The organism is Limnohabitans sp. TEGF004 (assembly GCF_027924965.1).
Lineage (GTDB): Bacteria > Pseudomonadota > Gammaproteobacteria > Burkholderiales > Burkholderiaceae_C > Limnohabitans.
In genome coordinates this window covers 2,426,176-2,538,315 of sequence record NZ_AP027056.1, presented here as the reverse complement: position 1 = coordinate 2,538,315, position 112,140 = coordinate 2,426,176, and the positions used below count along the sequence as shown (strand labels likewise).

Genomic DNA, 112,140 nt, shown 5'->3' with positions numbered 1-112,140 from the left:
TCGAAGGCAAAGGCGTGGTCACGCAAGACGCAGCCGGTTTGGCACAAAAAGGTGGTGCGACGTGGAGCCATGTTCTGATCGCCAATCATCCAGACGACATTCGCACCACGCGTGTGGGTCTTGCAGCGGCAGACCTCATCATTGGTTGTGATCCCATCGTGGTGGCGGGCAAAGAAACCTTGCAACGCATGCGCGCCGGTCGCACGCATGTGGCGCTCAACGCACACAGCGCACCTACCGCAGCCTTTGTGCGCAACGCCAACTGGGAAAACCCAGGCGAAGCGTGTGTGGCTGAAATCGTGCATGCCGTGGGCGTTGACGGTGTGAGTGCTTTTGATGCTGACCGTGTGGCCACGCAAGTGTTGGGTGACAGCATTTTTGTGAACCCCATGGTCTTGGGCTTTGCTTGGCAAAAGGGTTGGGTGCCCTTGGGGTTGGAGGCCTTGATGCGTGCGATGGAACTCAACGACATGGCGGTGGCGCAAAACAAAGCCGCGTTTGAATGGGGCCGTCACTGCGCCGTGCATTGGGCTGAGGTGCAAGCCTTACTGGCGCCTGCGCAGGTGGTGCATTTCCACAAGTCTGAGGGGGTGGATGCGCTCATCGCCAAGCGCGTGGCTTTTCTCACCAGCTATCAAAGCGCGTCGTATGCCAACCGCTATCGCGCTGTGGTGGAGCGTGTGCGCACGGCAGAAGCGGTGTTGCATAAAACCACGCTGACTGAAGCCGTGGCGCGTAACCTGTTCAAACTCATGGCCTACAAAGACGAGTACGAAGTGGCGCGCTTGCACACCGACACAGCCTTCTTGCAAAAGATCAAAGGCATGTTTGAGGGGGACTACACACTCAACTACCACTTGGCCCCGCCGCTGATTGCTAAGACCAATGCCAAAGGCGAGTTGCAAAAGCAAAAGTTTGGGCCGCTCATGCTCACGGGTTTCAAGGTGCTCAAGCATTTCAAGTGGCTCAGAGGCACGGCGTTGGATGTGTTTGGGTACACCGAAGAGCGTCGCATCGAGCGCGCCTTGATCGCTCAATACCAAAGCAGCGTTGACACCATGCTGGGGCAGCTCAACGCCGGCAACCACGCCTTGGCGGTGGAGATGGCGCGAATACCTGAACAAATCAAAGGCTTTGGCCACGTCAAAGCGCGCCACTTGGCGGCGGCGCGTCAAAAGTGGGATGGCTTGAAAGCGCAGTGGTCCGCCCTGAACTGAGGCACTGAGCCAGCCGCATACAATCCGCGTTTGGTCTGCTGGGGCGTTTTGCACCCTGGCAGCAGTCCCTCAATTTGGAGTTTGACCGTGTTGATTTCTTCTGCTTTCGCCCAAACCGCACCTGCCGCTGCTGCAGGTGGTGACCTCATGACTTCTTTGCAAGGCATGTTGCCTTTGGTGTTGATGTTTGTGGTCTTGTATTTCGTGATGATTCGTCCACAGATGAAGCGTCAAAAAGAGCACAAAGCCATGATCGAAGCCATCGCCAAAGGCGACGAAATCGCCACAGCTGGCGGCTTGCTCGGCAAGGTGACCAAGTTGGCGGATGCCACCGTGACGATCGAAATCGCTGCTGGCGTGGAAGTGCAGTTGCAACGCCAAGCCGTGGTGCAAGTGCTGCCTAAAGGTTCACTGTAATTCGTATCCACCACTAAGACGACGAAGCGATCATGAACCGTTACCCCCTTTGGAAGTACGCGATCATCGTGATCGCTTTGGTTGTCGGCAGCCTCTACACGCTGCCTAACTTTTTTGGCGAAGCGCCTGCGGTGCAGGTGTCTGCCGCTAAGTCGTCCGTTAAAGTTGACCTCACTGTGCAAGAGCGCGTACAAGCGGCCTTGGCCGCTGCCAGTCTCGCGCCCGATGTGGTGACCTTGGACAACGGCTCGCTCAAAGTGCGCTTTGACAGCACTGACAAACAACTCAAAGCCAAGGACGCAATACAGCAAGCCTTGGTGCCTGATGCGAACGATGCGTCGTATGTCGTGGCGCTCAATTTGTTGGCCCGCTCACCCGCGTGGCTGACCTCGCTCAATGCGGCCCCCATGTATTTGGGTTTGGACTTGCGCGGTGGTGTGCACTTCATGTTGCAAGTGGACATGCCTTCAGCGCTCACCAAGAAAGCAGAGTCTTTGGCAGGTGACATCCGCACCGGCCTTCGCGAAAAGAACGTGCGCCACAGCGGCATCAGTCGTAACGACCAAACCATCGAGATTCGTTTTCGCGACATGGCCACGTTGGAAGCTGCGCAACGCGTGATTCAAGACCAGTTCCTGGATTTGCAAACCACCAGCGCCCCTGATGGTGCGGACTTCAAGCTCACTGCGGTGATCAACCCTGTGGCAGCCAAGCGCGTGCAAGAGCAAGCCATCAAGCAAAACATCACCACCTTGCACAACCGTATCAACGAGTTGGGCGTGGCCGAGCCTGTGATTCAACAGCAAGGCACAGACCGCATAGTGGTGCAACTGCCAGGCGTGCAAGACACCGCCAAAGCCAAAGACATTTTGGGCCGTACTGCCACGCTGGAAATCCGCATGGTGGACGACAGCGCCGAAGCCCGCAGTGCAGAGTTTGGCAACGGCCCCGTGCCGTTTGGCACCGAGCGCTTCATGGACCGCAACGGCCAAGCGGTGATCGTGAAAAAGCAAGTCATCTTGACCGGTGAAAACCTCACCGATGCCCAACCCGGCTTTGACACACAAAACCAAGAAGCCGCCGTGCACTTGACGCTCGACGCCAAAGGTGCACGCATCTTCAAAGATGTGACGCGTGAGAGCGTGGGCAAACGCATGGCCATTCTGCTGTTTGAAAAAGGCAAGGGCGAAGTCGTGACCGCGCCTGTGATCCGTAGCGAAATCGGCGGGGGTCGCGTGCAAATTTCTGGCCGCATGAGCACCGTGGAAGCCAACGACACTGCCTTGTTGCTGCGCGCTGGTTCGCTCGCTGCGCCCATGGAAATCATTGAAGAACGCACCATTGGGCCAAGCCTCGGTGCTGAAAACATTGCCAAAGGTTTTGACTCCGTCACCTGGGGCTTTGTCGCTGTGACCGCCTTCATGTGTATTTATTACATGTTGTTTGGCGTGTTCTCCAGCATCGCCTTGGCCGTGAACTTGTTGCTCTTGGTGGCGGTGCTCTCTATGTTGCAAGCCACGCTCACGCTGCCTGGCATGGCTGCGATGGCCTTGGTCTTGGGCATGGCGATTGACGCCAACGTGCTGATCAATGAGCGTGTGCGCGAAGAGCTGCGCAATGGTGCATCCGCACAGTCGGCCATCCACGCCGGCTACGACCGCGCATGGGCCACCATCCTCGACTCCAACGTCACCACCCTGATTGCTGGCTTGGCCTTGTTGGCCTTTGGCTCTGGCCCTGTGCGCGGCTTTGCCGTGGTGCATTGCTTGGGCATTTTGACCAGCATGTTCTCTGCGGTGTTCTTCTCGCGTGGCTTGGTCAACGTTTGGTATGGCCGCCAAAAGAAATTGCAAAGCGTGTCTATTGGCACTGTTTGGCGCGCTTAAAAGGAAGTCATCATGGAATTTTTTAAGATTAAAAAAGACATCCCGTTCATGAAACACGCGGTGGCGTTCAACGCCATCTCGTTCATCACGTTTGTGGCGGCGGTGTTCTTCTTGTTCAGCCGTGGTTTGCACCTGTCGGTCGAGTTCACGGGCGGCACGCTGATGGAAGTTAGCTACAGCCAGCCCGCTGACCTCAATGCCGTGCGCGACCAAATCGCCAAGCTCGGTTTCTCAGATGTGCAAGTGCAAAACTTTGGCACGGCGCGTGATGTGATGATTCGCATGCCTGCCGTCAAAGGCCAAAGCTCTGCGCAGCAAAGCGAACAAGTGCTGACCGCACTTAAAACCACCGACGCCAATGTGCAGCTGCGTCGCACCGAGTTTGTCGGCCCCCAGGTGGGAGACGAGCTGGCGGTCGACGGCCTCAAGGCCTTGGCCTTTGTGGTGGTGGGCATCATGATTTATTTGGCCATGCGCTTCGAGTGGAAGTTTGCCGTGGCCGCAATCATTGCGAACTTGCATGACGTGGTCATCATCTTGGGCTTTTTCGCGTTCTTCCAATGGGAGTTTTCGTTGCCCGTCTTGGCTGCCGTGTTGGCAGTGTTGGGCTACTCTGTGAACGAATCCGTTGTGATCTTTGACCGTATCCGAGAAAACTTCCGCCGCTATCGCAAGATGGACACGGTCGAGATCATCGACAACGCCATCACCTCCACCATCAGCCGAACCATCATCACCCACGGTTGTACGCAGCTCATGGTGTTGTCCATGTTGTTGTTCGGTGGTGCAACCCTGCATTACTTTGCGCTGGCGCTCACCATCGGCATTTTGTTTGGCATTTACTCCTCCGTGTTTGTGGCGGCAGCCATCGCCATGTGGTTGGGCATTCGCCGTGAAGACCTGATCAAACACACGGCCAAAGTGGCGGGCGATTCTGATGATGAGAATTCTGGCGCTGTGGTTTAAAACCACTTGCCGTCAATGGAAAAGCCGGTTTGCGAACCGGCTTTTTTGTGCCCGCTTGGCTGAGTGGTCAGACCACTCTTTGTCTTGCAGGTGACTTGAAAAAGGGTTTACCCCTTTGCGACGACCACTGCCGATGCTTAGCATCCGCGTCCTAGACACACGGACTTCCATCGAAGGCATCAGGTTTGACACGCAACGACTTCATCCTAGAAACCAAGCAACTCACACGCGAATTCAAAGGCTTCATCGCTGTGGATGGCGTGAATTTGCAAATCAAACGTGGCTCGATTCACGCTCTGATTGGCCCTAACGGTGCGGGTAAAACCACCGTCTTCAATTTGCTCACCAAGTTTTTACCGGTGAGCTCTGGTCAGATCATTTACAACGGTCAAGACATCACGGCCCTCAAAGCCGCTGAAGTGGCGCGCATGGGCATGGTGCGTTCGTTTCAAATTTCCGCTGTGTTTCCACACCTGAGTGTTTTAGAAAACGTGCGCATTGGTTTGCAACGCAAACTCGGCACGAGCTTTCATTTTTGGAAACCTGAGTCCAGCCTCAACACCTTGAATGAGCAAGCCATGCACTTGCTAGAGCAGGTGGATTTGGCCAGCTTTGCGCAAACCGAAACGGTGCAACTGCCCTATGGCCGTAAACGGGCCCTTGAAATTGCCACCACCTTGGCGCTCGACCCTGAGCTGATGTTGTTGGACGAACCCACTCAAGGCATGGGCCACGAAGACGTGAGCCGTGTGGTGGATTTGATTCGCAAGGTGTCTGCCAACCGCACGGTGCTGATGGTGGAACACAACATGAACGTGATTGCTGACTTGTCAGACACCATCACGGTGTTGGCACGCGGCTCTGTGTTGGCTGAAGGCCCTTACGCCCAAGTGTCCAAAGACCCGCGCGTGCTTGAAGCCTATGTGGGCACCGCCGAGGAGGCCGCATGAGCAAGCCCCTATTGAAAGTCGCTGGCCTTGATTCTTGGTATGGCGAATCTCACATCTTGCATGGTGTGAATTTTGAAATTCATGAAGGCGAATTGGTCACTTTGCTAGGCCGTAACGGTGCAGGCCGTTCGACCACGATCAAATCGATTTTGGGTTTGACCGGTCGACGCACGGGTTCCGTACAAATTGACGGTGTGGAAACCATTGGCATGCAGACCAACCAAATTGCTCGCTTGGGTTTGGGGTATTGCCCAGAAGAGCGCGGCATTTTTTCCAGCCTGAGCTGCGAAGAAAATCTGATGTTGCCGCCCAAGATTGGGCCGGGCGGCATGTCGGTGGAAGAAATTTACGAGATGTTTCCCAACCTCAAAGAGCGTCGAAATAGCCAAGGCACGCGCTTGTCAGGTGGTGAGCAACAGATGCTGGCCATGGCGCGCATCCTGCGTTCAGGCGCACGTATTTTGTTGCTCGACGAAATCACCGAAGGTCTGGCGCCTGTGATTGTGCAAACACTGGGCCGCGTGATTCGCCAACTCAAGGCCAAGGGGCTGACCATCATCTTGGTCGAACAAAACTTCCGATTTGCTGCACCTTTGGCAGATCGGCACTACGTGATGGAGCATGGCCAGATCGTGGCCACAGTCCACAAAGATGAGCTCGATAACAAAGCGCAAATGCTGAACGAGTATCTGGGCGTCTAAGCCCTTTTTCAACAGGAGCAAACTATGAAGCGAATTTTCGTGACCTCGGCCATCGCTGCCGCAACTGCTGTCTTTTTGGCAGGCGTATCCACCAGCGCTTTGGCGCAGGGAAAACTGTCTGGCGACAGCGTGAAGATTGGCGTGTTGACCGACATGTCGGGCGTGTACGCCGACTACGGCGGCCCCGGTGCTGTGGCCGCCGCCAAGATGGCGGTGCAAGACTTCGGCGGCAAGATGTTTGGCAAGCCCATCGAAGTGGTGAATGCCGACCACCAAAACAAACCCGACATTGCCAAGAACGTCACCCAACAATGGTTTGACCGCGATGGCGTGGACATGACAGTAGAGAACTTGAACTCCGCTGTGGCGCTGACCGTGCAAGCCCTGGGCAAAGAGAAAAACAAAATCACCATCGTCACTGGCGCGGCCACTGCACGTATGACCAACGAAGACTGCGCACCAGGCACGGGCGTGCATTACTTGATGGACACCATTGCGTTGAGCAATGTGGTGGGCAAAGCGATTGTGAAAGACGGCGGCGACAGCTGGTTCTTCTTGACGGCTGACTACGCCTTCGGTCACTCGCTCGAAAAAGACACGGGCGATGTGGTGAAGGCCGCAGGCGGCACGGTGAAGGGCGCTGTGCGTCACCCACTGTCTACAGGCGACTTCTCTTCCTTCTTGTTGCAAGCCCAAAGCTCAGGTGCCAAAGTGGTGGGCTTGGCCAACGCCGGTGGCGACACGGTCAACAGCATCAAAGCTGCGGCTGAATTTGGTTTGACCAAGAAACAAAACTTGGCGGCTTTGTTGATGTTGATCACGGATGTGCACGCCATCGGCTTGAATACCGCACAAGGCTTGTATTTGACCGAAGGTTGGTACTGGGACTTGAACCCCGAGACACGTGCTTGGACGCAAAAGTACGAAGCTGTGATGAAGAAAAAGCCCAACTCTAACCATGCGTCTGTCTATTCATCGACCATGCATTACTTGAAGGCTGTGCAAGCAGCTGGCACCGACGACACCGCTGCCGTGATGAAGAAGATGCAAGAGACGCCTATCAATGACATGTTTGCCAAGAACGGCAAGTTGCGTCCTGATGGCCGCATGGTGCACGACATGTATTTGTTCCAAGTGAAGAAGCCTTCTGAATCAAAAGGCGCATGGGACTACTACAACCTCAAAGGCACCATCAAGGGTGAAGATGCATTCCAGCCATTGGCCCAAAGCCGCTGCCCTGCATTTGTGAAGAAGTAATGTGTTGACACGACGGGCCGCATGATGCGGTCCGTTTCATTGAATCGGATGTATGACTGAAATTTTTGGCGTGCCCATACAAGCGTTGATGGGGCAACTCATGCTTGGCTTGGTGAATGGCTCTTTCTATGCCATCTTGTCGTTGGGGTTGGCCGTGATTTTCGGCATGCTCAACATCGTCAACTTTGCGCATGGTGCGCTTTACATGGCGGGCGCTTTCTTTGCGTGGATGCTGCTCAACTATGCGGGCATCAATTACTGGATGGCCTTGGTCATTGCGCCTATCGGTGTGGCACTGATTGGCGTGGTGATTGAAAAAACCATGCTGCGTTGGCTGCATCAGCTCGACCATTTGTATGGCTTGCTGTTGACCTTTGGTTTGGCGCTCATTTTGGAAGGTATCTTCCGCGAGTTTTATGGCTCATCAGGCTTGCCTTATGAGTTGCCAGATGTCTTCCGCGGCGTGTTTGATTTGGGTTTCATGATGTTGCCCAAGTACCGCGTGTGGGTGATTGTGGTGTCCATCGTTGTGTGTTTTGCGACTTGGTACGTGATTGAAAAAACCAAGCTCGGTGCTTACCTGCGTGCGGGCACAGAAAACCCCAATATGGTCAAAGCCTTTGGCATCAACGTGCCCCTGATGGTCACCTTGACCTATGCCTTTGGTGTGGGCTTGGCTGGTTTGGCAGGTGTGATGGCCGCACCGATTTACCAAGTGAGCCCGTTGATGGGTTCCAACATCATCATCGTGGTGTTTGCCGTGGTGGTGATTGGCGGCATGGGTTCTATCTTGGGCGCCATCGTCACCGGCTTGGGGCTGGGCCTGGTTGAAGGCCTGACCAAAGTGTTTTTTGCAGAAGCGTCGACGACTGTGGTGTTTGTCATCATGGCGATTGTGTTGTTGATCCGACCAGCAGGTTTGTTCGGGCGGGAGAAATGATGAGCAAACGTTTGATTTACGGCGGCCTGCTGTTGGCCCTTTTGGTCGCGCCGTTTGTGGGCTACCCCATGTTCTTGATGAAGGTGCTGTGCTTTGCTTTGTTTGCGAGCGCCTTTAACTTGTTGATTGGTTTCACGGGTTTGCTGTCGTTTGGTCACGCCATGTTTTTTGGTTTTGCGGCCTATGTATCGGGCCATGCCGCCAAAGTGTGGGGCATGACGCCTGAGCTCGCCGTGTTGGCCGGTACCTTGAGTGCAGCATGCATTGGTTTGTTCACAGGTTGGTTGGCCGTGCGTCGACAAGGTATTTACTTTGCGATGGTGACCTTGGCATTGGCGCAAATGATTTACTTCTTGTGCGTTCAGTCGCCGTTCACGTATGCAGAAGACGGCATTCAAAGCATTCCACGCGGCAAGTTGTTTGGTGTGTTTGATTTGAGCAGCGACACCAGCATGTACTACGTGGTGCTGGCCATTTTTGTGGCGGCCTTTGCGTTGATCTATCGCGTGGTGCATTCGCCCTTTGGGCAAGTGTTGAAGTCAGTGCGCGAGAACGAGCCACGTGCTTTGTCTTTGGGCTACAACGTGGACCACTACAAGTTGGTGGCGTTTGTGTTGTCTGCGGGTTTGGCTGGTTTGGCGGGCGCCACCAAAGCCATTGCATTTGGCTTGGCCACGTTGACCGATGTGGGCTGGCAAATGTCGGGCGAAGTGGTGTTGATGACATTGCTGGGCGGCATGGGCACCATGATTGGGCCATCTGTGGGCGCGGCCATCATCATCACGATGGAAAATTATTTGGCCAGCCTCGGCTCGTGGGTCACCATCATCATGGGTTGCACCTTTGTCACCTGTGTGTTGGTGTTCCGTCGCGGCATCGTGGGTGAGATTGAGCACCGCTTTGGCGGCAAGAAGAGCTAAGTAGCCTAGATACGGATCAGTGTGCGACGCGATCTGCGTCGTCGCACAATTCATCGAGCACCAGCGCATCGGGCTCTAGGCCGATGCTCCAGTACACCATCAACACAATGATTTTGAGGTCATCCAAATGGATGGGGTTGCCAGGAATGGCCATCGCGCGGTCCAGAACGATTTCGCGCATGTGGGGCGACAACACATCGGCAGATTCAAGGAAGTTGATGAAGCCCAAGCACGCCGCACCTAAGTGATCTTGCTCTGCGACAGAGTACACGCGCATGCTGTGGGCAGATTCGGTATGGTGCTCGCGTTCGGCTTGGCTGATGTCGATCAGCTCGGTTTTGTGCGACGCCAAGTTCAGCTCGTCGAGCCACGACAAAGCTTGTTGGATGTCTTCTACGTTAAAACCCACGGCGTTGAGTTTGCGGCCGAGCTGCTCTAGCTCGGGACACGCATCGCCTCGCCAATAGTTTTCATAGACGAATACAAGCACTTCAAACATGAAACCAATATACCTGTTTTTTGTTTCTGTCTTGCCCACAAACATCTGTGTTCACCCTGATCAGGTCATGGCCAAGCGTTGAAACAAGCCACCAGGCAATTTGCCTATCGCACCGTCTAACTCTAGCGTGAGCAATTGCGCCTGCAGCGTGGCGGTGTCTTGCCCACTGCGCGCTTGCAAGGCGTCCAAGCTCACGGGTCCATAGCCCATGTGAGTGAGCAGTGGATGTTCTGCAGGGTCAGAGGTGGTGTCATCGTCTGCCCCCAATGCTTGGGCAAATAGATTCACTTGTTGTTGCGGTGCAAGTTGCAACTCTTCCAACACGTCGTGTGCGTTCTCTACCAACTTCGCACCTTGGCGAATCAGCGCATGGCAACCGTGTGATTGCGTCGCATGGATAGAGCCTGGGATGGCCAACACATCGCGGTTGAGGTCGAGTGCCATCTTGGCGGTGATGAGCGAACCCGATTTCAACGCGGCCTCCACCACCAAGGTGCCGAGGCCCAGTGCTGCAATCAGGCGATTGCGTTTGGGAAAGTTGTGCGCGAGTGGTGCAGTGCCCAACAAGTATTCGCTGATGACCAAACCGTTACGTGCAATCTCATTCGCCAGTGTTTGGTGTTGACGTGGGTACACGCGGTCTAGACCCGTACCCACGACGGCCACGGTGTGCCAATGCTGTGTGTGTGCGGATCCACCATCGCGAACTTTGCCACCACGCAGTGCCCCTTGATGCGCGGCGCCGTCCACCCCGAGCGCCAAACCCGACACCACACACAAGCCAGCTGCGCTGAGCGCTTCGCCAAACTGCTCTGCAGTTTGTGCGCCTTGCGGTGTGGGATTTCGACTGCCCACAATGGCCACGGCGTTGCCCAAGGTGCGCTGAGTTTGACCGGCCACGTAAATCATCAGCGGTGGGTCTGCCAGTTGCAGCAGCTCGGGTGGGTAGTGCGTATCGCCCAAGGTCCACAGCGCGTGGGTGTGCGTGTCGGGTTGGTGCATCAGCCACTGGTGGGTGCGCACGCATTGCACCGCCAATTCGTTGGGCACCGTCAACAAGGCTTGCGCTTGCTTCGGCGTGGCCACTTGGTGCAACGCGGTTTCGGTTTGTTCAAACACCGCTTGCGGGCTGCCAAAGCAAGCCAGCAGTTGGCGTGCGGCATCGTTGCCTACGCCGTCGGTCATGCTCAAGCGCAGCCATGCGCGTAACTCGTCTTTGTCCATGTGCTCCTCCTATTGAATGAAGAATTCATTGTCAGAACGGGTGTCGCTGGCGTGCACGGCCAGCAGTCGAAAACTTCTCAAGTGCTTTAAAGTCCAACCATGACAAGCAAAGGATGCGTATGACCCGCTGGCTCCATCGAATGTTCAAAGCCGTGTTTTGGCTGGTGCTGTCGCTTGCAGCAGGTTTGGGTGTGTGGGTGTTTCATACCCAGCCGATGTATGACGGGCAACTCAGAAGCGAAGGCTTGAAAGCGTCGGTCAACATCAAGCGCGATGCGGCCGATGTGGTGCACATCTTGGCGCAAAGCAACCATGATGCCGCATTTGCTTTGGGGTTTGCGCATGCGCAAGACCGCAGTTGGCAGTTAGAGTTCAACCGCCGTGTGATGCACGGTGAGCTGTCAGAAATTTTGGGCGAAGCCACGCTGCCCACCGATAAGCTCATGCGCACTTTGGGTTTGATGCACGTGGCGCAAAAGCAGCTCGACCTGTTGCCTGTTGATGTGCGTGAACACTTGCAGGCCTACAGCGATGGCATCAACGCGTTTCATGCCAACCGCCCACAAGGATTGCCACCTGAATTTGCGCTGCTGCGCACGCAGCCGGGTGGTGACAAAGGCGTGGCGTGGCAACCAGTCGACAGCGTGGCGTGGTCGTTGGTCATGGCGCTGGATTTGGGGGGCAACTGGGGGAACGAGTTTGCGCGTCTGGTGGCCGCGCGCAAGTTGAGCACCGAACAGTTGTGGGACCTGTACCCGCCTTATCCCGGCGAGAAGCCCGCTTCTGCCGTGGACCTCGCCAAGCTCTACCGTGACTTGGGCGTGTACAAAAATGACGCAGCCTTGCAAACGTCGTTTTCATTGCCTGTCATTGGCGAGCCTGGGTTTAACGAAGGCCGTGGCAGCAACAACTGGGTGGTGGCGGGCTCACACACCACCACAGGCAAACCGCTGTTGGCCAACGATCCGCACTTGGCCTTGAGCGCACCGGCCATTTGGTACTACGCCCATTTGCAAACCCCCGACACCGATGTGATCGGTGCCAGCTTGCCCGGCTTGCCGTTTGTGGTGCTGGGCCGCAATGCGCATGTGGCTTGGGGCTTTACCAACACTGGGCCGGATGTGCAAGATTTGTATTTGGAACACATCGACCCAAGCAACCCCATGCGCTACAAAACGCCCACGGGTTGGCAAGCGTTTGACACACGCACCGAGACCATCGCCGTCAAAGGCAAACCCGCTGTGACCCATGTGGTGCGCAGCACGCGTCATGGCCCTGTGATCAGCGATGCGCAAGCCACACATGCAGAAGTGATCGATGTGTCGCGCTTTGTGCTGGCCTTGCGCTGGAGTGCATTGGATGCCGACAACCGCACCTTGGTGGGCGGCCTCAAAGCGCAACAAGCCAAAAGCGTGGCCGACTTGTTGAAGGCCTATGGCGACAACCACTCGCCCACCCACAACATCGTCATGGCGGACACCCAAGGCCACATCGCCTACAAGGCTGCAGGCCGCGTGCCCGTGCGCAGCGCTGCCAACGACATCCGTGGCGTGGCCCCCGCCCCGGGTTGGGATGCGCGTTACGACTGGACGGGCTGGGTGGCCTATGCCGACATGCCTGCCGATGACGGCAAAAAAGGCTGGGTCGCCACGGCCAACCAACGCATCACACCGCCGAATTACCCGCATTACTTGGGTCAAGACTGGAATACGCCGCATCGCTTTGACCGCATTGAGCAAGTGCTCAAAGCCAAGCCCAAACACAGCTTTAAAGACATGCAGGCTTTGCAAAACGACACCGTGTCCTTGTCCACATTGACCTTGTTGCCTGTGCTCAAAGCCACCGCATCGCAACACCCGTTGGCTGTGAAAGCGAAGCAAACCTTAGATGGTTTTGATGGCCGCATGGATGCAGACCAAGCCGCACCACTTGTCTTTGCGGTGTGGGCCGACGAACTCACGCGTGGTTTGATCGAGCCGAAGCTGGGTGCCGATGTGTTCAAAGCGCAATACGGCAAACGCCATTTCAGGTTGTTGCTGGAAAAAGTCATGCAACAACCCAATAGCCCTTGGTGCGCGCCCAAGACATGCGCCGAGCAATCCACCGCCGCCCTAGACCGTGCGCTGGACCGAATTGCCGCGAAGCAAGGCAATACCCCCGCCCGCTGGGATTGGGGTGACGAGCATGTGGCACTCAGCACACACAAGCCCTTTGGCCAAGTGCCCGTATTGCGCGATGTGTTCAGCGTGCGTGTGCCTTCGGATGGCGACATGTTCACCGTCAACGTGGGCCAGTATTGGGCGAATGAAAAGTACCTGCCTTTTGCCAATCGCCATGCGGCATCACTGCGTGTGGTGTACGACCTGTCAGACCTGGAGCAATCGCAGTTCATTTACCAAACCGGCCAAAGCGGCTTGGTCTGGTCGGACAACTACAGCAACATGAAAAAAGAATGGGTCACAGGCAAATACCGCCCTCTGCGTAGCAAGCCCGATGCGTGGGTGCATGAGCTGGTATTGAATCCTTAGTCGCCAAAATGGGTACAAGAACCGGAGACAATATTGCTATGCCCAAGTTAGACATCCTCCGATTCCCCGACCCCAAGCTTCACACCGTCGCCAAGCCCGTCAAAGAAATTGACGCGCGCATCAAGACCTTGATTGCCGACATGCTGGAAACCATGTACGACGCCAATGGCATCGGCCTAGCCGCCACACAAGTGGATGTGCACGAGCGCTTGGTGGTGATTGACACCTCTGAAGAGCGCAACGAAGCCATGGTGCTCATCAACCCTGAAATTACTTGGATGGGTGACGAGCGCGTCAAAGGTGACGAAGGCTGCTTGTCGGTGCCCGGTATTTACGACGGCGTGGAGCGCGCCACGCATGTGAAGGTGAAAGCCCTCGACGAGCATGGCAAAGAACGCACCATCGAAGCCGAAGGTTTGCTGGCCGTGTGCATTCAGCACGAACTCGACCATTTGATGGGCAAAGTGTTTGTGGAATACCTATCGCCTTTGAAGCGCAATCGCATCAAAACCAAATTGCTCAAAGCTTTGCGTGACGATGAGTGATTCGTTGCGCGTCATCTTTGCCGGTACGCCTGAATTTGCGGCTGAGGCCTTGGCCAAAATTTTGGCCGCTGGCCACACCGTGCCCTTGGTGCTGACCCAGCCCGACCGCCCTGCCGGTCGCGGCATGAAACTGCAAGCCTCGGCCGTCAAGCAATTGGCTGTGCAACACAACATCCCTGTGGCGCAACCCTTGAGCCTACGCCTAGACGGCAAATACCCAGACGATGCAGCCGCTGCACAAGCAGCAATTGCCGAAGCTATTTCGAAACATAAGGCCGACGTGATGGTGGTGGCTGCCTATGGTCTCATCCTGCCGCAGTGGACCTTGGATGCGCCGCGCTTGGGCTGCCTGAATATTCACGCATCTTTGTTGCCACGCTGGCGCGGTGCTGCGCCGATTCACCGCGCCATTGAGGCGGGGGATGCGCAAACCGGCGTGGTCATCATGCAAATGGACGCAGGCCTCGACACCGGCGACATGCTGCTGACCGACGTGCTCGACATTGCCGCAGACGACACCACCGCTAGCTTGCACGACCGCTTGGCTGACATGGGCGGCGCTTTGGTGGTGCGTGCGTTGGCCGATGCACAAGCGGGCAAGTTGCAGCCGCGCAAGCAGCCCGAGGCTGGCATCACCTACGCCCACAAAATTGAAAAGGCCGAAGCCGCGGTGGATTGGCAACAGTCCGCCGAGACGATTGGCCGACGCGTGCGTGCGTTCAACCCATTTCCCGCCGCATCAGCGCAGCTGGGTGCAGACGTTATCAAACTGTGGCGCGCCACAGTGGAAGGCACCGCACACCATAAGCCAGCAGGCACCGTGCTGAGCGCTGACGAGCACGGCGTGCGCGTGGCCTGCGGCGAAGGCGTGTTGTGCATCACCGAGCTGCAACGCGCAGGCGGTAAACGTCTGAACGCCGCCGACTTTTTGCGCGGCTTCCCGATCACCGCTGGCCAATGTTTTGAGCCTCACGCGGCTCACAAAGTTGTCTGATGTTTTGGCAACGCAAACTCTACCAACACCCTGAGTTCAAACTCGGCGTGCGTGACCTCGCGCCACAAGCCTTCGGGCAAATTGCGTGGGCATTGATGACGGGCGTGGCTTTGGTCAAGTCGGGGATGAGCGTGTTTGAAGCCGTGTTCATGACCTTGGTGGTGTACGCCGGTAGCTCGCAGTTGGCTGCGACGCCACTCATCGTGGCGGGTGCGCCTGCTTGGGTGGTGCTGGCCGCAGGCTTTTGTGTGAACTTGCGTTTTGTGGTGTTCAGCTTGCACATGCGTGGTTACCTCATGCACTTGCCACGTTGGCCGCGCATCGTGACGGGCTACTTCAACACAGACCCCACCTATGTGTTGTTCACCCGCCGTTTCGCGCACCCTGCGGACACCAACGAGCAGCGCCACACGCAAGAAGCCTACTTGGCCGGTTTGAGTTTTGCCAACTGGACCAGTTGGATCAGTTGCAGCTTGCTAGGCATTGCCTTGGCCAACGCCATTCCCACGTCATGGGGCTTGGGCTTTGCGGGCATTTTGTGTTTGCTGGGTATTCAATGCTCATTGGCTAGCTCGCGTTTGCGTGTGTTGTCGGCCATCGTCGCTGGCATCGCGGCGGTGCTGGCGTATGCCTTGCCTTTGAAGCTCAACATCGTGTTGGCCATTCTCATGGCGGTGTTCGCATGCTTGATGGCCGAGCAGCTCAAGGCCGCGAAAGAGAGGCTGACATGAGCAGCACCGACTTGAACGTGACCGACGCATGGACCTTGTGGGTCATCGTGGGCCTGGCCATCATCACCGTAGTCACGCGCAGCTTTTTCTTTTTAAGCAACACCGAATGGCACTTGCCCCACTGGGCGCAACGTGGTTTGCAATACGCACCCATTGCTGCCTTGTCGGCGGTGGTGGTGCCCGAGATTGTGATGACGCAAGGCGAGCTCATTGCCACTTGGCAGGACGCCCGCATCTTTGCAGCCGCAGTAGGCGTGGCGGTTTACTTTGCCAAACGCAATGTGCTGCTGACCATCGTGCTTGGCATGGCCGTGTATTTGCCCCTGCACTTAGGGCTAGGTTGGTAAGCCACGCACCCTGCGTGGCTTAGCCTGCAACCATTAGCCGCGAACAAACAAGGTGACGAGTTCGTCCGGCCCCACTTGGCGGCTCCAGTGGCCGTGCACCTTGGGGTCAAACGTGGCGCCTGCGGGCAATACATCGGCCGAGTAAAAGTGCTCGCCCGGGCCGAAGACGCGTGACGTGCCGTCCTGCAAGAAGATTTCCATCTGACCTTCCAACACGAATAACCATTGCGGGTTGTCGGTGCAATGAAAGTCGCTGCGAAACCCCACAGGGCTGCGGCGCAGCTGCATGCCACCGCTGGCCATGAGCGGCGACAAACGCGCTTGCGGCTTGCCGTCGGTGAGTTCCACCGTTTCCTCGCGAAAACGCGCGAAGCCGTCGGTGTCGGTGAAGAGGATGACTTTGTTAAAAATTGGATTCATAGGGCGCTACTTTAGCGCGCCGCCAGCAACGTGTGTCTTTCGCACACGAGACAATGAAGGCTTGAATTGGCCGCCAGCTTGTTCACAATCCAAGCATTACACAGGAGCATCCCCATGAGCAAAGTAGCAATCGTCACAGGCGCCAGTTCTGGCATTGGCAAAGCATGCGCGTTGGCGTTGTTGGCCGAAGGTTGGAAGGTGGTGTTGGTGGGGCGTCGTGCGGATGCGCTGCAGTCCACCGTGCAAGCGGCGGGCGCAAATGCGGGTAATGCCTTGGCTGTGCCTTGCGACGTGAGCAACGAGGACGATGTGGCCAAACTGTTTGAGCAGGTGCGCGTGAACTACGGCCGCTTGGATTTGCTGTTCAACAATGCAGGCATCTTTTTGCCTGCCACCATGCCCGGCGATTTGACGGGCGAAGATTGGCGTCGTTCGGTGGATGTGAATTTCAATGGCGCGTTTTATTGCCTCTCGCACGCGTTCAAGTTGATGAAAGATCAGAGCCCACAGGGCGGTCGCATCATCAACAACGGGTCGATTTCTGCACATGCACCGCGTCCAGGTTCTATCGCCTACACGGCCACCAAGCACGCCATCACGGGCATGACCAAAGCTGCGTCGTTGGATGGCCGCGCGTTTGACATTGCGGTGGGCCAGATTGACATTGGCAACGTGGCCAGCGACATGACCGAAAAGTTCGCTGCTGGCGCTTTGCAGGCCGACGGCAGCGTGAAGCCCGAAGCCCGCATGGACATGCAAGGCGTGGTGGACAGCTTCATGGCCATGGCGCGTTTGCCGCTGTCGGCCAATGTGCTGTTCATGACGGTGATGGCGACCAAGATGCCGTTTGTTGGACGAGGCTAAAACGCTCATCAGCCGTTTGAAAAGCCGTTGGAACGGCTGCCAAGTTGCTGCAAGGTGAAACTTTTAGAATCTATACAGTTTCAAACTTTTTCTTATTTCCCATGAACGTCATTCGCTTCTCTGATTTGTGCGCCAACGGCTCGGCCAAGGGCAAACGTGTTTTCATCCGCGCCGACCTGAACGTGCCGCAAGACGACGCAGGCAACATCACAGAAGACACACGCGTGCGCGCCTCTGTGCCCGCGATCGAAATGGCGCTCAAGGCTGGTGCAGCAGTGATGGTCACATCTCACTTGGGTCGCCCCACCGAGGGCGAATTCAAACCCGAAGATTCATTGGCTCCTGTGGCCAAGCGCTTGGGCGAGCTGTTAGGCCGCGATGTGCCGCTGGTGGCCAATTGGGTGGACGGCGTGAAGGTCGAACCAGGCCAAGTGGTGCTGCTCGAGAACTGCCGCGTGAACAAAGGCGAGAAAAAGAACAACGACGAATTGGCCCGCAAGCTGGGCGCGCTGTGCGACATTTTTGTGCACGATGCGTTTGGTACATCGCACCGCGCCGAAGGCACCACCTACGGCATCGCGCAATACGCGCCCGTGGCCTGTGCAGGCCCCCTGTTAGCGGCTGAGATTGACGCCATCACCAAAGCCTTGGCCAACCCCAAACGCCCATTGGCCGCCATCGTGGCGGGCAGCAAGGTGTCCACCAAGCTGACCATCCTCAAGAGCTTGGCTAACAACGTGGACCAGCTCATCGTGGGTGGTGGCATTGCCAACACCTTCATGCTGGCCGCTGGCTTGAACATCGGCAAGAGCTTGGCCGAGCACGATTTGGTGAATGAGGCCAAAGCTGTGATCGACATCATGAAAGCACGCGGCGCAGAGGTGCCAATCCCCACCGACGTGGTGACCGCTAAGACCTTTGCCGCTGATGCAGTGGCCACCGTCAAGAAAGCCACCGACGTGGCCGACGACGACATGATTTTGGACATCGGCCCAGAGACCGCCACCAAGTTGGCCGAGCAGCTGATGAAGGCCGGCACGATTGTGTGGAACGGCCCTGTGGGTGTGTTTGAATTTGCCGCGTTTGAGAACGGCACGAAGACCATTGCGCACGCCATTGCCGAATCGAGCGCGTTCAGCATCGCAGGTGGCGGCGACACCTTGGCTGCCATTGCCAAGTACGGCATCGAAAAACAAGTGGGCTACATCTCTACCGGCGGCGGCGCTTTCTTGGAAGTGCTGGAAGGCAAGACCTTGCCAGCGTTTGAAATTTTGACCAAGCGCGCTGCGGGTTAATTACCAAGCACAAGCAAACGAAAACAACTGCCGGCTCATGCTGTCTTGGCTCACAGGCCGCCAGCCTTCAGCCACGGGCAGGGCTTTGATGGCGGGGCCATTGCCCATTTTGTTGGGGTGGCTGGTGGCGCTGATGGTTCGGTATTTGCCTTCGGTGCAGTCGTAGTCGATGTGCGATTTGACCGACTGCTGGCCCGTTTTGTCGGGACTGGTCAGGTCGTACACCACCCACACGCGGCGGTTGTAGCCCATTTTGGTGATGGCGCTTGAGTCGATGTAGACGGTGGCCACTTCGTTGCGCGTGACGGTTACCCACATGGCCTGTGCGGCGGCAGAGGCGAGGAGCAGCGACATTAAGACTAGGCGTTTCATGGGTGAGAAGCGTACAAGAAAAAGCCCCGCAAATTCGTGTGAACTTGCGGGGCTTTGAATCTGGCGATGGCGATTAGGCTGCTTTCATGGCGCGAGGGCTCGTGACCTTGCCTTCGTATGTCATCCAGCTGTCGGTTTTGAAGTCATACAGCTTGCAGTCGCGAGCGGTTTGCACATACCAGCTCCAAGAGAAGGGCTGAACGATGATGCGTTCTGGCAGCAATTCTTCGAGTTTGCTTTGCGCTTGTTTCAGCTTGTACAGAGGAATGCTCATGTCCAAGTGATGAGCGGTGTGCTCCATGATGTGGTGCATCAACGCGCCGATGTTGAATGGGAAGGTCAAGTGCACGGTGGTGGACACAAAAGGCGAAGCCTTTGACCAGCCGGTGCGCTCCTCGTGCCAAGACACGTCCACATGGGTGTGGTGCACGTACACCACGAAACCAATCATGGTCACCCAGAAGAAGAATGGAATGATCACGCCCATCAGCAAGATGTAGCCAATGGTTTGGCCTGTGGCCACTGCGGCCCAAGCCATGACAGCCACCCAAGCAGCGCCGAAGCCGGTGATGAGCCAGCAGTCTTTTGTGAAGATAGGGCGGCGTGTAGGCATGTTCTTTTCGTTGGGGAACACCATCTTGTTCCACCAGATTTCGATCATGTAGTACAGGCCAGGTGCCCAGCCGCTGCGGTACACGCGGTCTTTGAGCTTTTGCATGGGGCTCAGCGCAGCGTACTCTTCGGGGGTGTAGGGGGCCCACACGAAGTCGAAGTTTTTGAGGTTGGTGTAGCCGTGGTGCACCACGTTGTGGCCGATGTCCCACAAGCTATAGGCGGTCAACGAGGGCAAGAAAGCAATGCGGCCCAACCACTTGTTGAGGTTGCGGTGCGGTGTGAGGCTTTGGTGGCAAGCATCGTGGCCCAAGATGAACAAGCGGCCAATCACAAAGCCTGCGACGCAGCCGCACAAGAGCTTGGCCCACCACGCGTCAAAGTATACGGTGCCTGTCAACAGTGCTGCCCACAGCACGTAGTCGACGACGAGCATGACAATAGCCAGCGCTGTGGTGCGCTCTGCCAATGGAATCAACCACTCGCGCATAACTTTGCGGTGTGGCATGGGTTCGCCGGGAAGGATCGGTTGGATATGTGTGGTCATAGGAATTGAATCTTAGGTGGCCTGCGAAGATGCGCACTGATTTGCATCAACTGTTCACGCCATTATCGCTGCATACGCCAAAAAAGAGGGTGTTTACCCGTTGGTGGGTCAAGGCCATCGGTTAAAAAGAGACAAAAAGAATTCGTTCTTAAGGCCCTTAACCCTGCAACCCCATGCGCTGGGGCGCTTGAGGCGTGCAAGAATGAAACAAACAAAACACATACGGAGACAAAGAATATGGCACGTCACGCGACCAAAATTGTTGCTACTTTAGGCCCAGCTTCCAGCGACCCTGCATTGCTTGAAGCCATGATTCGCGCCGGCGTCAACGTGGTGCGCCTTAATTTCAGCCACGGCAAAGCTCAAGACCACATCGATCGCGCCCGTTTGGTGCGCGAAGCCGCAGCCCGTGCAGGCCGCGAAGTGGCCATCATGGCCGACCTGCAAGGCCCAAAAATCCGCGTGGGCAAGTTTGTCGATGGCAAGGTCATGCTGGAAAACGGCGCGAAGTTTGTGCTCGATGCCTCACGCACCGAGCCCGGCGATTTGCAAGGCGTGGGCCTTGACTACAAAGAGCTGCCACGCGATGTGAAGCCCGGCGATTTGCTGTTGCTCAACGATGGCTTGATTGTGTTGACCGTCGAAGCCGTGCGCGGCGAACAAGTGCACACCACAGTGAAGATTGGTGGCGAGTTGTCGAACAACAAAGGCATCAACAAACAAGGCGGCGGCTTGACCGCGCCTGCGTTGACCGCCAAAGACATGGAAGACATCAAAACCGCGATGAGCTTCCAAGCCGACTACCTTGCCGTGAGCTTTCCCAAAAACGCCACAGACATGGAAATGGCGCGCCAACTGGCCAACGTGGCTGGCGCTGAGTACAAACACAAGCCGGGCTTGATAGCCAAGATTGAACGTGCTGAGGCCATCCCGCTGCTCGACGAAATTTTGCGTGCCAGCGACGGCATCATGGTGGCGCGAGGCGACTTGGCGGTAGAAGTGGGCAACGCAGCAGTGCCTGCGCTGCAAAAACGCATGATCAAGCTGGCACGTCAGCACGACAAGGTGGTGATCACCGCCACGCAAATGATGGAGAGCATGATCACCAACCCCGTGCCCACTCGCGCCGAGGTGAGTGATGTGGCCAACGCCGTGATTGACGGCACAGATGCCGTCATGCTCAGCGCCGAAACTGCCGCAGGCAAGTACCCGCTGGAAACCGTGGAAGAAATGTCCAAAATTTGCGAGGCCGCCGAGGCTGCCGAGGACGTAGAACTGGACGCTGATTTCAAAGGCCAAACCTTCAACCGCATTGACCAAACCATTGCCATGGGGGCGCTCTTCACGGCACACCACTTGGGCGCCAAAGCCATCGTGGCCTTGACCGAGTCGGGCTCCACCGCGCTGTGGATGAGCCGCCACCGCATTCACATCCCTATTTATGCGGTGACCACCAAGGTGGCGTCGCAACGCCGCATGGCCTTGTTCCGCAATGTTCGCCCTTTGTTGATGGACACCAGCGCTGACCGCGATACCGCTCTCGCGCAAGCTGAAGCGCACTTGAAGCTGCGCGGAATTGTGGATGCAGGCGACGTGTACGCCATCACCTGTGGCGACCCGATGGGCACGCCTGGCGGCACCAACATGCTGCGTATTTGCGAAGTTCGTTAATGGGGGTAACTGCGGCCTTTAAAATTGTCAGCAGTTACACAAGTTTTTAATTTTTGAGGATTCCCCATGGCACTCGTATCGATGCGCGAACTTCTGGACCACGCTGCAGAGCACGGTTACGGCATTCCAGCTTTCAACGTCAACAACTTGGAACAAGTGCAAGCCGTGATGATGGCTGCTGACGCTGTGGGCGCGCCAGTCATTTTGCAAGCCAGTGCTGGCGCACGCAAATACGCGGGTGAGCCGTTTATCAAGCATTTGATTCAAGCCGCCACCGAAGCCTACCCACACATTCCTTTGGTCATGCATCAAGACCACGGCACTTCGCCCAAGATTTGCCAAGGCGCGATTGACCTTGGCTTTGGCTCCGTCATGATGGACGGCTCGTTGATGGAAGACGGCAAAACGCCTTCTAGCTTTGAGTACAACGTGCAAGTCACCCAGCAAGTGGTGGCCATGGCGCACAAAGTGGGCGTGTCGGTCGAAGGCGAGTTGGGTTGCTTGGGTAACTTAGAAACGGGCGAAGCGGGTGAAGAAGACGGCATCGGCGCCGTGGGCAAACTCGACCACAGCCAAATGTTGACCGACCCCGAAGAAGCCGCACAGTTTGTCAAAGCCACACAGCTCGATGCCCTGGCGATTGCGATTGGCACCAGCCACGGCGCCTACAAGTTCACACGTGAGCCCACGGGCGACATCTTGGCCATCAGCCGCGTCAAAGAAATTCACGCACGCATCCCCAACACCCACTTGGTCATGCACGGCTCAAGCAGCGTGCCGCAAGACCTGTTGGCCATCATCAACCAATACGGCGGCAAGATGAAAACGACGTTTGGCGTGCCCGTGTCTGAAATTCAAGAAGCCATCAAGCATGGCGTGCGCAAGGTCAACATCGACACCGACATTCGTTTGGCCATGACGGCTGCGGCTCGCAAGTTTATGTTTGAGAATCCAGAAAAATTCGATGCCCGCGAATGGCTCAAGCCTGCCCGCGAAGCTGCGATGAACATTTGCAAACAACGTTATTTGGAATTCGGTTGCGAAGGCCAAGGCAGCAAGGTCAAGGGCGACAGCCTCTCTGTGGTGGCGGCCAAGTACGCCAAGGGCGAACTCGCTCAGTTGGTGAAGTAATCCATGACCGCTCTGCACACTTCTGCGCTCACTTCTTTGCCTTTGCTCGCACGCGGCAAAGTGCGCGACAACTACGCCGTAGGCGACGACCGTATCTTGATGGTTGCTTCAGACCGCATCAGCGCGTTTGACGTCATCATGGGCGAAGCCATTCCAGGCAAGGGCGAATTGCTCACCCAGATGGCTTTGTTTTGGTTTGGCAAACTCGGCCACATTTGCCCCAACCACCTGACAGGCGAAGCGCCTGAGAGCGTGGTGAGCGCGGACGAAGTGGCACAAGTCACAGGCCGCTCGATGTTGGTCAAACGCTTGAAGCCCATTCCTGTGGAAGCGGTGGTGCGTGGCTATTTGGCCGGCAGCGGCTGGCAGGAATACCAAGAGAACCAAGCGGTGTGCGGCGTCAAGCTGCCCAAAGGTTTGAAGAACGCCAGCAAATTGCCAGAGCCCATCTTCACGCCTGCAGCCAAAGCGGCGGTGGGTGACCATGACGAGAACATCACTTACGAACAAGTGGTCGAGATGATTGGTGGCGGCTTGGCCGAGAAAATCAAAACCGTCAGCATCGCTTTGTACGAAACCGCGCGCGATGTGGCAGCGGCCAAAGGCATCATCATTGCCGACACGAAGTTTGAGTTTGGTTTGGATGCCAACAACGACCTCGTGTTGATGGACGAGGTGCTCACACCAGATTCATCACGCTACTGGCCTGCTGACAGCTACGCACAAAGCTTCAAAGGCGGCGTGAACCCACCGAGCTACGACAAGCAGTTCTTGCGCGATTGGCTAGAAACCGCCCAAGTGCAAGGCAAGCCTTGGAGCAAATCACCGCCTGCACCGCATTTGCCGCAAGAGGTGATTGCCCAAACCGCTGCCAAGTACCAAGAGGCTTGGGATCGGTTGAAGGACTGAAACCTCAGTTCAGCGCCATGCTGAGCTTGCGGCGGTAGCGAGAAATCAACTCCAACACGGGATCTTCTTGCACCGCGGCTTTGCCGGTTAACTCGATGCCGCCTGCGGATTTGCCGAAGGCGGCATCGTCCGTTTTGGGCTTGGGTGGTGTCATCAGTTCCAAGATGGACACATAGGTTTTGCGCGCTACATCGTTGCCCCACGTTTTGTCGCGCATGATGATTTCCAGCAATTCGTCCATCGCGGCTTCAAACAATTCAGCGGCAATCAGCACGCGGGCTTTGGCCAAGCGGGTGTCGAAGTCGCGTTTGTTTTGGGCGATGGCGGCTTCGAACTGCTCGAACGTCCAAGCGGCACGCTCGTCGGTGGCAACAAACACCAAAGCTTGTAGCCAGTAGTTGAGCGCATCAAAGCGCAGTTGCAATGGAATTTCGGTCAGCTTAGGCGCCAATGCGGCTTGCGCTTCTTCTAATTCGCCCACAGAAATCAGCAGCTTGACCAAGTTGTAACGGGTTTCGTCGTCAGCGGTGTTGAGGCTCAAAGCCTCTTGCAGCTTGGCGATGGCGGCTTGCGCATCGCCCGCGTTGATGAGTTGCTCGGCTTCTTGGGCATCGGCTTGAGCCGCCACTTCGTTGTCAGATGGCAAATGCTTGTCTAAGAATTCGCGCACTTGTGCCAAGGGCAACGCACCCATGAAACCGTCCACAGGGCGGCCGCCCATGAGCAAGATGCAGGTGGGCAGGCTCTTCACGCCAAAGGCACCAGCCAATTCTTGCTGCGTGTCCGCATTGACTTTCACCAGCTTGAAGCGGCCTTGGTAGTCAGCTTCTAGCTTTTCGAGGACTGGGCCCAACGATTTGCAGGGGCCACACCAGTCGGCCCAGAAGTCCACCAGCACAGGGGTGGTTTGTGAGGCGCCAATCACATCGGCCTCGAAATTTTCCATCGTCACATCAATCATGGGGGTCCCGTCTTAAAATTCGTTTTTGCTCACACACAGCCACATCATGACCCAGTGCCAAGTCGGTGTCGTCATGGGTTCCAATTCCGATTGGGACACCATGCAACATGCAGCCCAGATTCTCCAAGAATTTGGCGTCTCTTTTGAAACCCGCGTGGTTTCAGCCCACCGCATGCCCGATGACATGTTTGCCTACGCTGAAAGCGCCACAGGCCGTGGCCTGCGCGCCATCATCGCAGGTGCAGGCGGTGCAGCCCACTTGCCCGGCATGATCGCAGCCAAAACCATCGTGCCCGTGCTGGGTGTGCCGGTGGCCAGCAAACATTTGCAAGGCGTGGACTCTTTGCACAGCATTGTGCAAATGCCCAAAGGCATTCCAGTGGCCACCTTCGCCATTGGCAATGCAGGTGCGGCCAATGCGGCTTTGTTTGCGGTGGCCTTGCTCGCCTCGACCGATGCGGCCTTGGCTGAAAAGCTGCAAGCCTTCCGTGTGGCGCAAACCGAAGTGGCTCGCAACATGACGTTGCCACCCCTATGAGCATTACTTTGAAACCCTTGCTGCCCGGCTCCACCTTGGGCGTGTTGGGTGGTGGCCAATTGGGCCGCATGTGGGCGCATGTGGCGCAGCGCATGGGCTACAACACTGCGGTGCTCGACCCCGATGCGCACAGCCCCGCAGGCTTGGTGAGCCATCACCACATCCACACCGACTACTTGGACCCCGCAGGCTTGAAGCAACTCGCAGCTGTGTGCCAAGCGGTCACCACCGAGTTCGAAAACGTGCCCGCCGACGCGCTGGCGCAACTCGCTGCCACATTGCCTGTGTCGCCCGCTGCGTCTGCTGTGGCCGTAGCGCAAGACCGTGCGCGTGAGAAGGCCCACTTTGTGAAATGCGGCGTGCCAGTGGCCCCACATGCGGTGATCGACACCGCAGCGCAACTCGCCGCTGTGACTGACAACTTGCTGCCAGGAATCCTGAAAACCTCCCGCATGGGCTACGACGGCAAAGGCCAGTTGCGCGTGACTACGCGTGATGAGCTGAACGACGGTTGGGCCAAGCTTGGAAGCGTGCCTTGCGTGCTAGAAAAAATGTTGCCCTTGGCCAGCGAGTGCTCGGTCATCGTGGCGCGTGGCCGCGATGGCGCCATGGTGAACTTGCCCGTGCAACGCAACTTGCACCGCGATGGCATCTTGGCTGTGACCGAGGTGTTTGCGGGCAACGTGCCTGAAGCCTTGGCCAACCAAGCCATCACCGCAGCCAAAGCCGTGGCGCAAGAGCTGAACTATGTGGGCGTGTTGTGCGTGGAGTTTTTTGTGTTGGCTGACAGCTCGTTGGTCGTTAACGAAATCGCCCCTCGCCCGCACAACAGCGGCCACTACAGCCAAGACGCATGCGATGTGTCGCAGTTCGAGTTGCAAGTCCGCACCATGGCCGATTTGCCTTTGACGCAACCGCGTTTGCACAGCCCAGCTTTCATGCTCAACTTGTTGGGTGATTTGTGGTTTGCTGATTCATCAAATGCCAACGCTGCGCAAGTTGAACCTGCATGGCAAAAGGTGCTGGCGTTGCCCGGCACGCATTTGCACTTGTATGGGAAAACCGAAGCGCGCGTGGGCCGCAAAATGGGCCACCTCAACATCACCGCCGCCACGCCAGAAGCTGCGCGTGCTGTGGCTTTGCAAGCGGCTGACATTTTGGGCATTGCGCCGTTTTGATGGCGTGGATGCCCACAGCGTTATTGCCCCACTTGACGTTTGCCCATGATTCTTGACGGCCAGACCCCCTCATCCATCACTGCGGCTGCGCAAGCTTTGCAGCGCGGTGATCTGTTGGGCTTGCCCACCGAGACGGTGTACGGCTTGGCAGCAGACGCGGGCAACGATGCCGCAGTGGCCAAAATTTTCGAAGCCAAAGGCCGCCCTGCCAACCACCCGCTCATCGTGCATGTGGCCAGCGCACAAGGCGTGCAACGCTTCGCCAGCCATGTGCCTGACTTTGCACAAAAACTCATCGATGCTTTTTGGCCCGGCCCTTTGACGCTCATCTTGCCGCGCCGACCCGAGGTGGCCGCTGTGGCGGCTGGTGGGCAAAACTCGGTGGGCTTGCGTTGCCCTTCGCACCCGACAGCACATGCCGTGCTGCAAAGTGCCGAAACCTTGGGCGTGTTTGGTGTGGCCGCACCCAGTGCCAATTTGTTTGGCCGTGTCAGCCCCACCACGGCGGCGCATGTGGCCGGTGAGTTTGGCGACAGTTTGCTCATCATTGATGGTGGTGCGTGTGACGTTGGCATTGAGTCCACCATCGTCGACTGCACCCGCGCAGCACCCGTGTTGCTGCGCCCAGGCGTGCTCACGCCGCAGCAACTCAGCGACGCTTGCGGTGTGACGGTCATTACGTCCACTGCGCCGGATGCCGATGCACCGCGCGCCTCGGGCACCCTTGAATCTCACTACGCGCCAATGGCCTGTGTGCAGCTGATGTCGGCGGTTGATTTGCAAAAGGCAATCGACGCGTATGTCAGAGAAGCCGTTGCAAGCAATGACAACGCCCATCCAACGGTCGCCGTGTGGGCGCGCAGCCCCGTGCAAGTGCCTGCTACCCATATGAATCCGTTCACATGCCAAGCCATGCCTACATCGGCACAAGACTGCGCCCACCAACTGTTTGCCCAATTGCGCAGCTTTGACACCCAAGGCGTCGCATACATTTGGGTCGAAACCCCACCCCTATCCCCCGAATGGGATGGCGTGCGAGACCGCTTGATGCGGGCCGCCACGCCAACTCGTTAAACTAACGTGGTACTCAAAAGAGAGCCTGTGATGAACCCAATTTTTAGCCGAACCCTCAAAGCCTTGTGCGCCGTGATGGCCGCCACCCTGTTGTCTGCGTGTGGTGGTGCCAGCAGTACGGTCGATCCATTTGTGGCGACACGCGTGATTGCGTTCGGTGATGGTTTTAACTACGTCGATGGCGCCGGCGCTGGTCTTTCCACCGTGCAAACGGGAGAGACGGACAACACGATTGCGGGACGTATTGCTGCGCGATATGGCATTGTTGTGAAGCGTGTGGCAGACGGCGCCACTGTACTTAATCCACTCGCGTCAACAGGCGGATTCAGCTATGCAACCGCCAATGCACGTGTTGCTGATGTGGATGCGCAAATCACTGCGTTTTTGAGCTCCGCCGGATCTGTTGCAAAAAAAGACTTGATCATCATCGCCGTGGGTAACTGGGACATTTACGATGCTTATACAAATGGTGTGACCAGCATGGACAGCAATGCCAGTGCACTCGTTGCGTCCATTCAACGTTTAACGACCGCAGGTGCTGAGCATGTTGTTGTGATGCCAGCGATCAACATGGCGCGAACACCATGGGCTGCAAATAAATCCTTGGCTGGCATCCAGCAGCTGAGCATCACAACGTCCTCACTGCCGGGTTTGAATTCTTTTAATTTCTTACTTTTGACGAAATTAAATGCAGCCTTTAGACAAGATAGAAAACCTGTGTATTTGCTAGATCGTTCCAGTGATTTCAATAATTTTGCAGGCCAATTTGATACCAACGGCTCGACCCGAATCATCAACGTGAGTGGCATGGCTTTAACGGCAGATACAGGTCTTTACGTGCCCGTGTGTACAGCGCATACGGCGATGGCTGGTTGTGCGCTTGGGGGTCTAAACACCACAAGCCCGCTGACTGCCACGAGCTATCAAAGCTATGTCTTCGCCGACGACATTAACTTGACACCCTTGGCGAATAGATTCTTAGCGGATCGCATGATCTACACCATGCAGACGTTTGGTTGGGCTCCTTAAGCCTTGCGCCCAAAGCGCAAGCGCATCGCCAAAATGCTGGCAGCCAACACCAGCGTGATCACGTTGGCAATCACCACGGGCCAGGCTTCAATCAGCAAGCCGTAGGCCAACCACAGCGCAATGCCAAGGGTGAACGCGCTGTACATCCCCAACGAAATACCGCTCACGTCGCGGGTCTTGAAGGTCAGCCACGCTTGCGGCACAAAGCTCGCGGTGGTCAGGCTGGCGGCGGCGTAGCCGATCCATTCGGTGTAGTTCATTCGTGTCTTTCTGAATCAGGGCTGCTTGCCCGCCCAGTCAATGATTGCGTCTAATGCTGGGCGTGCTGCATTGGCATTGGCGTGATGAAGGATAGCCACCACCACGAGTCGTTTACCACTGGCTGTGTCTACAAATCCAGCTACACCGGCCACATCGCGCAAGCTGCCGGTTTTTAAATGCGCACTGGCTTGTGCTTTGCTGCGTTTCATCGTGCCGTCTAAGCCGGTGACGGGCAGCGAGCTCATCAGCTCAGACATATGGGGCGAGGCCCATGCCACTTGTAGCAAGCGTGCGAGGGCTTGTGCACTGATGCGTTCTTCACGGCTCAGGCCAGAGCCGTTGTCAAAGGTGGGCACTTCGCCGCCAACGCGCTCGCGCCACCAGCGCTGCATCACATCGCGTGAAGCATCAAAGCTGCCCACGCCGCGTTGTTGTTGGCTGAGTGTGAGGAACACATGCTGAGCCATCACGTTGTTGCTGTACTTGTTGATGTCGCGGATGGTCTCGGCCAAGGTGGCCGATTCAATATTGAAGGTAGGCTGCAAGTTGCCGGGAATGCTGCCATCACGCACTTGGCCGCTGAGGTGTCCGCCGAGTTGTTGCCACATGCCCGCGATGGCGCGGGGTGCAAATTGCTGAGGTGCGGCATAGGCGATGGGCCACATCTTTTCGCCACACACAGCGGGGTAGTTGCCGGAAAAGCGGATGCGTGTGGCGTCGCTCCAATCGGCGCGCAAGGCGCTGCGGTAGTCGCTGCAATCACCGTTGCTCAATGGCACGGTGGCTGGGAATTGCACACCGGCCAGTGGTGGTTCGATTTGCACACGCGCCACATTGGCGGCACGGTCGGGTACAAACTGAATGAGCAGTGATTTGAAGTTGAGCAGCAGCGCATCAGGCGCGGCGTTGTAGGGGCGCAGGGGTTCACCGTCAAAACTGGCGGTGTCACGTGCGGGCACATCAAATGCACTGCGATCGAGCACGATGTCTCCCTGAATTTTTTGAATGCCCAAGCCTTGGATGCGGCGCATCAACAGCCACAAACGCTCCACCACCAAGCGTGGGTCGCCGCTGCCCTTGATGTAGATATTGCCGTGCAACACGCCGTCGCGCACAGAGCCATCCACATACACGGGCGTGCGCCACACAAAGGCGGGGCCGAGCGTATTAAGCGCGGCGGTGGTGGTGGCTAGCTTCATCAGCGAAGCAGGGTTCACGCGCTCTTGGGCTTGGTGGCTCAGGCGTGGCGTGCTGCCCGTGTGTGTGTCGATCACCATCACATGGAAGTTGTCGCTCGGCACTTTGGCGCGTTGCAGCGCGGCTTGCACTTCGGGCGGTAGTTGGCCAATGTCGCCTGCGGTGTGCTTGGGTGGCTCGCTGCGCACGGCTTTGGAACTGGGGGCTGCGTGGGCCGTTAGAGCTGTGGCGCACATCATGGCAACCATGAATGAAACCATGAACGCATGGGCCAAAGGCGAGCGCACAAAGTGCCATCGCGCAGGATGGATGCGGGGTGTGAGCGGGTGCAAAGAGGGCATGTGCGAGCAGGTCATGGGCAAATTATCACGGCTGGGATAATCAGCGGATGCACACCAACCAGTGGCTGGCTTTAGAGACCAGCACCGACACTCTTTCTCTTGCGGTCGCACGCGGCACGCAGACATGGACGCACACCAGCGCAGGCGGTGCGCTCACGTCCACGCACATGATTCCGCAAACCTTGGCACTCTTGAAAGAAGCGGGTTTGGCATTGACCGATTTGCAAGCCGTGGTGTTTGGCCGTGGGCCGGGCGCGTTCACGGGCTTGCGTACGGCGTGCTCGGTGGCGCAGGGTTTGGCTTTCGGCGCTGACTTGCTCGTGTTGCCGATTGATACTCTGTTGGCTGTGGCCGAAGAGGCCCGTGCGGCCAATGCTTCAACAGGCCCTGCACCCGTGACGCGCGTGCTGGCTGTCATGGATGCGCGCATGGAGCAGGTGTATGTGGCGGCGTACGAATTCACGCCAAACGCCAGCGATGCGGCAGACGGCACAAACCTCATGCAAGGCACTTGGCGATGTGTGCAGCCGCCCGAGCTGCACGGCCCGGAATCTTTGCATTGGCCCGCTGATTGGGCGCAAGACAGCTTCATTGCCGCAGGCAATGCGTGGCCCGTATACGCAGGCCGTTGGCCCACCGCATTCACGGCAGTTCAAGTGATGGCCTTGCCCGCCGCCGCCGCGCTGCTGCGCCTTGCTCCCGCTGCATGGGCCGCAGGTGCTGCCGTACCTCCTGAAGAAGCGCTGCCGCTTTACATCCGCGACAAAGTGGCGCAGACCACCGATGAGCGCATGCAAATCAAAGCGCAACAAGCTGAACAAGCCGCGCAAGCCAACGAAGCCAATAAAACTGCTTCACCGACAATCACGCCCTAACTTTTCATAGCCACATCCACCCACGCCATGAGTGCTGTTTTGAAACCCGAAGTACGCCTAGAGCCGCTGACCGAAGCGCTGCTTGACGACGTGCTGCGCATCGAAAACAGCGCTTACGCCCACCCGTGGACGCGGGGCAACTTTGCGGACTCGCTCAAGTCGGGCTACCAGTTGCTGGCGCTGATGGGCGGCGACACCTTGATTGGTTACTTTGTGGCCATGGAGGGCGTGGAAGAAGTGCATTTGCTCAACATCACCGTCGCGCCCGAGTTTCAGGCTCAAGGCTACGGCGTGCTCATGCTTGATGCCTTGTCAGTCTGGGCACGTGGCCGCCAAGCCGAATGGTTATGGCTAGAAGTCCGCGTGGGTAACACCCGCGCCATGCAGGTGTACGAGCGCTATGGTTATCGCCGCGTGGGCGAACGCAAAAACTATTACCCCGCCGACCACGGCCAACGCGAGCACGCGGTGGTCATGTCGCTCAAGCTGTAAGCTACTCACCCATGACCGACACCTTGCACCTCGACAAACGCCAACGCGCCATGCTGGCCGAGATGGGCGTGCGCGTGTGGTCGCCCATGTCTGAGGCCGCCGTCATGGGCGCGCCTGCCGTGGAAACCTTGGTGGTGGACACATCTGCTTCTGCACCCGCTGACGTGGTGATGCAAGCCCATGCAGAAGAAGCGCACAGCTTTGCCGCTGCCAGTGAGTTGGCCACACAAGCCATTGCCAATGCAGCGGGTTATGAAACCGCAGCGCGACAAATGCCCGCGCCAGTGGCAAAGACAGAACCAGCACCCATCATCATCCAACGCCCCGAAGGCATTGACCAAATGGATTGGTCATCCTTGCACAGCACCGTGTCGGGCTGCCAAGCTTGCACCTTGTGCGGCTCGCGTCAAAACACTGTGTTTGGTGTGGGCGCACCTGCACCCGAAGGCGAAACGCCGCAAGTGGATTGGCTCATCGTGGGCGAAACCCCGGGCGAAGAAGAAGATCGCCAAGGAGAGCCGTTTGTGGGCCAAGCCGGCAAGCTGCTCGACAACATGTTGGGCGCGATGAAGCTGTCACGCACGGGCGAACGCACCGCAGAGGGCGGCGGCGTGTACATCGCTAACGTGCTCAAGTGTCGGCCCCCCGGTAACCGCAACCCCAAGCCCGAAGAAGTGGCGCAGTGCTTGCCTTACCTTGAGCGCCAAGTGGCGTTGCTGAAACCCAAAATGATTTTGGCCATGGGCCGCTTTGCGGTGCAAGCCTTGTTGCGCGACAGCGTGCCCGAGCTAGAAGGCACGCCTTACGGCAAGCTGCGTGGGCGCGTGTATCAGTACCAAGGCGTGCCGGTGGTGGTGACCTATCACCCCAACTACGTGCTGCGTAACTTGCCGGAGAAGGCCAAGGTTTGGGCAGACCTTTGTTTGGCCATGGCGCACCTCAAGGGTTCTGAGTAGACCTCGCTGGCCACAGCACTGACGCAATGGCCACCACCATCAGCACCACGGCGGTCCAGTCTTGCCAGTGCAGCACTTCACCCAATAGCCACGCCCCTGTGAACACGCCCAGCACGGGAATGAACATCACGCTCAAAGTAGATGCCACAGGCGGCAGCCCACGTGCCAGTGTCAGCCAAGCGGCCTGCGCAAAAGCAAACACGCCCAGCGCGTTGTAAAGAATCGCCCACTGCGTGCTCTCGGCAGGCATTTGCCAGCGGTCTTGCTCAAACACACAGGCCAGCACCGTCAGCAATACCGTGGTCATGCTCGTCATCCAAAACGCAATGGTCAGCGTGGGCACGGCCATCGGTGTGTGGCGCAGGCGCTGCGTGCCATAGGCCCAAGTGGATGCAGCCACCAACACCATCAGCACACCCACAGGTTGGCCCGACAAGTGGCTGAGTTCATTCCACAGCAGCAGCAACACGCCAATGCCTGCGGCTATCACGCCCAACCATTGGCGCGCACGCAGCGGTGCGTTGAACCAAATCACGCCCCAAATGGCCGAGAAGATGGGCATGGTGTAGCCCAAGATCGCCGCACGCCCACTCGACAACATGGGCAGTGCCAAGATCACCAGTACGTGCCAAATAAACATGTTGAACACAGCCAGCGTGAACAGCTCGCGCCAGTGGCTGCGCGGAATGCGAAACGGAATTTTCATCAGCACCAGTGCGAGGCCCAGCACCGGCAAGCCAATCAACATCGACAAGCTGCGAAACGTGAGCGGTGGAAAACCCGTAACGCCAAACTTCATGATGGGCCAGTTCAAGCCCCACACCAAGGTGAGTGTGATGAGCGTCCAAAGTTGGCGGCGGGTGAGGCTGGGCAGGGCTGACATGGGGTGCATGGTAAGCCTTCTAAAATCACGCCATGACCTTCCTTGAAATGCTCGGCGCCGCAGAGCGCCAAAACAATTCCATGCTCTGCGTGGGCCTTGACCCAGAACCGACCAAGTTCCCAGACCGCATCAAGGGCGACTCGAACAAGATTTACGACTTCTGCGCAGCCATCGTCGATGCCACCGCTGATCTGGTGAATAGCTTCAAACCCCAAATTGCCTACTTTGCAGCGCACCGCGCCGAAGGGCAGTTGGAGCGTTTGATGGAGCACATGCGCCGTGTCGCGCCACATGTGCCGATCATCTTGGATGCCAAGCGCGGCGACATCGGCAGCACCGCCGAGCAATACGCCATCGAAGCCTTCGAGCGCTACGGCGCAGATGCGGTGACCCTCTCGCCCTTCATGGGCTGGGACTCGGTAGCCCCGTATTTGAAGTACCACGGCAAAGGCGCATTCTTGCTGTGCCGCACCTCCAACCCCGGCGGTGACGACCTGCAAAACCAACGCCTCGCGTCTGTCGAAGGTCAGCCTTTGATGTACGAACACATCGCCAAACTCGCCCAAGGCCCTTGGAACCTCAACGGCCAACTTGGCTTGGTGGTGGGTGCAACCTACCCTAAAGAGATTGAACGTGTGCGCGAACTCGCACCCACTGTGCCTTTGTTGATTCCTGGCGTAGGCGCACAAGGCGGCGATGCGGTAGCTACTGTGAAAGCAGGCTTGCGCGTGAGTGGCGACACCACAACCGGCCCCATCATCGTCAACTCATCGCGTGCGATTTTGTATGCGTCCAAGGGTGACGACTTTGCAGAAGCTGCACGTCGCGTGGCTTTGCAAACGCGTGAGACTTTGCAGGCTGCAAAAGCTGCTTAACTATTAGGCTTGAGCGGATTGCGCGAACAGCGCCAATCCGCGCTGTGCTTTGCTGGCGTCAGATGGTGTGAGCGCAGTCACACCGCTGGGTGTTTGGCGCAGCGCATCAGCCAACGCATGCAGGGCCGCCTCGGGCCCACTGAGCAGCTCTAGCTCCAATTCCAAAATATCTTCGCTCAACGCTGTGCCTGGCACGGTGATGTGGCCTTGGTCTAGTGCCACCTCTATGCTGGCGCTGCCGTGCGTCAGCACCCAGCTGTGGCGCTCAAAGTCTGTGCGAAAGAGGGGCTTCAATTGAGTGCGCAAAGCCATCAACGATGCGGCCAATTCAGCGTCATCCACCAATGCTGCAAAGTCCAGCGCGCCGGGCATGGTGGGGGTTTCCCACTCTTGGCGGCGCGACAAACCGTTCTCGCTTTTGCCAGCGGTCTTCACGGTCAGCAACCATTGCTCGCCCGCCAAACGTTCGCGCACAGCCATGCGGCGTTGCTTCAAATCCAAAGTGGGCGTGTCAAAGTAGGTGTTGAGCAGGCGTTGCACTTTGGCAGAAGTTGCCAGCAGCGGATGCGCCAACAATGCGGGTACATCTTGCTGGCGCAGGCTGAGCTTGAGTTCGGTTTCCATGCGGTGTGTCAGCAGATGCAGAGGTTCAGGCAGCTGACGTGGCGAAGCGTTCGCGCAAGTAGGCCACGATGGCCTTCGAGTCTTGCAGCCAACGTGTTTGGCCGTTGGCTTCTGTGATTTTCAAACAAGGCACTTTGGTCGCACCGCTGCCTTGGTGCAGTTCGTCGCGGTTGGCAACGTGGTGTTGCGCATCACGTTTTTCGATGGGCAGCGACAAGCGGCGCATTTCTTGGCGGACCTTGATGCAAAACGGACAGGTGTTGAACTGATACAGCGCCAAGTTTTGGCATTGCATATCAACTGCGGCTTGAGCAGCAGCGTTGCGCTGCACGCCTTTGGGTTGGGTGAGACGCTCTTTGAGCAACATGACAGGGCCCAGCACAAGGCGCAGGGTTTTAAAGAAGGTACGGATGACAGGTTTCATGAGGGTGAATGGTAAGGCTTGATGACGCGCCACCGCAGAGGTCGTAGACAATGACATTTTTCATTCAGAGCCTAGCCATGCAAATCATTCAAGACACGGCCGTCACTATCAAATACCAAGTCACCTCACCCGCAGGCAAGCCTTTGGACTCGGGGCATTTGTCGTATCTGCACGGCGGCTACGAAAACATTTTTCCGAAGGTCGAAGCAGCCCTCAATGGCCAAGCCGTGGGTTTTGCTGTCAAGCTGGATTTGAGCGCCGAAGATGCCTTTGGCGAACGTGACGAATCATTGGTGCGCGTCATCCCTAAGGCGGAGTTTCCACCGGGCGTGAAAGTGGGCGGCCAGTTGCAAGGTGCGGGCGACGATGGCCAGCCGCGCGTGTTCAACGTGATGAAGATCAAAGGCCCCGAAGTGCACCTAGACGGCAACCACGAGTTGGCGGGCCAGGCGCTGCATTTCAGCTGCACCGTGACGGATGTGCGCGCCGCCACGGCTGAAGAAATTGCCCACCGCCATGTGCATGGCACGCATGGGCATCAGCATTGAACTCAGCTGGGTAGCAAGCGTTTCAAGTACTTGCCGGTAAAGCTTGTAGGGTTGGCCGCCAAGTCTTCTGGCGTGCCCACACCCACCACCGTGCCACCACCGCTGCCGCCCTCTGGGCCCATGTCAATCAGCCAGTCGGCGGTTTTGATCACATCCAAGTTGTGCTCGATGATGACGATGGTATTGCCCGCATCGCGCAGGTGTTGCAGTACTTTCAGCAGCAGTGCAATGTCGGCAAAGTGCAGGCCCGTGGTGGGCTCGTCCAAGATGTAAAGCGTGCGGCCTGTGTCGCGTTTGCTCAATTCCAAAGCCAGCTTCACGCGCTGCGCTTCACCACCCGATAGGGTGGTGGCGGCTTGACCGAGTTGCAGGTAAGACAGGCCCACGTCCATCAAGGTTTGCAGCTTGCGGGCAATGTTGGGAACGGCGTTGAAGAACTGCAAAGCGGCCTCCACTGTCAGGTCTAAAACCTGCGCAATGTTTTTGCCCTTGTACATCACCTCCAAGGTTTCGCGGTTGTAGCGCAAGCCGTGGCACACGTCGCAGGGCACATACACGTCGGGCAAGAAGTGCATTTCCACTTTCACCATGCCGTCGCCTTGGCAAGCCTCGCAGCGGCCACCGCCTGAGCCTGCGGCCACGTTGAAGCTGAAGCGCCCTGGGCCGTAGCCACGTTCGCGTGCCATCGGCACTTCGGCCATCAGCTCGCGGATAGGCGTGAAAAGGCCGGTGTACGTGGCGGGGTTGCTGCGAGGTGTGCGGCCAATGGGCGATTGGTCGACGTTGATGACTTTGTCGAAATAGTCGAGGCCCGTAATCTCATCGTGTGCCGCTGGCTCGTCGTGTGCACGGTGAATGGTGTGCGCGGCAGCGGTGTACAACGTGTCGTTGACCAGCGTAGATTTGCCCGAGCCCGACACACCGGTCACGCAGGTGAGCAAGCCCACAGGGAAATCGGCGGTGACGTTTTTCAAGTTGTTGCCACGTGCACCACGGATGCGAATCACTTGGTGTTCCGATGCATCCTTGTGCAGCTTGCGTTGGAACTTCAGCTCTTCGGCTTCCACGGGTAAGAAGGCGTTGCGCTTGGTTGGCACGTCGATGCGCAGCGCTTGCGCCAAGTAGCGGCCCGTCAATGAGTTGGGGTTGGCTTCAATCTCGGCAGGTGTGCCACGCGCCATCACTTGGCCGCCGTGCACGCCCGCGCCTGGGCCCATGTCCACGCAGAAGTCGGCGGCGCGAATCATGTCTTCGTCGTGCTCCACCACCAGCACGCTGTTGCCAATGTCACGCAGGTGTTTGAGGGTGTCGATCAGGCGGTCGTTGTCGCGCTGGTGCAAGCCGATGCTGGGCTCGTCCAACACATACATCACACCGGTCAGGCCCGAGCCAATTTGTGATGCAAGGCGAATGCGTTGTGCTTCGCCACCCGACAGCGTGTCGGCACTGCGGTCGAGGCTGAGGTAGTTCAAGCCCACATCGTTCAAGAATTTCAAGCGTGAGGCAATTTCACGCACCACTTTGTCGGCAATTTCTGCTTTTGCACCTTGCAGTTTGAGCGTGTTGAAGTAGCCAAAGCATTCGCCCAGCGTGGTGTGGCTGATGTCGAAAATACCGCGCATTTGTTCGCCTTCGCCAATGCGCACGTTGCGCGCTTCGCGACGCAGGCGCGTGCCGCCGCAGGATGTACACGCACGTACGCCACGGTAGCGTGAGAGGTCTTCGCGCACCACGGTCGAGTCGGTCTCGCGGTAGCGCCGTTCCATGTTGACCAAGATGCCTTCGAAGGGGTGCTTCTTGCTTAGCTTTTTGCCAGAGCCGTTTTCAAGGCTGTAGTTGAATTTGATTTCTTCTTCGCCCGAGCCATACAACAGCACTTGGCGTGTCTCGGAGCTCAAGTCTTCGAACGGGGTGTCGAGGTCAAACTTGTAATGTTTGGCCAAGCTCTCCAGCAGGGTGAAGTAATGCGCGTTGCGGCGGTCCCAGCCTTTGATGGCGCCGCTGCCCAGGCTGAGTGACGGAAAAGCCACCACGCGAGCGGGGTCGAAATAGTCTTGGTGGCCCAAGCCGTCGCACGAGGGGCAAGCACCCACGGGTGAGTTGAACGAGAACAAGCGGGGCTCGAGCTCGCTGATGGAATACGTGCACTGCGGACAAGAGAACTTGGCGTTGAACGCGTGCTCTACACCCGTGTCCATCTCTAACGCGATGGCGCGGCCTTCGGCCAAGCGCAAGGCGGCTTCAAAGCTCTCGGCCAAACGCTGGCGCAGGCCGGGCGGCGGCGCGGCCACGGCAATGTCGCCAATGCTGGGCGCTGCCACAGGCGCGGGTGCAGCTGGCGCTTCGTGACGCACCTTGATGCGGTCCACTACCACGTCGATGTCGTGCTTCTCGGTTTTCTTCAGCTCGGGCAGCTCGTCGTATTCGTACACCTTGCCCTCGATGCGAAAGCGCACATAGCCCTGCGCTTGCAGCTGCGTGAAGATTTCGCTGTACTCGCCCTTGCGGTTGCGCGCGATGGGCGCGAGCAGCATGAGCTTGGTGTCTTCGGGCAGCGCCATGACGGCGTCCACCATTTGCGACACGCTTTGCGCTTGCAGTGCCAAGTTGTGGTCAGGGCAGTAGGGCGTGCCCGCGCGGGCAAACAGCAAGCGCAGGTAGTCGTGAATTTCGGTCACCGTGCCCACGGTGGAGCGGGGGTTGTGGCTGGTGGCTTTTTGCTCAATGCTGATAGCGGGTGACAGGCCCTCAATCAGGTCCACATCAGGCTTGTCCAAGCGGCCCAAAAACTGGCGGGCATAGGCCGAGAGGCTTTCCACATAACGGCGCTGGCCTTCGGCGTACAGCGTGTCAAACGCGAGGCTGGACTTGCCCGAACCCGACAAACCCGTGATCACCACCAGCTGGTTACGCGGAATGTCCAGGTCGATGTTTTTCAGGTTGTGCGTGCGCGCCCCGCGAATGCTGATGTTTCGCATGGCAGAGGGGTGGTTCAGGGCTTGGCCTAAGTAGGCGCCGTCAGAAGGTGCGTTCACTGGACACTCAAAATAAAAGGGCAACCCGACATGATAGTGGCGGCGGGCTTACTTGGCCAGGAATGCGGGACAATGGCAGGCTGTGACGATCAATCTGACCCCCGACCCCACGCTGGACCAAAGCCCCACCATGACGCGCACAGAGCTACGCGCCAGTGGTTCGCTTGCGTCCATCTTTGCCTTGCGCATGTTGGGCTTGTTTTTGGTGTTGCCTGTGTTTGCGCTGGAAGCACGCAAGTACCCAGGCGGGGACGACCCCGCGCTGATTGGCCTGGCCATGGGCATCTACGGCCTGACGCAAGGCCTGTTGCAAATCCCGTTTGGCATGGCGTCTGACCGCTTGGGCCGCAAGCGGGTGATTATTTTTGGCCTGCTGATTTTTGCTTTGGGCAGCTTGGTGGCTGGCAGTGCCGATACCTTGATGGGCGTGTTGGCGGGTCGTGCGTTGCAAGGCGCGGGCGCTGTGTCTGCCGCCGTGACCGCTTTGTTGGCCGACCTGACCCGCGATGTGGTGCGCACCAAAGCCATGGCTTTGGTGGGCGCAAGCATTGGGCTGATGTTTGCCTTGTCGCTAGTAGTGTCGCCCGTGATTGCGGCGCACATTGGTTTGTCGGGCTTGTTTGTGTTGACGGCGGTGCTGGCGCTGCTGGGCACGGCGGTGGTGGTGTGGGGCGTGCCGGCGGAACCCGTGGCGCACAAAGACGCCGCCCGTGGCGGTCTGCGCCAAGTGCTGTCTAGCCCCGCACTGCTGCGCCTGAACATTGGCGTGTTTGTGTTGCACGCGGTGCAGTTGGCCATGTGGGTGGCGATTCCTGCCTTCTTGGTACAAGCCAGTTTGGGCAAGGACGACCACTGGCAAATTTATTTACCAGCCGTGCTGGGCTCGTTCGTCTTGATGGGCGCTGTGTTTCCGCTAGAGCGCCGTGGCTATTTACGCGCCGTGTTTTTAAGCGCCATTGCTTTGATTGCCTTGGTGCAAGTGGCGCTGCTGTGGGTGTCGTCTGGCGCGCCCAGCGTGATGTGCTTGGCTTGGTTGTTGTTTGCGTTCTTTTGCGGCTTCAATGTGCTGGAAGCGACGCAGCCCAGTTTGGTATCGCGCATTGCGCCTGCGTCGTCGCGGGGCGCGGCCATGGGCGTGTACAACACGCTGCAATCGTTGGGCTTTTTCGCGGGTGGCGTGATGGGCGGTCAGCTTGTCAAAAGCTACGGCACACAAGGCCTGTTTTTAACTTGCGCGGCACTCATGGTGCTGTGGCTGGTGGTAGCTTGGCCCATGGTCGCGCCCAAGCGTCCAGTCCATTCCGCAAAGACTACATAATTAGCCCCTATCTGGAGGAATTTACCCATGGCATCCGTTAACAAAGTCATCCTCGTCGGCAACTGCGGCCGCGACCCCGAAGTGCGCTACCTGCCCAGCGGCCAAGCCGTGGCCAACGTGAGCGTGGCGACATCGAGCCGCCGCAAAGACAAAAACAGCGGCGAGATGATTGAAGACACCCAGTGGCACCGCGTCACGTTTTATGACCGTTTGGCTGAAATCGCTGGCGAATACGTCAAAAAAGGCCGTCCTATCTACGTGGAAGGCCGCTTGAAATACGGCGTGTACACCGACAAAACCACAGGCGTGGAAAAAAACACCGTGGACATCATTGCGACTGAGTTGCAACTCTTGGGCGGCCGTGAAGGCATGGGCGGCCCCAGCGGTGGTGGCGAAGAAGGCGGCGGTGGCTACAGCCGCCCAGCGGCAGCGCCTCGCGCTACAGCGCCTGCTGCGCAACGCCCAGCGGCCCCTGCGCCTGCTAAGGGTGGGTTTGACGACATGGACGACGACATTCCGTTCTGATGGGGCAACGCAACTTGCAGCTAAAACCGACTCGCGAAAGCCAGTCGGTTTTTTTACGCCGGTGCGCGAGGCGTAACGAAGTGGGTGCAAAAACGTTGACCTAAATAATTAAATATTTGCGTCAACAGTTGTGTGTCGGACGCCGTTGTTTGATCACTCCGATGTTGGAGTTGTTCAAAACCTCAAAGGAAATTTTGTATGAACAAGTTGATTGCCTCTTTGATCGTTGGTGCTTTCTCTGCTGCCGCGTTCGCAACCTCACCCGTTGCACCAGTGGCAACACCTGCAACCGCCGCACCTGCTGTGGCCGCTGCAACTGCTAAGGCAGAAGCTGCGCCAGCGGCTAAAGCCGAAGCCAAAAAAGTAGTGAAAGAAAAAGCCGCTGTGGTGAAGGCTGATGCCACTAAGAAAGTAGAAGCCAAAGTGCCTGCTGCTGCAGCCGTCATCAAGTAAAGCCAACTCGGCTAATACGCGGCTGATAAGGCCGCGGGTAACTCAGGCAGGGGTTGCGTTCAGCGCTGCAGCGCTGGCAATGACCCCGCCGCCCATACACACCTCACCGTCATACAACACAGCCGATTGGCCAGGTGTGACGGCCCACTGAGGATCATCAAAGGCGAGCACGAGCTCGCCTTCGTCGTTGTAGCTCAGCTCGCACGGTGCATCGGCTTGGCGGTAGCGGGTTTTGGCGGCGTAGCGGCCGGGCGCTGGCTGATGCGGGGCGCACCAGCTCAGGTCGTCGGCATGCAGCGAGCCGTAAAGCAACCAAGGGTGGTCGTGGCCTTGCACCACATACAAGGTGTTGGTCGCCATGTCTTTGCGGGCCACAAACCACGGTTGGTGTTCACCGCCGCCGCGCTGCGCACCCTTTTCCTTCAGGCCGCCAATGCCTAAGCCTTGGCGTTGGCCAAGCGTGTAAAAACTCAAGCCCACATGCGTGCCAATTTTGCGGCCGCGTTCGTCTTTGATAGGGCCAGGTTCATTGGCGATGTAGCGGTTCAAGAACTCACGGAAAGGGCGCTCCCCAATAAAGCAAATGCCAGTCGAGTCTTTTTTCTTGGCGTTGGGCAAGCCAATGTCATCTGCAATGCGGCGCACTTCGGTTTTGTGCAGTTCACCCACGGGGAACAAGGTTTTGGACAATTGCGCTTGGTTCAAGCGGTGCAAAAAGTAGCTTTGGTCTTTGCTCGGGTCCAAGCCTTTGAGCAGTTGAAATTCGCCACCCACTTCGCGCACACGGCAATAGTGGCCGGTGGCAATTTTTTCAGCGCCTAGGCGTATGGCGTGGTCTAAGAACGCTTTGAACTTGATTTCAGCGTTGCACAAAATATCGGGGTTGGGCGTACGGCCGCCTTGGTATTCGCGCAGAAATTCAGCGAACACGCGGTCTTTGTATTCGGCGGCAAAGTTGACGTGTTCAATCTCAATGCCAATCACATCAGCCACGGCGGCAGCGTCTACGAAGTCGATGTTGGACGAGCAGTATTCGCTGTCGTCATCGTCTTCCCAGTTTTTCATAAAGATGCCGACGACGTCGTAGCCTTGCTGCTTCAATAGGTAGGCGCTGACGGCGGAGTCAACCCCACCGCTTAAGCCCACCACCACACGTTTGTTATTTGCCATACGGCAATTATCTCTTTGCAGGCTGCAACACGCTGGGGTCGGTGTAAATCAAATCCATCGGAAAGCGTTGACCGGCCAAGTGATCTTCCATGCAGCGCAACACCAGCGGGCTGCGCAGGCGGTGCACATTGGCGCGAATTTCATCTGGCGTCATCCATAGCGTGCGCACGATGCCTTTGTCCAGCTTGGCGCCCGGCACTTGTTCTCCCAGTTCGCCGCAAAACGCGAGGCGAAAGTAGGTCACATCTTCGGCGGCACGGCCTTCTCGGGCTGGACGTAACAGCCGCGAGATGTAGATGCCCACCATGTCTGTGGGTTTGAAGGTGTAGGTGGTTTCTTCCAGCGCTTCACGTGCGCAGCCGTCTTCAGGCGACTCGCCCGGATCGAGGTGACCTGCGGGGTTGTTGAGGCGTAAACCTTCGGGTGTGTGTTCTTCGATGAGGAGGTAACGACCCTCGCGCTCAATGATGGCGGCGACGGTGACACTGGGCTTCCAACGTTTATTCATTCGCTCATTATCTTTCGGGTAAGTCCGACTCATTGATATAGTGATTCTGGTGTAACCTTTCAGCGTTCTGACACGCTTGAACTTTTCTATTAGGAGCCCTGCCCATGTTGATTGGCGTACCCGTTGAGCTTGCCGCCGGAGAAGCCCGTGTGGCGGTGACGCCAGAGACGGCTAAAAAATTGATTGCCCAAGGGCACGCCGTGCGTGTGCAGTCAGGCGCGGGTGTTGCCGCCAGCGTGCCAGACGAGGCCTACGCAGCGGTGGGGGCTGAGTTAGTCAATGCCTCCACGGCATGGGGCTCAGATTTGGTGCTCAAGGTGCGAGCGCCAGAAGCGGCCGAGGCCTCGAGCATCAAAGCAGGCAGTACGGTGGTAGGCATGTTGGAGCCCTTCAATGCAGAAGGTTTGCAACGCTTAGCCACTGCGGGCGCCACAGGTTTTGCGCTTGAAGCTGCACCTCGCACCACACGTGCACAAAGCATGGACGTGCTCTCTAGTCAAGCCAACATCGCGGGCTACAAAGCCGTCATGCTGGCGGCAGACAAATACCAACGTTTCTTCCCCATGTTGATGACAGCGGCGGGCACGGTCAAGGCCGCACGCGTGGTCATCCTCGGTGTGGGCGTGGCGGGCTTGCAAGCCATTGCCACCGCCAAACGTTTGGGCGCGGTGATTGAAGCCACCGATGTGCGCCCCAGCGTGAAAGAGCAAGTGGAGTCACTCGGTGCGAAGTTCATCGACGTGCCGTTTGAAAGCCAAGACGAAAAAGATGCCGCCGAAGGCGTGGGCGGTTATGCCCGTCCTATGCCACAAAGCTGGCTCGACCGACAAAAGGTGGAAGTGGCCAAGCGCGTGGCGTTGGCCGACATCGTTATCACCACGGCTTTGATTCCGGGGCGTGCCGCGCCAGTGCTGGTCACCGAAGACATGGTCAAAGCCATGAAGCCAGGCGCAGTCATCATTGACATCGCCGCAGGCAAAGGCGCCGATGGCGTGGGCGGCAATTGCCCACTCACCGAAGCAGGTAAGACCGTCATGAAGCATGGCGTGACGATTGTGGGTGAGACCAATTTGCCCGCCTTGGTCGCAGCAGATGCGAGTGCGCTGTATGCCCGCAACGTGCTCGACTTCCTAAAACTCGTCATCAACAAAGAAGGCGCGTTGCACATCGACCTAGAAGATGACATCGTGGCCGCCTGTCTTGTCACCCGCGATGGCGCGGTGGTGAAGAAATAAAAACGAGGAATATCAAAACATGGATGCAGTTTCCCCCACCCTCGTCAACCTGATTATTTTTGTGCTCGCCATTTACGTGGGCTATCACGTGGTGTGGACGGTGACGCCTGCGCTGCACACGCCGTTGATGGCTGTGACCAACGCCATCTCTGCCATCGTCATCGTGGGTGCCATGCTCGCAGCTGCGATGACCGAAACCACGTTGGGCAAAACCATGGGCGTGCTCGCAGTGGCCTTGGCTGCGGTCAACGTGTTTGGCGGCTTCATGGTCACGCGCCGCATGTTGGAAATGTTCAGAAAAAAAGACAAGCCTGCTAAAGCAGCAGCAGGAGACAAAGCATGAACATGGACTTTGTTTCAATGAATCTCGTCACCCTGATGTACTTGGTGGCCAGTGTGTGTTTCATTCAAGCGCTCAAAGGTTTAAGCCATCCCACCACATCGATTCGCGGCAACGTGTTTGGCATGACGGGCATGACGATTGCCGTTTTGACGACGGCTGCTTTGATTGTGAAGTTGTCGGGCTCCAGTATGGGTATGGGCTGGGTTTTGGCGGGCCTCGTGGTCGGCGGCGGCGCTGGCACGATCATGGCGCAACGCGTTGAAATGACCAAGATGCCTGAGCTGGTGGCCTTCATGCACAGCATGATTGGTTTGGCGGCGGTGTTCATAGGTGTGGCCGCCGTGGCAGAGCCTTGGGCCTTTGGCATCACGGCTGCGCCTCAAGAGGTGGTGACCAAGGTGCAAACCGCATCTGGCATGGTCATCACTGAAATGATGCAGCGCTTCCCCATCCCCGCGGGTAACCGTTTGGAGTTGTTCCTCGGTGCGGCGATTGGTGCCATCACCTTCAGTGGCTCCGTGATTGCGTTTGGCAAGCTCTCAGGTAAATACAAATTCCGTTTGTTCCAAGGCACGCCCGTGAGCTTTACGGGGCAACACATGCTCAACCTGGTGTTGGGTTTGGTTACCGTTGGATTGGGTTTGATGTTTGTCGCGACTGAGAGCTGGACTGCTTTCTTCGCCATGCTTGCGCTGTCGTTTGTGATGGGCGTGCTCATCATCATTCCGATTGGTGGTGCAGACATGCCGGTGGTGGTGTCCATGCTCAACAGCTATTCGGGCTGGGCGGCAGCGGGCATTGGCTTCTCGCTCAACAACAGCATGCTCATCATTGCGGGCTCGTTGGTGGGTAGCTCGGGCGCGATTCTGAGTTACATCATGTGTAAGGCGATGAACCGCTCGTTCTTCAGCGTCATCTTGGGTGGCTTTGGTGCAGAGGCAGTCACGGCAGTCGCCGGTGCGCAAGAACAACGTCCTGTGAAGAGTGGCAGCGCCGATGACGCAGCCTACATTTTGGCCAATGCCGAGTCCGTGGTGATCGTGCCTGGCTATGGTTTGGCGGTGGCGCGTGCGCAGCATGCGGTGAATGAGTTGGCCGAGAAGCTGATGCACAAAGGCATCAGCGTGAAGTATGCGATTCACCCTGTCGCAGGCCGTATGCCCGGCCACATGAACGTGCTGCTGGCTGAGGCCGAAGTGCCCTACGACCAAGTGTTTGAGATGGAAGACATCAACGGCGAATTTGGCCAAGTGGATGTGGCCATCGTTTTAGGTGCGAACGACGTGGTGAACCCCGCCGCGTTGGAGAAAGGCAGCTCAATTTACGGCATGCCGATTTTGGAGGCTTACAAAGCCAAGACCGTGATCGTGAACAAACGCTCCATGGCTTCGGGCTATGCGGGCTTAGACAACGAATTGTTTTATATGGACAAGACCATGATGGTGTTTGGAGATGCCAAGAAAGTGGTTGAAGATATGGTGAAAGCGATCGAATGAACTCCACAATGAAACCTTGGCTAAGCGCCTACCCAGAGGGCGTGCCTGCAGAAATTGACACCACCGCGTACAGCTCGTTGGTGGACTTGATGCAAGAAAGCTTTCGCCTATACGGCGATCGCACCGCTTTCAGTTTCTTGGGTAAGGGGCTGACCTACAAAGAACTTGACCGTTTGAGCCAAGTGTTTGCCGCCTATTTGCAAAGTCTAGGTCTGGTATTTGGTGACCGTGTGGCCATCATGTTGCCCAATGTGCTGCAGTACCCCATTGCTGTAGCGGCCGTGTTGCGTGCGGGTTTTGTGGTGGTCAACATCAACCCGCTTTACACGGCTCGTGAGTTAGAGGCTCAGCTCAAAGACTCAGATGCCAAAGCCATCGTGGTCCTCGAGAACTTCGGCGCGACTTTGCAAGAGTGCCTGGCCCGTACCCCTGTGAAGCATGTGGTGTTGTGCGCGATGGGCGATCGCCTAGGTTTGCTCAAAGGCATGGTGGTCAACCATGTGGTGCGCAAAGTTAAAAAAATGGTGCCTGCATTTGAGTTGCCCACCGCCGTTCGATTCAATGATGCGTTGGCGGTCGGCGAGGGTTGCACGTTGACGTCCCCTGAGATCCATGGCGATGACTTGGCGGTGTTGCAATACACCGGCGGCACCACCGGCGTAGCGAAAGGTGCGGAGCTATTGCATCGCAATGTAATGGCCAATATGTTGCAAGCGTCGGCGTGGTTTCAGCCTGCACTCAAACGGATTCCGTCTCACGAGATTCCGACCTTTATTTGCCCGCTGCCGCTGTATCACATCTTCGCGTTCACGCTCAACATCATGGCGTGTATGCGCATGGGCGGGTGCTCGGTGCTCATCCCCAACCCGCGTGATTTGCCCGCGGTGTTCAAAGAGATCAGCAAGCATCGCTTCCATGTCTTCCCTGCGGTGAATACTTTGTTCAACGCCTTGGCCAACCACCCCGATTTCAACAAAGTGGATTGGTCGCATTTGGTGGTGTCCGTTGGCGGCGGCATGGCCGTGCAAGGTCCGGTTGCCAAGTTGTGGCTTGAGAAAACAGGTTGTCCTATTTGCGAAGCCTATGGTTTGTCTGAAACCAGCCCTGCCGCGAGTGGTAACCCCGTGACCAACAAAGCCTTCAATGGCTCGATTGGTGTGCCGATGCCCAGCACCGACATGAAGATCATCGACGATGAGGGCAACGAAGCACCGATTGGAACGCCCGGTGAGATTGCCATTCGTGGGCCGCAAGTGATGGCCGGTTATTGGCAGCGTCCCGACGAAACCGCCCGTGTGATGACCGCCGATGGTTTCTTCAAATCGGGCGATGTGGGGGTGATGGACGAACGCGGGTTCTTCCGCATCGTGGACCGCAAGAAAGACATGATCTTGGTGAGTGGTTTCAACGTCTATCCCAATGAGGTGGAAGAGGTGGTAGCCGGTTTGTCTGGTGTCATGGAGTGTGCAGTGATTGGCATTCCCGACGAACGTTCAGGCGAAGCAGTCAAGCTGGTGGTGGTCAAGAAAGACCCCGCATTGACCGAAACGCAAGTGTTGGAACATTGCCGTCACAACCTCACTGGCTACAAGATGCCTCGCGTGGTGGAGTTCCGTACCGAGTTGCCTAAAACGCCTGTTGGCAAAGTGCTGCGCCGCGAACTGCGCGACAAAAACCCAGCATGAGTCGCATCGCGCTGGTCAGCGCCATGCACGAAGAGCTGGCCGCTGTGCTGGCTCGCATGCCCGACGAGCAAAAAACGGTTGTTGCTGGTCGTGAGTTTTGGGTGGGGCATTGGCATGGCCACGAGGTGGTGGCCGTGCTCTCTCGCATCGGCAAGGTGGCCGCAGCCACCACCGCTACAACCCTGATTGAACGTTTCGGCGTGAGCCGCATGGTCTTTACCGGCGTGGCGGGTGGCTTAGCGCCACAGGTTAATGTCGGCGATGTGGTGGTGGCGCGTGCGTTCATTCAGCATGACATGGATGCATCGCCTTTGTTCCCGCGCCACGAAGTACCGTTGACGGGCATGACGCGTTTTTTGGCTGACCCCATGTTGAGCGATGCTTTGGCTACCGCGGCGCCTTTGGCCCTGCAAGACATGCTGAAGACATTGCCTACATCCCAGTGGCTCAACTTAGATTTACCCAACGCCCAAGTGCACCAAGGCTTGATTGCCAGTGGCGACCGCTTTGTGTCGAAAACTAGTGAAAGCCAAGCCTTACAGCGTGAGCTCCCCGATGCATTGGCGGTGGAGATGGAGTGCGCTGCCATGGCGCAGGTCTGCCACGACTACGGTGTGCCCTTGGCGGCGGTACGCACCATTTCAGACCGCGCCGATGATGCGGCGCATGTCGACTTTCCGCGTTTCATTCAAAGCATCGCCAGTCGCTACAGCGTGGCGGTGCTGGATCGCTTGCTGTCTTCGCTTGCGGTTTGACTATTTGAGCCAACCGCGTTTGCGGAAGTACCACATGGGCACCAAGGCGCTGGCAATCATCAAGGCTAGGGCGTAGGGGTAGCCCCAGGTCTTGTCGAGCTCGGGCATGAATTGGAAGTTCATGCCGTAGATGCTGGCAATCAAGGTGGGCGGCAGCAAGGCCACGCTGGCCACCGAGAAGATCTTGATGATCTTGTTCTGGTTGATGTTGATGAAACCTACGGTCGCGTCCATCAAGAAGTTGATCTTGTCGAACAAGAAAGCTGTGTGGTTATCGAGTGATTCAATGTCACGCAAGATTTGACGGGCTTCTTCAAACTGGTCAGCGTTGAGCATGCGCGAGCGCATCATGAAGCTCACGGCGCGGCGGGTGTCCATCACGTTGCGGCGAATGCGACCGTTCAAGTCTTCCTGACGGGCGATGGCGCCCAGCACGTCACCGGCCAATTCGTCGGTCACATCTTCGGACAGCACCAGCTTGCCCGCTTTCTCGAGCTGGTCGTAAATGCCTTCGAGGGTGTCGGCTGAGTATTCGGCGTCGGCGTCAAACAGTTTGAGCAAAACGTCTTTGTCGTCCTCAATCAAACCAGGTGCCCGGCGGGCGCGCATGCGCAGCAGGCGGAACACGGGCACGTCTTCATCGTGAATCGAGAACAACACGCCACGGCTGCGCAGCGAGGCGTTGTTTTGGTTCAAGATGAATGCCACGCGCACGGTGCGGGGTTCGTCTTCGTCTGCAATCAAAAAGTCGCTGCGGATGTGAAGTTCGCCGTTGTCTTCTTCGTAGAACCGGGCAGATTCCTCGATGTCCTCGTCCATTGCATCTTCGGGAATGGACAGTTCGTAGTACTGCTTGATCCAGCGTTTTTCCTCAAGCGTGGGCGCTTCGAGGTCAACCCAGATGGGTTGGAATTTGGAGAGTTCTTCCAGCGATTCGATCTCTTCTTGGAAGAGACGACCGTTGGCCAGCGTGAAGATGTTGAGCATGGCAGTCCTTGCGCGTGGGGCACAGAAATTCGAAAGGTAAAAAATGCAGCTTTCGAATTTGCGTGGCGCTTGGAAGGCCTAATGCAATCCGAAAGCTACCGACTAGGGTAGGTTTCCAAGGAGATAGCTCCGCTGTTGATATGCATCAGATTATCGCACTGCCTCAGCCTAGCCTAAGGGTTTCCCGTAGTGCGTTTTTAAATGGATTTTGAGCTGAACCCATTGCCTTTTTTCAAACAGGGGCGCATAGTGAAAGCGCTAACTCAATGGAGGTTTTTATGAACTTGACGATCAGTGGACACCATCTGGAAGTAACCCCCGCCTTGCGCACCTATGTGACAGGCAAACTAGACCGCATTACCCGACATTTTGATCAGGTGGTTGACGTGAAGGTGCTGCTCAGCATTGAAAACCAAACAGAAAAAGAACGTCGCCAAAAGGCTGAATGTAATATTCATGTCAAAGGCAGCGACATGTTTGCCGAAAGTGCGCATGAAGACATGTATGCAGCCGTGGACGAATTGGTTGATAAATTAGACCGCCAAGTGGTTCGGCACAAAGACCGCCTTCAAAATCACCACCATGAGAGCCCCAAGCGTCTGATGTGATCTTTTGAAAGCTTCTCAAAACCGCCGGAATCCGGCGGTTTTGTCGTTTCTGACCTTGTTATTTTGAGGGTGCATAATCTGCGCTCAACCATGAACCGCCTAGCTTCCATTCTTCCTGCTGCACAAGTTCTTGTGCAAGTCGAGGTCACCAGTAAAAAGCGCGCCTTTGAAGAGGCGGGCTTGTTGTTTGAGGGCCTGCATGGCCTCAACCGCGCGTTGGTGGCTGAGAGCTTGTTTGCGCGTGAGCGTTTGGGCTCTACTGGTTTAGGACATGGTGTAGCGATTCCGCATGGCCGTATCAAAGGCTTGAAGTCGCCCATGGCGGCTGTATTCCAGCTTGAAAAAGCAATTGGCTTTGATGCGCCAGACGAGCAACCTGTGAGCTTGTTGATCTTTTTGTTGGTGCCTGAAGCATCCACACAAAAGCATTTGGAAATCTTGTCGGAGATTGCCGAGTTGCTTAGCGATACGGGCTTGCGCGAAAAAATCAAAACCTGTGGTGATGCGGAGGAACTCCACCGCATCATCTCGACCTGGAACGCGGTGCAGCCGTGAGGCCTTCCGTCATCAGCGCGGATGTGCTGTTCGAAGCCTTTCGCGGCCGACTGCGCTGGGAATGGATTGCTGGCTTAGGCGCCTCCGAGCGTCATTTTGACGAAGTTGCCGTGCGCAGCGCCCGCTCAGGTGCAGACTTGGTGGGCTACCTCAACTACATCCATCCCTACCGCGTGCAAGTGATGGGCGAGCGCGAAGCCAATTACGTGAGCAAGGCTACGCCCGAAGATTGCGCGCGTCGCATTGCACGCATCGTCACCTTGGAACCCCCTATGTTGGTGTTGGCCGATGGCCAGCAACCTTCCGAGGCGTTGGTGTCCATGTGTGAGCGGGCGCAGATCCCCTTGTTTGCGACGCACGAATCTGCCGCGTTTGTCATTGACTTGCTGCGCGCTTATTTGTCCAAGCACTTCGCCGATCGCACCACCATGCACGGCGTGTTCATGGACATTTTGGGCTTGGGTGTGATGATCACCGGCGAGTCTGGCTTAGGCAAAAGCGAGCTGGGCTTAGAGTTGATTTCACGTGGCAACGGCTTGGTGGCCGACGATGCGGTCGATTTGTACCGCATCAACCAAACCACCATCGAAGGCCGCTGCCCCGAGTTGCTGCAAAACTTGCTGGAAGTGCGCGGCATTGGTTTGCTCGACATCCGTGCCATCTTTGGCGAAACCGCTGTACGCCGCAAGATGCGCCTGAAACTCATCGTGCATTTGGTACGCAAAGAAACCCTAGAGCGCGACTACGAGCGCTTACCCCACGAGCCCCTCACCCAAGACGTACTGGGCGTGCCCGTGCGCAAGGTGGTGATTCAAGTGGTGGCGGGCCGAAACATCGCGGTGTTGGTGGAAGCGGCAGTGCGCAACTCAATTTTGCAGTTGCGTGGTGTCGACACTTACCAAGAATTCATTGCGCGCCATCAGCGCGCCATGTCGCAAGGCTAAGCCTTACTTGCCCGCGGGGCGGTGTTCGCAGTTCTTTTTCACGCAGTGGGCATACAGACTGAGTGCATGGTCTGCAATCTCAAACCCATGGCGCTTGGCCACTTTGACCTGCAGAGATTCGATTTCTTCGTCGTGAAACTCTTCCACGCGCCCGCAGTCTAGGCACACCAAATGGTCGTGGTGTTCGCCTTCATTGAGTTCATACACCGCACGCTCGCTCTCAAAGTGGCTGCGTTTCAAAATGTCGGCCTGCTCAAACTGCATCAACACGCGGTAGACCGTGGCAATGCCAATGTCCATGTTTTGCAGCAGCAAATGGCGATACACATCTTCTGCCGTCATGTGGCGTTGGGTGCCTTGTTGGAAAAGCTCCAAAATTTTCAGGCGAGGCGCGGTGGCCTTGAGGCCAATGCTTTTGAGGTCGTCTGGGTGTGCCATTTTGTCTTTCGCTCGGCAGTGGAAACAGGCCCACCGCTACAATGAATGAATCATAGCCTCAGCGCCTCATTCGGCCTTTCACACCATGTTTGAATCCTGTCGAAATGCCCCAGAATTTTTGCCTCAGCAACGCCGCTTCGTTGTCCTTGCTTGCGTGGTCGCGGGCCTAGGGCTCACGGCTTGTTCGAGCAACCTGATTTACAAGCCCGAGGTCGTGCAAGGCAACTTTGTCTCGCGCGAGCAAGTGCAAGCTTTGCGTGCGGGCATGCCTCGCCAAGCGGTGCGCGATGTGCTGGGTACACCGTTGGTCACCAGCTTGTTTCATGCAGACCGTTGGGACTACGCCTTCACCATCCGTCGCCAAGGTTCTGAGCCACAGCAGCGTCGCTTCAGCGTATTCTTCAAAGGCGATGTGCTGGACCGTATTGAAGGCGATCCATTGCCCACCGAAGCTGAGTTTGCGGCCAAGCTCGACAACCGTCGCCCGCCCACCAAGTTGCCAGAACTCAAAGCCACCGAGGCTGATTTGGCCAAGTTCCCTGCCAAGCCTGCATCTGCTGCAGGCGCCGCTCAGTCTGCCGCACCTGCTGGCCCTGTTTCTTACCCGCCGCTTGAAAACGCGGCTCGTTGATTATTGAAAGCGCCGATACACCATGGCTCAATCTCCTGATATTTTGAAAATTGCTATCGCTGGCGCCAGCGGCCGCATGGGCCACATGCTGATTGAGGCTGTGCGCAACGACCCCACTTGCCAGTTGGCTGGCGCTTTGGATGTGCCCTCTAGCCCCGGCATTGGCAACGATGCCACTGGCTTCTTGGGTCAAGCCAGCGGCGTGAGCATCGAGGCCGATGTGCGCAAAGGCTTGCAAAACAGCCATGTGTTGATTGACTTCACCCGCCCCGAAGGCACGCTGGCACATTTAAAAATTTGCCGCGAGTTGGGCGTAAAGCTCGTCATTGGTACCACCGGATTCACCGACGAACAAAAAGCTGAAATCGCTGAGGCAGCCAAAGACATCGCCATCGTCATGGCGCCCAACATGAGTGTGGGTGTCAACGTGACTTTGAAGCTCTTGCAAATGGCGGCACAAGCCATGCCCACAGGCTACGACATTGAGATCATCGAAGCGCACCACCGCCACAAAGTGGATGCGCCTTCGGGCACCGCTTTGAAAATGGGCGAGGTGATTGCGGATGCCATCGGTCGCGACCTCAAAGACTGCGCCGTGTATGAGCGCTACGGCCACACTGGCGAGCGTGACCCATCAACCATTGGCTTCTCCACCATCCGTGGCGGCGACATTGTGGGCGACCACACCGTGTTGTTCGCTGGCATTGGTGAACGCATTGAAATCACACACAAGTCGTCAAGCCGTGCGACGTACGCGCAAGGCAGCTTGCGTGCCGCGAGCTTCTTGGCAGGCAAAAACAAAGGCTTGTTCGACATGTTTGACGTGTTGAACCTGCGCTGATCGCCATGGAGCTTTTTGCAACCGTGTTTGAAGGCGATGCGCTCAGCATCACGCTGGCCTTGGCTTTGTTGGCCATGTCGGTGGCCAGCTGGACGGTGATTTTTTATAAGGCTTGGTTGCTGCATCGCGTGAGTGCAGATGTGGCCCATGGCAAAGCTGCCTTCTGGCAAGCGCGTGATGTGGCTCAGGCTTTGCAAGCCTTGGCATCTGTCGATCGTTCAGTGGTTTTGCTGCCGCTGGCACAGGCCAACCAGCAGTTGATGCCTGGTACCTTGGGTGCGCAAGGCGATGTATCCGCCCAGCGCACCCGCGTGTTGCGCGATGCTTTGCATGGCGTGTTGCATCGTTTGCAATCGGGTCAAGTGTTGTTAGCCACGGTGGGTTCCACCGCGCCGTTTGTGGGTTTGCTCGGCACCGTGTGGGGCATTTATCACGCGCTCACTGGCATCGCTACCGCAGGTCAGCTGACCATCGAACGTGTGGCTGGCCCCGTGGGCGAGGCCTTGGTCATGACGGCTGCGGGCTTGGCTGTGGCCTTGCCAGCTGTCTTGGCTTTTAACGTGATGGGCCGCGTGATCAACCGCTTGGAGCAAGAGCTGGAAGGCTTTGCCCACGACCTGCGAGAGCTCTGATGGCTTTCGGACGTTTTGAGCGCACACCGGGCCAAACGCCCATGAGCGACATCAACGTCACCCCCTTGGTTGACGTGATGATGGTGTTGTTGGTCATTTTCATCATCACCGCTCCCTTGATGGTCAGTGCCTTGAAGCTTGATTTGCCCAAAACCGAGGGCGCGCAGGCCAGTAACGCACCGCCGCGCTTTGTCAAACTCAGCATCGACGCCAAAGGTGTGGTGTATCTCGACGACAAAGCGACCTCGCTAGATGACCTCAAACGCAGCCTCAACGCCCAAGCCTCCAAGGCCTTGGCTGTCGCGCATGGCGAATTGCCCGAACTCCAGCTGCGCGCCGACGAGCGCGTGCCCTACGGCAAAGTGGTCGAAGTCATGGGTCTCGCCCAGCAAGCGGGCATGAACCGCATTGGCTTTGTGACCGAGCGCAAGCAGCCCGTTTCCGTTCCTTAATTAGCCCCGTCATCACTCGCCGATCGCCGTCGCCTTCGGGATACTGATGAGCCTCAAACCAAGGCCTAAAATCAGTGCATTCTTTGCCTTTGTTTGAAGGCGCTGCCTCGCGACCCCTGCGGGGGTTCTCTGACTGATTCCATGCAAGACAAATACAACCACACCGAGGTCGAACGCGCCGTTCAGGCCGCTTGGACCCAAGCCGACGCCTACCGCGTGACAGAAGACGCGTCGAAGAAAAAGTTTTACGCCTGCTCCATGCTGCCTTACCCCAGCGGCAAGCTGCACATGGGCCACGTGCGCAACTACACCATCAACGACATGCTCACGCGCAACTTGCGCATGAAGGGCTTCAACGTGTTGATGCCCATGGGCTGGGACGCATTTGGTTTGCCCGCTGAAAACGCCGCGCTCAAAAACGGTGTGCCACCTGCCAAGTGGACGTACGAAAACATTGCCTACATGAAGAAGCAAATGCAGGCGATGGGCTTGGCCATTGACTGGTCACGCGAAGTGGCTACCTGCGACCCGACGTATTACAAGTGGAACCAATGGCTCTTCTTGAAGATGCTCGAAAAAGGTATCGCTTACCGCAAGACCCAAGTGGTGAACTGGGACCCAGTCGACCAAACCGTGTTGGCCAACGAGCAAGTGATTGATGGCAAAGGCTGGCGCACAGGCGCACCGGTTGAGAAGCGCGAAATTCCTGGCTACTACCTGAACATCACCCACTACGCGCCTGAGCTGCTGGAGCATGTGCAAATGGGCAATGACAAAGCCACTTTGAATGGCTGGCCCGACAAAGTGCGCTTGATGCAAGAGAACTGGATTGGCAAGAGCGAGGGTGTACGTTTTGCGTTCACGCACGACATTGCAGGTGCAGATGGCGCGTTGATCGGCGACGGCAAAATGTATGTGTTCACCACACGTGCCGACACCATCATGGGCGTCACATTCTGTGCAGTGGCTGCTGAGCATCCGCTGGCGCTGCATGCTGCGGCAAGCAACCCCGCCATGGCTGCATTCCTCGAAGAATGCAAGAGCGGCGGCACGACCGAAGCTGAGCTTGCCACGCAAGAGAAAAAGGGCATGCCCACGGACCTGTTCGTCACGCACCCACTGACCGGCGCGAAGGTTGAAGTTTGGGTGGGCAACTACGTGCTCATGTCATACGGTGATGGCGCGGTCATGGGTGTGCCTGCGCACGACGAGCGTGACTTTGCGTTTGCATTGAAATACGACTTGCCGATCAAGCAAGTGGTGTCGGTCAAAGACCAAGCGTTCAACGACAAAGAGTGGCAAGAGTGGTACGGCGACAAGCAGAGCTGTGTGTGCATCAACTCTGGCGAACTCGATGGCTTGAACCAAAAATCTGCTGTTAACAAAGTAGCCGAGCTGCTCGCTGCCAAAGGCCTCGGCGAAAAGAAAACCACCTGGCGTTTACGCGACTGGGGCATCAGCCGCCAGCGCTATTGGGGTACCCCAATCCCAATCATCCATTGCGACGAACACGGCGCAGTTCCCGTGCCCGAAAAAGATTTGCCCGTGGTGCTGCCGCAAGACTGCATCCCAGATGGCTCTGGTAACCCATTGCACAAGCACGAAGGTTTCCATGCGGGTGTGACTTGCCCGGTGTGCGGCAAAGCAGCCCGCCGCGAGACCGACACGATGGACACGTTTGTGGATTCGTCGTGGTACTTCATGCGCTATTGCGACCCGACCAACACCGATGCGATGGTGGCCGAGGGCGCGCAGTACTGGGCGCCGATGGACCAATACATTGGCGGCATTGAGCATGCCATTCTTCACTTGCTCTACGCCCGTTTTTGGACCAAGGTCATGCGTGACATGGGTTTGGTCAAAGTGGACGAGCCTTTCACCAAGCTGCTCACGCAAGGCATGGTGCTCAACCACATTTACTCACGCCGCACGGCCAAAGGTGGCAAAGATTATTTCTGGCCACACGATGTTGAGCACGTGCTCGACGACGCAGGTAAGGTGGTGGGCGCAAAGCTCAAGAACGAAGCCGACAGCAGCGACGGCAAATTGCCCGTGGGCACAGCCATCGATTACGAGGGCGTGGGCACCATGTCCAAGTCGAAGAACAACGGTGTAGACCCGCAAGACCTGATCGAGCGCTACGGCGCAGACACCGCGCGTCTGTACACCATGTTCACCGCGCCGCCCGAAGCCACGCTGGAGTGGAACGATGCGGCGGTGGAAGGCAGTTACCGCTTCTTGCGCCGTGTGTGGAACTTTGCGCAAAAGCACGAAGCCACACTCAAGGCTGCCACCGCTGGCAACTTGAGTGCTGCCAAGCCACGCAAAGAAGCTGCTGACCTGCGCCGCGAAATGCACGTGATGTTGAAGCAAGTCAGCTACGACTACGACCGAATGCAATACAACACCGTGGTGTCAGGTTGCATGAAGTTGCTCAATGCGTTGGAAGATTTCAAGGCTGATGGCGGCGATGGCGATAACGCTGTGCTGTGCGAAGGCGTGTCTGTTTTGTTGCGCATGCTCTACCCAGCTTGTCCGCATATCACGGCCAATTTGTGGATCGAATTGGGTTATGTAGCCCGCTTGGGTGACTTGCTCGATACCGCATGGCCTGAAGTGGACGAGAGCGCCTTGCAACGCGATGAGTTAGAACTCATGCTGCAAATCAACGGCAAGTTGCGTGGCGCAGTCACAGTCAGTGCCACAGCGAGCAAAGAGCAAATCGAGCAGGCTGCTTTGGCCACCGAAGCCTTCATCAAGCAAGCCAATGGTGCTGCACCGAAGAAGGTCATCGTCGTGCCCGGCCGCTTGGTCAATATCGTGGTTTAAAGGTTCCATCATGACTACGCGCCGCTCATTGCTGATGTCCTCCTTGCTGGCCACAGGGTTGGTCGGGTGTGGTTTTGAGTTGCGCAAAGCGCCCAATTACGCGTTCAACACCTTGTACAGCTCTATCCCTGTGGTCTCACCTTTTGGTGCCAAGCTCAAGCGCAGTTTGGAGTCTTCGGGTCAAGTCGAAGTGATCAATGATGCGCGTCAAATTGAGCGCGCACAGGTCATCTTTGATCAGTTGTTTGAGTTGCGTGAGAAGGTGGTGGTGGGGCGCACCTCAACAGGTGCCATTCGTGAATTTCAATTGCGCTATCGCTATCGCTTTCGACTGCGCAGCCGCAATGGCACAGAGTTGATTCCCGATACAGAAATCATGCTCACGCGTGACATCAACTTCAATGAAACTGGCGCTTTGTCAAAAGAGTCGGAAGAGGCTTTGCTTTACCGTGACATGGAAAACGACTTGGTGCTTCAAATTCAACGTCGCTTGGCCGCCGTGCGCCAACTCTGAGCATGCAAGTCGCTAGCGCTCAATTTGCCAATCACCTGCAAGCGCAGGCGAGCAAAGGCTTGCGTAGCCTCTACACCTTTCACGGGGATGAGCCGCTGCTGCAACAAGAGGCGCTCGATGCGTTGCGTAACACCGCACGCGCGCAGGGTTACACCGAGCGCAGTGTGTACACCGTGGCAGGTGCACATTTTGATTGGGGCGAAGTGCTGGCCGCAGGTGGTTCTATGAGTTTGTTTGCAGACAAACAGCTCATTGAAATCCGTATTCCCTCGGGCAAGCCCGGCAAAGAAGGCAGCACAGCCTTGCAGCAAATTGCTGAACTGGCCGTGGGCAATGACAGCACCCTCACCGTCGTGCTATTGCCCCGTCTGGACAAAGCCACGAAGAGTTCGGCTTGGTTCAGCGCCTTAGAGAACAACGGCATCAGCGTGCAGGTCGACCCCGTTGAGCGCCACGCTTTGCCCACTTGGATTGCGCAACGTTTGGGTGCACAACAGCAACGCGTGGCCTCTGGCGAAGCGGGCCAACACACCTTGCAGTTTTTTGCCGAGCGTGTGGAAGGCAATTTGCTGGCCGCGCACCAGGAAATTCAAAAGCTCGCCCTCTTGTACCCAGAAGGTGAATTGAGCTTTGAGCAAGTCGAACGTGCCGTGTTGAACGTGGCGCGTTACGACGTGTTCAAACTATCCGAAGCAGTGCTTAGTGGCCAGCCTCTGCGTGTGCAGCGCATGCTCGATGGCTTGAAGGCCGAGGGTGAGGCCGAGGTGTTGGTGCACTACACGCTGGCCGAAGAAATCCGTGCCTTGAAGCGCGTCAAAGATGCTGTGGCTTCGGGTAAGGCTTTGCCTATGGCTCTGCGCGAGCAGCGCATTTGGGGTCCGCGTGAGCGTTTGTTTGAACGCGTGTTGCCGCGCTTGAGTGTGGGCATGCTTGAAAAATTGTTGCAGTCGGCCCATCAGGTCGACGGCATTGTCAAAGGTTTGAAAACGCCAGAATGGCCTGCTGATAACTGGCAGGCCCTGCACCGTTTGGCCATGCGTTTGTGCCGCGCTTGTATGCCGCGCAACGCTTAATTAGGAAGATACACATGACGACTCTCAATGTTGCCGATCACATGCACGCGCTGGGCGCACAAGCCAAAGCCGCGTCTGCGCAAATGGCCAAAGCCTCTGCAGCGGTCAAAAGCGCCGCTCTGCGCAAGCTCGCTGCTTTGCTGCGCGAAAACATTGACGCCTTGCAAATTGACAACGCGAAAGACATTGAGCGTGCCATCGCTGCAGGCCTCGATGCCCCCATGGTGGACCGCTTGAAGCTCACGCCCAAAGTATTGGAAACCTGCGCACAAGGCTGCGAACAACTCGCGACCATGCCTGATGTGATTGGTGAAATCATTGGCATGAAGCAGCAGCCCAGCGGTATTCGCGTGGGTCAAATGCGCGTGCCACTAGGTGTGTTCGGCATGATTTTCGAAAGCCGTCCCAACGTGACGATTGAAGCTGCATCGCTCTCTATCAAGAGTGGCAATGCTTGCATCTTGCGCGGCGGTTCAGAGGCGATTGACTCTAATAAAGCCTTGGCCAAGTTGGTGCAGCAAGCCTTGATCGAAAGCGGCTTGCCCACAGACGCTGTGCAACTGGTGCAAACCACCGACCGCGAAGCTGTGGGTCACCTCATTGCCATGCCTGAGTTTGTGGACGTCATCATTCCGCGCGGCGGCAAGGGCTTGATTGAGCGGATCAGCCGTGAGGCCAAAGTACCCGTCATCAAACACCTGGACGGCAACTGCCACACCTATGTGGACGACCCTTGCGACATGGCCATGGCGGTGACCGTGGCGGACAACGCCAAGACCCAAAAGTACAGCCCTTGCAACGCCAGCGAAAGCTTGCTGGTGGCGCGTGGTGTGGCAGCGGAGTTTTTGCCCAAGATTGGCGCGATCTATGCTGCCAAAGGCGTGGAGATGCGTTGCTGTCCAGTGGCCAAAGCCATCCTCACGCAAGTCAAAGGTGCCAACCTCAAAGACGCGACTGAGCAAGATTGGTTTGAAGAGTATTTGGGCCCCATCATCAGCATCAAAGTGGTAGAGGGTTTGGATGCGGCGATTGCGCACATCAACCACTATTCCAGCCACCACACAGAATCCATCCTCACGCGTGACCACATGCACGCCCAACGCTTTTTGCGCGAGGTAGATTCATCTAGCGTGATGGTCAATGCCAGCACCCGCTTTGCAGATGGTTTTGAATATGGTTTGGGTGCTGAAATAGGCATTTCCACCGACAAATTCCATGCGCGTGGCCCTGTGGGCATCGAAGGCCTGACCTCGCTGAAATACGTGGTGCTGGGTCAGGGCGAAATTCGCGTTTGATGCAGCTGCGCTGCCAACTAAAAAGCCCCGAGGTAAATGCCTAGGGGCTTTTTAGATTTATTGACCTTGCGCTTGCTCAAATTTGGGAGATCGCGGACCTGGTAACAGCCCTCGGTTTCCTGTACTTAACAGGCGATGGTTGGTAATGCGTCCAATGCGATACCCAGGATCGCTTACAGAATTAGCAATCTGATTGATGATGCCTTGAATAAGCAAGCCGACTAAGCCGTTTTGGTTTTGCTTACCCTCCGCATCTGATGCGCTTGCCTTACCTTCCCATAGTGCGGTTCCGGTGCGCGTATCGATTAATGAGGCTTGCGCAGTGACCACGACATCACCACCCAAGAGTGCACTTGATGCGCCGTAGTTGGTAATGGTGATGTAAAGCGCTGCATCCGCACCAAAAATTTCATTCAGCTTTTTGGGCGATGCTTGGTGCATTTCGCCTGGGTTTTGCAAACCGTTTTCTTTGAAGGTTTGATCGACCAAGGCCACAGGAAAAACGTAATAACCCGCCTCGGCTAATGGCAATGTGGTCGAAGACATCACACTGTAGGTGGCGCGTAAGTCGGATGTGTTGTTCAGGGGCGGTAAGACCAAGATGGACTTGGGCTGGTGCTGACGAAATGCTGAGTAATCCACATCCGCCTGTTTTGTTGCACAACCTGTGAAGATCAACACAGTCGCCAACAGAGCCAAGAGTTTCAAATAACGTGACATACCAATCCTTTACTTTTTTACTTTGGCCAAGATGCGATCCATGTAAACCGCTGACTCTGGAAACAAAGTTTTTTCAGTTTGAAAGGACTGAACAGCTTGGTCACCTTTGCCGGTTTGGAAATACAAGTAGCCCAAATGCGCATGAAAGCCTGGTGGCACGGCTTTGTTTGTGCTGCGAGCTTTTTGATAATCTGCTTCTAGCTTTTCAATCTGTGCTTCGATGGGCGATTTGCCTGGGTCGTTGTAGAGTGAATAAACTTGGCTTTCGTAGTCGCCCCATTGATAAAGCGATTGTTTAGGCGCTGCGCAGCCCACAAGGGTAAACAGCAGCAGTGCACATAGGGTGTTTTGAATACGCATGTGGATTACCTCCGATTACTGAGCAGGTTTCCATTGACCGGATTCAACACCTTCGACCAAGCGATTGACCGCTTCACGAATAGCCAAATCGAGTACTTTGCCGTTCAGTGTGGAGTCGTAGCTGGCCGTGCCGCCAAAGCCGATGACTTCCCGGTTTGACAGGGCGTATTCGCCAGCACCTTGGACCGAAAAAATCACTTCAGAGGTCACTGCATCAACCACGTTCAGACTCACTTTTGAGTAGGCAATTTGTGTTTTGCCGCGCCCCAAAATACCGAATAGCTGTTGGTCACCCACTTCTTTGCGACCAAATTCGGTCACGTCGCCCGTGATCACAAAATCAGCACCGCTGATTTTTTGTGTTTTACCTTTGAACTTGGCTTCTTGGCTGATTTCGCCCATGTTGTCGCGGTCAACCACTTTGAATCGGTTGGCTTGTTGCATGTGCGTGATCAAAATGGTTTTGGCTTGACCGCCCAAACGGTCGACGCCGTCTGAAAACAGACCGCGCATGAAGCTAGATCGGTTGTCAAACTTGCCAACCGCAACCGTACTTCTAGTGCCGCTGTAGCTGGTTTTTGCGGCGGTGACTTGTTGGGGGGTGACCGTCTGTGATGTTTCTGTGGCGCAGCCCGCTATGAACAGTGAAAAAGCACAAAAGACGGCGAGCAATGAAACCCGTGAAAAGCAACTCATTTGAATACCTTTGAATTATTTAAAAGCCAATAAGTATAAAACTATTACTATTAATTAAATATAAAGAAGGCGTAATTAACCGTTTGAGTCCTCTAAACAAAGGCAACTTATTTGCCTGCGGTGAAGGCCTAGAATTAGCCTCCACCTACCAAGGACACCATGGTTCCTCACCTCATCACCGCCCTCAACGGCCCCATCAACGAGCTTGAACAACGCATCCTCGATTCCATGCCCGCCATCGAGCGCTGGTTTCGTTTGGAATGGATGGAGCACACGCCGCCGTTCTACAGCTCGGTGGACATTCGCAATGCAGGTTTCAAGCTTGCACCAGTCGACACCAACCTCTACCCCGGCGGCTGGAACAACCTCACGCCTGAGATGCTGCCCCTCGCGGTGCAAGCCGCCATGGCCGCGATTGAAAAAATCTGCCCTGAAGCCCGTAACCTGTTGTTGATTCCAGAGAACCACACACGCAACACCTTCTACTTGTCGAACGTGGCGCAGCTGCAGCGCATCTTCCACATGGCAGGGTTGAATGTGCGCGTGGGATCGATCAATCCCGAGATCAAAGAGAACACCACCATTGATTTACCCAATGGCGACAGCGTCACGTTGGAGCCAGTGATTCGTGGCAAGCACCGCTTGGGGCTCAAAGACTTCGACCCTTGCACCATCTTGCTCAACAACGATTTGAGCGCTGGCATTCCTGGCATCTTGGAAGACTTGCACGAGCAACATCTACTGCCACCATTGCATGCGGGTTGGAGCGTGCGCCGAAAGAGCAAACACTTTGAGTGCTACGAAGAAGTGGCCAAGCGCTTTGGCAAGCTGCTGGGCATTGATCCATGGTTGATTAACCCCATGTTCAACCAGTGCGGCGAAGTGAACTTTGCCGAAGGCACAGGCATGGAGTGCTTGCAAACCAATGTGGACGCCTTGCTCACCAAGATCAAGCGCAAATACAAAGAGTACGGCATCAACGAAAAACCATTCGTCATCGTCAAAGCCGACAACGGCACTTACGGCATGGGCATCATGACCGTGCGCGATGTCAAAGACCTCGATGCACTCAACCGCAAGACCCGCAACAAAATGAGCGTGGTCAAAGACGGTCAAGAGGTGAGCCAAGTCATCATCCAAGAAGGCGTGCTCACGCATGAGCGCTTAAACGATGCTGTGGCTGAACCCGTGGTCTACATGATGGACCGCTATGTGGTGGGCGGCTTCTACCGCGTGCATGCTGACCGTGGCGTGGACGAAAACTTGAACGCACCCGGTGCGAGTTTTGTACCGCTGGCTTTCGAGCAAAGCGCGCACACACCGCAGCCTGGCATGAAGCCCGGTGCGAGCACCCCCAACCGCTTTTACATGTATGGCGTCATTGGTCGTTTGGCCATGTTGGCTGCGAGCTATGAGCTCGAAGCCACCGATCCCGAAGCAGAAATTTACGACTGAGGTTAGTCATGGATCAACACGGCAAATCGTCGCTCGCGGCGCTCACCTTGGGCGCGATTGGCGTCGTTTATGGCGACATCGGTACCAGCGTGCTGTATGCGATGAAAGAGGTGTTTGGCTCGGGGCACGTCGAGTTCACGCCTGACAACATCTATGGCATCTTGTCCATTTTCTTTTGGACTCTGACCGTCATCGTGTCTATCAAGTATGTGGCCTTGGTGCTGCGTGCGGACAACCACGGTGAAGGTGGTTTGGTGGCCATGCTGGCCTTGGCTTCAATGGCCGTGAAAGACCGACCCGTGTTGCGTCAGCGCATGTTGATCGTGGGTATCTTCGGCACCTGTTTGTTTTATGGTGACGGTGTGATCACGCCAGCCATTTCGGTGCTGTCCGCGGTCGAAGGTTTGGAGGTGGTGTCACCCGCTTTTAAGAAGTATGTGATTCCAATCACGATCATCATTTTGTTTGGCCTCTTCGCCGTGCAAAAGCGAGGCACCAGTGGTATTGGTAAATTCTTCGGCCCGATCACAGTCGTGTGGTTTGCCGCTATTTCTGCTTTGGGGGTGTACCACATTGCTTCTCATCCAGAAATTTTGTGGGCGATCAGCCCACACTACGCTGTGATGTTCATGGTCAACGAGCCCAGTATCACTTTCCTGATTTTGGGTGCGGTGGTGTTGTGTGTGACGGGTGGCGAGGCTTTGTATGCCGACATGGGGCACTTTGGAAAGAAGCCCATTCGCATCGCCTGGTTCTTCGTCGTGATGCCGGCGTTAACGCTGAACTATTTTGGCCAAGGTGCTTTGTTGTTGAGCGATCCTACGGCGGTGGCCAACCCCTTCTTCAATATGGCTCCTGATTGGTTGCTCGTGCCTTTGGTTGGGTTGGCGACAGCGGCGACGGTGATTGCTTCTCAGGCTTTGATTTCTGGCGCATTCAGTGTGACCAAACAAGTGGTGCAAATGGGATTTCTGCCACGCTTACAAGTCCTCCACACCAGTGTCAAAGACACAGGGCAAATTTATATCCCGTTCGTGAACTGGGGCTTATTTGCCGTCATCGTGTTGGCAGTGATGATGTTCAAGTCGTCCAGCAATTTGGCAGCGGCCTACGGCATTGCGGTGTGTACAGACATGCTCATCACCACTGTGTTGACCTTCTTTGTGATTCACTACGGTTGGAAATACCCCTTCTGGTGGTGTTTAGCTGCCACAGGCTTTTTCTTTGTGGTGGATTTGGCTTTTTGGGCATCTAACTTGTTGAAGTTATTTGACGGTGGTTGGTTCCCCTTGTTGATCGCATCCGTCATCATGATGCTGATGCTCACGTGGCGTGATGGCCGCGGCATTCTTTACGAGAAACGCAAAGAAGATGCATTGGATTTGACGAGCTTCTTAGAGGCCGTTTTCTTGTCGCCTCCCACGCGCGTGGAGGGCACGGCGGTGTTCTTGACGTCTGGCAAAGGCGCGGTGCCTAACGCCATGCTGCATAACTTGAAGCACAACAAAGTGCTGCACAAACAAAACTTGTTTGTGAACGTGCAAAACCATGAAGTGCCTTGGATTGAAGAAAAAGAGCGCCTTGAAATTACAGCGGTTGGCAACGAATGCTGGCAGGTGGTGATTCACTATGGCTTCAAAGATGATCCTGATGTGCCAGGCGCTTTGAGTCATCTCAACGGCATGGGCTGTGAAGTCAGCCCCATGACCACCAGCTACTTCTTGTCGCGTGACAGCATCGTGCCCACCGTGGGCAGCGGCATGTCGGCTTGGCGTGAAAAACTGTTTGCACAAATGCACCTCAATGCCAGCTCTGCTGCCGACTTCTTGAACTTGCCTAGCAACTCCGTGGTGGAGCTGGGCAGCAAAATCGAAATCTAAAACCCATGCACATCCTTTTCGTCGCAGACCCGCTGTCGTCCTTCAAGATTTACAAGGACACCACGTTTGCGATGATGCGTGAGGCGCAGCGTCGCGGCCACCAAGTGCTGGCCTGCGAGCCGCAAGACATCGTGTGGCAAAGCGGTCAGCAAGTGTCGGCACGCGTGCAGCTGGTGCGTTTGACGGGGGACGCCGAGCATTGGTTTGACGTGCAAAGCGTGGACGCGCACTACGCGCTTAAAAGTGCCGATGCCATCGTCATGCGCAAAGACCCGCCGTTTGACAGCGAGTATTTCTACGCTACGCACTTGCTAGAGCAAGCGGAGCGCGAAGGCGCCAAGGTGTTCAACAAGCCTGCGGCTTTGCGCGACCATCCAGAAAAGTTGGCCATTCTGGAGTTCGAGCAGTTCATCAGCCCCACGCTGGTGACGCGCAGCGCCGATGCTATTCGCGCCTTTCACGCGCAGCACCGCGACATCATCTTGAAGCCACTCGATGGCATGGGCGGCATGGGCATCTTCCGCGTGAAGGACGATGGCTTGAACCTCGGTGCCATCACCGAAACGCTCAACCGCGATGGCGCGCAAACCGTCATGGTGCAAAAATTCATTCCCGCCATCGACAAAGGCGACAAGCGCGTGCTCGTCATCGGCGGCAAGGTTGTGCCTTATTGCTTGGCGCGTATCCCGCAAGGCGGCGAAGTGCGTGGCAACTTGGCTGCAGGTGGCAAAGGCGTGGCGCAAGCCATCTCTGCACGTGACCAAGAAATCGCCGAAGCCCTTGGGCCCATTCTCTTCAAGCGTGGTTTGTTGTTGGTCGGTTTGGATGTGATCGGGGACTGCCTCACCGAGGTGAATGTCACCAGCCCCACGTGCTTTCAAGAAATCTTTGACCAGACCGGCTTCGATGTGGCGGCGATGTTCATTGACGCGCTTGAGCAAGCTGCTCGTTCGGTCTGAGCACGGTTAGCGGTATTTGCTGTGGCTTACACCGTTGCGTGCGAGTTAAAGAGTGGCAGAAGGACAGGGCAAGAGATCAAGCGCGCAGCTGCCCATCCACAAACACCTTCAACTCCCCCGGTGCAAACGGTGTCCAAACCTCGTTAGTTGTCAAAGGCGCAGTGACAACAACAGCCACTCGGTCATCCGGTGACGCGTGTTCAGCAAAGTTAATGCTCATGTCTTGGTCGCTCAAGGTGGCTGTTGCAAATGGGTGCTTGCGCTCGATGTAGCAAAGATTGGTGGAGGCATGTGCCCACAGTGCTTGGCCGTTTGATAACAAAAAATTGAACGTGCCGTGCTTCGCAATTTGCGGCACCAACTCTTTCAAAGTCAGTGTGAGTTCGTCAATCGACGGCACATTCGCGTGTGATTTGGCCATCTCTTGCATCAACCAGCAAAACGCGCGTTCGCTGTCGGTGTGCCCCACAGGTTTGAAGCTGCCGTGTAAGCGTGGTGCGTAGTTTTCTAAATTGCCGTTGTGTGCAAACACCCAATAGCGTCCCCACAACTCTCGCACAAAGGGGTGGCAGTTTTCCAGCGACACCACGCCTTGCGTGGCCTTGCGGATGTGCGAAATGACATTGCGGCTTTTGATGGGGTACTTGCGAATCAGCTCAGCTACGGGTGAGGTGCTGGCGGGCAGGTGATCGATGAAGTGGCGTAAACCGCGGTCTTGTTCTGAGCCTTCAAAAAAAGCGATGCCCCAGCCATCGGCATGGTGGTCAGTCACACCTGCGCGTTGGGCAAAACCACTGAAGCTAAACGTCGCATCGGTGGGGTTTTTGCAGTTGAGTCCGAGCAGTTGGCACATGGCGTTTCAATTCAAAATCAATGGGTGTGTTGGCGAATGCGCCACGCCGCTAAGAGTGCCAACATGCAAACCAAGGCGAGCATCAAAAACACTTCGTCAAAAGCCGCCAAGCGCATGGCCGATGTCTTGGCGTTGGTGAGCGAATCACCGTGCACAGCCAATCGCCACTCCAACAGAATACCGCACAAGCTCACGCCTGCAGCACCGCCCAGCATACGTAAAAAATTGATGACGCTGGCCCCCTGAGGAATCAAGCTGCCGTCCATGCCTCGCATGGCGCCGATGTTGAGCGATGGCAAGATAAAGCCCAAGCCCACGCGACCCAAAATCGCGAACACCACCAGCACCCACAAACCGGTTTGCAAATTCACGGTGAGCATGAGAGCGAATGAAAGCGCCAACAACACCAAACCAAAACTCACCATCAAGTGCGTGGGGTGCGTGCTGGAGTAACGACCCACGATGGCAATCGTGAGGGCCAACAATAAACCCGAAGGCAGCAGCAAGGTGCCCACATAGCTAGGCGACAAACCCAAACCCAGCTGCAAATACAAAGGCAACAAATAGGTAGAGCCAAACATCGCAATGCCGTAGATGAAGGCCACGGTGGTGCCCATGGCAAATGGGCGATGGGCAAACAATGCCAAGTTCATCAGCGGCTTGCCATCGTTTTGAGTTTGCACACGTTGCCACATCACAAAACCCACGGTGCACAACGCCGCGGCACCCATCAAGCTAAGAGCGGCCGTCACATTGCCGCTGTGCAACATCACCAAGCCATTGAGCAAGCACAAGGTGCCCACCGTGGCGAGTGCGAGGCCGCCCAAATCGAGCGAGGGTTTGCCGTGGTTGGCGCTCACGCCGCCAGGTGCTGTGGTGGGGACATAGCGCATGGCCATCCACATCGAAATTGTGCAAAACGGCACCACCATGAAGAACAGCGCGCGCCAACTCATCCAGTCCACCAACAAGCCGCCGATGCTGGGGCCGAGCGCTGGTGCCAGCACCACACCCATGCCAAAGAAGCTGTTGGCACGTCCTTGTTCAGACGTGTCAAACGCACGCAAGATGATGATGGCGGGAATGGGTTGCACCACGCCAGCCGCCAAGCCTTCAATCACGCGCGCGGCCAGCACCCAGTTGTAGTCCGTCGAGAGTCCGCCTGCAATGCCAGCGATGAGCAGCACCCACATGCAACCCATGTAGGTGGTGCGGTAGCCAAATCGCGCCAACAGCCAAGGCGTGGTGAGCATGGACACGGTCATCGCCACCATGAAGCTCGAGCTCACCCATTGCGCCGATTCTTGGCCAATACCGAACTGCATGCTCATGTCGGGAATGCCGACGTTCATGATGGTGGACGACATGATGGCGGCCATCGAGCCAATCATCACCGTGGTCAGCATCAGCCAGCGGTGGCGTGTGCCGTAGCGGCTTTGCAAATCGGCCAGTGAGCCGCGTTCAGCCATGTGCGTCTTTCGTGGCGCAGGCTTGGCAAATACAAGCCTTGCGTTGGGATGCAACGGGGACCTTTGCCAGCAACTCGGGCGGAAAAGACACGTTGACACACCAGCACTTAGCCACGGGTTGCCCGCTGATTTTGGCGACTTCCATCGCACATTGGTTGGGCTTGCCGCACAAGGGACAAGCGCAAGCGTCAATGGGGGCGGGCATTTGGCTGGGCATGCCCCAAAGTGTAGCGAAGCGAACAAGGCACAATCGCAAAAAATCTTATGTACGAATTTCCGCCCACGCCAGAAGCCGCCCAGTTGCGGCTTGACCACGTCAGCCCCAAAGACTATGCGCACACACGCAACGCTTTGGATGGTGCGGTCACGCATTTGTCGCCGTACCTCACGCATGGATTTTTAAGCGTGCCCGATGTGGCCAGCGCCATGTACCACCAGTACCGCGTGGGCGTGCAACACAAGCTGATTTACGAGCTGGGTTGGCGCGAGTACTTTCAGCACATGCACCACCATTTGGGCGAAGGTATTGCGCATTCTTTGCGCGAAGGCGTATTGCCTGAAGCTGAGTACAGCACCGAGTTGCCCGAAGACGTGCGCCACGCGTGCACCCGCGTGCCCGTCATCGACAACGCGATTCGCATGCTCTACACCACGGGCTATTTGCACAACCATGCACGCTTGTGGGTGGCCAGCTACATCGTGCACTTGCGCAAGGTGCATTGGCGTGTCGCAGCAGATTGGATGTACAGCCATTTGCTGGACGGTGACTTGGCCAGCAACTACCTCAGCTGGCAATGGGTGGCGGCAACCGGCAGCAGCAAACCTTATTTGTTCAACGCCGATACCGTTGAAAAATTTGCACCTGAAATTTGGCACAGCCGTGGCACATCGATTGATGTGAGCTACGAGTTGATGGACATCTTGGCCAACAGCGCTGCTACGGTGGCGCAAGTTCGTAAAAACGAATTGGCTTGGGATGAGCCCCAGGTGTTCGCCGAGCCGCCTGCAGAACTCGGCTTTACACACCCTGTGGCCAGCGATGTGGCGGGTAAACATGTGTGGCTGGTGCATCCGTGGGTGTTGGCGGATTTGCCAAAAGATTTACCGGCGGACGTGGTGTGCGTGGCCGTGGCATTTGCAGAGCACGCGCAAGCGCATCCGTGGAATGCGTTGCGCTGGAACTTTGTGGGTGAACGCATGGCGGTACTCACGCCGCACCGTTGGTTTGCTTCAGCAAAAGATGTGTTGCAGGCTTTGGCTCATGCGCAAAGTGTGCAAACCGTAGGGCATTTGTGTTTGCCAGACCTTGCTGAGAGCAAGGTGCAATTGCGGCCTGCGCCGCGCTTGTTCCGTCAACTCGACAAGCCCATGGACTCGTTCAGCAAATGGTGGGTGCAAGTGAACAAAAACGTGCGTCATTTGCAGCAGCTGGTGTACCCGCTGCCCACGCGAACACCAGCGCCTTAACCCTGCATTGAAGCGGCTTACTCGCCAGGCGCGGGCGTGACCTTGGTGATGAAGTATTCCGTCTCGCCAAAGCAGCCGGGTAGGCCTTTGTGTTGTTCGTATTCCACCACCACTTTTTGACCAATCTGTTTGTTGATCTGGTCAGCCACTGCATCGTCACGGACGGTGAATGCAAATTTTTCTGGAATAGCGGGCAATGTGGCCAAGGCACGAATTTGTTCGCCTTCCCATGTTTTGCAAATCCAGCCTTTGTAAGAGAGCTTTTGTACAAAACCCACGCTCTCGCCTTTGGAGTAGGTGAAGTGGTAAGCGAATACCAAATACAAGCCCAGACCGATGACGACAGTCAACACCAAGCCAATGACGGTGCGCAGTGCAAAGCGAATCAGCGTGCTGATGAAGTTGTTGGTCATGTGTGTGCTTTCAAAAGAAGTTCAATGAGCTGAATCATAGTGGCCCTGCCAAACAAAAGCGGCTTCCTAAGAAGCCGCTTTTGTTGTGAGTCACTGTCGGTAATGACAGCTGTGCTGGTTTTGATTAAACCGTTCCGGCTTTAATTAAACCGTTCCGGCTTTCACCTTCAAGCGCCATGCGTGCAACAAAGGCTCGGTGTAGCCGCTGGGCTGCTCTTTGCCTTTGAACACCAAGTCGAGGGCAGCTTGGTAAGCAGGCGCTTTGGCAAAGCGGCCCGCCATTTTTTGGTACAGCTTGTCGCCAGCGTTTTGCTTGTCCACTACGGAGGCCATACGCTTGAAGGTGTCTTTCACTTCAGCTGGTGTCACCACGCCGTGGTGCAACCAGTTGGCGATGTGTTGGCTAGAAATACGCAGCGTGGCGCGGTCTTCCATCAGGCCGACGTTGTGGATGTCTGGCACTTTGGAGCAGCCCACGCCTTGGTCCACCCAACGCACCACATAGCCCAAGATGCCTTGCACGTTGTTGTCCAACTCTTGTTGCTTCTCAGCAGGCTTCCAGTTGGGGTTGGCGGTCACAGGCACTTGCAGCAAGTCGTTCAAGAGGCTGTCACGCACCTTGTTGTAGTTGACCTTTTCCAACTCTTTTTGCACGTCGACCACTTTGACTTGGTGGTAATGCATGGCGTGCAACACAGCCGCGGTGGGGCTTGGCACCCATGCGGTGTTGGCGCCCGCTTTGGGGTGACCAATTTTTTGTTTCAACATCTCGGCCATCAAATCGGGCATGGCCCACATGCCTTTGCCGATTTGCGCCTTGCCGCGCAAGCCGCATGACAAGCCAGCCAACACGTTGTTCTTTTCGTAGGCTTGGATCCATGCGCTGGTTTTCATATCGCCTTTGCGCAACATGGGGCCAGCTTGCATGGCGGTGTGCATTTCGTCGCCAGTACGGTCCAAGAAGCCGGTGTTGATGAACGCCACGCGGCTGGCCGCTGCGGCGATACAGGCTTTCAAGTTCACGCTGGTGCGACGCTCTTCGTCCATGATGCCCAGCTTGACGGTGCTGTCAGCCAAGCCCAAAACCTTCTCGACGCGACCAAACAATTCGCAGGCAAAAGCCACTTCGGTGGGGCCGTGCATTTTGGGTTTGACGATGTACACAGAGCCCGTGCGCGAGTTGCGAATGCCTTTTTTGCCGTGGCCTTGCAGGTCGTGCAAAGCGATGGTGGTGGTCACCACAGCATCCATGATGCCTTCTGGAATTTCGTGCATCGCGCCGTCTTTACCTTTGTAAAGAATGGCGGGGTTGGTCATCAAGTGGCCCACGTTACGAAGGAACAGCAATGAGCGACCGTGCAATTTGACGGGTTGGCCGTCTTTGCCTTTGTATTCGCGGTCGGCATTCAAACCACGTGTGAAGGTCTTGCCGCCTTTTTCAACGGTTTCGGTCAAGGTACCTTTGACGATGCCCAACCAATTGCTGTAGGCCACCACTTTGTCATCGGCATCGACAACTGCCACGGAGTCTTCCAAATCGAGGATGGTAGACAACGCGGCTTCCACAATCAGGTCGCTCACGCCAGCTGGGTCGGTGGCGCCGATGGGTGTGCTGCGGTTGATTTGCAAGTCGAGGTGCAAACCGTTGTGCACGAACAGCACAGATGAAGGCTCAGCCATCTTGCCTTGGAAGCCCACAAACTGAGCAGCCTTGGCCAGCTTGGTGGTTTTGCCGCCCTTGAGGGTGACAACCAATTCACCGTTCACCACAGCGTAGCCGGTGGAGTCAACGTGAGAGCCACTCTTCAATGGCACGGTACGGTCCAGCACAAAGCGTGCGTATTGAATAACCTTTGCGCCGCGCTTGGGGTTGTATGCGCCGGCTTTTTCGCAGCCGTGTGTTTCTGGCAAAGCGTCAGTGCCGTACAACGCGTCATACAAAGACCCCCAACGTGCGTTGGCGGCGTTCAGTGCGTAACGTGCATTGAGCACAGGCACCACAAGTTGTGGGCCAGCTTGCAAGGCCAATTCAGCATCGACGTTTTTGGTGGTGGCCTTCACCTTCTCGGGTTGAGGCACGAGGTAGCCAATTTTTTCCAAGAACTTGCGATAGGCCTTCATGTTTTTGATGGGGCCAGGGTTGGCGCTATGCCATGCGTCCATCTCGGTTTGCAGGCGGTCACGCTCTGCCAACAGGGCGACATTCTTAGGCGCCAAGTCTTTCACGATGGCGTCGAAACCTTTCCAGAATTTATCGCTGCTCACGCCGGTGTCGGGCAACACTTTGGTCTCGATGAATTTGTGCAGGTTGGTGGCAACTTGCAAGCTGTGCACAGCAGTGCGTTTGGTGGTGTCTTGGCTCATGGTGAAGTCTCTCTGGATAAATCAAAAACGGGAATCAGGGCGAATCTTATTGGATTGCGTTGGGTCGATTGCATCGCCAGCTTTTGGGCTGTCGTGACAAATAGGGTGGTAATCGTGTGGGCGGACGCGCTTTACTTGTCTGGCACCAGCAAGTGGCCATGACGCAAGCCGCGCCACGTGCCTAGGGTCAACCCCAAAATTAACAAGGACGTGACAGCCAACAACAAAGTGGCGGGCAACTCTAACCATGCGCCACCTGGCTCTTGCGACATGCGCAAGCTGAGTGTGGTGAAGGCTGCCATCGGAAAGCTCATGGCCCAATGTGGCAAACCAAAAGGCTGTTCAAGAATGGTGTGAATTTGCGTGAGCGATAGGGCTAAGAAAAACAGACCAATGCCCCATGAGCCCCACGCCAAGCTCAGCGGTGCATCAAATTGCAAGAAACACAAACCGATGATCGATGGTGCCACCATGGTGATGAAGATGCTGGGGCTCAGGCGCGCAGCCAGTGGGCCAGCTTGCACCATGCGAATGAGGAGCATGGTTTGCAGCACCGGCCATAACAACAGACCAATGCCAAACTGAGCAGTGGCCCAAGACTCAAGACCGATGGTCACGCCCGCGAGCGGTGCCAACACGTTGCCAATGACGGGAATGAAAAACACGGGCGTGAAAGCCGCCCATTGCAAACCACCGTTGTCAGGCGTGTTGAGCCAACGCGCCATCACCCACACAGAAGCTGCCAGCTCTAACACTGAGCCCAACACCCACGCAAATGTGAGCAGCGTATCCAGTGTGCGTGAGGTGTTCCAAAATAAAGACACGCCAATGCCAGCCAACAGCATGATGGACAACGGCAGGGTGGCCATGAAGGCGTGACGCACGGGGTGGCGCATGTCAGCGGCCACGGCGTTGGGATGAAACGTCAAACGCACCACGCATGAAATGCACAGCAAAACAAATACAAACAACGCAAAAAGAGAGCCCACCAACCCTAAGCCCAGAGCCGTGTCGCCAAACACATCGGTGGCACGCAACCAAGCGAGTGACAAACCACACCAACCCATGACCATGGCAAACCATGCGGGGGCGAGGTGCTCTAACAGCGCAATCGCGCGGGTGATTCGGCTGGGGCGATGCGTAGGCGCTTGGGTATTCATGCGGTGGATTTTAGGTGGGTGGCGTGTTTTCACGCCCGTGGATAATTGGTGCATGGACAAACTCAAAGCCTTTGAGTCTTTTGTGTCGGTAGCCTTGAAGGGCAGCTTGACCGCTGCGGCCAAAGCCGAGGGCGTGGCACCCGCCATCATGGGGCGTCGCTTGGATAGCTTAGAAGCGCACTTGGGCGTCAAGCTCTTGGTGCGCACCACGCGACGCATCACGCTCACACACGAAGGCACGGCATTCCTCGAAGACTGTCAACGCTTGCTGGCCGATGTGGCCAATGCCGAAGCGAGCGTCAGTGCGGGCGGCCTCAAAGCCAGCGGGCACTTGCGCATCACGGCGCCCGCGGGGTTTGGTCGTCGCCATGTCGCGCCTTTGGTGCCCAAGTTTCACAGCATGCATCCCGATGTGACGGTGTCACTCAACCTGAGCGACCGCGTGGTCGATTTGGCCGCCGAAGGTTTTGACTGCGCGGTGCGCGTGGGCGATTTGCCCGACTCGTCGTTGGTGAGTGTGCGCATGGCCGACAACCGCCGCTTGTGCGTGGCCACGCCTGAATTCTTGAAACGCTACGGCACACCCAAAGTGCCGAGTGATTTGATGCGTTTTCGTTGCTTGACGCTCTCCAGCGATGCTTCGCAAACACGCGGCTGGGCATTTCGCGTGCCCGTCAATGGCAAAGGCCATGAAGGCCAAACACATGAGGTGATTCACCTGCGCCCCAGTGGCCCGATGGATTGCTCAGACGGTCAAGTTCTGCACGACTGGTGTTTGGCAGGCCACGGCATTGCATGGCGCAGCACGTGGGAAGTCGAAACAGAAATCAACAGTGGGCAATTGGTGCCGGTGCTGGAAGAATTCGCCGCACCTCCCAACGGAATTTATGCGGTGTTCTCGCAGCGCAAACACTTGCCCCTGCGCTTGCGTTTGTGGATTGATTTTCTCAAAGACCACTACGGTCATGCCAACTACTGGAGTGCTGCTGCATGACGCAACATCAAATCAAAGAAGTCGTCCTGTGCGCCGATGACTACGCGCTGAATGCGCCAGTGTCGCAAGGCATCGTTGCTTTGGCGGTGCTCGGTCGCTTGAGTGCCACCAGCGTGATGAGCCTCTCACCCCGTTGGGCGGAAGACGTGGTGGCCTTGCGTGATGTGCGCGAGCGCTTGGATGTGGGCGTGCATTTGGATTGGACCAGCAGTTTTGCGGTGGACGCTGGGCATGGCAGTGGCTTGGGCACGGTCATGGCGCGTGCGGCGCTGCGCTTGTATAGCCCCAAATTGATTGAAGATGAAATTGAGCGTCAGCTCGATGCGTTCGAGGTGCATTGGCAAGCGGAGCCAGACCACATCGATGGCCATCAGCATGTGCAACAGTTTGCTGTGTTTCGACATGCCTTGGCAGAGGTGCTCATGCGCCGATATGGCAATTCAGCGAAGCGTCCGTGGTTGCGTGTGTCGCAAGTGGCGCAGCCTGGCCTCAAAGCCAAGGTGATTTCAGCCATGGGCGCGCATGGCTTGCAGCAGTGGGCGACGCAGCAGAACTGGCCCACGGTTGGCCCGTTGTTGGGCGCGTATGGTTTTGACGGCAGCATGGACGACTACGCGCGCCACATGCAAGGCTGGCTGGCTAATTTGCCCCAAGACAAACGCGCCGTCATCATGTGCCACCCTGCAGTGTCTGCACAAGCGGATGACGCGATTGGTAACGCGCGCAAACGCGAATTTGCTTACCTTGCTGGCCACGATTTTGTGCAGCACATGTTTGATGCCAGCGTGCGCCTGGTGCGTGGCAGCGGCAAACCTATAGAAGCTTGATCACCCAATGACCTCATCATTTTTTGCATCTCCCCGCTGGCGTATTTGGGGTTGGGTGTTGCTGCCCTTGTTCTTGCTGGTGTTGGCTGCGCTTCGTCCGTTGGCCTTGCCCGATGAGGGGCGCTACGCCGAAGTTGGGCGCTGGATGGCGATGAGTGGTGACTGGCTCACGCCAAGACTAGACGGCATTCCGTTCTTTCACAAACCGCCGCTGCTGTATTGGCTGGAAGCCGCTGTGATGAGCGTGCTGGGCGCTACGCCTTGGGCTGCGCGCTTGGTGGTGGCTGTGCATGCGTGTTTGATGTTGGGGCTGATGTGGGTGTGTACGCGCCACATCGCTGGTGCCAAGGTGGCACAACGTGCTGCATGGATGTTTGGCAGCAGCTTGGCGTTTCTCGTGGGTGGCCAATACGTGAACCACGACATGATGGTGGCGACGTGGATGGGTGTGGCTATTTGGTGTTTCGCGCGCGCCTTCATGCACGACGCCGGCGTGCACGCCGGCTGGGCTCGCTGGGGGTTTGTGGCGTGTGCACTGGGCGTCTTGAGCAAAGGACTGATTGGTTTGCTGCTGCCCGGTTTGGTGCTCTTTGTTTGGATTGCTTACACCTGGCAATGGCGAAAAATTTTGGTCTTGCCTTGGGTGAGTGGCTTGTTGTTGTTTGCCATCATTGCGTTGCCATGGTTTGTGTTGGCAGCCCGCGAACACCCAGACATGTTGGCCTACATGTTTGGCAAGCATCAGTTTGGTCGTTACACCGCCACCACGTTCAACAACGGTAGGCCTTGGTGGTTTTATGGCTTGGCCATCACGGTGCTGATGTTCCCTTGGGTGTTTGTGGTGGCTGCAGACGGGGTGCAACGATTGCGCACTGCAGCCATACGGATGTTGCGCTCAGGTGCGCATGATTTGGGCGCAGCTCATGTGGATGCACGCTGGGTGGCTTTGTGTTGGATTTGGATCGTTGCCATTCTTGGTTTCTTCTCCATTCCCAATTCCAAACTGATTGGTTATGCCTTGCCTGTCATGCCTGCGCTTGCCGTTCTGGCCGCGTTGTGGTGGCAGCAACATGTGGCGCCACGCCACTGGGGGCGATTTATGTTTGGCGCCTTGGTGGTTGTGAATTTGGGCTTGGCCATCGTGGCGCAGGTGAGCGCTAGCCGCTACACCGAGCAACGTGGCACACGCGATGTGGCCGAGGTGTTGGCATGTGCCGCGCAGTCGACGGATGTGGTGGCCGCAGTCGATGATTACCCATACGACTTACCGTTCTACGCGCAGCTCACCCGCCCCTTAGAAGTCATTCAAGACTGGGACACCTTGCGCCAAACGGCAGGTGACAACTGGCGGCGTGAATTGTTTGAAGGGGCTGAATTTGATGCCAGCGCTGCGCGTAGTTTGGTGCCCATGGCGCGCTTGCAAGCGTTGAAACAAGAGCCGCATGCATGGGTGGTTGCGCCCAATGCGTCAGCCGTTCTCAATGCACAAGCGCATGAAGGCTTCACCCTTATTGCGACAGGTCAAGCGTGGAGCTTGTACCGATCAAGCCTTGCGTTTGAACGCCCAGAATCGACTGAGCAAAAAAGTTTGCGCGGATGCAAACACCAGCGCAAAAAATAAAGCCAACCAATCGGGTAAATTTAGCCCGCGCAGCAGCGCGATGAACATCAGCTCGTTGGCCGCAAAGCCCGCCAACGCTGTGGCCGCAAAGCGCCGAAAGCTTTGCCACAGATCGGTGTCTGCATCGCTGAAACTCAAAAAGCGGTGGCCAGCAAAGCTCACCACAAATGCCACGCAAAAGCCTGCGGCATTGGCCACTTCAGGCCACAGGTAGGGCGATGCCAGTATGAACACAGCCATGTGTACGGCGGCGGCTGTGCCGCCCACCACCAAGAACCAAAATCCAGTACGCATGGTTCAGACGGGGTGTGGTGGATCGTTGTCGATCACCGCAGGCGCCACGGTCTTCACAGGCGCGATACCTAGGCCCGAGCCCCAGCGGTGGCTGACCAAATACATGGGGCGCTGTTTCACTTCCTCGTAGATGCGGCCCACATATTCGGCGAGAACGCCAATCGACAGCAATTGAATGCCGCTGAAAAACATCATGCCCACCACCAATGTGGCGTAGCCTGGCACATCAATCCCCCACCAGAAATACTCGGCCACCACCCAGGCGCCATAGCCCATGGCCAACATGGCCAACATCAAGCCTGTGATGGTCAGGGCGCGCAGAGGCGCAATCGAGAAAGCCAATACGCCCGTCAGTGCCAACGCAAACGAGCCGCGCAAACCAAAGCTGCTCTCGCCAGCGGCGCGGGGCAAAGGTTCGTAATCAATGGCGGTGCTGGCAAAACCCACCCACGCGTACAAGCCCTTCATGAAACGGTTGCGCTCGGGCAGCTGCTTCAAGGCTTCGACCACGCGGCGGTCCATGAGGCGGAAGTCACCCGCGTGGGCTGGGATCTTCACGCGGTTGCCCGCGTTGATGAGTTTGTAAAACATGCCCGTCAGGCCTGCATGCAAAGCTGACTGGTCGTCGCGCGTGCGGCGAATCGCGTACACCACGTCCGAACCTTCGCGCCAACGCTGAACCATCTCGGCCACCAGCGACACAGGGTGCTGGCCGTCAGAGTCCATCAGCACCACCACTTCGCCACGCGCGGCATCAATGCCTGCCGTCAGTGCTGCTTCTTTGCCAAAGTTGCGCGACAGGTTGATGCCCACCACTTCGCGGTGCGCTGCACACAAGGTTTGTATCACCTGTGCTGTGTCATCACGGCTGCCGTCGTTGATCAACACGATCTCGACCTGCGAACCCAGTGCTTGCAAAGCTTGCAGCACTTGAGGCACCAGCGTGCCTAAGTTTTTGCCCTCGTTGTAAGCGGGCATGACGCACGACAAAGTGGGGGTGTATTGGAAACGGTCGATGGGGGTGAGGGTATGGGCGTCGCGCATAGGTAGATCATGCCAAAAAAAACACCCAATCCCCTTAAGCACAGGCGCGCCCCGTAAAATCTAGCCATGCTCCAAGTTAAACAAGAACTGCTGGCCGCTTTAGGCCAAGCCCTCGACGGTTTGTTGCCCGGTTCCGGCAACAAGGCCGCTTTTGAATCTCCCAAGGTCGCCGCGCATGGCGACTACGCCATCACTGCGGCCATGCAGCTGGCCAAGCCCCTCAAGCTCAACCCCCGTCAGCTCGGCGAACAACTGCGCGACGCGCTGTTGGCTGCTCCCGTTTACCAACAGTGGGTGCAAGACATCGAAATCGCTGGCCCCGGCTTCATCAACATCCGCTTGAAGCCCGCTGCCAAGCAACAAATCGTGCGTGAGGTGTTGGCCGCCAAAGATTGTTTTGGATTCCAAGCCGACAACGGCCAACGCGTGTTGGTCGAGTTTGTGTCTGCCAACCCCACCGGCCCGCTGCACGTAGGCCACGGTCGCCAAGCGGCGCTGGGCGATGCGATTTGTAATTTGTTTGCCACGCAAGGCTTCAACGTCTACCGCGAGTTTTATTACAACGACGCGGGCGTGCAAATCAACACCTTGGCCAAGAGCACGCACTTCCGCGCCCAAGGCATCAAGCCCGGCGATGTCAGCTGGCCTATAGACCCCGAGAACCCAGATAGCAAAGCGTTCTACAACGGCGACTACATTCAAGACATCGCCACCGATTTCTTGGCGGGCAAAACTGTCAAGTCCGACGACCGCGAATTCACCGCCAGCGGCGATGTGAGCGATGTCGACGGCATGCGCGAATTTGCCGTGGCCTACCTGCGCCATGAGCAAGACCTCGACTTGAAAGCCTTTGACGTCAAGTTCGACAACTACTACCTCGAAAGCAGTCTGTACACCAGCGGCAAAGTAGCCGATGCGGTGAGCCGTTTGCAAGCCGCTGGCAAGACCTACGAGCAAGACGGCGCGTTGTGGCTCAAGTCCACCGACTACGGTGACGACAAAGACCGTGTGATGAAAAAGACGGACGGCACGTACACCTACTTTGTGCCGGACGTGGCCTACCACATCACCAAGTGGGAGCGTGGTTTTGCCAAGGTGGTCAACATCCAAGGCACAGACCACCACGGCACGATTGCCCGCGTTCGCGCAGGTTTGCAAGCGGCCAATGTGGGCATTCCCGAGGGCTACCCCGACTACGTGTTGCACACCATGGTGCGCGTGATGCGCGGTGGCGAAGAAGTGAAAATTTCTAAGCGCGCCGGCAGCTACGTGACATTGCGCGATTTGATTGAGTGGACCAGCAAAGACGCGGTGCGCTTCTTCTTGCTGAGCCGCAAGCCCGACACCGAGTACACCTTCGACGTGGACTTGGCCGTGCAAAAGAACAACGACAACCCCGTGTACTACGTGCAATACGCCCACGCCCGCATTTGTTCGGTGCTGCGTGCATGGGCTGACAAAGACGGCGGCGATGTGGCGACTCTCAAAGATGTGGACTTGTCTGCGCTGGAAAGCCCGCAAGCCCAAGCCCTCATGCTGCAACTGGCCAAGTACCCCGCCATGCTCAGCGCAGCATCGGCCGACTTTGCGCCACACGACGTGACTTTCTACTTGCGCGACCTCGCGGCTAGTTACCACAGCTACTACGATGCCGAGCGCATTTTGGTGGACGACGAAGCGGTCAAAAAAGCGCGTTTGGCGCTGGTGGCTGCCACCGCACAGGTGCTGCACAATGGCTTGGCGGTGTTGGGCGTGTCAGCCCCCGCCAGCATGTAATGGGACGGGAGACTTTGAGCATGAATCAGCAACGCGGGAGCACTTTGGTGGGCTTCATCATTGGTTTGGTGGTGGGCCTGGCCGTGGCCTTGGGCGTCGCGGTGTATGTGACCAAAGTACCGATGCCGTTCATGAACAAAGGCCAAACGCGCTCTGCCGACCAAGATGCAGCGGAAGCTGAAAAGAACAAAGACTGGGACCCGAACGCGCCGTTGTATGGCAAGAAGGGCAGCAAGTCAGGCGACAAAACCGACGAGCCGAAGACTGAACCTAAGCCAGACGCTGCGGTCAAAGTCGATCCTAAGAGCGCAGACCCTTTGGGTGATTTGGTCAAGTCGAAAACCGCCGAGCCTAAACCAGAGGCCAAAGCCAAGCCTGAGGTGAAAACACCTGAGGCCAAGCCCGCAGAAACCAAAGCGCCTGAGCCCAAAGCTGCTGAACCCACCGCTGAGGCTAAAGCAGCCATTGCAGATCCGTTCATTTACTTCGTTCAAGCCGGTGCTTACCGCAGCAATGAAGAAGCCCAAGCACAACGCGCCAAGACCGCATTGCTGGGCTTAGACGCCAAAATCAGCGAGCGTGACCAAGGCGGTCGTACGGTTTACCGAGTGCGTGTGGGCCCACTCGACAAAGTCGAAGCCGAACGCGTGCGCGCCAAACTCGAAGCTGCGCATATTGATTCCGCCATGGTGCGGGTGCAACGTTAAACACCAAGAGGTCAACCTATGAAACGACGTGATTTTTCTTTGGCTGCCATCAGTGCCGCTACTGTGACTGGTTTGCCTTTGGCTGCACAAGCCCAAGGCCCTGCGGCTAAAAAGCCTGTCGAAGGCACTGACTATTTGTCGCTCGACAAGCGTGTGCCCACCGATGTGGGTGCAGGCAAGATTGAGTTGATCGAGTTCTTTTGGTACAGCTGCCCGCACTGCAATTCTTTTGAGCCTCAGTTTGCTGCTTGGGTCAAGGCGGCGCCCAAAGATGTGGTGGTGGTGCGTGTGCCTGTGCGTTTCCGTGACGACTTTGAGGCGCAACAACGTGCGTACTACGTGTTTGAGTCGCTCAACATGGTTGACGCCATGCACGGCAAGTTGTTTCACGCCATTCATACCGAGCGTCAGCAGCTCAATACAGCACCCGCATTGGCGGCTTGGGCCAATAAAAATGGTTTACCTGAGAAGAAGTTCCTTGACACCTTCAACAGCTTTGGCGTGGCCACCAAGGCACGTCGTGCGACTCAGTTGCAAGAGGCGTTCAAGGTTCAAGGCGTGCCCGCTTTAGGCGTGGCTGGTCGTTTTTACACAGACGGCTCATTGACCCAAACCATGGATCGTGCCTTGCAGGTTGCCGAGTATTTGATTGGCGAAGTGCGCCGCGGCCGCTAACGCCTGCCAAGTCAGCACGGAAATTGCTATCTTGATGGTTAGAATGCCATCAACTTAACGAGCAATATTCGTGCCTTGACTTCATTTGCTTCTTTCTTACTCACGTTACTGATGGCCATCGTGCCGGTAGCGGCGTCCGCAGAAAAAGCAGACCGTGAGAAACCCACCAACATTGAGGCCGATCATTTGGTGCACGACGAGCTGAACCAAGTCAGCATCTTCACGGGGCGCGCTGTGTTGACCCGAGGCACCATGGTCATGCGCGGTACCCGCATTGAAATGCGCGAAGACGCCGATGGTTATCAATTTGGCGTCATCCTTCCCGAAGCGAACAAGCGTGCTTTCTTTCGTCAAAAACGTGAAGGCAACGATGAATTCATGGAAGGCGAAGCCTCACGCATCGAGTTCGATGGCAAGGCGGATCGCATCAAACTCATCGACCAAGCCGAAGTGCGTCGCTACCGTGGCGCTGTGTTGAACGACACGATGACCGGCAAGCTCATCATTTATGAAAACCTGACCGATGTGTTCACCATTGACGGTCAGGGGCGCGAAGAAGGTGGCAAGGCCAGCAGTGGTCGCGTGAAAGCCGTCTTGTCACCGCGCAGCAAAGCATTGGATAAAAAACCGTGATCGAAACGCTTTCACCTGCACACCCTGTTGACACGACGGAGAGTCGCTTAGAAGCACGTCATTTGCAAAAGTCTTATGGCAGCCGCAAGGTGGTGCACGACGTGTCCATCTCGGTGAAAAAAGGCGAAGTGGTGGGATTGCTGGGCCCCAACGGCGCAGGCAAGACGACCTCGTTCTACATGATCGTGGGTTTGGTGCGTGCGGATGGTGGCAGCATCACGATTGATGGTCAGCCCGTGGCGCATTTGCCGATTCACCGCCGCTCGCGTTTGGGTTTGAGTTATTTGCCGCAAGAAGCCTCCATCTTTCGCAAGCTGAATGTGGAAGACAACGTGCGCGCGGTGCTGGAGTTGCAACGCGACGAAAACGGCAAGCCGCTGCAACATGACGAGATTGAAAAACGTTTGACGTCTCTGTTGCAAGAGTTGCGCGTAGACCACTTGCGTGCCTCGCCCTCTGTGGCGCTGTCGGGCGGTGAACGTCGTCGCGTGGAGATTGCACGTGCTTTGGCGACCAACCCCCGCTTCATTTTGTTAGATGAGCCGTTTGCAGGTATTGACCCGATTGCGGTGATTGAAATTCAACGCATCATTGGTTTCTTGAAGGCGCGTGGCATGGGTGTGCTCATCACTGACCACAACGTGCGCGAAACCCTGGGCATTTGCGACCACGCCTGCATCATCAGCGACGGCCGTGTGCTGGCGCAGGGTACGCCGCGCGAAATTATCGAGAACGCGGATGTGCGACGCGTGTATCTCGGCGAACATTTCCGAATGTGATCATGAAGCAAGGCTTATCACTCCGTGTCTCCCAACATCTGGCGCTCACGCCCCAGTTGCAGCAGTCGATCCGACTGTTGCAGTTGTCGACGTTGGAGCTGAGCCAAGAGATTGAGCAAATGCTCGACGAGAACCCGTTTCTCGACAAAGAGTTTGAAGAAGCCCCGCGCGAAGAGTTTGGCCTCGACAAAGCCGATACACCGAGCCGCGACGAAGAGGTTGAGCCCATGCGCGAAGTGCCGTCGATGGACGGCGGCATGTCTGAAATCAGCGTAGATAACACGGCCAGCGATACCGAACCCAGCGTGGACGGCATTGCTGAAAGTTGGGATGGCGATGGCAGTGTGGAGTTTTCTGCCGACGATTCCGAGTGGGGCGGCGATGCCCCTGCCAGCAATAACAACAACACCGCTGACAGTGACACTGCCGATGCCACTGAGCTGGCGCGCATGCAAGAGTCGCTCACCTCGCATTTGCACCGCCAAGCGCTGTCGCTGCGCCTCAGCCCCACCGATACGGCCGCGCTGCGCTACTTGATTGAAAACCTCAACGACGATGGTTATCTTGAAGACACCTTGCGCAGCTTGGCCGAAGGTTTGGGCGGGGACGACGAAGAGCAAATCGAAGAGCTGGAGCATCGCTTCCAAGTGGCTCTGTCTCTGTTGCAAAGCCTCGAGCCCGTAGGTGTGGGCGCACGCGATTTGGCCGAGTGCTTGACGCTGCAACTCAAAGCGCTGACGCCCAAAGGCGAAGAAGCATTGCAGATTCGCGACACGGCAATTCTTATGTGTAAGCAGCCGATGGAGATGTTGGCCAAGCGCGATTTCAAACGCCTCGCCGTCATCGTCGGTGACAGCGAAGCCAACGTCAAAGTAGCGATTGCCCTGATCGGTCGCTTAGAGCCCAAGCCAGGCCGCCGCTTTGCTGATGTAGAGCGCCATGTGGTGGTGCCTGATGTGTTGGTGACCCGCGTGGGCAAATCCACCATCGCGCCTAAATTCAAGGTCGCGCTTAACCCCGATGTGATGCCCCGTTTGCGCGTGCACGACATTTATGCCAACGCCCTCAAAGGCGGCAAGGGCGACAACCATGCGGGCTTGCAACAACGCTTGCAAGAGGCGCGTTGGTTCATCAAAAACATTCAGCAACGCTTTGACACCATCTTGCGCGTGAGCAACGCCATTGCTGAGCGCCAGAAAAACTTCTTCATCCACGGTGAACTTGCCATGCGCCCGATGGTGCTGCGCGAAATTGCCGAAGAGTTGGGGTTGCACGAATCCACCATCAGCCGCGTGACCACCAACAAATACATGAGCACGCCCTTTGGCACGTTTGAGCTCAAGTATTTCTTTGGCTCGGGGCTAGAGACCGACAGCGGCAACAACGCATCCAGCACAGCGGTGCGCGCGCTCATCAAGCAATTTGTGGCGAGCGAGAACCCCAAAAAGCCGCTATCGGATAATCAACTCTCCGAAATGCTCAAAGAGCAAGGCATTGAGTGCGCACGCCGCACCGTGGCCAAATACCGTGAGGCGCTGCGTATTGCGCCCACGACACTGCGCAAAGCGCTTTAAAGAATCCTATGAATCAATTACATCTCTTCTTGCCCTGTGCGGCAGGCGTCGAATCCTATTTGGCCGAGGAAGTGCGTCGCATCACTGGTGTGGGTGACGACGACATTCGCGCCTTTCGTGCGGGTGTGATGGTGCGCACTTCGTGGCGCGATGTGTTGCAGCTCAATCTGCACAGTCGCTTGGCACAGCGCGTGTTGGTGGAGTTGTCGCACACCCAGTACCGCCAAGAAGAAGACCTGTACCGCGCTGCGGGTGAAGTGGCTTGGGAGCTGTGGTTCTCACCCAAAGAAACCTTCAAGATTGAAATCACCGCGCAGCACAGCCCTTTGAAGAGTCTGAACTTTGCGGCGCTCAAAATCAAAGATGCGGTGGCTGATCGCTTCCGCCACAAGTTTGGCGTGCGCCCTGATGTCAACACGCAGTGGCCCGATGCACGCATCTACGCCCACCTGACCACAGAGAGCTGCACGCTCTACATCGATACCTCGGGCGAGCCTTTGTTTAAACGCGGCTGGCGCGCTGACAAAGGCGATGCGCCGTTGAAAGAAACCCTCGCTGCTGCCATGTTGGCCGCAAGTGGCTGGAGCCAAGGCGATGGCACCGCCGCCAACCCCGATGGCCTCGTCGCCCAAGGTGTGCCGCTGTATGACCCATGCTGCGGCAGCGGCACCATCGCGATTGAAGCGGCGCAAATTGCCTGCAACATCGCGCCGGGCTCTATGCGCAAATTTGGATTCCAAAAACTCATTCCCTACCAAGAGCATGTATGGCACGGCTTGGTGGACAACGCCCGCGCCAAAGAGTGCGAGCCGCGTGCCGAAGTGTTTGGCAGTGATGTGGCCTTCCGTATGGTCGACTTTGCACAACGCAACGCTGAGCGCGGTGGCGTTGCCCATGCCGTGCAGTTGCGCGGTGGTGACGCATTGCAACGTATGCCCCCCAGCGATGTGCCGGGCGTGATGTTGGTTAATCCACCCTATGGCGAACGTATCGAAGCCGCTGGTATTGCGGGTGCAGCCCGCCGTGCGCGCTACTCACCGCCCACCGAATATGTGTCGCCCTACGAAGATGTGAATCAAAACGGCGATGCCGGTTTTGATGACGAAGCGCATGGTGGTGGAAATAGCAACGGCATGCTGCGGGACGACGTGCCGCGCTTTGGCGCACGCGACATCGCACAAACCGAAGACGGCGGCGATTTCTTTGCGCAGCTCGCCAGCCACTGGAAAAAGAACTATGCAGGTTGGACCGCATGGATGTTGACGCCTGATCTCAAGTTGCCAAGCCGCATGCGCTTCAAGGAGTCACGCCGCGTACCCATGTGGAACGGCCCGATTGAGTGCCGCATGTTCCGCTTTGACTTGCGTGCGGGCTCGATGCGCAACAAGCCCAATGATGCTCAGCCCACCGAGGGCAACGGGCCAGCGCAGTCGTGAGCGTCGCGTTGACTGCGGGTGAGACTGCAGCACCTGTGCGTGTGGTGCTCGACACCAACATCGTGCTCGACCTGTGGCTTTACAAAGATGTGGCTACGCCTGCATTGCTTGAGGCGCTTGAAACAAAGTCGGTGCAATGGCTGGCCACGCAAGTCATGCGTGACGAGCTTGAGCGCGTGTTGGCCTACACCCACATCGTCAAGCGCTTGGCGTTCAGTCAACTCACGGCTGAAAATATCTTGGCGCAGTTTGATGCACATGTGCAGCTCATGCCTATCGCCGCCAAAGCACTTTATGTGTGCAAAGACGGCGATGACCAAAAATTCATCGACTTGGCAGCACAACACCAAACTCAACTCATCAGCAAAGACAAAGCGGTGTTGACCATGCGCAACCGCATGGCGCGCTTGGGTGTGGCGGTGGGTAAAGCGTTTCCTGCTGCATTGCCTGCTTAAAAAGACGACAACGCTTTAAGCGCCATGTGAAGCGCGTGCATGTTTCAGTGCTGTTGCAGCAAATCCAGCAAAGTTTTTAATGCATGCTGTGTGGCCGCTTCGCGCACGGCAGCACGGTCACCGCTGAAGTGCATCACCTCGGTTTTGACCCATGCTGTTTCTGCCCCCAGTGTGGGGCCCGCATCACTGGGTGTCGCCCATGCAAACCAAACTGTGCCAACGGGTTTATCCACTGAGCCACCTGTCGGGCCTGCAACGCCGGTAACGGCCAATGTCACTTGCGCATGTGAGCGGCGCATCGCACCCAGCGTCATGGCTTGCGCCACAGCTTCGCTCACTGCGCCATGCTCAGCAATCAAGGCCGAGTCCACGCCCAGTATGTCGTGCTTGGCTTCGTTGGAGTAGGTCACAAAGCCGCGTTCAAACCAATTGCTTGAGCCTGATAAATCAGTGCAGTTGGCGGCGATCATGCCGCCTGTGCAGCTCTCCGCCGTGGCCAACATCCAGCCGTGTTGTTGCAGCACGTCGGCCAGTTGCTCTGTCAAAGAATGTGAACTCATAGCGACCTCCAAATGGCGATGACCAACAAGGTACAAAACGCAGCCACCAAGTCATCAAAGATGATGCCCCAGCCTCCGCACCAACCAAACCCTTTGAACAAGCTGTCGGCCCAACGTACAGGGCCAGGCTTGGCTGCATCAAAGTAGCGGAACAACACAAACGCGCTCAGTTGGCCCCAAAACGTCGTGGGCGTCACCAGCCACAGCACCAACCAAAACGCAATCACCTCGTCCCACACAATCGCGCCGGGATCAGCCACGCCCATGTGCTGTGCGGTGATGGTGCAAGCCCACCAACCGACCAGCGTGGACGCGGCAATCAGCACGCCCATTTGTAGCGGGGTCAGCCAAATTTGCAAGAGCAAAAACACGGCCCATGCCCATAAGGTGCCTGCTGTGCCTGGTGCCAAACGCGACAAGCCTGAGCCTGCGCCAAGCGCGATGAAGTGCGCTGGGTGTGAGAGTAGAAAGCGGCGGTTCAGCATGTCGGTGATGTGTTGTGCAGCCACTGAGCCCAGTGGTCAATGCAGGCGCGAATTTTAGGCAGGCGGTGGCGCCCGGCGAGCATAAAGGCACTCAAAGGAATGGGTGCCTCGTCCACCTCCTCAGGCAGGATGGCAACAAGTTTCCCCTGTAAGACCAAGGGTGTTGCAACGACCGAGGTGATGCGTGCAACGCCTAGGCCTGCGATGCACATAGAGGCAACCGTGGCGGTGTTATCTGCACTGAAAGGACCTTCGGCGTGAATAGGTGTCGAATTCTTGAATTGCCACACATTCAAGTGCTCGTGTTGGCTGTTGGCAATTAGGGCGTGATGCCTTAACTCGTCCACAGATAAAGGGATGCTTCGTTGTTTGATGTAGTTGGGGCTTGCATAGAGGCGTCGTGTCAGTTGGCCGATACGGCGCACAACAAACGTGTCAGAGTGAGGCTCTCCCGTACGGATGGCGATGTCAATGCCATCACGTGCCATATCAACCAGGGCGTCATCCACGCGAAAGTCCACACGCAAATTCGGATGAGCAACGTGCAGAAGCGGCAAGCTGTCGACCAGCAAATGCTGAGCAATGACCGCACTCATGCTGACGCGTACCAAGCCCGAAACTTTTTCGCGTACTTGTCCGAACTCAGCATCCATCGCATCCACTTCACCCAAGATGCGTATGGCGTAGCTTTGCAGAATTTCCCCTTCGGGGGTGAGCGATAAACCGTGCGTTGTTCGAAGCACCAGCTGCGTGCCGTAGGCTGCTTCGATGCGTTGTAGTCCGCGTGAAATTTGACTAACCGGTGCATTGCGCTCGCGGGCGACAGCTGACAACGTACCCAGCGCAGACACGCGTGAAAACAGCCGCAAATCGTCAAAGCTCAAGTCAATCATGTGTGCATGGTAATGGAGTGGCCTTGCAGTTTATGCAACACCAATTTGCGCTCGGTGGTGTTTCGCGCAAGGAGGTGAAAACCTAAAGTTATCTCACCGATTCATCAACTGGAGAGCTGAGATGCGTAATCCCCCAGCAGGCTATGAGCCCCTCGACCGTGACGCTTTGATTGCCCAGGCCAAGCAACAGGCGCGTCACTTGCGTCGCCAAGCTGTTCCGAATTTTTGGGAGGATGTGGATGCAAGCTGTGCAAAAGCAACAAGAAGTTTGTCACTGTTTTTGAGTCGTTTGGCTCGACACCATCAGTCACGCGTATCCATGTGCACGGACAGTTCAAAGGCAAAGGTGGTTTGAGATGCCCATTCTGACCCTCAAGCTATCCGCCCATGCGCAGCTCACCGATGCCCATGCCCTAGCGCGAGCGTTGACCGAGCTCAGCACGCAAGTCCTGCACAAACGCTCGGATGTGACCTCCGTGGTCTTTGAGCGTATCTCCGCAAATGATTGGTGGGTGGGCGGTGAAGTGTCTGCTCAAGTTCTGATGCAGCTAGACATTCGCATCACGCACGGCACGAACTCAACCGCCGAGAAAGCCGCGTTCGTTGCAGCGGCGTTTGCTTTGTTGCCGCTGCATTTGGCGCAGGGCCAGCAGTTGCATGCCACCAGCTACATCAGTGTGCAAGAACTGGCGGCTACGGATTGGGGCTATGGTGGTTACACGCAGCAACAACGCCGCGAGATGGCACAGACGCTTTAAGCAAAGTGATCAAACGACGCAAAGCGTTTGGCAATGGGCTGACCTTGCGGGTCCAGTACCACCAAGCCTTGCTCTTGCATGATGCGACCAATGCGTGTGACAGGTGTGTTGGTTTCCCACGCAGCAGCGTGCACCAGTTCGCGTTGGTTCACGGGTGCGGTGAAGCACAGTTCGTAATCGTCACCACCCGAGAGCGCGAACTCTAGGCGTTTGTTCCAAGGCAAGTCAGCCATGACGGTGGAGATACCTGCGGCTAAGCGTGCTTCGCCAAAGTGGCCAGCGGTTTGCAGCCATCTGGTGTCAATTTGTGCGCCCACGCCTGAGCGTTTGAGGATGTGACCTAGGTCGCCCAACAAACCATCGCTCACATCAATGGCTGCATTGGCCACGGCGCGAAGTGCAGTGCCTAGTGCTACGCGTGGTGTGGGTTGTTCCATGCGCAATCGGGCTTGCTCAAAGGCTTCGCCCGAAAGCGTGTGCGTGCCGCGAAACACTTCGAGTGCCAAGCGGGCGTCGCCCACGGTGCCGCTGATGTAAATGTCGTCGCCCACTTGTGCGTTTTGGCGCAGCAGCGCGTCGCCGGGGGGCACTTCGCCAAACACCGTGATGCAAATGTTTAGCGGGCCTTGCGTGGTGTCGCCGCCCACCAGCTCGCAGCCGTGTGCGTCGGCCAAGCGCAATAAGCCCATTGAAAAACCGGCCAGCCAAGTTTCGTCCACGCGGGGCAAAGACAGGGCCAGCGTGAAGCCCAAGGGCTCTGCGCCCACAGCGGCCAAATCGCTCAGGTTCACTGCCAAGGCTTTGTGACCCAAGCGGGTTGGGTCGACCGTGCTTAAGAAGTGGCGACCCTCTACCAACATGTCGCTGGACACGGCCAGTTGCATGCCTTCAGAGGGGCGCAACAAAGCGCAATCGTCACCCACGCCCAGTGCGGCTTTGTGTGTGGGGCGCTTGAAGTAGCGCTCGATCAGGTCAAATTCGCCCATGTGGTTTCAGTCGCTAGGAGCTCAGTGCATGTTGCGCTTGCCGGGCTCGTCGCTGAGCGCATCGAGCACAAACATGGGGATGTCGACATCAAACTTCTCACCATCTTCCGCCACGCAAAAGTAGCTGCCATGCATGGTGCCCGTGGGCGTGCGCAGGCGTGTGCCGCTGGTGTATTCAAACTGTTCGCCGGGCTGCAGCAAGGGTTGGTGACCTACCACGCCTAAGCCTTTGATTTTTTCGTGCGTGCCGTTGGCATCGTTCACATTCCAAGTGCGCGAGATGAGCTGCGCCGCCACATTGCCCACATTGGTGATGGTGATCGTGTAGGCAAACATGTACAAACCGCCGTCTGGGTCTGACTGCTCAGGCATGTATTGGGGGTGGACTTCGACTTGGAATTTGTAACGCAGCATGGGGTGATTTTGGATGAAATAATCACCCCATGACCAGCACACGCCCAAAATTCAACATCGCCCCCTCCATCTTGTCTGCCGATTTCGCCCGTTTGGGCGATGAGGTGAAAAACGTCATCGCCGCGGGCGCTGATTGGATTCACTTTGACGTGATGGACAACCACTATGTGCCCAACCTCACGTTCGGCCCCATGATTTGCCAAGCCTTGAAGCCACACGCCAAAACGCCTGCTGGCTTGGCTGTGCCCATCGACGTGCATTTGATGATTTCGCCTGTGGATGCTTTGGCCGCTTCGTTTGCCGAAGCCGGTGCTGACTACATCAGCTTCCATCCAGATGCGAGCGCCCATGTGCACCGTAGCATCCAAGCCATCAAGAGCAAGGGCGTGAAAGCGGGGCTGGTGTTCAACCCTGCTGAGCCGTTGGACGTGTTGGAGTGGACGATTGACGAGATTGACCTGATCCTCATCATGAGCGTGAACCCTGGCTTTGGCGGCCAAAGCTTCATCGATTCAGCCTTGCGCAAAGTAGAGCTGGCGCGTAAATGGATTGAACGCAGCGGCAAAGACATTCGCCTTGAAGTCGACGGCGGCATCAAGCCCGACAACATTCGCCAAGTGGCCGATGCAGGCGCCGACACCTTTGTGGCGGGTAGCGCGATTTTTGGCAAGCCTGACTACAAAGCGGTGATTGACCAAATGCGTGTGGCTTTGGCCTGATGCTTCGTTCGCTACAAGCCGCCATCGTTGACCTCGATGGCACCATGGTCGACACCTTGGGTGATTTTGAAATTGCCCTCAATCGTTCGTTGACCGATTTAGATTTGCCGCCCGTGACGCGTGCCTTGGTTGAGCGCACGGTGGGCAAAGGTTCTGAGCATTTGATTCGCTCGGTGCTGGCACATCAGTTGGCTTTGCCAGAAGTCAAAGGTCTCGCCAACGTGTGCGATGCGCGCAGTGCCGAGAATTTGTATGAGCCTGCTTGGCAGCGTTACCAGCATCACTACCTCGCCATCAATGGCGAATTTGCCGCGGTGTATCCGGGTGTGGCGGAAGGTTTGCAACAGTTGCGCGATGCGGGTTTGCAGCTAGCTTGTTTGACCAACAAGCCCTTGTCGTTTGCCAAACCTTTACTGCAAGCCAAAGGGCTGGATTCGTTTTTCGCACATGTGTTTGGCGGCGACAGCTTTGAACGTAAAAAGCCAGACCCGTTGCCGCTGCTCAAAACCTGTGAAGCCTTAGGCGTTAAACCCACCCAAGCATTGATGGTGGGTGACTCCAGCAACGACGCCCAAGCCGCCCGTGCCGCAGGCTGCCCCGTGGTGCTGGTGCGTTATGGCTACAACCACGGCGAGCCCGTGGATGGTGTGGATGCGGATGCCCACGTAGATACCCTGACGCATATTGCGCAGGCATTGGCTTGCAAGGCCTGAGCCTTTGCTAAACTGCATCACATGTTCATTCATCGCAACACAGTCACAGGTTGTCACGACCGGGGAGCTTGGCCCTGGCGTACGCCGTTGTCTGCGCTTGTTTAAAAGCACGCTCAGGTTCACTGATGCCGTGCCCGCGCTGAAGCACACGCTAGCTGCTCAGCACTTGTCCGAATGAACGCCCCAGTGCGATGGGGCCGAGCTGTGGAGGCTCACAATGACTGAAATCGAATTCAAACAATTGGCCCAAGAGGGCTACAACCGCATCCCGTTGGTGGCCGAGGCCTTTGCCGACTTAGAAACCCCGCTCTCGCTGTACCTCAAGCTGGCCCATGTGCAAAACAACGGCGAGCGCAGCTTCTTGCTCGAGTCTGTGGTGGGTGGCGAGCGCTTTGGGCGCTATAGCTTCATTGGTTTGCCCGCCCGCACGCTGCTGCGTGCCAGCGGTTTTGGCGAAGCGGCCAAGACCGAAGTGGTGACCGATGGTGTGGTGGTTGAAACCCATGCAGGCAACCCGCTCGACTTCGTGGCCGATTACCAAAAGCGTTTCAAAGTGGCATTGCGTCAAGGTTTGCCACGTTTCTGCGGTGGCTTGGCGGGCTACTTTGGCTACGACACAGTGCGCCACATCGAAAAGAAGTTGGCTCATTCATGCCCACCCGATGACCTCGGCATGCCCGACATCTTGCTGCTGCAAACCGAAGAGTTGGCGGTGATTGACAACCTCTCGGGCAAGCTCTCGCTCATCGTTTACGCAGACCCCGCACAGCCCGATGCCTACCCACAAGCGCAGGCGCGTCTGGCTGAATTGAAGCTTCGTTTGAAAGCCTCTGCGCAAGCGCCATCGATTGCGCCTTGTACCAGTCATCCCGCTGAACGCAGCTTTGCGAAAGACGATTACTTGGCCGCCGTGCTGCGCGCCAAAGACTTGATTGCGGCCGGCGACTTCATGCAAGTGCAGGTGGGTCAACGCATTCACAAAAAGTTCACGGCCAGTCCGCTGTCCTTGTATCGTGCGCTGCGTTCGTTGAACCCCAGCCCGTACATGTATTACTACAACCTCGGCGATGCCCATGTGGTGGGCGCATCGCCTGAGATTTTGGTGCGTCAAGAGTCCACACCCGAAGGGCAAAAAGTCACCATCCGTCCCTTGGCTGGTACGCGTCCACGCGGTGCAACGCCTGAGGCAGACAAGGCGGCAGAGGTCGAGCTCATCAACGATCCCAAAGAACGCGCCGAGCATGTGATGTTGATTGACCTTGCTCGCAACGACATTGGTCGCATTGCCAAAACAGGCAGCGTCAAAGTGACAGAGGCTTTTGTGGTGGAGCGTTACAGCCATGTGATGCACATCGTGAGCAACGTGGAAGGTTTGTTGCTTGACGGCCCCGACGGTCAGCCGCTCACCAGCATGGATGTGCTCAAAGCCACGTTCCCTGCGGGCACGCTGACGGGTGCGCCTAAGGTGCATGCGATGGAATTGATTGACCAGCTCGAACCCACCAAGCGCGGTTTGTACGGCGGTGCGTGTGGCTACTTGAGTTTTGCCGGCGACATGGATGTGGCGATTGCCATTCGCACGGGCATCATCAAAAACGACACGCTCTATGTGCAAGCCGCCGCCGGTGTGGTGGCTGACTCGGTGCCCGAGTTGGAGTGGAGAGAAACAGAACACAAAGCGCGCGCCCTGTTGCGTGCCAGCGAATTGGTTGAGGAGGGTTTGGAATGAAAAAACTCAAACTCCTCATGGTCGACAACTACGACAGCTTCACCTTCAACATCGTTCAATACTTTGGAGAGTTGGGTGCTGAGGTCGAGGTGTTTCGCAACGACGAGATCACATTGGAGGGTATTGCGGCACGCAAGCCGGACCGTTTGGTGATTTCGCCTGGCCCTTGCTCGCCAGCTGAGGCGGGTATCTCGGTGGCGGCCATTCAACACTTTGCGGGCAAGCTGCCTATCTTGGGTGTGTGTTTGGGCCACCAAAGCATTGGCGCTGCGTTTGGCGGCAACATCATTCGTGCGCAAGAGTTGATGCACGGCAAAACCAGTGTCATCACCACCACGCAAGAGGGTGTCTTTGCTGGGCTGCCCGAGAAGTTCACGGTCAACCGTTACCACTCGCTGGCGATTGAGCGTGCGTCTTGCCCCTCGTGCCTCAAGGTCACGGCGTGGACGGATGACGGCGAAATCATGGGCGTGCGACACACCGAGCTAGACATTCAGGGCGTGCAGTTCCACCCCGAATCCATCCTCACTGAGCATGGTCACGCCATGCTGAAAAACTTTCTGTAAAGGCTGGCGATGACAACCACTATCCATGCAATCACGCCCCAAGAAGCGTTACAGCGCGTCATCGAGCATCGTGAGATTTTTCACGACGAGATGCTGCACATCATGCGCCTCATCATGTCCGGCGAAATGTCTCCGGTGTTGATGTCGGCGTTCATCGCTGCTTTGCGCGTGAAGAAAGAAACCATTGGTGAAATCACGGCTGCAGCCCAAGTGATGCGCGAGTTCTCTACCAAGGTGGACGTGCCCGACCGCACGCACATGGTGGACATCGTGGGTACCGGTGGTGATGGTTCGCACACGTTCAATATTTCGACTTGCTCGATGTTTGTCGTCGCTGCTGCGGGGGGCAAAGTCAGCAAACACGGTGGCCGAAGTGTCAGCAGCAAAAGCGGCAGCGCCGATGTGTTGGAGAGCTTGGGCGTCAACATCAATTTGCCGCCTGCGCAAATTGCCAAGTGCATTGCCGATGTGGGCATTGGCTTCATGTTTGCGCCCAACCATCATCCCGCGATGAAAAATGTGGCTCCGGTTCGCAAAGAGCTTGGCGTGCGCACCATCTTCAACATCTTGGGTCCACTCACCAATCCTGCCAGCGCTCCCAATATTTTGATGGGTGTGTTTCACCCCGACTTGGTGGGTATCCAAGTGCGCGCTTTAGAGCGCTTGGGTGCCGAACACGCGTTGGTGGTGTACGGCCGAGATGGTTTGGACGAGGTGTCCTTGGGTGCGGCCACCTTGGTGGGTGAGCTCAAAGACGGCCAAGTGCGCGAGTATGAAATTCACCCCGAAGACTTTGGCTTTGCCATGAGCAGCAACCGCGCTTTGCGCGTGGAAACGCCAGAGCAATCGCGTGCCATGTTGCTGGGCGTGTTGGACAACCAAGCTGGTCCTGCACGCGACATTGTGGTGCTCAATGCTGGCGCGGCTTTGTATGCGGCCAATGTGGCTGACAGCATCGAAGCTGGCATTGCGCTTGCACGTCAAGTGCTGGCTTCGGGCGCAGCCAAGGCCAAGCTGGATCAATTGGTCACCGTGGCGCATCAGCTCACTGCTGCATAAATAAGCGCTTGGCGCTAGAAAGAAACCATGTCAGACATCCTGAACCAAATCGTTGCCGTCAAACACCAAGAGGTAGCAGCTGCACTGCAACGTAAGTCGTTGGCGGCCATGCGTGCTGATGCCGAAAGCCGTGTGCTCACGCGTGACTTTGTGGGCGCATTGCGCGCCAAGGTTGCAGCGGGCTCGCCTGCGGTGATTGCCGAGATCAAAAAAGCCAGTCCATCCAAAGGTGTGATTCGTGAGGACTTCATTCCTGCCGACATCGCCCAAAGCTATGCCGAACATGGCGCAGCGTGTTTGTCTGTGTTGACTGACAAAGACTTCTTCCAAGGCCAAGTGGATTACCTCAAGCAAGCCCGCGCATCATGTGACTTGCCTGTGCTGCGCAAAGACTTCATGGTTGACCCGTATCAGGTGTACGAAGCGCGCGTGATGGGCGCGGACTGCATTTTGCTGATTGCTGCTTGCTTGACCGATACGCAAATGGCGGAGATGGAAGCCATTGCGCGCAACTTAGATATGGCTGTGTTGGTGGAAGCGCATGACGCGGCTGAGTTGCAACGCGCGCTCAAACTCAAAACGCCGTTGGTGGGCATCAACAACCGCAACTTGCGCACCTTTGAGGTGTCGCTCGACACGACGATTGGCATGCTCAAAGATGTGCCGGCTGACCGTTTGCTGATCACTGAGAGTGGCATCTTGCAGCGCAGCGATGTGCAAAAAATGCGCGATGCGAATGTGCATGCTTTCTTGGTCGGCGAGGCGTTCATGCGTGCCGCTGACCCCGGTAAAGCTTTGGCCGAATTGTTTGCTGCTTAACTGCGCATGATGGGTGACTTGTTTGGCGAAACGTTGCCGGCAGAGGTTGGTGCGCCGCATTTGACCCGTTGGTCGCCAGCTGATTGGGCTGTCCAGTCTGATTGGCAGCCTGTGCTCGATGCGTTTTGGCGCAGCGCACAAGGCATGTCATTGGCAAGTTTTGTGCAATCGCGCTTAGATGCTGGCGCGGTGGTGTATCCCAAGCATCCTTTGTGGGCGTTGCAGCTGACGCCTTTGTCCCAGGTGAAAGTGGTCATCTTGGGGCAGGACCCTTATCACGGGCCGCACCAAGCGCAAGGTTTGTCTTTTTCAGTGGCGCCTGGCGTCAAGATTCCGCCCTCGTTACGAAACATTTTCAAAGAGCTTCAACGTGACTTGAGTCAACCCGCGCCAACCAGTGGCTCTTTAGAGGCCTGGGCCAAGCGTGGGGTTTTGCTACTCAACACCAGTTTGACGGTGGAAGATGGCCAGCCCGCCAGTCATGCCAAGCGCGGGTGGGAGCAGTTGACGGATGCCTTGTTGACCGAGGTGGCGTGCACCGCGCCTGCGTGCGTGTACATGCTCTGGGGTGGTCACGCCCAAGCCAAGGCTGAATTGATTGAGCGCGAAACCTGTGCCCAGTCGACAGGTTTTCTGGGTTTGCGTGATGGCGCACCTCTCAAACGCGAGGCTTTGGTGCTCAAGGCTAACCATCCCTCGCCGTTGTCGGCCTTGCGCCCGCCACGGCCCTTCATCGGTTGCGGTCATTTTTCGCAAGCCAAGATTTGGTTGGCGCAGAAAAACCTGAGCTTGGAATGGAATTTGTGAGTCATTTGGGTCCGAAGACTCGCGAATACCCTAAAACTCTGCTATAGTTCGCGATTCGCCGGAGGGGTGCCCGAGTGGCTAAAGGGGGCAGACTGTAAATCTGTTGGCTTACGCCTACACTGGTTCGAATCCAGTCCCCTCCACCAGCGAAAACCAACAAGTAGAAGTGCCGGTAGGCCTGCAACTGTGACGATCTTTTCTGATCTGATGCGGGAGTAGTTCAATGGTAGAACCCTAGCCTTCCAAGCTAATGACGCGGGTTCGATTCCCGTCTCCCGCTCCACCTGTGGTTTTCGATGGATTGATTGGCGATCAATGATTTGCCCTTGTGGCTCAGTGGTAGAGCACTCCCTTGGTAAGGGAGAGGTCGCGGGTCCGATTCCCGCCAAGGGCACCAGAATTTTTGTGATTGACCTATTTTTTGGAGTCGAAAGATGGCAAAAGGAAAATTTGAACGTACCAAGCCGCACGTGAACGTGGGCACCATTGGTCACGTTGACCACGGCAAAACAACTTTGACAGCTGCGATCACCACGATCCTGTCTTTGAAGTTTGGCGGCGAAGCGAAGGCTTACGACCAAATTGACGCGGCTCCAGAAGAAAAAGCTCGCGGTATCACGATCAACACCGCTCACGTTGAGTACGAGACTGAAACACGTCACTACGCGCACGTGGACTGTCCTGGTCACGCCGACTATGTGAAAAACATGATCACTGGCGCTGCTCAAATGGACGGCGCTATTTTGGTGTGTTCGGCTGCTGACGGCCCAATGCCACAAACTCGCGAGCACATCTTGTTGGCTCGTCAGGTGGGCGTGCCTTACATCATCGTGTTCTTGAACAAGTGCGACATGGTGGACGACGCTGAGTTGTTGGAATTGGTCGAAATGGAAGTTCGCGAACTTCTCGAAAAATACGACTTCCCAGGCGACGACACCCCAATCATTCAGGGTTCAGCCAAGCTGGCCCTCGAAGGCGACAAAGGCCCATTGGGCGAAGAAGCTATCCTGAAATTGGCTGCTGCTTTGGACAGCTACATCCCTACGCCTGAGCGCGCAGTGGACGGTGCTTTCTTGATGCCAGTGGAAGACGTGTTCTCGATCTCTGGCCGCGGCACTGTGGTGACCGGTCGTATCGAGCGCGGCATCATCAAAGTCGGCGAAGAAATCGAAATCGTGGGTATCGTTGACACAGTCAAGACCACTTGTACCGGCGTGGAAATGTTCCGCAAGTTGCTGGACCAAGGTCAAGCTGGCGACAACGTGGGTATCTTGTTGCGCGGTACAAAGCGCGAAGACGTGCAGCGCGGCCAAGTGCTGTGCAAGCCAGGTTCAGTCAAGCCACACACGCACTTCACAGCTGAGATCTATGTGTTGTCTAAAGACGAAGGCGGCCGCCACACACCATTCTTCAATAACTACCGTCCCCAGTTCTATTTCCGTACGACTGACGTGACAGGTGCTATCGAGTTGCCAGAAGGCAAAGAGATGGTGATGCCAGGTGACAACGTGTCGATCACTGTGAAGTTGATCCACCCCATTGCGATGGAAGAAGGCTTGCGCTTCGCTATTCGCGAAGGCGGTAAGACTGTTGGCGCTGGTGTGGTTGCTAAGATCATTGCTTAATTCACAAATTTAAGCGCTAGATTTAGGGGCGTAGCTTAGTGGTAAAGTTGCGGTTTCCAAAACCGTCGATGGGGGTTCGATTCCCTCCGCCCCTGCCACTAAAGTTTTAAAGCTCTGTGGTTTACCAAGCCCGCCAAGATGGCGGGCTTCGGTGTCTTAATCAACGCATAAAAAACGGTACAGGAAAACCCTCATTCATGTCTGCAGCAAATATTGAAACCGTCTCGACGACAGCCGACAAAGCAAAACTTGTCTTGGTGGTGGGGTTGGTCGTGGCTGCGTTGGCAGGTTTTTACATGCTGCCTGCGCAAGGTGCTATCGTCCAATGGCTGACATTGGTCGGTGGCTTGGTGGCTGCGGTGGTGGTTTTCTTGTTGTCTTTGCCTGGTCGCCAGTTGGTGGCTTTTGGTAATGACGCGTGGCGCGAAGTTAATAAGGTCGTGTGGCCAACTCGTAAAGAGTCCACGCAAATGACTCTGTATGTGTTTGCCTTTGTGGTGATCATGGCGCTGTTCTTGTGGTTGACCGATAAGACCCTCGAATGGGTGTTTTACGACCTGATTCTGGGCTGGAAAAAATAATGAGCGACATCATCGACAACGCCGCCGCTGACGCGGCTTCAACGCCACCTGCTTACGTGAATCCTGATTTGCGTTGGTATGTGGTTCATGCTTACTCCGGCATGGAAAAAGCCGTCGAGCGCAACATTCGCGAAAGCATTGCGCGCGCTGGCATGGAAACCAAATTTGGTCGTATCTTGGTGCCAACTGAAGAGGTGGTTGAGATGAAAAACGGCCAGCGTCGTACCGCTGAGCGCAAGTTTTTTCCGGGCTACGTGTTTGTTGAAATGGTCATGGATGACGAGTCATGGCACTTGGTGAAGCACACCAACAAGGTGACAGGTTTCGTGGGGGGGGCTAAGAACCGTCCTGCGCCCATCTCTGAAGCTGAAGTTCAGAAAATCGTGAGCCAAATGCAAGACGGTGCTGACAAGCCTCGTCACAAGGTGGAATTCATGGTGGGCGAGTTGGTGCGAGTCAAAGAAGGCCCGTTCACCGACTTCAACGGTACGGTGGAAGAGGTCAACTACGAGAAGAGCAAAGTGCGCGTCTCGGTCACCATCTTCGGTCGTGCAACGCCTGTGGAATTGGAATTCGGTCAGATCGAAAAGACCTGATCGGTTTAAAAAGTTTGTGGTTTGGCGCTTCCCGACTCGGTGCCAAACATTAGAAAAGAGTCGTTAACCCCGGGGAGTTCGAAAGAACGTTTGTACCCGCAAGGAGAAAAGCATGGCGAAAAAAATCGTCGGTTTTATCAAGCTGCAAGTTCCAGCAGGTAAAGCTAATCCATCACCACCCATCGGCCCAGCATTGGGTCAACGTGGTTTGAACATCATGGAATTCTGCAAGGCGTTTAACGCCCAGACCCAAGGCGTTGAGCCAGGTCTGCCATTGCCAGTGGTCATCACTGCGTTTGCAGATAAATCATTCACCTTCATCATCAAGACGCCTCCAGCGACAACCTTGATCAAGAAGGCTATCAAGTTGGACAAGGGCTCTGCTCGTCCACACGTCGACAAAGTTGGCAAGATCACTCGCGCTCAGCTCGAAGAGATCGCCAAGACCAAGATGGAAGACTTGAACGCGGCCGATTTGGACGCAGCTGTTCGCATCATCGCCGGCTCTGCCCGTTCGATGGGCGTGACTGTGGAGGGCGTGTAAATGTCTAAGTTGACTAAAAAACAAAAAGCCTTTGAAGGCAAAGTCGACAGCAACAAGCTGTACGCCTTGGCTGACGCCATCGGCATCGTCAAAGAGTGCGCCACTGCCAAGTTCGATGAGTCCATCGACGTTGCAGTGCAACTCGGTATCGACGCTAAGAAGTCTGATCAAGTGGTGCGTGGCGCCGTGGTCTTGCCTAACGGTACTGGTAAAACTGCTCGCGTGGCTGTGTTCGCACAAGGCGCCAAGGCCGAAGAAGCCAAAGCCGCTGGTGCTGACATCGTTGGTATGGACGACTTGGCCGCGATGGTCAAAGCCGGTGACATGCCTTTCGACGTGGTGATCGCCGCCCCTGACGCCATGCGCGTTGTGGGTACTTTGGGTCAAATCTTGGGCCCACGCGGTCTGATGCCTAACCCCAAAGTCGGCACCGTCACACCAGACGTCGCGACTGCTGTGCGCAACGCCAAAGCTGGTCAAGTCCAATTCCGCGTTGACAAAGCCGGTATCGTGCACGGCACCATCGGTCGTCGTTCATTTGACACAGACAAGCTGCAAGGCAACTTGGCTGCACTGATCGAGGCTTTGAACAAAGCCAAGCCTGCATCCAGCAAAGGCGTTTACCTGCGCAAAGTCGCCGTGTCCTCCACCATGGGTGTGGGCGTGCGCGTTGATTTGCAAACTGTTGGCGCTTAAGGCGACAGCAAAAAATCCGGGTGCTGCGTAAGCAGCGCCCAGAGTGGTGGGCTGAGGCAACTTCTCGGAGTTGCACAGGCCATCCAAGACCGTTGGTGCGGGGCTTGCCCCGCTTAATTTGATTGACCAACGCAGATGGCGATCCCGCTCGACGGAATTCTTCCTGACAGTTAGGTCGCTGCAAAAGTGGCGTGTCAACGGGTATTGACCTGAAGACACATTTAAAGGAGTAGACCTTGAGTCTTAATCGCAGTGAGAAAGAAGCGGTCATTTCAGAAGTGACCACGCTCGCCGCCCAAGCTCAAACGCTGGTGATTGCGGAATACCGCGGCATCACGGTCGCTGACATGACTAAGTTGCGCAACCAAGCGCGCAGCAACGGTGTGACCCTGAGCGTGTTGAAAAACACACTCGCACGCCGTGCTGTGACTGGTAGCTCATTCGAAGTTGTCGCCGACCAGATGACCGGTCCGCTGATCTATGGCTTCTCTGTTGACGCAATTGCTGCCGCTAAGGTGGTGGCTAACTTCGCGAAAACCAACGACAAGTTGGTGATCCGCGCTGGCGTTTACGGTGGTAAAGCTTTGGACGCGAACGGCGTTAAGCAATTGGCAAGCATCCCTTCGAAAGAAGTGTTGTTGGCTCAGTTGTGTGGCTTGTTGATGTCGCCTATGTCTCGCACCGCAGTGGTGTTGGGCGCTTTGGCTGCTCAAAAAGGCGAAACAGCTGCCGCTTAATGCGCAGCTTGTGTTTTAACTAATTGTTAGGAAATAAAAATGGCATTCGATAAAGACGCATTTTTGACCGCGCTCGACAGCATGACGGTCTTGGAACTCAACGAACTGGTGAAAGCCATCGAAGAGAAGTTTGGCGTGAGCGCTGCCGCTATGGCTGCTCCTGCTGCTGCTGGTGGCGGTGCTGCTGCTGCTGAAGAGAAGACTGAATTCAACGTCATGTTGATGGAAGCCGGCGCAAACAAAGTGTCCGTGATTAAAGCAGTTCGCGAAATCACCGGTCTGGGCTTGAAAGAAGCCAAAGACATGGTTGACGGCGCTCCAAAGGCTGTGAAAGAAGGCGCTTCTAAGGCTGACGCTGAAGCCGCTAAGAAGAAGCTCGAAGAAGCTGGTGCTAAGGTTGAACTGAAGTAATTCGGTTTCCCTTCAAGGCTGGAGTGTCCCGAATAGGGCCTCCAGCCTTCTGTGCTTACAGAGCGCACCCAAAAGCAGGTCGAAATTAACCTTCTTTTGAGTGTCTTCTGACCCCAACTGCAGAAGATGCCTTGGTTCGGGTTGCGTGCAATGCGCAACCGTCCGCCAACGCTGGTAGAGGCCAGCCGCCAAGCCTGACGTGTGGGACGTGATGTCCCATGCTGAAAACAGTTCTGAAAGATCAAGCCCGGAGATCTCATGGCCTACTCATACACCGAACGCAAGCGTATCCGCAAGAGTTTCGGCAGCCGCGACAGCGTGCTGGAAATTCCATATTTGTTGCAAATGCAAAAAGACGCGTACACCGCGTTCTTGCAAGCTGACGTTATTCCTAAAAAGCGTACCAACGAAGGTCTGCAAGCTGCTTTTGAAGCTGCATTCCCGATCGTGTCGCACAACGGTTTTGTTGAGATGAAATATCTCGAATACAACTTGGCCAAGCCCGCATTTGACGTGCGCGAATGCCAAACCCGTGGTTTGACTTTCTCCTCAGCTGTGCGCGCACGCGTGCAACTCATCATTTACGACCGTGAGTCTTCGACGCCACAGTCAAAAGTGGTCAAGGAAGTGAAAGAGCAAGAGGTCTACATGGGCGAAGTGCCTTTGATGACTGACAAAGGTTCCTTCATCATCAACGGTACAGAGCGCGTGATCGTGTCTCAGTTGCACCGTTCGCCTGGCGTGTTCTTCGAACACGATAAGGGCAAGACACACAGCTCTGGCAAATTGTTGTTCAGCGCACGCATCATCCCTTACCGCGGTTCATGGCTCGATTTCGAATTCGATCCCAAAGACTTGCTGTACTTCCGCGTCGACCGTCGCCGCAAGATGCCAGTTTCTATTCTGTTGAAAGCCATCGGCTTGACACCAGAAACCATCCTCGCGAACTTCTTCGTGAACGACAACTTCCGCTTGATGGACAGCGGCGCACAAATGGAATTTGTGGCCGAGCGTCTGCGCGGCGAAGTGGCTCGCTTTGACATCACTGACAAAGCCGGAAAAGTGATCGTTGCCAAAGACAAGCGCGTGACTGCACGTCACACCCGCGAGTTGGACGAAAGCAAAACCACGCACATCAGCGTGCCAGAAGATTTCTTGATTGGCCGCGTGTTGGCCAAGAACATCATCGACAGCGACACCGGCGAATTGATTGCCCGTGCCAACGATGAGTTGACAGAAGCCTTGCTCAAGAAATTGCGCGAAGCCGGCGTGCAAGAATTGCAATGTATCTACACCAACGAACTCGACCAAGGTGCGTACATTTCGCAAACGCTGCGTACAGACGAAACCGTGGACGAATTCGCTGCACGCGTGGCCATCTATCGCATGATGCGCCCTGGCGAGCCACCAACAGAAGACGCGGTGCAAGCCTTGTTCCAGCGCTTGTTCTACAACCCAGACACGTACGATTTGTCGCGCGTGGGTCGTATGAAGTTCAACGCCAAAGTTGGTACTGCTGAATCTACAGGTCCTATGGTCTTGACCAACGACGACATCTTGTCAGTTGTGAAGATCTTGGTGGACTTGCGTAACGGCCGTGGCGAAGTCGATGACATCGACCACTTGGGTAACCGTCGCGTGCGTTGCGTGGGCGAATTGGCCGAAAACCAATACCGCACAGGTTTGGCACGTATCGAAAAAGCCGTGAAAGAGCGTTTGGGCCAAGCCGAGCAAGAGCCGCTCATGCCTCACGACTTGATCAACTCCAAGCCAATCTCTGCTGCGCTCAAAGAATTCTTCGGCGCATCACAGTTGTCACAGTTCATGGACCAAACCAACCCATTGGCCGAGATCACGCACAAGCGTCGCGTCTCAGCCTTGGGCCCAGGCGGTTTGACGCGCGAACGTGCAGGCTTTGAAGTGCGTGACGTGCACGTGACCCACTACGGTCGTGTGTGCCCCATCGAAACACCAGAAGGTCCAAACATTGGTTTGATCAACTCTTTGGCTTTGTACGCCCGTTTGAACGAGTACGGTTTCATTGAAACTCCGTACCGTCGCGTGGTGGATGCCAAAGTGACGATGGACATCGATTACTTGTCCGCCATCGAAGAAGGCAAATACGTCATCGCTCAGGCCAACGCGGCTTTGGACAAAGACGGCAAGCTGACTGGCGACTTGGTATCTGCCCGTGAAAACGGCGAATCCATTTTGTGCGGTGCAGAGCGCATCCAGTACATGGACGTGTCTCCAGCTCAGATCGTGTCAGTGGCGGCCTCTTTGGTTCCGTTCCTCGAGCACGATGACGCGAACCGCGCGTTGATGGGTGCCAACATGTCACGTCAAGCCGTGCCCGTGTTGCGTCCAGAAAAGCCAATGGTCGGTACCGGTATTGAGCGCGTTGCTGCGGTCGACTCAGGCACTGTGGTGACGGCTACTCGCGGTGGTGTGGTTGACTATGTTGACGCAACCCGTGTTGTGGTTCGCGTGAACGACGCCGAAGCACAAGCTGGCGAAGTGGGCGTGGACATCTACAACCTCATCAAGTACCAACGTTCGAACCAAAACACCAACATCCATCAGCGTCCAATCGTCAAGCGTGGCGACAAGATTGCTAAGGGTGACGTGGTGGCTGACGGTGCATCAACTGACCTGGGTGAAATCGCCATCGGTCAAAACATGTTGATCGCCTTCATGCCATGGAACGGCTACAACTTCGAAGACTCGATCTTGATCAGCGAGCGCGTGGTGGCAGAAGACCGCTACACCTCGATCCACATCGAAGAACTCGTGGTGATGGCACGTGACACCAAGTTGGGTGCAGAAGAAATCACACGTGATATTCCAAACTTGGCTGAGCAACAACTCAACCGTTTGGATGACTCCGGCATCATCTACGTGGGTGCAGAAGTGCAACCCGGCGACACACTGGTCGGCAAGGTCACGCCTAAAGGCGAAACCACACTGACACCAGAAGAAAAACTGTTGCGAGCAATCTTCGGCGAAAAAGCCAGCGATGTGAAAGACACATCACTGCGCGTGAGCCAAGGTTCGCAAGGTACGGTTATCGACGTGCAAGTCTTCACCCGTGAAGGCATCGTGCGCGACAAGCGTGCTCAGCAAATTATTGATGACGAACTCAAGCGTTTCCGTCTCGACTTGAACGACCAGCTCCGCATCGTGGAAGCTGACGCGTTTGACCGTATCGAAAAACTCTTGAACGGCAAAACCGCCAACGGTGGTCCTAACAAGTTGGCCAAGGGCAGCAAGATCGACAAGGCCTACTTGGCTTCTGTCGAGAAGTTCCACTGGTTCGACATCCGTCCTTCTGATGAAGAAACTGCAGGCCAGTTGGAAAGCATCAAGAACGCGATGGAACAAACCCGTCACAGCTTTGACTTGGCCTTCGAAGAGAAGCGCAAGAAGTTGACGCAAGGCGACGAGTTGCCAGCAGGCGTGTTGAAGATGGTCAAGGTTTACTTGGCCGTCAAGCGTCGCTTGCAGCCTGGTGACAAGATGGCCGGCCGTCACGGTAACAAGGGTGTGGTGTCAAAGATCGTTCCGGTCGAAGACATGCCTTACATGGCCGACGGCACACCTTGCGACATCGTGTTGAACCCCTTGGGCGTTCCTTCACGTATGAACGTGGGTCAGGTGTTGGAAGTTCACTTGGGTTGGGCTGGTAAAGGTATCGGTCAACGCATTGGCAACATGCTCCAAGAGCAGGCCAAGGCCGCTGAAATTCGCGCCTTCATGGAAGAGCTGTACAACGGTTCTGGCCGCAAGGAAGACCTGAGCAAGCTCAACGACACGCAAATTGTCGAGATGGCTGGCAACTTGACCAACGGTGTTCCATTTGCAACCCCCGTGTTCGACGGCGCTGCAGAAGAAGACATCCGCACCATGTTGAAGTTGGCTTACCCAGATGACATCGCCAAGGCGAAAGGTCTGACCGCCACACGTACACAAGCGAACTTGTTTGATGGCCGTACGGGCGAAGCTTTCGAGCGTCCAACCACCATCGGCTATATGCACTTCTTGAAGCTCCATCATTTGGTTGACGACAAGATGCACGCACGTTCTACCGGCCCATACAGCTTGGTCACACAGCAGCCGCTGGGTGGTAAGGCTCAGTTCGGTGGCCAGCGTTTCGGTGAGATGGAGGTGTGGGCTTTGGAAGCTTACGGCGCGTCTTACACATTGCAAGAAATGTTGACCGTCAAGTCCGACGACGTGCAAGGCCGTACCAAGGTGTACGAGAGCATTGTCAAAGGCGAACACTCGATCGAAGCGGGCATGCCCGAATCGTTCAACGTGTTGGTCAAAGAAATTCGTTCATTGGGCATCGACATTGAGTTGGACCGCGCTTAAGCGGTTTGACGACATAAGGATTTAAAACATGAAATCATTACTCGACCTGTTCAAGCAGTTCACGCCCGATGAGCATTTCGATGCCATCAAAATTGGCATGGCTTCTCCAGAGAAGATCCGCTCATGGTCTTTCGGCGAAGTGAAAAAGCCAGAAACCATCAACTACCGTACCTTCAAGCCCGAGCGCGATGGTCTGTTTTGCGCCAAGATTTTTGGACCAATCAAAGACTACGAATGCTTGTGCGGCAAATACAAACGCCTCAAGCACCGTGGCGTGATTTGCGAGAAGTGCGGCGTTGAAGTCACACAAACCAAAGTGCGTCGCGAGCGTATGGGGCACATCGACCTGGCCGCACCTTGCGCCCACATCTGGTTCTTGAAGTCGCTGCCATCACGTTTGGGCCTCGTGCTTGACATGACGCTGCGTGACATCGAACGCGTGTTGTACTTTGAAGCATATGTTGTGACCGATCCCGGCATGACACCTTTGAAGAAATTCGCCATCATGTCGGAAGACGACTACGAAGCCAAAGTGGTGGAGTACGGTGACGAATTCATCGCCAAGATGGGCGCTGAAGGTATCAAAGATTTGCTCGAAGGTCTCGACCTCGACGTAGAAATCGAGAAGCTGCGCAACGACCTGACTGGCTCTGAACTCAAGATCAAGAAGAACGCCAAGCGTTTGAAATTGATGGAAGCGTTCAAGAAGTCTGGCATCAAGCCCGAGTGGATGGTGTTGTCTGTCTTGCCCGTGTTGCCACCTGATTTGCGCCCACTGGTGCCGTTGGACGGCGGTCGTTTTGCGACCTCCGATTTGAACGATTTGTACCGTCGCGTGATCAACCGTAACAGCCGTCTGCGTCGTTTGCTCGAGCTGAAGGCTCCAGAAATCATTGCTCGCAACGAAAAGCGTATGTTGCAAGAAGCCGTGGACAGCTTGCTGGACAACGGCCGTCGCGGCAAGGCCATGACAGGCGCCAACAAGCGCGCCTTGAAGTCTTTGGCTGACATGATCAAAGGTAAGAGCGGTCGTTTCCGTCAAAACTTGTTGGGTAAGCGCGTCGACTACTCTGGTCGTTCAGTGATTACCGTGGGCCCAACTTTGAAACTGCACCAGTGCGGTTTGCCAAAGTTGATGGCACTCGAGTTGTTCAAGCCTTTCATCTTCTCGCGTCTCGAAGCCATGGGCATCGCGACCACCATCAAGGCTGCGAAGAAAGAAGTTGAATCAGGCTCAGCCGTGGTGTGGGACATCTTGGAAGAGGTGATCAAAGAGCACCCCGTCATGCTGAACCGTGCGCCTACGCTGCACCGCTTGGGTATTCAAGCCTTCGAACCTATCTTGATCGAAGGTAAAGCCATTCAGTTGCACCCACTCGTCTGTTCAGCGTTCAACGCCGACTTCGACGGTGACCAAATGGCCGTTCACGTGCCTTTGTCTGTGGAAGCACAGATGGAAGCCCGTACCTTGATGCTGGCTTCGAACAACATCTTGTTCCCTGCCAACGGCGAACCTTCTATCGTTCCTTCTCAAGACGTTGTGTTGGGCTTGTACTACGCCACCCGTGACCGTATCAACGGCAAGGGCGAAGGCTTGGTGTTTGCCAACTTGACCGAAGTGCAACGCGCGTTGGACGCTGGTGTGGTCGAATTGACCGCCAAAGTGGCCGTGCGTTTGACTGAGTGGACCAAGGACAAAGAAACCGGTGAATTCGTGCCGACCACCAGCTTGGTTGATACGACTGTGGGCCGCGCTTTGTTGTCAGAAATCTTGCCTAAGGGCTTGCCTTTCTCGAACATCAACAAGTCGTTGAAGAAGAAAGAAATTTCTAAGCTCATCAACGTGTCATTCCGCAAGTGCGGTTTGAAAGAAACCGTCGTGTTCGCTGACAAGCTGTTGCAAAACGGTTTCCGTTTGGCCACACGCGCTGGTATCTCGATTGCCATCGATGACATGTTGGTGCCGCCAGAAAAAGGCGCCATCATCAGCGCGTCTGAAAAAGAAGTCAAAGACATCGAACAGCAATACGTGTCCGGTTTGGTGACTTCTGGCGAGCGTTACAACAAGGTGGTTGACATCTGGGGTAAGGCTGGCGACGCGGTGTCAAAGGTGATGATGGACCAACTCCGCAAAGAGAAGACCATCGACCGCCATGGCAAAGAAGTCGAACAAGAATCGTTCAACTCCATCTACATGATGGCCGACTCTGGCGCTCGCGGTTCTGCCGCTCAGATCCGTCAGTTGGCTGGTATGCGTGGTTTGATGGCTAAGCCTGACGGCTCCATCATTGAGACACCCATCACGGCTAACTTCCGTGAAGGTCTGAACGTGTTGCAGTACTTTATTTCCACCCACGGTGCACGTAAAGGTCTGGCCGACACGGCGTTGAAGACAGCGAACTCCGGTTACTTGACACGTCGTTTGGTTGACGTGACTCAAGACTTGGTCGTCACTGAACACGATTGCGGCACGACCAACGGTCAATTGATGCGCGCCATCGTTGAAGGTGGTGAAGTGATCGAATCCTTGCGCGACCGCATCTTGGGCCGCACAGCGATTGAAGATGTGCTCAACCCAGAAACACGTGCGGTGTTGGTCAAAGCTGGCGTCATGCTGGACGAAGACATCATTGATGAAATCGAAGCCGCAGGCGTCGACGAAGTCAAAGTGCGCACCGCATTGAATTGCGAAACACGCTTCGGCTTGTGCGCCATGTGTTACGGCCGTGACTTGGGTCGCGGTGGCTTGGTGAACAACGGTGAAGCTGTCGGCGTGATCGCTGCGCAGTCCATCGGTGAACCTGGTACACAGCTGACCATGCGTACGTTCCACATCGGTGGTGCAGCGTCTCGCGCAGCTGTCGCTTCTAGCGTCGAAGCCAAGTCGAACGGTGTGATTGGCTTCAACGCCACCATGCGCTACGTGTCCAACACCAAAGGTGAGTTGGTGGTGATTTCTCGCTCTGGCGAAATCACCATCCACGACGAACATGGTCGCGAGCGTGAGCGTCACAAAGTGCCATACGGTGCGATCTTGGCCATCAAGCCAGACCAAACCATCAAGGCCGGTGTGATCTTGGCGAACTGGGATCCATTGACACGACCCATCATCACTGAATTCGCCGGTAAGGTGCAATTCGAGAACGTCGAAGAAGGCCTCACTGTGGCCAAGCAAATGGACGAAGTCACAGGCTTGTCCACCTTGGTGGTGATTGACCCGAAACGTCGCGGCGCAACCAAAGTGGTTCGCCCACAGGTCAAGCTGATCGACGCCTCTGGCAAAGAAGTGAAGATTCCTGGCACAGACCACGCAGTGACAATTGGCTTCCAAATTGGCGCGTTGCTCCAAGTGCGCGACGGCATGGATGTGGGCCCAGGCGAAGTCTTGGCACGTATCCCTGTTGAAGGTCAAAAGACCCGCGACATTACCGGCGGTTTGCCACGTGTGGCCGAACTGTTCGAAGCCCGCTCACCCAAAGACAAGGGCATGTTGGCTGAGATGACTGGTACTGTGTCGTTTGGTAAAGAAACCAAAGGCAAGGTGCGTTTGCAGATCACTGACCCAGAAGGCAAAGTGTGGGACGAACTCATTCCTAAAGAGAAGAACATCTTGGTTCACGAAGGCCAAGTGGTCAACAAAGGCGAGAGCGTTGTGGACGGCCCAGCCGACCCACAAGACATCTTGCGTTTGCTCGGCATGGAAGAGCTGGCTCGCTACATCGTTGACGAAGTCCAAGACGTTTACCGCTTGCAAGGTGTGAAGATCAACGACAAGCACATCGAAGTGATCGTGCGTCAAATGTTGCGTCGTGTCGTCGTCGGTAGCGTGGGTGACTCTAACTACATCGCTGGCGAACAAGTTGAGCGTTCTGAAATTCTCAACACCAACGAAGCACTGCAACGTGATGGCAAAGTCCCCGCGACTTTCACCAACTTGTTGTTGGGTATTACCAAAGCGTCCTTGTCGACCGATTCGTTCATCTCTGCGGCTTCTTTCCAAGAAACCACACGTGTGTTGACCGAAGCGGCCATCATGGGCAAGCGCGACGAATTGCGTGGCTTGAAAGAAAACGTCATCGTCGGCCGCCTGATTCCTGCAGGTACCGGCATGGCTTATCACAAAGCACGCAAGGTCAAAGACGCGATGGACGACGCCGAGCGCCGCGCCATTGCTGAAGCCGAAGCTGCTGAGTTGGCTGGAGAATCTTCTGACGAAGAGACCCAAGTCGATCACGGCGCTGGCGAAGAAGCGTAAAGCGACCCCCTCAACAAAGGCCCGAAAGGGCCTTTGTTGTTTGGGCTCAACGGAGAAAGCACAAGGAGTTCAACATGCTTGATGCGTGGTGGTTTTGGCTGTTCGTGGCCGTGATGGTGTTTTGGAGCGTAGGTGCGTACCGCCGTTTGGTGGGCTTGCGCACGGCGGTGAACAAACAGTTTGCTGTGCTCGAAGAGCTCATGCTGCGTTACCAAGCGCTGGTGCAAGAGGCCACGACCGCGGCGGTGACGTCGCCTTCGGGTTGGCAAACCGCGGTGTCGCCCGAGCTGGGTGCCAGCCATTGGACTCGGCTGCAAGTGGCGGCTAATTTGTCAGCCATGGCCTTGGCGCGCATGCAAGAGCATCCCTTGGACCCTTCATCTTCTATTGCCTTGGTGGCTACGAGTCGTGACTTGCAAGATGCATGGGAAGCCCTCACGCACCCCGATGTGTATTACGTCTCTGTGCCTGCTGAATTGACGCAACGATGGGCCGAGCTGGGCATTGCGACACAGCCAGATTTGCAGCGCTTTAACCAAGCTGTGACCCATTACAACGAATCGATTGACATGTTCCCCGCTACTTTGATGGCGCGCTTGTTCAAATTCAAACCCGGACGCATATTGGAATGAATGATCACAAAAACACCTCTGTCCCACTGTGGCAGCAGCTGCAAGCTGTAGC

113 protein-coding genes and 4 tRNA genes (2 of these 117 cut by a window edge) are annotated in these 112,140 nt (G+C 56.4%); 85 read left to right on the top strand and 32 right to left on the bottom strand.

The genetic code is table 11. The annotated features are described in order from the left end of the window. The 9 genes from LINBF2_RS12465 to LINBF2_RS12425 form a co-directional block, all read left to right on the top strand. Positions 1–1,217, top strand: the end of a protein-coding gene (locus tag LINBF2_RS12465; RefSeq protein ID WP_281889301.1) for an indolepyruvate ferredoxin oxidoreductase family protein. It extends 2,344 nt beyond the left edge of the window; 1,217 of the gene's 3,561 nt are visible here — the last part of the coding sequence; the start codon falls outside the window, past its left edge; it ends in the stop codon at positions 1,215–1,217. An 87-nt stretch (positions 1,218–1,304) separates the two neighbouring features. After that, positions 1,305–1,634, top strand: coding sequence for a preprotein translocase subunit YajC (gene yajC / locus LINBF2_RS12460; RefSeq protein WP_281889299.1), 330 nt, complete (start codon positions 1,305–1,307; stop codon positions 1,632–1,634). A 32-nt stretch (positions 1,635–1,666) separates the two neighbouring features. Continuing rightward, positions 1,667–3,520 (top strand): protein translocase subunit SecD, encoded by a 1,854-nt coding sequence (gene secD / locus LINBF2_RS12455; protein ID WP_281889297.1) that lies wholly within the window; start codon positions 1,667–1,669, stop codon positions 3,518–3,520. Positions 3,521–3,532: 12 nt separating this feature from the next. Beyond that, positions 3,533–4,486 (top strand): protein translocase subunit SecF, encoded by a 954-nt coding sequence (gene secF / locus LINBF2_RS12450; protein ID WP_281889295.1) that lies wholly within the window; start codon positions 3,533–3,535, stop codon positions 4,484–4,486. A 185-nt stretch (positions 4,487–4,671) separates the two neighbouring features. After that, on the top strand, positions 4,672–5,436 hold the full coding sequence (locus tag LINBF2_RS12445; protein ID WP_281889293.1) for an ABC transporter ATP-binding protein: 765 nt from the start codon (positions 4,672–4,674) through the stop codon (positions 5,434–5,436). Then, complete coding sequence (locus LINBF2_RS12440) at positions 5,433–6,137, top strand: ABC transporter ATP-binding protein (protein ID WP_281889291.1); 705 nt, start codon at positions 5,433–5,435, stop codon at positions 6,135–6,137. The genes LINBF2_RS12445 and LINBF2_RS12440 overlap by 4 nt, the downstream gene beginning before the upstream one ends. A gap of 24 nt (positions 6,138–6,161) precedes the next feature. Next, complete coding sequence (locus tag LINBF2_RS12435; RefSeq protein ID WP_281889289.1) at positions 6,162–7,394, top strand: ABC transporter substrate-binding protein; 1,233 nt, start codon at positions 6,162–6,164, stop codon at positions 7,392–7,394. 52 nt (positions 7,395–7,446) lie between these two features. After that, positions 7,447–8,334, top strand: coding sequence for a branched-chain amino acid ABC transporter permease (locus LINBF2_RS12430; RefSeq protein WP_104800424.1), 888 nt, complete (start codon positions 7,447–7,449; stop codon positions 8,332–8,334). Further along, on the top strand, positions 8,334–9,254 hold the full coding sequence (locus tag LINBF2_RS12425; protein WP_281889286.1) for a branched-chain amino acid ABC transporter permease: 921 nt from the start codon (positions 8,334–8,336) through the stop codon (positions 9,252–9,254). The genes LINBF2_RS12430 and LINBF2_RS12425 overlap by 1 nt, the downstream gene beginning before the upstream one ends. A 16-nt stretch (positions 9,255–9,270) precedes the next feature. Here the strand turns inward: LINBF2_RS12425 and LINBF2_RS12420 are convergent, their stop codons facing one another. Both LINBF2_RS12420 and dprA read right to left on the bottom strand, forming a co-directional pair. Next, entirely contained in the window at positions 9,271–9,753 is a 483-nt protein-coding gene (locus LINBF2_RS12420) for a DUF494 domain-containing protein (RefSeq protein WP_281889284.1), read from the bottom strand. 60 nt (positions 9,754–9,813) lie between these two features. Beyond that, entirely contained in the window at positions 9,814–10,977 is a 1,164-nt protein-coding gene (gene dprA, locus LINBF2_RS12415) for a DNA-processing protein DprA (protein ID WP_281889282.1), read from the bottom strand. 119 nt (positions 10,978–11,096) lie between these two features. Here dprA and LINBF2_RS12410 point away from each other — a divergent pair, with 119 nt between their 5' ends. Genes LINBF2_RS12410 through LINBF2_RS12390 form a run of 5 tightly spaced genes read left to right on the top strand, consistent with a single transcriptional unit; the run spans position 11,097 to position 16,122 of the window. Then, positions 11,097–13,505 (top strand): penicillin acylase family protein, encoded by a 2,409-nt coding sequence (locus LINBF2_RS12410; protein WP_281889280.1) that lies wholly within the window; start codon positions 11,097–11,099, stop codon positions 13,503–13,505. Between the two features lie 38 nt (positions 13,506–13,543). After that, positions 13,544–14,050, top strand: coding sequence for a peptide deformylase (gene def / locus LINBF2_RS12405; RefSeq protein ID WP_104800427.1), 507 nt, complete (start codon positions 13,544–13,546; stop codon positions 14,048–14,050). A 4-nt stretch (positions 14,051–14,054) separates the two neighbouring features. Further along, on the top strand, positions 14,055–15,044 hold the full coding sequence (gene fmt, locus LINBF2_RS12400; RefSeq protein WP_104800565.1) for a methionyl-tRNA formyltransferase: 990 nt from the start codon (positions 14,055–14,057) through the stop codon (positions 15,042–15,044). Beyond that, entirely contained in the window at positions 15,044–15,775 is a 732-nt protein-coding gene (locus tag LINBF2_RS12395; protein WP_281889278.1) for an AzlC family ABC transporter permease, read from the top strand. Before fmt ends, LINBF2_RS12395 begins: the two co-directional genes overlap by 1 nt. After that, entirely contained in the window at positions 15,772–16,122 is a 351-nt protein-coding gene (locus tag LINBF2_RS12390; RefSeq protein WP_281889276.1) for an AzlD domain-containing protein, read from the top strand. The genes LINBF2_RS12395 and LINBF2_RS12390 overlap by 4 nt, the downstream gene beginning before the upstream one ends. 33 nt (positions 16,123–16,155) lie before the next feature. Here LINBF2_RS12390 and LINBF2_RS12385 read toward each other — a convergent pair whose 3' ends face one another. Beyond that, positions 16,156–16,542, bottom strand: a complete 387-nt coding sequence (locus LINBF2_RS12385) for a hypothetical protein (RefSeq protein ID WP_281889274.1) — start codon at positions 16,540–16,542, stop codon at positions 16,156–16,158. A gap of 114 nt (positions 16,543–16,656) precedes the next feature. Between LINBF2_RS12385 and LINBF2_RS12380 the strand changes: the two genes are divergently transcribed. Both LINBF2_RS12380 and LINBF2_RS12375 read left to right on the top strand, forming a co-directional pair. Further along, positions 16,657–17,406 (top strand): SDR family oxidoreductase, encoded by a 750-nt coding sequence (locus LINBF2_RS12380; RefSeq protein ID WP_281889272.1) that lies wholly within the window; start codon positions 16,657–16,659, stop codon positions 17,404–17,406. A 101-nt stretch (positions 17,407–17,507) separates the two neighbouring features. Continuing rightward, complete coding sequence (locus LINBF2_RS12375; protein WP_281889270.1) at positions 17,508–18,701, top strand: phosphoglycerate kinase; 1,194 nt, start codon at positions 17,508–17,510, stop codon at positions 18,699–18,701. Here LINBF2_RS12375 and LINBF2_RS12370 read toward each other — a convergent pair whose 3' ends face one another. Further along, complete coding sequence (locus LINBF2_RS12370) at positions 18,702–19,073, bottom strand: surface-adhesin E family protein (protein WP_281889268.1); 372 nt, start codon at positions 19,071–19,073, stop codon at positions 18,702–18,704. Between the two features lie 73 nt (positions 19,074–19,146). Then, positions 19,147–20,232: a fatty acid desaturase gene (locus LINBF2_RS12365; protein ID WP_281889266.1), complete on the bottom strand. Its 1,086-nt coding sequence runs from the start codon at positions 20,230–20,232 to the stop codon at positions 19,147–19,149. Between the two features lie 237 nt (positions 20,233–20,469). On the opposite strand from LINBF2_RS12365, the gene pyk reads away from it, so the two are divergent. The 3 genes from pyk (at position 20,470) to LINBF2_RS12350 (ending at position 23,943) form a co-directional block, all read left to right on the top strand. Next, positions 20,470–21,903 (top strand): pyruvate kinase, encoded by a 1,434-nt coding sequence (gene pyk, locus LINBF2_RS12360; RefSeq protein ID WP_104800434.1) that lies wholly within the window; start codon positions 20,470–20,472, stop codon positions 21,901–21,903. Between the two features lie 66 nt (positions 21,904–21,969). After that, positions 21,970–23,034 carry a class II fructose-bisphosphate aldolase gene (fba, locus tag LINBF2_RS12355; protein WP_104800435.1) on the top strand — a complete coding sequence of 355 codons (1,065 nt, stop codon included), beginning with the start codon at positions 21,970–21,972 and terminating at the stop codon, positions 23,032–23,034. Positions 23,035–23,037: 3 nt separating this feature from the next. Beyond that, entirely contained in the window at positions 23,038–23,943 is a 906-nt protein-coding gene (locus LINBF2_RS12350) for a phosphoribosylaminoimidazolesuccinocarboxamide synthase (protein WP_281889263.1), read from the top strand. Between the two features lie 4 nt (positions 23,944–23,947). Here LINBF2_RS12350 and trxA read toward each other — a convergent pair whose 3' ends face one another. Further along, positions 23,948–24,904 (bottom strand): thioredoxin, encoded by a 957-nt coding sequence (trxA, locus tag LINBF2_RS12345; protein ID WP_281889261.1) that lies wholly within the window; start codon positions 24,902–24,904, stop codon positions 23,948–23,950. A gap of 46 nt (positions 24,905–24,950) precedes the next feature. Here trxA and purE point away from each other — a divergent pair, with 46 nt between their 5' ends. The 4 genes from purE to LINBF2_RS12325 are packed head-to-tail and all read left to right on the top strand — an operon-like array spanning position 24,951 to position 28,723. Further along, positions 24,951–25,442 carry a 5-(carboxyamino)imidazole ribonucleotide mutase gene (gene purE / locus LINBF2_RS12340; RefSeq protein ID WP_281889259.1) on the top strand — a complete coding sequence of 164 codons (492 nt, stop codon included), beginning with the start codon at positions 24,951–24,953 and terminating at the stop codon, positions 25,440–25,442. After that, positions 25,439–26,620 carry a 5-(carboxyamino)imidazole ribonucleotide synthase gene (locus tag LINBF2_RS12335; RefSeq protein WP_281889257.1) on the top strand — a complete coding sequence of 394 codons (1,182 nt, stop codon included), beginning with the start codon at positions 25,439–25,441 and terminating at the stop codon, positions 26,618–26,620. Before purE ends, LINBF2_RS12335 begins: the two co-directional genes overlap by 4 nt. 45 nt (positions 26,621–26,665) lie before the next feature. After that, positions 26,666–27,694 carry an L-threonylcarbamoyladenylate synthase gene (locus LINBF2_RS12330; protein WP_281891339.1) on the top strand — a complete coding sequence of 343 codons (1,029 nt, stop codon included), beginning with the start codon at positions 26,666–26,668 and terminating at the stop codon, positions 27,692–27,694. A 30-nt stretch (positions 27,695–27,724) separates the two neighbouring features. Next, entirely contained in the window at positions 27,725–28,723 is a 999-nt protein-coding gene (locus LINBF2_RS12325; RefSeq protein ID WP_281889255.1) for an SGNH/GDSL hydrolase family protein, read from the top strand. Here the strand turns inward: LINBF2_RS12325 and LINBF2_RS12320 are convergent. Both LINBF2_RS12320 and dacB read right to left on the bottom strand, forming a co-directional pair. Beyond that, positions 28,720–28,983: a SemiSWEET transporter gene (locus LINBF2_RS12320; protein WP_104800442.1), complete on the bottom strand. Its 264-nt coding sequence runs from the start codon at positions 28,981–28,983 to the stop codon at positions 28,720–28,722. The two genes, LINBF2_RS12325 and LINBF2_RS12320, sit on opposite strands and share 4 nt — an antisense overlap. 15 nt (positions 28,984–28,998) lie before the next feature. Further along, positions 28,999–30,537, bottom strand: coding sequence for a D-alanyl-D-alanine carboxypeptidase/D-alanyl-D-alanine-endopeptidase (gene dacB / locus LINBF2_RS12315; protein WP_281889252.1), 1,539 nt, complete (start codon positions 30,535–30,537; stop codon positions 28,999–29,001). A 32-nt stretch (positions 30,538–30,569) separates the two neighbouring features. Here dacB and tsaB point away from each other — a divergent pair, with 32 nt between their 5' ends. From tsaB to LINBF2_RS12300, 3 genes are read left to right on the top strand one after another with little or no spacing between them, the layout of a single operon-like run. Continuing rightward, complete coding sequence (gene tsaB, locus LINBF2_RS12310) at positions 30,570–31,397, top strand: tRNA (adenosine(37)-N6)-threonylcarbamoyltransferase complex dimerization subunit type 1 TsaB (RefSeq protein WP_281889250.1); 828 nt, start codon at positions 30,570–30,572, stop codon at positions 31,395–31,397. Between the two features lie 27 nt (positions 31,398–31,424). Then, a complete protein-coding gene (gene rimI / locus LINBF2_RS12305) occupies positions 31,425–31,889 on the top strand; it encodes a ribosomal protein S18-alanine N-acetyltransferase (RefSeq protein ID WP_104800445.1) in 465 nt (154 codons plus the stop codon). Positions 31,890–31,900: 11 nt separating this feature from the next. Then, positions 31,901–32,845 (top strand): uracil-DNA glycosylase, encoded by a 945-nt coding sequence (locus LINBF2_RS12300; RefSeq protein ID WP_281889248.1) that lies wholly within the window; start codon positions 31,901–31,903, stop codon positions 32,843–32,845. Here the strand turns inward: LINBF2_RS12300 and LINBF2_RS12295 are convergent. Next, entirely contained in the window at positions 32,829–33,737 is a 909-nt protein-coding gene (locus LINBF2_RS12295) for an EamA family transporter (RefSeq protein ID WP_281889246.1), read from the bottom strand. The two genes, LINBF2_RS12300 and LINBF2_RS12295, sit on opposite strands and share 17 nt — an antisense overlap. Before the next feature lie 23 nt (positions 33,738–33,760). Between LINBF2_RS12295 and pyrF the strand changes: the two genes are divergently transcribed. After that, positions 33,761–34,603 (top strand): orotidine-5'-phosphate decarboxylase, encoded by an 843-nt coding sequence (gene pyrF, locus LINBF2_RS12290; RefSeq protein WP_281889244.1) that lies wholly within the window; start codon positions 33,761–33,763, stop codon positions 34,601–34,603. A 3-nt stretch (positions 34,604–34,606) separates the two neighbouring features. On the opposite strand, the gene LINBF2_RS12285 is transcribed toward pyrF, so the two are convergent. Next, a complete protein-coding gene (locus LINBF2_RS12285) occupies positions 34,607–35,227 on the bottom strand; it encodes a CYTH domain-containing protein (RefSeq protein ID WP_281889242.1) in 621 nt (206 codons plus the stop codon). Between the two features lie 25 nt (positions 35,228–35,252). Further along, on the bottom strand, positions 35,253–35,702 hold the full coding sequence (locus LINBF2_RS12280) for a glutaredoxin (protein WP_281889240.1): 450 nt from the start codon (positions 35,700–35,702) through the stop codon (positions 35,253–35,255). 26 nt (positions 35,703–35,728) lie between these two features. On the opposite strand from LINBF2_RS12280, the gene LINBF2_RS12275 reads away from it, so the two are divergent. Further along, positions 35,729–36,199 carry a peptidylprolyl isomerase gene (locus tag LINBF2_RS12275; RefSeq protein WP_281889238.1) on the top strand — a complete coding sequence of 157 codons (471 nt, stop codon included), beginning with the start codon at positions 35,729–35,731 and terminating at the stop codon, positions 36,197–36,199. Positions 36,200–36,201: 2 nt separating this feature from the next. Here LINBF2_RS12275 and uvrA read toward each other — a convergent pair whose 3' ends face one another. Beyond that, positions 36,202–39,177: an excinuclease ABC subunit UvrA gene (gene uvrA, locus LINBF2_RS12270; protein ID WP_281891338.1), complete on the bottom strand. Its 2,976-nt coding sequence runs from the start codon at positions 39,175–39,177 to the stop codon at positions 36,202–36,204. 187 nt (positions 39,178–39,364) lie between these two features. On the opposite strand from uvrA, the gene LINBF2_RS12265 reads away from it, so the two are divergent. The 3 genes from LINBF2_RS12265 to LINBF2_RS12255 all read left to right on the top strand — a co-directional run bounded on the left by LINBF2_RS12265 (position 39,365) and on the right by LINBF2_RS12255 (position 41,530). Further along, positions 39,365–40,552 (top strand): MFS transporter, encoded by a 1,188-nt coding sequence (locus LINBF2_RS12265; protein ID WP_281891337.1) that lies wholly within the window; start codon positions 39,365–39,367, stop codon positions 40,550–40,552. Between the two features lie 27 nt (positions 40,553–40,579). Then, the gene (ssb, locus tag LINBF2_RS12260) at positions 40,580–41,077 is read left to right on the top strand and encodes a single-stranded DNA-binding protein (RefSeq protein WP_281889236.1); all 498 of its coding nucleotides are present in this window, start codon (positions 40,580–40,582) and stop codon (positions 41,075–41,077) included. 198 nt (positions 41,078–41,275) lie between these two features. Next, entirely contained in the window at positions 41,276–41,530 is a 255-nt protein-coding gene (locus LINBF2_RS12255; RefSeq protein WP_281889234.1) for a hypothetical protein, read from the top strand. Between the two features lie 42 nt (positions 41,531–41,572). Here the strand turns inward: LINBF2_RS12255 and mnmA are convergent, their stop codons facing one another. Together mnmA and LINBF2_RS12245 are read right to left on the bottom strand one after the other, a co-directional pair. Continuing rightward, positions 41,573–42,700 carry a tRNA 2-thiouridine(34) synthase MnmA gene (gene mnmA, locus LINBF2_RS12250; protein ID WP_281889232.1) on the bottom strand — a complete coding sequence of 376 codons (1,128 nt, stop codon included), beginning with the start codon at positions 42,698–42,700 and terminating at the stop codon, positions 41,573–41,575. A 7-nt stretch (positions 42,701–42,707) separates the two neighbouring features. Next, positions 42,708–43,208 (bottom strand): NUDIX hydrolase, encoded by a 501-nt coding sequence (locus tag LINBF2_RS12245; protein ID WP_281889230.1) that lies wholly within the window; start codon positions 43,206–43,208, stop codon positions 42,708–42,710. A 104-nt stretch (positions 43,209–43,312) separates the two neighbouring features. On the opposite strand from LINBF2_RS12245, the gene LINBF2_RS12240 reads away from it, so the two are divergent. Genes LINBF2_RS12240 through LINBF2_RS12220 form a run of 5 tightly spaced genes read left to right on the top strand, consistent with a single transcriptional unit; the run spans position 43,313 to position 48,722 of the window. Beyond that, positions 43,313–44,443: a Re/Si-specific NAD(P)(+) transhydrogenase subunit alpha gene (locus tag LINBF2_RS12240; protein WP_104800455.1), complete on the top strand. Its 1,131-nt coding sequence runs from the start codon at positions 43,313–43,315 to the stop codon at positions 44,441–44,443. Positions 44,444–44,462: 19 nt separating this feature from the next. Then, positions 44,463–44,786: an NAD(P) transhydrogenase subunit alpha gene (locus LINBF2_RS12235; protein WP_108283800.1), complete on the top strand. Its 324-nt coding sequence runs from the start codon at positions 44,463–44,465 to the stop codon at positions 44,784–44,786. Further along, on the top strand, positions 44,783–46,282 hold the full coding sequence (locus LINBF2_RS12230) for an NAD(P)(+) transhydrogenase (Re/Si-specific) subunit beta (RefSeq protein ID WP_104800457.1): 1,500 nt from the start codon (positions 44,783–44,785) through the stop codon (positions 46,280–46,282). Before LINBF2_RS12235 ends, LINBF2_RS12230 begins: the two co-directional genes overlap by 4 nt. Then, a complete protein-coding gene (locus LINBF2_RS12225; protein ID WP_281889225.1) occupies positions 46,279–47,967 on the top strand; it encodes a long-chain-fatty-acid--CoA ligase in 1,689 nt (562 codons plus the stop codon). Before LINBF2_RS12230 ends, LINBF2_RS12225 begins: the two co-directional genes overlap by 4 nt. Next, positions 47,964–48,722, top strand: coding sequence for a 5'-methylthioadenosine/adenosylhomocysteine nucleosidase (locus LINBF2_RS12220; protein ID WP_281889223.1), 759 nt, complete (start codon positions 47,964–47,966; stop codon positions 48,720–48,722). Before LINBF2_RS12225 ends, LINBF2_RS12220 begins: the two co-directional genes overlap by 4 nt. Here the strand turns inward: LINBF2_RS12220 and corA are convergent, their stop codons facing one another. Further along, positions 48,723–49,709: a magnesium/cobalt transporter CorA gene (gene corA, locus LINBF2_RS12215; RefSeq protein ID WP_281889221.1), complete on the bottom strand. Its 987-nt coding sequence runs from the start codon at positions 49,707–49,709 to the stop codon at positions 48,723–48,725. Between the two features lie 278 nt (positions 49,710–49,987). On the opposite strand from corA, the gene raiA reads away from it, so the two are divergent. The 3 genes from raiA (at position 49,988) to hprK (ending at position 51,816) form a co-directional block, all read left to right on the top strand. Continuing rightward, a complete protein-coding gene (raiA, locus tag LINBF2_RS12210) occupies positions 49,988–50,317 on the top strand; it encodes a ribosome-associated translation inhibitor RaiA (protein ID WP_104800461.1) in 330 nt (109 codons plus the stop codon). Positions 50,318–50,407: 90 nt separating this feature from the next. Then, on the top strand, positions 50,408–50,872 hold the full coding sequence (locus LINBF2_RS12205) for a PTS sugar transporter subunit IIA (protein ID WP_104800462.1): 465 nt from the start codon (positions 50,408–50,410) through the stop codon (positions 50,870–50,872). Further along, on the top strand, positions 50,869–51,816 hold the full coding sequence (gene hprK / locus LINBF2_RS12200) for an HPr(Ser) kinase/phosphatase (RefSeq protein WP_104800463.1): 948 nt from the start codon (positions 50,869–50,871) through the stop codon (positions 51,814–51,816). Before LINBF2_RS12205 ends, hprK begins: the two co-directional genes overlap by 4 nt. A gap of 3 nt (positions 51,817–51,819) precedes the next feature. Here hprK and fur read toward each other — a convergent pair whose 3' ends face one another. Then, complete coding sequence (gene fur, locus LINBF2_RS12195) at positions 51,820–52,254, bottom strand: ferric iron uptake transcriptional regulator (protein ID WP_104800573.1); 435 nt, start codon at positions 52,252–52,254, stop codon at positions 51,820–51,822. A gap of 85 nt (positions 52,255–52,339) precedes the next feature. Between fur and LINBF2_RS12190 the strand changes: the two genes are divergently transcribed. The 8 genes from LINBF2_RS12190 to LINBF2_RS12155 all read left to right on the top strand — a co-directional run bounded on the left by LINBF2_RS12190 (position 52,340) and on the right by LINBF2_RS12155 (position 60,521). Continuing rightward, on the top strand, positions 52,340–52,885 hold the full coding sequence (locus LINBF2_RS12190; RefSeq protein WP_281889218.1) for an outer membrane protein assembly factor BamE: 546 nt from the start codon (positions 52,340–52,342) through the stop codon (positions 52,883–52,885). Between the two features lie 22 nt (positions 52,886–52,907). Continuing rightward, positions 52,908–53,726 (top strand): 4-hydroxy-tetrahydrodipicolinate reductase, encoded by an 819-nt coding sequence (gene dapB / locus LINBF2_RS12185; protein ID WP_281889216.1) that lies wholly within the window; start codon positions 52,908–52,910, stop codon positions 53,724–53,726. A gap of 5 nt (positions 53,727–53,731) precedes the next feature. Then, complete coding sequence (locus LINBF2_RS12180) at positions 53,732–54,358, top strand: MotA/TolQ/ExbB proton channel family protein (protein ID WP_104800466.1); 627 nt, start codon at positions 53,732–53,734, stop codon at positions 54,356–54,358. Then, positions 54,358–54,810, top strand: a complete 453-nt coding sequence (locus LINBF2_RS12175) for a biopolymer transporter ExbD (protein ID WP_281889213.1) — start codon at positions 54,358–54,360, stop codon at positions 54,808–54,810. Before LINBF2_RS12180 ends, LINBF2_RS12175 begins: the two co-directional genes overlap by 1 nt. Positions 54,811–54,951: 141 nt before the next feature. Continuing rightward, the gene (gene leuS / locus LINBF2_RS12170; RefSeq protein WP_281889211.1) at positions 54,952–57,639 is read left to right on the top strand and encodes a leucine--tRNA ligase; all 2,688 of its coding nucleotides are present in this window, start codon (positions 54,952–54,954) and stop codon (positions 57,637–57,639) included. A 10-nt stretch (positions 57,640–57,649) separates the two neighbouring features. After that, a complete protein-coding gene (gene lptE / locus LINBF2_RS12165) occupies positions 57,650–58,153 on the top strand; it encodes an LPS assembly lipoprotein LptE (RefSeq protein WP_104800469.1) in 504 nt (167 codons plus the stop codon). A gap of 2 nt (positions 58,154–58,155) precedes the next feature. Beyond that, entirely contained in the window at positions 58,156–59,226 is a 1,071-nt protein-coding gene (holA, locus tag LINBF2_RS12160; RefSeq protein WP_281889209.1) for a DNA polymerase III subunit delta, read from the top strand. A 14-nt stretch (positions 59,227–59,240) separates the two neighbouring features. After that, on the top strand, positions 59,241–60,521 hold the full coding sequence (locus LINBF2_RS12155) for a glutamate-5-semialdehyde dehydrogenase (RefSeq protein WP_104800471.1): 1,281 nt from the start codon (positions 59,241–59,243) through the stop codon (positions 60,519–60,521). 57 nt (positions 60,522–60,578) lie between these two features. On the opposite strand, the gene LINBF2_RS12150 is transcribed toward LINBF2_RS12155, so the two are convergent. The 3 genes from LINBF2_RS12150 to LINBF2_RS12140 are packed head-to-tail and all read right to left on the bottom strand — an operon-like array spanning position 60,579 to position 62,297. Continuing rightward, the gene (locus LINBF2_RS12150) at positions 60,579–61,241 is read right to left on the bottom strand and encodes a DUF799 domain-containing protein (RefSeq protein WP_104800472.1); all 663 of its coding nucleotides are present in this window, start codon (positions 61,239–61,241) and stop codon (positions 60,579–60,581) included. A gap of 9 nt (positions 61,242–61,250) precedes the next feature. Then, on the bottom strand, positions 61,251–61,601 hold the full coding sequence (locus LINBF2_RS12145; RefSeq protein ID WP_104800473.1) for a DUF4810 domain-containing protein: 351 nt from the start codon (positions 61,599–61,601) through the stop codon (positions 61,251–61,253). A gap of 15 nt (positions 61,602–61,616) precedes the next feature. Beyond that, positions 61,617–62,297, bottom strand: a complete 681-nt coding sequence (locus tag LINBF2_RS12140) for a CsgG/HfaB family protein (protein ID WP_104800474.1) — start codon at positions 62,295–62,297, stop codon at positions 61,617–61,619. A 159-nt stretch (positions 62,298–62,456) separates the two neighbouring features. On the opposite strand from LINBF2_RS12140, the gene gshA reads away from it, so the two are divergent. Genes gshA through gshB form a run of 3 tightly spaced genes read left to right on the top strand, consistent with a single transcriptional unit; the run spans position 62,457 to position 66,591 of the window. Then, positions 62,457–63,752 (top strand): glutamate--cysteine ligase, encoded by a 1,296-nt coding sequence (gene gshA, locus LINBF2_RS12135; RefSeq protein ID WP_281889202.1) that lies wholly within the window; start codon positions 62,457–62,459, stop codon positions 63,750–63,752. Positions 63,753–63,760: 8 nt separating this feature from the next. Further along, the gene (locus LINBF2_RS12130) at positions 63,761–65,632 is read left to right on the top strand and encodes a potassium transporter Kup (RefSeq protein WP_281889201.1); all 1,872 of its coding nucleotides are present in this window, start codon (positions 63,761–63,763) and stop codon (positions 65,630–65,632) included. Between the two features lie 5 nt (positions 65,633–65,637). Continuing rightward, on the top strand, positions 65,638–66,591 hold the full coding sequence (gene gshB, locus LINBF2_RS12125) for a glutathione synthase (RefSeq protein ID WP_281889199.1): 954 nt from the start codon (positions 65,638–65,640) through the stop codon (positions 66,589–66,591). 76 nt (positions 66,592–66,667) lie between these two features. Here the strand turns inward: gshB and LINBF2_RS12120 are convergent, their stop codons facing one another. From LINBF2_RS12120 to LINBF2_RS12110, 3 genes are read right to left on the bottom strand one after another with little or no spacing between them, the layout of a single operon-like run. Further along, positions 66,668–67,444: a class II glutamine amidotransferase gene (locus LINBF2_RS12120; protein WP_281889198.1), complete on the bottom strand. Its 777-nt coding sequence runs from the start codon at positions 67,442–67,444 to the stop codon at positions 66,668–66,670. 17 nt (positions 67,445–67,461) lie between these two features. Then, the gene (locus LINBF2_RS12115) at positions 67,462–68,913 is read right to left on the bottom strand and encodes an MFS transporter (protein ID WP_281889196.1); all 1,452 of its coding nucleotides are present in this window, start codon (positions 68,911–68,913) and stop codon (positions 67,462–67,464) included. Beyond that, positions 68,906–69,130: a cysteine-rich CWC family protein gene (locus LINBF2_RS12110; protein ID WP_281889195.1), complete on the bottom strand. Its 225-nt coding sequence runs from the start codon at positions 69,128–69,130 to the stop codon at positions 68,906–68,908. Before LINBF2_RS12110 ends, LINBF2_RS12115 begins: the two co-directional genes overlap by 8 nt. Before the next feature lie 47 nt (positions 69,131–69,177). Here LINBF2_RS12110 and LINBF2_RS12105 point away from each other — a divergent pair, with 47 nt between their 5' ends. After that, the gene (locus LINBF2_RS12105) at positions 69,178–70,380 is read left to right on the top strand and encodes an FAD-binding domain-containing protein (protein ID WP_281889194.1); all 1,203 of its coding nucleotides are present in this window, start codon (positions 69,178–69,180) and stop codon (positions 70,378–70,380) included. Between the two features lie 17 nt (positions 70,381–70,397). Here the strand turns inward: LINBF2_RS12105 and LINBF2_RS12100 are convergent, their stop codons facing one another. The 3 genes from LINBF2_RS12100 to LINBF2_RS12090 form a co-directional block, all read right to left on the bottom strand. Further along, positions 70,398–70,793 (bottom strand): hypothetical protein, encoded by a 396-nt coding sequence (locus LINBF2_RS12100; RefSeq protein ID WP_281889192.1) that lies wholly within the window; start codon positions 70,791–70,793, stop codon positions 70,398–70,400. A gap of 144 nt (positions 70,794–70,937) precedes the next feature. Then, complete coding sequence (locus LINBF2_RS12095; RefSeq protein WP_281889191.1) at positions 70,938–73,157, bottom strand: malate synthase G; 2,220 nt, start codon at positions 73,155–73,157, stop codon at positions 70,938–70,940. 131 nt (positions 73,158–73,288) lie between these two features. After that, positions 73,289–74,371, bottom strand: coding sequence for an SLAC1 anion channel family protein (locus LINBF2_RS12090; RefSeq protein WP_281889189.1), 1,083 nt, complete (start codon positions 74,369–74,371; stop codon positions 73,289–73,291). On the opposite strand from LINBF2_RS12090, the gene LINBF2_RS12085 reads away from it, so the two are divergent. Genes LINBF2_RS12085 through LINBF2_RS12075 form a run of 3 tightly spaced genes read left to right on the top strand, consistent with a single transcriptional unit; the run spans position 74,370 to position 77,759 of the window. Continuing rightward, on the top strand, positions 74,370–75,311 hold the full coding sequence (locus tag LINBF2_RS12085) for a LysR family transcriptional regulator (RefSeq protein WP_281889188.1): 942 nt from the start codon (positions 74,370–74,372) through the stop codon (positions 75,309–75,311). The two genes, LINBF2_RS12090 and LINBF2_RS12085, sit on opposite strands and share 2 nt — an antisense overlap. Then, entirely contained in the window at positions 75,308–76,138 is an 831-nt protein-coding gene (locus tag LINBF2_RS12080) for a ChbG/HpnK family deacetylase (protein ID WP_281889186.1), read from the top strand. The genes LINBF2_RS12085 and LINBF2_RS12080 overlap by 4 nt, the downstream gene beginning before the upstream one ends. Before the next feature lie 7 nt (positions 76,139–76,145). Further along, entirely contained in the window at positions 76,146–77,759 is a 1,614-nt protein-coding gene (locus tag LINBF2_RS12075; RefSeq protein ID WP_281889185.1) for a glycosyltransferase family 39 protein, read from the top strand. On the opposite strand, the gene LINBF2_RS12070 is transcribed toward LINBF2_RS12075, so the two are convergent. Both LINBF2_RS12070 and LINBF2_RS12065 read right to left on the bottom strand, forming a co-directional pair. Then, positions 77,682–78,053, bottom strand: coding sequence for a GtrA family protein (locus LINBF2_RS12070; protein ID WP_281889183.1), 372 nt, complete (start codon positions 78,051–78,053; stop codon positions 77,682–77,684). The genes LINBF2_RS12075 and LINBF2_RS12070 overlap by 78 nt on opposite strands. A 3-nt stretch (positions 78,054–78,056) precedes the next feature. Further along, positions 78,057–79,097 carry a glycosyltransferase family 2 protein gene (locus tag LINBF2_RS12065; protein ID WP_281889182.1) on the bottom strand — a complete coding sequence of 347 codons (1,041 nt, stop codon included), beginning with the start codon at positions 79,095–79,097 and terminating at the stop codon, positions 78,057–78,059. 66 nt (positions 79,098–79,163) lie between these two features. On the opposite strand from LINBF2_RS12065, the gene argS reads away from it, so the two are divergent. From argS to LINBF2_RS12025, 8 genes are all read left to right on the top strand, one after another. Next, a complete protein-coding gene (argS, locus tag LINBF2_RS12060) occupies positions 79,164–80,873 on the top strand; it encodes an arginine--tRNA ligase (RefSeq protein WP_281889180.1) in 1,710 nt (569 codons plus the stop codon). Between the two features lie 20 nt (positions 80,874–80,893). Further along, on the top strand, positions 80,894–81,580 hold the full coding sequence (locus tag LINBF2_RS12055) for an SPOR domain-containing protein (RefSeq protein ID WP_281889179.1): 687 nt from the start codon (positions 80,894–80,896) through the stop codon (positions 81,578–81,580). Between the two features lie 18 nt (positions 81,581–81,598). After that, a complete protein-coding gene (locus tag LINBF2_RS12050) occupies positions 81,599–82,255 on the top strand; it encodes a thiol:disulfide interchange protein DsbA/DsbL (RefSeq protein WP_281889177.1) in 657 nt (218 codons plus the stop codon). Positions 82,256–82,330: 75 nt separating this feature from the next. After that, complete coding sequence (gene lptA, locus LINBF2_RS12045; RefSeq protein ID WP_348773708.1) at positions 82,331–82,888, top strand: lipopolysaccharide transport periplasmic protein LptA; 558 nt, start codon at positions 82,331–82,333, stop codon at positions 82,886–82,888. Further along, positions 82,885–83,667 carry an LPS export ABC transporter ATP-binding protein gene (lptB, locus tag LINBF2_RS12040; RefSeq protein ID WP_104800494.1) on the top strand — a complete coding sequence of 261 codons (783 nt, stop codon included), beginning with the start codon at positions 82,885–82,887 and terminating at the stop codon, positions 83,665–83,667. The genes lptA and lptB overlap by 4 nt, the downstream gene beginning before the upstream one ends. A gap of 2 nt (positions 83,668–83,669) precedes the next feature. After that, positions 83,670–85,241 (top strand): RNA polymerase factor sigma-54, encoded by a 1,572-nt coding sequence (locus LINBF2_RS12035; RefSeq protein ID WP_281889175.1) that lies wholly within the window; start codon positions 83,670–83,672, stop codon positions 85,239–85,241. An 8-nt stretch (positions 85,242–85,249) separates the two neighbouring features. Beyond that, positions 85,250–86,677, top strand: coding sequence for a THUMP domain-containing protein (locus LINBF2_RS12030; RefSeq protein ID WP_281889174.1), 1,428 nt, complete (start codon positions 85,250–85,252; stop codon positions 86,675–86,677). Then, complete coding sequence (locus LINBF2_RS12025; RefSeq protein ID WP_104800497.1) at positions 86,674–87,132, top strand: putative toxin-antitoxin system toxin component, PIN family; 459 nt, start codon at positions 86,674–86,676, stop codon at positions 87,130–87,132. Before LINBF2_RS12030 ends, LINBF2_RS12025 begins: the two co-directional genes overlap by 4 nt. A gap of 44 nt (positions 87,133–87,176) precedes the next feature. Here LINBF2_RS12025 and LINBF2_RS12020 read toward each other — a convergent pair whose 3' ends face one another. Genes LINBF2_RS12020 through LINBF2_RS12010 form a run of 3 tightly spaced genes read right to left on the bottom strand, consistent with a single transcriptional unit; the run spans position 87,177 to position 89,070 of the window. Further along, positions 87,177–87,692: a CinA family protein gene (locus tag LINBF2_RS12020; protein WP_281889172.1), complete on the bottom strand. Its 516-nt coding sequence runs from the start codon at positions 87,690–87,692 to the stop codon at positions 87,177–87,179. Beyond that, positions 87,689–88,177, bottom strand: a complete 489-nt coding sequence (locus tag LINBF2_RS12015; RefSeq protein ID WP_281891335.1) for a phosphatidylglycerophosphatase A — start codon at positions 88,175–88,177, stop codon at positions 87,689–87,691. Before LINBF2_RS12015 ends, LINBF2_RS12020 begins: the two co-directional genes overlap by 4 nt. After that, positions 88,171–89,070, bottom strand: a complete 900-nt coding sequence (locus LINBF2_RS12010; protein WP_281889170.1) for a LysR family transcriptional regulator — start codon at positions 89,068–89,070, stop codon at positions 88,171–88,173. Before LINBF2_RS12010 ends, LINBF2_RS12015 begins: the two co-directional genes overlap by 7 nt. 356 nt (positions 89,071–89,426) lie before the next feature. On the opposite strand from LINBF2_RS12010, the gene LINBF2_RS12005 reads away from it, so the two are divergent. Further along, a complete protein-coding gene (locus LINBF2_RS12005) occupies positions 89,427–89,828 on the top strand; it encodes a 4-oxalocrotonate tautomerase (RefSeq protein ID WP_281889168.1) in 402 nt (133 codons plus the stop codon). On the opposite strand, the gene thiL is transcribed toward LINBF2_RS12005, so the two are convergent. Then, a complete protein-coding gene (thiL, locus tag LINBF2_RS12000) occupies positions 89,825–90,814 on the bottom strand; it encodes a thiamine-phosphate kinase (protein WP_281889166.1) in 990 nt (329 codons plus the stop codon). The two genes, LINBF2_RS12005 and thiL, sit on opposite strands and share 4 nt — an antisense overlap. 21 nt (positions 90,815–90,835) lie before the next feature. Next, positions 90,836–91,228 (bottom strand): Co2+/Mg2+ efflux protein ApaG, encoded by a 393-nt coding sequence (gene apaG, locus LINBF2_RS11995; RefSeq protein WP_281889163.1) that lies wholly within the window; start codon positions 91,226–91,228, stop codon positions 90,836–90,838. A 29-nt stretch (positions 91,229–91,257) separates the two neighbouring features. On the opposite strand from apaG, the gene rpe reads away from it, so the two are divergent. The 22 genes from rpe to rsmB all read left to right on the top strand — a co-directional run. Next, a complete protein-coding gene (gene rpe, locus LINBF2_RS11990) occupies positions 91,258–91,947 on the top strand; it encodes a ribulose-phosphate 3-epimerase (RefSeq protein ID WP_281889161.1) in 690 nt (229 codons plus the stop codon). After that, complete coding sequence (locus tag LINBF2_RS11985) at positions 91,947–92,660, top strand: phosphoglycolate phosphatase (RefSeq protein WP_281889159.1); 714 nt, start codon at positions 91,947–91,949, stop codon at positions 92,658–92,660. Before rpe ends, LINBF2_RS11985 begins: the two co-directional genes overlap by 1 nt. A gap of 217 nt (positions 92,661–92,877) precedes the next feature. After that, a complete protein-coding gene (gene trpE / locus LINBF2_RS11980) occupies positions 92,878–94,389 on the top strand; it encodes an anthranilate synthase component I (RefSeq protein WP_281889157.1) in 1,512 nt (503 codons plus the stop codon). Next, a complete protein-coding gene (locus LINBF2_RS11975; protein WP_108360472.1) occupies positions 94,386–94,955 on the top strand; it encodes an aminodeoxychorismate/anthranilate synthase component II in 570 nt (189 codons plus the stop codon). The genes trpE and LINBF2_RS11975 overlap by 4 nt, the downstream gene beginning before the upstream one ends. A gap of 9 nt (positions 94,956–94,964) precedes the next feature. After that, positions 94,965–96,014 carry an anthranilate phosphoribosyltransferase gene (gene trpD / locus LINBF2_RS11970; RefSeq protein WP_281889153.1) on the top strand — a complete coding sequence of 350 codons (1,050 nt, stop codon included), beginning with the start codon at positions 94,965–94,967 and terminating at the stop codon, positions 96,012–96,014. 27 nt (positions 96,015–96,041) lie between these two features. Then, on the top strand, positions 96,042–96,833 hold the full coding sequence (gene trpC / locus LINBF2_RS11965) for an indole-3-glycerol phosphate synthase TrpC (RefSeq protein WP_281889152.1): 792 nt from the start codon (positions 96,042–96,044) through the stop codon (positions 96,831–96,833). 9 nt (positions 96,834–96,842) lie between these two features. Further along, positions 96,843–97,640 (top strand): uracil-DNA glycosylase, encoded by a 798-nt coding sequence (locus LINBF2_RS11960; protein ID WP_281889150.1) that lies wholly within the window; start codon positions 96,843–96,845, stop codon positions 97,638–97,640. Between the two features lie 60 nt (positions 97,641–97,700). Then, positions 97,701–97,786, top strand: a tRNA-Tyr gene (locus tag LINBF2_RS11955). Between the two features lie 63 nt (positions 97,787–97,849). After that, a tRNA-Gly gene (locus LINBF2_RS11950) sits at positions 97,850–97,923 on the top strand. 39 nt (positions 97,924–97,962) lie between these two features. Then, positions 97,963–98,037 (top strand) — tRNA-Thr (locus LINBF2_RS11945). Positions 98,038–98,074: 37 nt separating this feature from the next. Beyond that, positions 98,075–99,265 (top strand): elongation factor Tu, encoded by a 1,191-nt coding sequence (gene tuf, locus LINBF2_RS11940; protein ID WP_104796798.1) that lies wholly within the window; start codon positions 98,075–98,077, stop codon positions 99,263–99,265. A gap of 24 nt (positions 99,266–99,289) precedes the next feature. Continuing rightward, positions 99,290–99,363: transfer RNA gene (locus tag LINBF2_RS11935), tRNA-Trp, on the top strand. 99 nt (positions 99,364–99,462) lie between these two features. Then, positions 99,463–99,846, top strand: coding sequence for a preprotein translocase subunit SecE (secE, locus tag LINBF2_RS11930; RefSeq protein WP_104800529.1), 384 nt, complete (start codon positions 99,463–99,465; stop codon positions 99,844–99,846). After that, entirely contained in the window at positions 99,846–100,442 is a 597-nt protein-coding gene (gene nusG / locus LINBF2_RS11925) for a transcription termination/antitermination protein NusG (RefSeq protein WP_281889145.1), read from the top strand. Before secE ends, nusG begins: the two co-directional genes overlap by 1 nt. Positions 100,443–100,554: 112 nt before the next feature. Beyond that, positions 100,555–100,986 (top strand): 50S ribosomal protein L11, encoded by a 432-nt coding sequence (gene rplK / locus LINBF2_RS11920; protein ID WP_104800531.1) that lies wholly within the window; start codon positions 100,555–100,557, stop codon positions 100,984–100,986. Further along, a complete protein-coding gene (rplA, locus tag LINBF2_RS11915; protein ID WP_281889143.1) occupies positions 100,987–101,682 on the top strand; it encodes a 50S ribosomal protein L1 in 696 nt (231 codons plus the stop codon). Positions 101,683–101,918: 236 nt separating this feature from the next. Next, positions 101,919–102,419 (top strand): 50S ribosomal protein L10, encoded by a 501-nt coding sequence (gene rplJ, locus LINBF2_RS11910; RefSeq protein WP_104800533.1) that lies wholly within the window; start codon positions 101,919–101,921, stop codon positions 102,417–102,419. Between the two features lie 39 nt (positions 102,420–102,458). Continuing rightward, a complete protein-coding gene (gene rplL / locus LINBF2_RS11905; protein ID WP_104800534.1) occupies positions 102,459–102,830 on the top strand; it encodes a 50S ribosomal protein L7/L12 in 372 nt (123 codons plus the stop codon). 258 nt (positions 102,831–103,088) lie between these two features. Next, positions 103,089–107,201: a DNA-directed RNA polymerase subunit beta gene (gene rpoB, locus LINBF2_RS11900; protein ID WP_108281662.1), complete on the top strand. Its 4,113-nt coding sequence runs from the start codon at positions 103,089–103,091 to the stop codon at positions 107,199–107,201. Between the two features lie 28 nt (positions 107,202–107,229). After that, a complete protein-coding gene (rpoC, locus tag LINBF2_RS11895) occupies positions 107,230–111,456 on the top strand; it encodes a DNA-directed RNA polymerase subunit beta' (RefSeq protein WP_281889140.1) in 4,227 nt (1,408 codons plus the stop codon). 74 nt (positions 111,457–111,530) lie between these two features. Further along, a complete protein-coding gene (locus tag LINBF2_RS11890) occupies positions 111,531–112,088 on the top strand; it encodes a LemA family protein (protein WP_104800537.1) in 558 nt (185 codons plus the stop codon). Then, positions 112,085–112,140, top strand: the start of a protein-coding gene (rsmB, locus tag LINBF2_RS11885; protein ID WP_281889138.1) for a 16S rRNA (cytosine(967)-C(5))-methyltransferase RsmB. Its footprint extends 1,285 nt past the window's final position; 56 of the gene's 1,341 nt are visible here — the first part of the coding sequence; it begins with the start codon at positions 112,085–112,087; its stop codon lies beyond the right edge, outside the window. The genes LINBF2_RS11890 and rsmB overlap by 4 nt, the downstream gene beginning before the upstream one ends.

Excerpts from the sequence above, each read along its gene's own strand:
- secD (WP_281889297.1), top strand. The coding sequence starts at position 1,667 with ATGAACCGTTACCCCCTTTGGAAGTACGCGATCATCGTGATCGCTTTG.
- secF (WP_281889295.1), top strand. The coding sequence starts at position 3,533 with ATGGAATTTTTTAAGATTAAAAAAGACATCCCGTTCATGAAACACGCG.
- LINBF2_RS12440 (WP_281889291.1), top strand. The coding sequence starts at position 5,433 with ATGAGCAAGCCCCTATTGAAAGTCGCTGGCCTTGATTCTTGGTATGGC.
- LINBF2_RS12435 (WP_281889289.1), top strand. The coding sequence starts at position 6,162 with ATGAAGCGAATTTTCGTGACCTCGGCCATCGCTGCCGCAACTGCTGTC.
- LINBF2_RS12430 (WP_104800424.1), top strand. The coding sequence starts at position 7,447 with ATGACTGAAATTTTTGGCGTGCCCATACAAGCGTTGATGGGGCAACTC.
- LINBF2_RS12425 (WP_281889286.1), top strand. The coding sequence starts at position 8,334 with ATGAGCAAACGTTTGATTTACGGCGGCCTGCTGTTGGCCCTTTTGGTC.
- LINBF2_RS12420 (WP_281889284.1), bottom strand. The coding sequence starts at position 9,753 with ATGTTTGAAGTGCTTGTATTCGTCTATGAAAACTATTGGCGAGGCGAT.
- dprA (WP_281889282.1), bottom strand. The coding sequence starts at position 10,977 with ATGGACAAAGACGAGTTACGCGCATGGCTGCGCTTGAGCATGACCGAC.
- LINBF2_RS12410 (WP_281889280.1), top strand. The coding sequence starts at position 11,097 with ATGACCCGCTGGCTCCATCGAATGTTCAAAGCCGTGTTTTGGCTGGTG.
- def (WP_104800427.1), top strand. The coding sequence starts at position 13,544 with ATGCCCAAGTTAGACATCCTCCGATTCCCCGACCCCAAGCTTCACACC.
- LINBF2_RS12395 (WP_281889278.1), top strand. The coding sequence starts at position 15,044 with ATGTTTTGGCAACGCAAACTCTACCAACACCCTGAGTTCAAACTCGGC.
- LINBF2_RS12390 (WP_281889276.1), top strand. The coding sequence starts at position 15,772 with ATGAGCAGCACCGACTTGAACGTGACCGACGCATGGACCTTGTGGGTC.
- LINBF2_RS12385 (WP_281889274.1), bottom strand. The coding sequence starts at position 16,542 with ATGAATCCAATTTTTAACAAAGTCATCCTCTTCACCGACACCGACGGC.
- LINBF2_RS12380 (WP_281889272.1), top strand. The coding sequence starts at position 16,657 with ATGAGCAAAGTAGCAATCGTCACAGGCGCCAGTTCTGGCATTGGCAAA.
- LINBF2_RS12375 (WP_281889270.1), top strand. The coding sequence starts at position 17,508 with ATGAACGTCATTCGCTTCTCTGATTTGTGCGCCAACGGCTCGGCCAAG.
- LINBF2_RS12370 (WP_281889268.1), bottom strand. The coding sequence starts at position 19,073 with ATGAAACGCCTAGTCTTAATGTCGCTGCTCCTCGCCTCTGCCGCCGCA.
- LINBF2_RS12365 (WP_281889266.1), bottom strand. The coding sequence starts at position 20,232 with ATGACCACACATATCCAACCGATCCTTCCCGGCGAACCCATGCCACAC.
- pyk (WP_104800434.1), top strand. The coding sequence starts at position 20,470 with ATGGCACGTCACGCGACCAAAATTGTTGCTACTTTAGGCCCAGCTTCC.
- fba (WP_104800435.1), top strand. The coding sequence starts at position 21,970 with ATGGCACTCGTATCGATGCGCGAACTTCTGGACCACGCTGCAGAGCAC.
- LINBF2_RS12350 (WP_281889263.1), top strand. The coding sequence starts at position 23,038 with ATGACCGCTCTGCACACTTCTGCGCTCACTTCTTTGCCTTTGCTCGCA.
- trxA (WP_281889261.1), bottom strand. The coding sequence starts at position 24,904 with ATGATTGATGTGACGATGGAAAATTTCGAGGCCGATGTGATTGGCGCC.
- purE (WP_281889259.1), top strand. The coding sequence starts at position 24,951 with ATGACCCAGTGCCAAGTCGGTGTCGTCATGGGTTCCAATTCCGATTGG.
- LINBF2_RS12335 (WP_281889257.1), top strand. The coding sequence starts at position 25,439 with ATGAGCATTACTTTGAAACCCTTGCTGCCCGGCTCCACCTTGGGCGTG.
- LINBF2_RS12330 (WP_281891339.1), top strand. The coding sequence starts at position 26,666 with ATGATTCTTGACGGCCAGACCCCCTCATCCATCACTGCGGCTGCGCAA.
- LINBF2_RS12325 (WP_281889255.1), top strand. The coding sequence starts at position 27,725 with ATGAACCCAATTTTTAGCCGAACCCTCAAAGCCTTGTGCGCCGTGATG.
- LINBF2_RS12320 (WP_104800442.1), bottom strand. The coding sequence starts at position 28,983 with ATGAACTACACCGAATGGATCGGCTACGCCGCCGCCAGCCTGACCACC.
- dacB (WP_281889252.1), bottom strand. The coding sequence starts at position 30,537 with ATGACCTGCTCGCACATGCCCTCTTTGCACCCGCTCACACCCCGCATC.
- tsaB (WP_281889250.1), top strand. The coding sequence starts at position 30,570 with ATGCACACCAACCAGTGGCTGGCTTTAGAGACCAGCACCGACACTCTT.
- rimI (WP_104800445.1), top strand. The coding sequence starts at position 31,425 with ATGAGTGCTGTTTTGAAACCCGAAGTACGCCTAGAGCCGCTGACCGAA.
- LINBF2_RS12300 (WP_281889248.1), top strand. The coding sequence starts at position 31,901 with ATGACCGACACCTTGCACCTCGACAAACGCCAACGCGCCATGCTGGCC.
- LINBF2_RS12295 (WP_281889246.1), bottom strand. The coding sequence starts at position 33,737 with ATGCACCCCATGTCAGCCCTGCCCAGCCTCACCCGCCGCCAACTTTGG.
- pyrF (WP_281889244.1), top strand. The coding sequence starts at position 33,761 with ATGACCTTCCTTGAAATGCTCGGCGCCGCAGAGCGCCAAAACAATTCC.
- LINBF2_RS12285 (WP_281889242.1), bottom strand. The coding sequence starts at position 35,227 with ATGGAAACCGAACTCAAGCTCAGCCTGCGCCAGCAAGATGTACCCGCA.
- LINBF2_RS12275 (WP_281889238.1), top strand. The coding sequence starts at position 35,729 with ATGCAAATCATTCAAGACACGGCCGTCACTATCAAATACCAAGTCACC.
- uvrA (WP_281891338.1), bottom strand. The coding sequence starts at position 39,177 with ATGCGAAACATCAGCATTCGCGGGGCGCGCACGCACAACCTGAAAAAC.
- LINBF2_RS12265 (WP_281891337.1), top strand. The coding sequence starts at position 39,365 with ATGACGCGCACAGAGCTACGCGCCAGTGGTTCGCTTGCGTCCATCTTT.
- ssb (WP_281889236.1), top strand. The coding sequence starts at position 40,580 with ATGGCATCCGTTAACAAAGTCATCCTCGTCGGCAACTGCGGCCGCGAC.
- LINBF2_RS12255 (WP_281889234.1), top strand. The coding sequence starts at position 41,276 with ATGAACAAGTTGATTGCCTCTTTGATCGTTGGTGCTTTCTCTGCTGCC.
- mnmA (WP_281889232.1), bottom strand. The coding sequence starts at position 42,700 with ATGGCAAATAACAAACGTGTGGTGGTGGGCTTAAGCGGTGGGGTTGAC.
- LINBF2_RS12245 (WP_281889230.1), bottom strand. The coding sequence starts at position 43,208 with ATGAATAAACGTTGGAAGCCCAGTGTCACCGTCGCCGCCATCATTGAG.
- LINBF2_RS12240 (WP_104800455.1), top strand. The coding sequence starts at position 43,313 with ATGTTGATTGGCGTACCCGTTGAGCTTGCCGCCGGAGAAGCCCGTGTG.
- LINBF2_RS12235 (WP_108283800.1), top strand. The coding sequence starts at position 44,463 with ATGGATGCAGTTTCCCCCACCCTCGTCAACCTGATTATTTTTGTGCTC.
- LINBF2_RS12230 (WP_104800457.1), top strand. The coding sequence starts at position 44,783 with ATGAACATGGACTTTGTTTCAATGAATCTCGTCACCCTGATGTACTTG.
- LINBF2_RS12225 (WP_281889225.1), top strand. The coding sequence starts at position 46,279 with ATGAACTCCACAATGAAACCTTGGCTAAGCGCCTACCCAGAGGGCGTG.
- LINBF2_RS12220 (WP_281889223.1), top strand. The coding sequence starts at position 47,964 with ATGAGTCGCATCGCGCTGGTCAGCGCCATGCACGAAGAGCTGGCCGCT.
- corA (WP_281889221.1), bottom strand. The coding sequence starts at position 49,709 with ATGCTCAACATCTTCACGCTGGCCAACGGTCGTCTCTTCCAAGAAGAG.
- raiA (WP_104800461.1), top strand. The coding sequence starts at position 49,988 with ATGAACTTGACGATCAGTGGACACCATCTGGAAGTAACCCCCGCCTTG.
- LINBF2_RS12205 (WP_104800462.1), top strand. The coding sequence starts at position 50,408 with ATGAACCGCCTAGCTTCCATTCTTCCTGCTGCACAAGTTCTTGTGCAA.
- fur (WP_104800573.1), bottom strand. The coding sequence starts at position 52,254 with ATGGCACACCCAGACGACCTCAAAAGCATTGGCCTCAAGGCCACCGCG.
- LINBF2_RS12190 (WP_281889218.1), top strand. The coding sequence starts at position 52,340 with ATGTTTGAATCCTGTCGAAATGCCCCAGAATTTTTGCCTCAGCAACGC.
- dapB (WP_281889216.1), top strand. The coding sequence starts at position 52,908 with ATGGCTCAATCTCCTGATATTTTGAAAATTGCTATCGCTGGCGCCAGC.
- LINBF2_RS12180 (WP_104800466.1), top strand. The coding sequence starts at position 53,732 with ATGGAGCTTTTTGCAACCGTGTTTGAAGGCGATGCGCTCAGCATCACG.
- LINBF2_RS12175 (WP_281889213.1), top strand. The coding sequence starts at position 54,358 with ATGGCTTTCGGACGTTTTGAGCGCACACCGGGCCAAACGCCCATGAGC.
- leuS (WP_281889211.1), top strand. The coding sequence starts at position 54,952 with ATGCAAGACAAATACAACCACACCGAGGTCGAACGCGCCGTTCAGGCC.
- lptE (WP_104800469.1), top strand. The coding sequence starts at position 57,650 with ATGACTACGCGCCGCTCATTGCTGATGTCCTCCTTGCTGGCCACAGGG.
- holA (WP_281889209.1), top strand. The coding sequence starts at position 58,156 with ATGCAAGTCGCTAGCGCTCAATTTGCCAATCACCTGCAAGCGCAGGCG.
- LINBF2_RS12155 (WP_104800471.1), top strand. The coding sequence starts at position 59,241 with ATGACGACTCTCAATGTTGCCGATCACATGCACGCGCTGGGCGCACAA.
- LINBF2_RS12150 (WP_104800472.1), bottom strand. The coding sequence starts at position 61,241 with ATGTCACGTTATTTGAAACTCTTGGCTCTGTTGGCGACTGTGTTGATC.
- LINBF2_RS12145 (WP_104800473.1), bottom strand. The coding sequence starts at position 61,601 with ATGCGTATTCAAAACACCCTATGTGCACTGCTGCTGTTTACCCTTGTG.
- LINBF2_RS12140 (WP_104800474.1), bottom strand. The coding sequence starts at position 62,297 with ATGAGTTGCTTTTCACGGGTTTCATTGCTCGCCGTCTTTTGTGCTTTT.
- gshA (WP_281889202.1), top strand. The coding sequence starts at position 62,457 with ATGGTTCCTCACCTCATCACCGCCCTCAACGGCCCCATCAACGAGCTT.
- LINBF2_RS12130 (WP_281889201.1), top strand. The coding sequence starts at position 63,761 with ATGGATCAACACGGCAAATCGTCGCTCGCGGCGCTCACCTTGGGCGCG.
- gshB (WP_281889199.1), top strand. The coding sequence starts at position 65,638 with ATGCACATCCTTTTCGTCGCAGACCCGCTGTCGTCCTTCAAGATTTAC.
- LINBF2_RS12120 (WP_281889198.1), bottom strand. The coding sequence starts at position 67,444 with ATGTGCCAACTGCTCGGACTCAACTGCAAAAACCCCACCGATGCGACG.
- LINBF2_RS12115 (WP_281889196.1), bottom strand. The coding sequence starts at position 68,913 with ATGGCTGAACGCGGCTCACTGGCCGATTTGCAAAGCCGCTACGGCACA.
- LINBF2_RS12110 (WP_281889195.1), bottom strand. The coding sequence starts at position 69,130 with ATGCCCAGCCAAATGCCCGCCCCCATTGACGCTTGCGCTTGTCCCTTG.
- LINBF2_RS12105 (WP_281889194.1), top strand. The coding sequence starts at position 69,178 with ATGTACGAATTTCCGCCCACGCCAGAAGCCGCCCAGTTGCGGCTTGAC.
- LINBF2_RS12100 (WP_281889192.1), bottom strand. The coding sequence starts at position 70,793 with ATGACCAACAACTTCATCAGCACGCTGATTCGCTTTGCACTGCGCACC.
- LINBF2_RS12095 (WP_281889191.1), bottom strand. The coding sequence starts at position 73,157 with ATGAGCCAAGACACCACCAAACGCACTGCTGTGCACAGCTTGCAAGTT.
- LINBF2_RS12085 (WP_281889188.1), top strand. The coding sequence starts at position 74,370 with ATGGACAAACTCAAAGCCTTTGAGTCTTTTGTGTCGGTAGCCTTGAAG.
- LINBF2_RS12090 (WP_281889189.1), bottom strand. The coding sequence starts at position 74,371 with ATGCACCAATTATCCACGGGCGTGAAAACACGCCACCCACCTAAAATC.
- LINBF2_RS12080 (WP_281889186.1), top strand. The coding sequence starts at position 75,308 with ATGACGCAACATCAAATCAAAGAAGTCGTCCTGTGCGCCGATGACTAC.
- LINBF2_RS12075 (WP_281889185.1), top strand. The coding sequence starts at position 76,146 with ATGACCTCATCATTTTTTGCATCTCCCCGCTGGCGTATTTGGGGTTGG.
- LINBF2_RS12070 (WP_281889183.1), bottom strand. The coding sequence starts at position 78,053 with ATGCGTACTGGATTTTGGTTCTTGGTGGTGGGCGGCACAGCCGCCGCC.
- LINBF2_RS12065 (WP_281889182.1), bottom strand. The coding sequence starts at position 79,097 with ATGCGCGACGCCCATACCCTCACCCCCATCGACCGTTTCCAATACACC.
- argS (WP_281889180.1), top strand. The coding sequence starts at position 79,164 with ATGCTCCAAGTTAAACAAGAACTGCTGGCCGCTTTAGGCCAAGCCCTC.
- LINBF2_RS12055 (WP_281889179.1), top strand. The coding sequence starts at position 80,894 with ATGAATCAGCAACGCGGGAGCACTTTGGTGGGCTTCATCATTGGTTTG.
- LINBF2_RS12050 (WP_281889177.1), top strand. The coding sequence starts at position 81,599 with ATGAAACGACGTGATTTTTCTTTGGCTGCCATCAGTGCCGCTACTGTG.
- LINBF2_RS12035 (WP_281889175.1), top strand. The coding sequence starts at position 83,670 with ATGAAGCAAGGCTTATCACTCCGTGTCTCCCAACATCTGGCGCTCACG.
- LINBF2_RS12030 (WP_281889174.1), top strand. The coding sequence starts at position 85,250 with ATGAATCAATTACATCTCTTCTTGCCCTGTGCGGCAGGCGTCGAATCC.
- LINBF2_RS12020 (WP_281889172.1), bottom strand. The coding sequence starts at position 87,692 with ATGAGTTCACATTCTTTGACAGAGCAACTGGCCGACGTGCTGCAACAA.
- LINBF2_RS12015 (WP_281891335.1), bottom strand. The coding sequence starts at position 88,177 with ATGCTGAACCGCCGCTTTCTACTCTCACACCCAGCGCACTTCATCGCG.
- LINBF2_RS12010 (WP_281889170.1), bottom strand. The coding sequence starts at position 89,070 with ATGATTGACTTGAGCTTTGACGATTTGCGGCTGTTTTCACGCGTGTCT.
- LINBF2_RS12005 (WP_281889168.1), top strand. The coding sequence starts at position 89,427 with ATGCCCATTCTGACCCTCAAGCTATCCGCCCATGCGCAGCTCACCGAT.
- thiL (WP_281889166.1), bottom strand. The coding sequence starts at position 90,814 with ATGGGCGAATTTGACCTGATCGAGCGCTACTTCAAGCGCCCCACACAC.
- apaG (WP_281889163.1), bottom strand. The coding sequence starts at position 91,228 with ATGCTGCGTTACAAATTCCAAGTCGAAGTCCACCCCCAATACATGCCT.
- rpe (WP_281889161.1), top strand. The coding sequence starts at position 91,258 with ATGACCAGCACACGCCCAAAATTCAACATCGCCCCCTCCATCTTGTCT.
- LINBF2_RS11985 (WP_281889159.1), top strand. The coding sequence starts at position 91,947 with ATGCTTCGTTCGCTACAAGCCGCCATCGTTGACCTCGATGGCACCATG.
- trpE (WP_281889157.1), top strand. The coding sequence starts at position 92,878 with ATGACTGAAATCGAATTCAAACAATTGGCCCAAGAGGGCTACAACCGC.
- LINBF2_RS11975 (WP_108360472.1), top strand. The coding sequence starts at position 94,386 with ATGAAAAAACTCAAACTCCTCATGGTCGACAACTACGACAGCTTCACC.
- trpD (WP_281889153.1), top strand. The coding sequence starts at position 94,965 with ATGACAACCACTATCCATGCAATCACGCCCCAAGAAGCGTTACAGCGC.
- trpC (WP_281889152.1), top strand. The coding sequence starts at position 96,042 with ATGTCAGACATCCTGAACCAAATCGTTGCCGTCAAACACCAAGAGGTA.
- LINBF2_RS11960 (WP_281889150.1), top strand. The coding sequence starts at position 96,843 with ATGGGTGACTTGTTTGGCGAAACGTTGCCGGCAGAGGTTGGTGCGCCG.
- tuf (WP_104796798.1), top strand. The coding sequence starts at position 98,075 with ATGGCAAAAGGAAAATTTGAACGTACCAAGCCGCACGTGAACGTGGGC.
- secE (WP_104800529.1), top strand. The coding sequence starts at position 99,463 with ATGTCTGCAGCAAATATTGAAACCGTCTCGACGACAGCCGACAAAGCA.
- nusG (WP_281889145.1), top strand. The coding sequence starts at position 99,846 with ATGAGCGACATCATCGACAACGCCGCCGCTGACGCGGCTTCAACGCCA.
- rplK (WP_104800531.1), top strand. The coding sequence starts at position 100,555 with ATGGCGAAAAAAATCGTCGGTTTTATCAAGCTGCAAGTTCCAGCAGGT.
- rplA (WP_281889143.1), top strand. The coding sequence starts at position 100,987 with ATGTCTAAGTTGACTAAAAAACAAAAAGCCTTTGAAGGCAAAGTCGAC.
- rplL (WP_104800534.1), top strand. The coding sequence starts at position 102,459 with ATGGCATTCGATAAAGACGCATTTTTGACCGCGCTCGACAGCATGACG.
- rpoB (WP_108281662.1), top strand. The coding sequence starts at position 103,089 with ATGGCCTACTCATACACCGAACGCAAGCGTATCCGCAAGAGTTTCGGC.
- rpoC (WP_281889140.1), top strand. The coding sequence starts at position 107,230 with ATGAAATCATTACTCGACCTGTTCAAGCAGTTCACGCCCGATGAGCAT.
- LINBF2_RS11890 (WP_104800537.1), top strand. The coding sequence starts at position 111,531 with ATGCTTGATGCGTGGTGGTTTTGGCTGTTCGTGGCCGTGATGGTGTTT.